The 111242-nt window shown below is 62.5% G+C and carries 108 protein-coding genes, 3 tRNA genes and 1 pseudogene (2 of these 112 cut by a window edge); 41 read left to right on the top strand and 71 right to left on the bottom strand.

The features are described 5' to 3' along the window. Window positions 1–390, top strand: the 3' portion of a protein-coding gene (locus tag ACP3TA_RS08770) for an OmpA family protein (RefSeq protein ID WP_033641803.1). The gene continues 108 nt to the left of window position 1, outside the view; the window shows 390 of its 498 coding nt (coding positions 109–498); the start codon falls outside the window, past its left edge; its stop codon occupies window positions 388–390. Window positions 391–532: 142 nt separating this feature from the next. Further along, entirely contained in the window at window positions 533–2200 is a 1668-nt protein-coding gene (gene ettA, locus ACP3TA_RS08765; RefSeq protein WP_025159620.1) for an energy-dependent translational throttle protein EttA, read from the top strand. A gap of 30 nt (window positions 2201–2230) precedes the next feature. Here the strand turns inward: ettA and ACP3TA_RS08760 are convergent, their stop codons facing one another. Together ACP3TA_RS08760 and ACP3TA_RS08755 are read right to left on the bottom strand one after the other, a co-directional pair. Further along, window positions 2231–3142, bottom strand: a complete 912-nt coding sequence (locus ACP3TA_RS08760) for an AraC family transcriptional regulator (RefSeq protein WP_206196067.1) — start codon at window positions 3140–3142, stop codon at window positions 2231–2233. Window positions 3143–3249: 107 nt separating this feature from the next. Next, complete coding sequence (locus ACP3TA_RS08755) at window positions 3250–4161, bottom strand: LysR family transcriptional regulator (protein ID WP_096242800.1); 912 nt, start codon at window positions 4159–4161, stop codon at window positions 3250–3252. Between the two features lie 97 nt (window positions 4162–4258). Between ACP3TA_RS08755 and ACP3TA_RS08750 the strand changes: the two genes are divergently transcribed. After that, the gene (locus ACP3TA_RS08750; protein WP_033641800.1) at window positions 4259–5260 is read left to right on the top strand and encodes a zinc-binding alcohol dehydrogenase family protein; all 1002 of its coding nucleotides are present in this window, start codon (window positions 4259–4261) and stop codon (window positions 5258–5260) included. A 31-nt stretch (window positions 5261–5291) separates the two neighbouring features. Here ACP3TA_RS08750 and ACP3TA_RS08745 read toward each other — a convergent pair whose 3' ends face one another. The 4 genes from ACP3TA_RS08745 to serB form a co-directional block, all read right to left on the bottom strand. Next, entirely contained in the window at window positions 5292–6725 is a 1434-nt protein-coding gene (locus ACP3TA_RS08745; RefSeq protein WP_176589480.1) for a glycosyltransferase family 39 protein, read from the bottom strand. Between the two features lie 133 nt (window positions 6726–6858). After that, window positions 6859–8133 carry a multifunctional transcriptional regulator/nicotinamide-nucleotide adenylyltransferase/ribosylnicotinamide kinase NadR gene (nadR, locus tag ACP3TA_RS08740; RefSeq protein ID WP_033641798.1) on the bottom strand — a complete coding sequence of 425 codons (1275 nt, stop codon included), beginning with the start codon at window positions 8131–8133 and terminating at the stop codon, window positions 6859–6861. Between the two features lie 58 nt (window positions 8134–8191). Further along, window positions 8192–9577, bottom strand: a complete 1386-nt coding sequence (radA, locus tag ACP3TA_RS08735; protein WP_025159617.1) for a DNA repair protein RadA — start codon at window positions 9575–9577, stop codon at window positions 8192–8194. Between the two features lie 19 nt (window positions 9578–9596). Beyond that, window positions 9597–10574, bottom strand: a complete 978-nt coding sequence (gene serB / locus ACP3TA_RS08730) for a phosphoserine phosphatase (RefSeq protein WP_033641797.1) — start codon at window positions 10572–10574, stop codon at window positions 9597–9599. Between the two features lie 110 nt (window positions 10575–10684). Here serB and ACP3TA_RS08725 point away from each other — a divergent pair, with 110 nt between their 5' ends. Then, a complete protein-coding gene (locus ACP3TA_RS08725) occupies window positions 10685–11368 on the top strand; it encodes a YtjB family periplasmic protein (RefSeq protein ID WP_033641796.1) in 684 nt (227 codons plus the stop codon). 169 nt (window positions 11369–11537) lie between these two features. Here ACP3TA_RS08725 and deoD read toward each other — a convergent pair whose 3' ends face one another. The 13 genes from deoD to ACP3TA_RS08660 all read right to left on the bottom strand — a co-directional run bounded on the left by deoD (window position 11538) and on the right by ACP3TA_RS08660 (window position 24039). Next, window positions 11538–12269: a purine-nucleoside phosphorylase gene (gene deoD / locus ACP3TA_RS08720; protein ID WP_004933059.1), complete on the bottom strand. Its 732-nt coding sequence runs from the start codon at window positions 12267–12269 to the stop codon at window positions 11538–11540. Between the two features lie 166 nt (window positions 12270–12435). Beyond that, window positions 12436–13659, bottom strand: coding sequence for a phosphopentomutase (deoB, locus tag ACP3TA_RS08715; protein ID WP_033641795.1), 1224 nt, complete (start codon window positions 13657–13659; stop codon window positions 12436–12438). 193 nt (window positions 13660–13852) lie between these two features. Continuing rightward, on the bottom strand, window positions 13853–15178 hold the full coding sequence (gene deoA, locus ACP3TA_RS08710; protein ID WP_197849736.1) for a thymidine phosphorylase: 1326 nt from the start codon (window positions 15176–15178) through the stop codon (window positions 13853–13855). A 66-nt stretch (window positions 15179–15244) separates the two neighbouring features. Continuing rightward, window positions 15245–16024 (bottom strand): deoxyribose-phosphate aldolase, encoded by a 780-nt coding sequence (deoC, locus tag ACP3TA_RS08705; RefSeq protein WP_172755635.1) that lies wholly within the window; start codon window positions 16022–16024, stop codon window positions 15245–15247. Between the two features lie 370 nt (window positions 16025–16394). After that, window positions 16395–17672 carry a NupC/NupG family nucleoside CNT transporter gene (locus ACP3TA_RS08700; protein ID WP_004933076.1) on the bottom strand — a complete coding sequence of 426 codons (1278 nt, stop codon included), beginning with the start codon at window positions 17670–17672 and terminating at the stop codon, window positions 16395–16397. Window positions 17673–17856: 184 nt separating this feature from the next. Further along, complete coding sequence (locus ACP3TA_RS08695) at window positions 17857–18639, bottom strand: TatD family hydrolase (RefSeq protein WP_046688209.1); 783 nt, start codon at window positions 18637–18639, stop codon at window positions 17857–17859. Next, window positions 18636–19754: a patatin-like phospholipase family protein gene (locus ACP3TA_RS08690; protein ID WP_033651706.1), complete on the bottom strand. Its 1119-nt coding sequence runs from the start codon at window positions 19752–19754 to the stop codon at window positions 18636–18638. The genes ACP3TA_RS08695 and ACP3TA_RS08690 overlap by 4 nt, the downstream gene beginning before the upstream one ends. A 10-nt stretch (window positions 19755–19764) precedes the next feature. Continuing rightward, on the bottom strand, window positions 19765–19950 hold the full coding sequence (locus tag ACP3TA_RS08685; protein WP_004933086.1) for a CsbD family protein: 186 nt from the start codon (window positions 19948–19950) through the stop codon (window positions 19765–19767). Between the two features lie 68 nt (window positions 19951–20018). Beyond that, window positions 20019–20180, bottom strand: coding sequence for a DUF1328 domain-containing protein (locus ACP3TA_RS08680; protein ID WP_004933089.1), 162 nt, complete (start codon window positions 20178–20180; stop codon window positions 20019–20021). 161 nt (window positions 20181–20341) lie between these two features. Further along, window positions 20342–20956 carry a molecular chaperone OsmY gene (osmY, locus tag ACP3TA_RS08675; protein WP_033641790.1) on the bottom strand — a complete coding sequence of 205 codons (615 nt, stop codon included), beginning with the start codon at window positions 20954–20956 and terminating at the stop codon, window positions 20342–20344. A 516-nt stretch (window positions 20957–21472) separates the two neighbouring features. Then, window positions 21473–23062 (bottom strand): peptide chain release factor 3, encoded by a 1590-nt coding sequence (gene prfC, locus ACP3TA_RS08670; RefSeq protein ID WP_033641789.1) that lies wholly within the window; start codon window positions 23060–23062, stop codon window positions 21473–21475. Between the two features lie 151 nt (window positions 23063–23213). Further along, entirely contained in the window at window positions 23214–23657 is a 444-nt protein-coding gene (gene rimI / locus ACP3TA_RS08665; RefSeq protein ID WP_033641788.1) for a ribosomal protein S18-alanine N-acetyltransferase, read from the bottom strand. Continuing rightward, a complete protein-coding gene (locus ACP3TA_RS08660; RefSeq protein WP_033641787.1) occupies window positions 23602–24039 on the bottom strand; it encodes a DNA polymerase III subunit psi in 438 nt (145 codons plus the stop codon). The genes rimI and ACP3TA_RS08660 overlap by 56 nt, the downstream gene beginning before the upstream one ends. Window positions 24040–24185: 146 nt before the next feature. On the opposite strand from ACP3TA_RS08660, the gene rsmC reads away from it, so the two are divergent. After that, window positions 24186–25226, top strand: coding sequence for a 16S rRNA (guanine(1207)-N(2))-methyltransferase RsmC (gene rsmC / locus ACP3TA_RS08655; RefSeq protein ID WP_033641786.1), 1041 nt, complete (start codon window positions 24186–24188; stop codon window positions 25224–25226). Between the two features lie 51 nt (window positions 25227–25277). Here the strand turns inward: rsmC and ACP3TA_RS08650 are convergent, their stop codons facing one another. Next, window positions 25278–26270 (bottom strand): aldo/keto reductase, encoded by a 993-nt coding sequence (locus ACP3TA_RS08650; protein WP_047025178.1) that lies wholly within the window; start codon window positions 26268–26270, stop codon window positions 25278–25280. A gap of 118 nt (window positions 26271–26388) precedes the next feature. On the opposite strand from ACP3TA_RS08650, the gene ACP3TA_RS08645 reads away from it, so the two are divergent. From ACP3TA_RS08645 to ACP3TA_RS08630, 4 genes are all read left to right on the top strand, one after another. Further along, window positions 26389–27333 carry a LysR family transcriptional regulator gene (locus ACP3TA_RS08645; protein ID WP_089195449.1) on the top strand — a complete coding sequence of 315 codons (945 nt, stop codon included), beginning with the start codon at window positions 26389–26391 and terminating at the stop codon, window positions 27331–27333. 72 nt (window positions 27334–27405) lie between these two features. After that, a tRNA-Leu gene (locus ACP3TA_RS08640) sits at window positions 27406–27492 on the top strand. 36 nt (window positions 27493–27528) lie between these two features. Further along, window positions 27529–27615 (top strand) — tRNA-Leu (locus tag ACP3TA_RS08635). A gap of 42 nt (window positions 27616–27657) precedes the next feature. After that, window positions 27658–27744: transfer RNA gene (locus ACP3TA_RS08630), tRNA-Leu, on the top strand. Between the two features lie 89 nt (window positions 27745–27833). On the opposite strand, the gene ACP3TA_RS08625 is transcribed toward ACP3TA_RS08630, so the two are convergent. After that, entirely contained in the window at window positions 27834–28118 is a 285-nt protein-coding gene (locus ACP3TA_RS08625) for a DUF1435 domain-containing protein (RefSeq protein WP_033641783.1), read from the bottom strand. A 259-nt stretch (window positions 28119–28377) separates the two neighbouring features. Here ACP3TA_RS08625 and ACP3TA_RS08620 point away from each other — a divergent pair, with 259 nt between their 5' ends. Beyond that, window positions 28378–29472 carry a GGDEF domain-containing protein gene (locus ACP3TA_RS08620; protein WP_089192555.1) on the top strand — a complete coding sequence of 365 codons (1095 nt, stop codon included), beginning with the start codon at window positions 28378–28380 and terminating at the stop codon, window positions 29470–29472. Here ACP3TA_RS08620 and ACP3TA_RS08615 read toward each other — a convergent pair. Next, window positions 29469–30380, bottom strand: a complete 912-nt coding sequence (locus tag ACP3TA_RS08615; RefSeq protein ID WP_206196074.1) for a LysR family transcriptional regulator — start codon at window positions 30378–30380, stop codon at window positions 29469–29471. The genes ACP3TA_RS08620 and ACP3TA_RS08615 overlap by 4 nt on opposite strands. A 108-nt stretch (window positions 30381–30488) precedes the next feature. On the opposite strand from ACP3TA_RS08615, the gene ACP3TA_RS08610 reads away from it, so the two are divergent. Then, entirely contained in the window at window positions 30489–31691 is a 1203-nt protein-coding gene (locus tag ACP3TA_RS08610; protein ID WP_206196066.1) for an MFS transporter, read from the top strand. A 1-nt stretch (window position 31692) separates the two neighbouring features. Here the strand turns inward: ACP3TA_RS08610 and fucP are convergent, their stop codons facing one another. The 7 genes from fucP to ACP3TA_RS08575 are packed head-to-tail and all read right to left on the bottom strand — an operon-like array spanning window position 31693 to window position 37854. Next, on the bottom strand, window positions 31693–32922 hold the full coding sequence (fucP, locus tag ACP3TA_RS08605) for an L-fucose:H+ symporter permease (protein ID WP_060659976.1): 1230 nt from the start codon (window positions 32920–32922) through the stop codon (window positions 31693–31695). Window positions 32923–32962: 40 nt separating this feature from the next. Then, on the bottom strand, window positions 32963–33322 hold the full coding sequence (locus tag ACP3TA_RS08600; RefSeq protein ID WP_049272375.1) for an L-rhamnose mutarotase: 360 nt from the start codon (window positions 33320–33322) through the stop codon (window positions 32963–32965). Continuing rightward, entirely contained in the window at window positions 33319–34095 is a 777-nt protein-coding gene (locus tag ACP3TA_RS08595; protein ID WP_046688200.1) for an SDR family oxidoreductase, read from the bottom strand. The genes ACP3TA_RS08600 and ACP3TA_RS08595 overlap by 4 nt, the downstream gene beginning before the upstream one ends. Continuing rightward, window positions 34073–34936 carry an amidohydrolase family protein gene (locus ACP3TA_RS08590; protein WP_060659977.1) on the bottom strand — a complete coding sequence of 288 codons (864 nt, stop codon included), beginning with the start codon at window positions 34934–34936 and terminating at the stop codon, window positions 34073–34075. The genes ACP3TA_RS08595 and ACP3TA_RS08590 overlap by 23 nt, the downstream gene beginning before the upstream one ends. 14 nt (window positions 34937–34950) lie before the next feature. After that, window positions 34951–36228, bottom strand: a complete 1278-nt coding sequence (locus ACP3TA_RS08585) for an L-fuconate dehydratase (protein ID WP_033641773.1) — start codon at window positions 36226–36228, stop codon at window positions 34951–34953. Window positions 36229–36242: 14 nt separating this feature from the next. Next, entirely contained in the window at window positions 36243–37088 is an 846-nt protein-coding gene (locus ACP3TA_RS08580; RefSeq protein ID WP_042783645.1) for a fumarylacetoacetate hydrolase family protein, read from the bottom strand. Window positions 37089–37113: 25 nt separating this feature from the next. After that, the gene (locus ACP3TA_RS08575) at window positions 37114–37854 is read right to left on the bottom strand and encodes an SDR family oxidoreductase (RefSeq protein ID WP_060659978.1); all 741 of its coding nucleotides are present in this window, start codon (window positions 37852–37854) and stop codon (window positions 37114–37116) included. Window positions 37855–38090: 236 nt separating this feature from the next. Between ACP3TA_RS08575 and ACP3TA_RS08570 the strand changes: the two genes are divergently transcribed. Continuing rightward, a complete protein-coding gene (locus ACP3TA_RS08570) occupies window positions 38091–38849 on the top strand; it encodes a FadR/GntR family transcriptional regulator (protein WP_033641770.1) in 759 nt (252 codons plus the stop codon). 126 nt (window positions 38850–38975) lie between these two features. After that, window positions 38976–40118: a D-alanyl-D-alanine-carboxypeptidase/endopeptidase AmpH gene (gene ampH, locus ACP3TA_RS08565; protein WP_060659979.1), complete on the top strand. Its 1143-nt coding sequence runs from the start codon at window positions 38976–38978 to the stop codon at window positions 40116–40118. Between the two features lie 33 nt (window positions 40119–40151). Here ampH and hpaC read toward each other — a convergent pair whose 3' ends face one another. The 11 genes from hpaC to ACP3TA_RS08510 all read right to left on the bottom strand — a co-directional run bounded on the left by hpaC (window position 40152) and on the right by ACP3TA_RS08510 (window position 50811). Continuing rightward, a complete protein-coding gene (gene hpaC / locus ACP3TA_RS08560) occupies window positions 40152–40667 on the bottom strand; it encodes a 4-hydroxyphenylacetate 3-monooxygenase, reductase component (RefSeq protein WP_033636989.1) in 516 nt (171 codons plus the stop codon). 16 nt (window positions 40668–40683) lie between these two features. Further along, entirely contained in the window at window positions 40684–42246 is a 1563-nt protein-coding gene (gene hpaB, locus ACP3TA_RS08555) for a 4-hydroxyphenylacetate 3-monooxygenase, oxygenase component (RefSeq protein ID WP_004933158.1), read from the bottom strand. A gap of 178 nt (window positions 42247–42424) precedes the next feature. Next, window positions 42425–43321 (bottom strand): 4-hydroxyphenylacetate catabolism regulatory protein HpaA, encoded by an 897-nt coding sequence (gene hpaA, locus ACP3TA_RS08550; protein WP_004933161.1) that lies wholly within the window; start codon window positions 43319–43321, stop codon window positions 42425–42427. 34 nt (window positions 43322–43355) lie between these two features. Further along, window positions 43356–44726 carry a 4-hydroxyphenylacetate permease gene (gene hpaX, locus ACP3TA_RS08545; protein WP_021505400.1) on the bottom strand — a complete coding sequence of 457 codons (1371 nt, stop codon included), beginning with the start codon at window positions 44724–44726 and terminating at the stop codon, window positions 43356–43358. A 3-nt stretch (window positions 44727–44729) separates the two neighbouring features. Continuing rightward, on the bottom strand, window positions 44730–45524 hold the full coding sequence (hpaI, locus tag ACP3TA_RS08540; RefSeq protein WP_033641769.1) for a 4-hydroxy-2-oxoheptanedioate aldolase: 795 nt from the start codon (window positions 45522–45524) through the stop codon (window positions 44730–44732). A gap of 76 nt (window positions 45525–45600) precedes the next feature. Further along, window positions 45601–46404, bottom strand: coding sequence for a 2-oxo-hept-4-ene-1,7-dioate hydratase (gene hpaH / locus ACP3TA_RS08535; RefSeq protein ID WP_033641768.1), 804 nt, complete (start codon window positions 46402–46404; stop codon window positions 45601–45603). Window positions 46405–46418: 14 nt separating this feature from the next. Then, entirely contained in the window at window positions 46419–46805 is a 387-nt protein-coding gene (locus ACP3TA_RS08530) for a 5-carboxymethyl-2-hydroxymuconate Delta-isomerase (protein WP_004933172.1), read from the bottom strand. 50 nt (window positions 46806–46855) lie between these two features. Continuing rightward, window positions 46856–47929 (bottom strand): 3,4-dihydroxyphenylacetate 2,3-dioxygenase, encoded by a 1074-nt coding sequence (gene hpaD / locus ACP3TA_RS08525; RefSeq protein WP_426784583.1) that lies wholly within the window; start codon window positions 47927–47929, stop codon window positions 46856–46858. A gap of 37 nt (window positions 47930–47966) precedes the next feature. Further along, window positions 47967–49421 carry a 5-carboxymethyl-2-hydroxymuconate semialdehyde dehydrogenase gene (gene hpaE, locus ACP3TA_RS08520; RefSeq protein ID WP_197754558.1) on the bottom strand — a complete coding sequence of 485 codons (1455 nt, stop codon included), beginning with the start codon at window positions 49419–49421 and terminating at the stop codon, window positions 47967–47969. Beyond that, window positions 49418–50182 (bottom strand): fumarylacetoacetate hydrolase family protein, encoded by a 765-nt coding sequence (locus tag ACP3TA_RS08515; RefSeq protein WP_206196063.1) that lies wholly within the window; start codon window positions 50180–50182, stop codon window positions 49418–49420. Before ACP3TA_RS08515 ends, hpaE begins: the two co-directional genes overlap by 4 nt. Further along, window positions 50179–50811: a fumarylacetoacetate hydrolase family protein gene (locus tag ACP3TA_RS08510; protein WP_206196062.1), complete on the bottom strand. Its 633-nt coding sequence runs from the start codon at window positions 50809–50811 to the stop codon at window positions 50179–50181. The genes ACP3TA_RS08515 and ACP3TA_RS08510 overlap by 4 nt, the downstream gene beginning before the upstream one ends. 327 nt (window positions 50812–51138) lie before the next feature. Here ACP3TA_RS08510 and hpaR point away from each other — a divergent pair, with 327 nt between their 5' ends. Then, window positions 51139–51591 carry a homoprotocatechuate degradation operon regulator HpaR gene (gene hpaR, locus ACP3TA_RS08505; protein WP_025305183.1) on the top strand — a complete coding sequence of 151 codons (453 nt, stop codon included), beginning with the start codon at window positions 51139–51141 and terminating at the stop codon, window positions 51589–51591. Between the two features lie 56 nt (window positions 51592–51647). On the opposite strand, the gene ACP3TA_RS08500 is transcribed toward hpaR, so the two are convergent. The 7 genes from ACP3TA_RS08500 to ACP3TA_RS08470 all read right to left on the bottom strand — a co-directional run bounded on the left by ACP3TA_RS08500 (window position 51648) and on the right by ACP3TA_RS08470 (window position 59108). Beyond that, window positions 51648–52439, bottom strand: coding sequence for an SDR family oxidoreductase (locus ACP3TA_RS08500; RefSeq protein WP_206196061.1), 792 nt, complete (start codon window positions 52437–52439; stop codon window positions 51648–51650). Window positions 52440–52443: 4 nt separating this feature from the next. Next, window positions 52444–53241 (bottom strand): molybdenum cofactor biosynthesis F family protein, encoded by a 798-nt coding sequence (locus tag ACP3TA_RS08495; RefSeq protein ID WP_033651371.1) that lies wholly within the window; start codon window positions 53239–53241, stop codon window positions 52444–52446. Between the two features lie 10 nt (window positions 53242–53251). After that, window positions 53252–54034, bottom strand: a complete 783-nt coding sequence (locus ACP3TA_RS08490; RefSeq protein WP_046688188.1) for an SDR family NAD(P)-dependent oxidoreductase — start codon at window positions 54032–54034, stop codon at window positions 53252–53254. Next, complete coding sequence (locus ACP3TA_RS08485) at window positions 54027–54617, bottom strand: DUF3156 family protein (RefSeq protein ID WP_060659985.1); 591 nt, start codon at window positions 54615–54617, stop codon at window positions 54027–54029. Before ACP3TA_RS08485 ends, ACP3TA_RS08490 begins: the two co-directional genes overlap by 8 nt. Then, a complete protein-coding gene (locus tag ACP3TA_RS08480) occupies window positions 54592–56085 on the bottom strand; it encodes an APC family permease (protein ID WP_060659986.1) in 1494 nt (497 codons plus the stop codon). The genes ACP3TA_RS08485 and ACP3TA_RS08480 overlap by 26 nt, the downstream gene beginning before the upstream one ends. Window positions 56086–56214: 129 nt before the next feature. Next, on the bottom strand, window positions 56215–57399 hold the full coding sequence (locus tag ACP3TA_RS08475) for an anaerobic sulfatase maturase (RefSeq protein ID WP_206196059.1): 1185 nt from the start codon (window positions 57397–57399) through the stop codon (window positions 56215–56217). Then, the gene (locus tag ACP3TA_RS08470; RefSeq protein ID WP_060659988.1) at window positions 57396–59108 is read right to left on the bottom strand and encodes an arylsulfatase; all 1713 of its coding nucleotides are present in this window, start codon (window positions 59106–59108) and stop codon (window positions 57396–57398) included. Before ACP3TA_RS08470 ends, ACP3TA_RS08475 begins: the two co-directional genes overlap by 4 nt. A 482-nt stretch (window positions 59109–59590) precedes the next feature. Between ACP3TA_RS08470 and ACP3TA_RS08465 the strand changes: the two genes are divergently transcribed. From ACP3TA_RS08465 to ACP3TA_RS08450, 4 genes are all read left to right on the top strand, one after another. Further along, a complete protein-coding gene (locus tag ACP3TA_RS08465) occupies window positions 59591–60238 on the top strand; it encodes a helix-turn-helix transcriptional regulator (protein ID WP_060659989.1) in 648 nt (215 codons plus the stop codon). Window positions 60239–60378: 140 nt separating this feature from the next. Beyond that, complete coding sequence (locus ACP3TA_RS08460) at window positions 60379–61563, top strand: MFS transporter (protein WP_426784582.1); 1185 nt, start codon at window positions 60379–60381, stop codon at window positions 61561–61563. Then, a complete protein-coding gene (locus tag ACP3TA_RS08455) occupies window positions 61560–62672 on the top strand; it encodes a class II histone deacetylase (protein WP_033641755.1) in 1113 nt (370 codons plus the stop codon). Before ACP3TA_RS08460 ends, ACP3TA_RS08455 begins: the two co-directional genes overlap by 4 nt. Before the next feature lie 95 nt (window positions 62673–62767). Beyond that, entirely contained in the window at window positions 62768–63574 is an 807-nt protein-coding gene (locus ACP3TA_RS08450) for an alpha/beta hydrolase (RefSeq protein WP_342177951.1), read from the top strand. 38 nt (window positions 63575–63612) lie between these two features. Here the strand turns inward: ACP3TA_RS08450 and ACP3TA_RS08445 are convergent, their stop codons facing one another. The 3 genes from ACP3TA_RS08445 to ACP3TA_RS08435 form a co-directional block, all read right to left on the bottom strand. Next, on the bottom strand, window positions 63613–63978 hold the full coding sequence (locus tag ACP3TA_RS08445; protein WP_116286739.1) for a cupin domain-containing protein: 366 nt from the start codon (window positions 63976–63978) through the stop codon (window positions 63613–63615). Window positions 63979–63996: 18 nt separating this feature from the next. Further along, window positions 63997–65298: an NAD(P)/FAD-dependent oxidoreductase gene (locus tag ACP3TA_RS08440; RefSeq protein WP_033651379.1), complete on the bottom strand. Its 1302-nt coding sequence runs from the start codon at window positions 65296–65298 to the stop codon at window positions 63997–63999. 101 nt (window positions 65299–65399) lie between these two features. After that, window positions 65400–66158, bottom strand: a complete 759-nt coding sequence (locus ACP3TA_RS08435) for a helix-turn-helix transcriptional regulator (protein WP_097102821.1) — start codon at window positions 66156–66158, stop codon at window positions 65400–65402. A 229-nt stretch (window positions 66159–66387) separates the two neighbouring features. Here ACP3TA_RS08435 and ACP3TA_RS08430 point away from each other — a divergent pair, with 229 nt between their 5' ends. Then, window positions 66388–67515, top strand: coding sequence for an iron-containing alcohol dehydrogenase (locus ACP3TA_RS08430; protein WP_216474093.1), 1128 nt, complete (start codon window positions 66388–66390; stop codon window positions 67513–67515). A gap of 135 nt (window positions 67516–67650) precedes the next feature. Here ACP3TA_RS08430 and ACP3TA_RS08425 read toward each other — a convergent pair whose 3' ends face one another. After that, on the bottom strand, window positions 67651–68580 hold the full coding sequence (locus ACP3TA_RS08425) for a LysR family transcriptional regulator (RefSeq protein WP_033651382.1): 930 nt from the start codon (window positions 68578–68580) through the stop codon (window positions 67651–67653). A gap of 135 nt (window positions 68581–68715) precedes the next feature. Here ACP3TA_RS08425 and ACP3TA_RS08420 point away from each other — a divergent pair, with 135 nt between their 5' ends. From ACP3TA_RS08420 to ACP3TA_RS08405, 4 genes are all read left to right on the top strand, one after another. After that, a complete protein-coding gene (locus ACP3TA_RS08420) occupies window positions 68716–70056 on the top strand; it encodes an aspartate aminotransferase family protein (RefSeq protein ID WP_033641748.1) in 1341 nt (446 codons plus the stop codon). Window positions 70057–70066: 10 nt separating this feature from the next. Beyond that, a complete protein-coding gene (locus ACP3TA_RS08415) occupies window positions 70067–71575 on the top strand; it encodes a CoA-acylating methylmalonate-semialdehyde dehydrogenase (protein ID WP_089195433.1) in 1509 nt (502 codons plus the stop codon). Window positions 71576–71700: 125 nt separating this feature from the next. Then, on the top strand, window positions 71701–73077 hold the full coding sequence (locus tag ACP3TA_RS08410) for an APC family permease (protein WP_033641746.1): 1377 nt from the start codon (window positions 71701–71703) through the stop codon (window positions 73075–73077). Window positions 73078–73079: 2 nt separating this feature from the next. After that, the gene (locus ACP3TA_RS08405; protein WP_426784581.1) at window positions 73080–74189 is read left to right on the top strand and encodes a P1 family peptidase; all 1110 of its coding nucleotides are present in this window, start codon (window positions 73080–73082) and stop codon (window positions 74187–74189) included. Between the two features lie 34 nt (window positions 74190–74223). Here the strand turns inward: ACP3TA_RS08405 and ACP3TA_RS08400 are convergent, their stop codons facing one another. Genes ACP3TA_RS08400 through ACP3TA_RS08380 form a run of 5 tightly spaced genes read right to left on the bottom strand, consistent with a single transcriptional unit; the run spans window position 74224 to window position 79602 of the window. After that, entirely contained in the window at window positions 74224–75474 is a 1251-nt protein-coding gene (locus tag ACP3TA_RS08400) for a phospholipase D-like domain-containing protein (RefSeq protein ID WP_170853547.1), read from the bottom strand. Continuing rightward, complete coding sequence (locus ACP3TA_RS08395) at window positions 75467–76117, bottom strand: MotA/TolQ/ExbB proton channel family protein (RefSeq protein WP_123062135.1); 651 nt, start codon at window positions 76115–76117, stop codon at window positions 75467–75469. Before ACP3TA_RS08395 ends, ACP3TA_RS08400 begins: the two co-directional genes overlap by 8 nt. A 46-nt stretch (window positions 76118–76163) precedes the next feature. Further along, entirely contained in the window at window positions 76164–78407 is a 2244-nt protein-coding gene (locus ACP3TA_RS08390) for a TonB-dependent receptor family protein (RefSeq protein WP_033641742.1), read from the bottom strand. A 39-nt stretch (window positions 78408–78446) separates the two neighbouring features. Further along, entirely contained in the window at window positions 78447–79193 is a 747-nt protein-coding gene (locus ACP3TA_RS08385; protein ID WP_170853546.1) for an energy transducer TonB, read from the bottom strand. Between the two features lies 1 nt (window position 79194). Beyond that, entirely contained in the window at window positions 79195–79602 is a 408-nt protein-coding gene (locus ACP3TA_RS08380; RefSeq protein ID WP_021504179.1) for an ExbD/TolR family protein, read from the bottom strand. 542 nt (window positions 79603–80144) lie between these two features. On the opposite strand from ACP3TA_RS08380, the gene ACP3TA_RS08375 reads away from it, so the two are divergent. Next, entirely contained in the window at window positions 80145–80447 is a 303-nt protein-coding gene (locus ACP3TA_RS08375; protein ID WP_004933246.1) for a hypothetical protein, read from the top strand. Window positions 80448–80502: 55 nt separating this feature from the next. On the opposite strand, the gene idi is transcribed toward ACP3TA_RS08375, so the two are convergent. From idi to ACP3TA_RS08350, 5 genes and pseudogenes are all read right to left on the bottom strand, one after another. After that, window positions 80503–81078, bottom strand: coding sequence for an isopentenyl-diphosphate Delta-isomerase (gene idi / locus ACP3TA_RS08370; RefSeq protein ID WP_069100389.1), 576 nt, complete (start codon window positions 81076–81078; stop codon window positions 80503–80505). Window positions 81079–81119: 41 nt separating this feature from the next. Then, complete coding sequence (locus tag ACP3TA_RS08365) at window positions 81120–81347, bottom strand: non-oxidative hydroxyarylic acid decarboxylases subunit D (protein WP_096242776.1); 228 nt, start codon at window positions 81345–81347, stop codon at window positions 81120–81122. Window positions 81348–81489: 142 nt separating this feature from the next. Further along, a pseudogene (locus tag ACP3TA_RS08360) lies at window positions 81490–82407 on the bottom strand (L,D-transpeptidase family protein); the annotation flags it as partial. A gap of 233 nt (window positions 82408–82640) precedes the next feature. Further along, entirely contained in the window at window positions 82641–83516 is an 876-nt protein-coding gene (locus ACP3TA_RS08355) for a helix-turn-helix domain-containing protein (RefSeq protein WP_033641740.1), read from the bottom strand. Window positions 83517–83526: 10 nt separating this feature from the next. Continuing rightward, complete coding sequence (locus ACP3TA_RS08350) at window positions 83527–83904, bottom strand: hypothetical protein (RefSeq protein WP_046688173.1); 378 nt, start codon at window positions 83902–83904, stop codon at window positions 83527–83529. 120 nt (window positions 83905–84024) lie between these two features. Here ACP3TA_RS08350 and ACP3TA_RS08345 point away from each other — a divergent pair, with 120 nt between their 5' ends. Further along, window positions 84025–84846, top strand: a complete 822-nt coding sequence (locus ACP3TA_RS08345) for an AraC family transcriptional regulator (protein WP_046688172.1) — start codon at window positions 84025–84027, stop codon at window positions 84844–84846. Between the two features lie 36 nt (window positions 84847–84882). Here ACP3TA_RS08345 and ACP3TA_RS08340 read toward each other — a convergent pair whose 3' ends face one another. The 7 genes from ACP3TA_RS08340 to ACP3TA_RS08310 all read right to left on the bottom strand — a co-directional run bounded on the left by ACP3TA_RS08340 (window position 84883) and on the right by ACP3TA_RS08310 (window position 92115). Next, a complete protein-coding gene (locus tag ACP3TA_RS08340; RefSeq protein ID WP_046688171.1) occupies window positions 84883–86019 on the bottom strand; it encodes a porin in 1137 nt (378 codons plus the stop codon). A 371-nt stretch (window positions 86020–86390) separates the two neighbouring features. Further along, a complete protein-coding gene (locus tag ACP3TA_RS08335) occupies window positions 86391–87161 on the bottom strand; it encodes a 3-hydroxybutyrate dehydrogenase (RefSeq protein WP_426784580.1) in 771 nt (256 codons plus the stop codon). A 12-nt stretch (window positions 87162–87173) separates the two neighbouring features. Then, entirely contained in the window at window positions 87174–88568 is a 1395-nt protein-coding gene (locus tag ACP3TA_RS08330; RefSeq protein ID WP_197665598.1) for a GntP family permease, read from the bottom strand. 42 nt (window positions 88569–88610) lie between these two features. Beyond that, window positions 88611–89534, bottom strand: coding sequence for a 3-hydroxyacyl-CoA dehydrogenase family protein (locus ACP3TA_RS08325; RefSeq protein ID WP_046688168.1), 924 nt, complete (start codon window positions 89532–89534; stop codon window positions 88611–88613). A gap of 18 nt (window positions 89535–89552) precedes the next feature. Next, window positions 89553–90737 carry an acetyl-CoA C-acetyltransferase gene (locus tag ACP3TA_RS08320; protein ID WP_129993828.1) on the bottom strand — a complete coding sequence of 395 codons (1185 nt, stop codon included), beginning with the start codon at window positions 90735–90737 and terminating at the stop codon, window positions 89553–89555. 14 nt (window positions 90738–90751) lie between these two features. Continuing rightward, window positions 90752–91405, bottom strand: a complete 654-nt coding sequence (locus tag ACP3TA_RS08315) for a CoA transferase subunit B (RefSeq protein WP_046688166.1) — start codon at window positions 91403–91405, stop codon at window positions 90752–90754. An 11-nt stretch (window positions 91406–91416) separates the two neighbouring features. Continuing rightward, window positions 91417–92115: a CoA transferase subunit A gene (locus ACP3TA_RS08310; protein ID WP_004933280.1), complete on the bottom strand. Its 699-nt coding sequence runs from the start codon at window positions 92113–92115 to the stop codon at window positions 91417–91419. A gap of 168 nt (window positions 92116–92283) precedes the next feature. On the opposite strand from ACP3TA_RS08310, the gene ACP3TA_RS08305 reads away from it, so the two are divergent. Then, on the top strand, window positions 92284–93201 hold the full coding sequence (locus ACP3TA_RS08305; RefSeq protein ID WP_047572821.1) for a LysR family transcriptional regulator: 918 nt from the start codon (window positions 92284–92286) through the stop codon (window positions 93199–93201). 100 nt (window positions 93202–93301) lie between these two features. Next, window positions 93302–93754, top strand: coding sequence for a putative T6SS immunity periplasmic lipoprotein (locus ACP3TA_RS08300; RefSeq protein ID WP_158524184.1), 453 nt, complete (start codon window positions 93302–93304; stop codon window positions 93752–93754). 15 nt (window positions 93755–93769) lie between these two features. Here the strand turns inward: ACP3TA_RS08300 and ACP3TA_RS08295 are convergent, their stop codons facing one another. Beyond that, complete coding sequence (locus ACP3TA_RS08295; RefSeq protein WP_089195422.1) at window positions 93770–94069, bottom strand: hypothetical protein; 300 nt, start codon at window positions 94067–94069, stop codon at window positions 93770–93772. A 236-nt stretch (window positions 94070–94305) separates the two neighbouring features. Between ACP3TA_RS08295 and ACP3TA_RS08290 the strand changes: the two genes are divergently transcribed. The 9 genes from ACP3TA_RS08290 to ACP3TA_RS08250 all read left to right on the top strand — a co-directional run bounded on the left by ACP3TA_RS08290 (window position 94306) and on the right by ACP3TA_RS08250 (window position 104028). Further along, window positions 94306–95676: a glutamine synthetase family protein gene (locus tag ACP3TA_RS08290; RefSeq protein ID WP_033641727.1), complete on the top strand. Its 1371-nt coding sequence runs from the start codon at window positions 94306–94308 to the stop codon at window positions 95674–95676. Between the two features lie 32 nt (window positions 95677–95708). Beyond that, window positions 95709–96119 carry a GNAT family N-acetyltransferase gene (locus ACP3TA_RS08285; protein WP_089195421.1) on the top strand — a complete coding sequence of 137 codons (411 nt, stop codon included), beginning with the start codon at window positions 95709–95711 and terminating at the stop codon, window positions 96117–96119. A 13-nt stretch (window positions 96120–96132) separates the two neighbouring features. Beyond that, window positions 96133–96822 carry a trehalose-6-phosphate synthase gene (locus ACP3TA_RS08280; RefSeq protein ID WP_033641725.1) on the top strand — a complete coding sequence of 230 codons (690 nt, stop codon included), beginning with the start codon at window positions 96133–96135 and terminating at the stop codon, window positions 96820–96822. A gap of 677 nt (window positions 96823–97499) precedes the next feature. Beyond that, a complete protein-coding gene (locus ACP3TA_RS08275; protein WP_089192526.1) occupies window positions 97500–99026 on the top strand; it encodes an ABC transporter permease subunit in 1527 nt (508 codons plus the stop codon). 15 nt (window positions 99027–99041) lie between these two features. Beyond that, complete coding sequence (locus tag ACP3TA_RS08270) at window positions 99042–99833, top strand: ABC transporter ATP-binding protein (RefSeq protein WP_033651402.1); 792 nt, start codon at window positions 99042–99044, stop codon at window positions 99831–99833. 31 nt (window positions 99834–99864) lie between these two features. Continuing rightward, window positions 99865–100947 carry a porin gene (locus ACP3TA_RS08265; RefSeq protein ID WP_089195419.1) on the top strand — a complete coding sequence of 361 codons (1083 nt, stop codon included), beginning with the start codon at window positions 99865–99867 and terminating at the stop codon, window positions 100945–100947. A 585-nt stretch (window positions 100948–101532) separates the two neighbouring features. Next, window positions 101533–102312, top strand: a complete 780-nt coding sequence (locus tag ACP3TA_RS08260) for an ABC transporter ATP-binding protein (RefSeq protein WP_060434086.1) — start codon at window positions 101533–101535, stop codon at window positions 102310–102312. A 111-nt stretch (window positions 102313–102423) separates the two neighbouring features. Further along, entirely contained in the window at window positions 102424–103116 is a 693-nt protein-coding gene (locus ACP3TA_RS08255) for an MgtC/SapB family protein (protein WP_019453282.1), read from the top strand. Window positions 103117–103143: 27 nt separating this feature from the next. Next, window positions 103144–104028: a LysR family transcriptional regulator gene (locus ACP3TA_RS08250; RefSeq protein ID WP_426784579.1), complete on the top strand. Its 885-nt coding sequence runs from the start codon at window positions 103144–103146 to the stop codon at window positions 104026–104028. Between the two features lie 4 nt (window positions 104029–104032). Here the strand turns inward: ACP3TA_RS08250 and sfnG are convergent, their stop codons facing one another. After that, the gene (gene sfnG / locus ACP3TA_RS08245; protein WP_025305137.1) at window positions 104033–105127 is read right to left on the bottom strand and encodes a dimethylsulfone monooxygenase SfnG; all 1095 of its coding nucleotides are present in this window, start codon (window positions 105125–105127) and stop codon (window positions 104033–104035) included. Between the two features lie 436 nt (window positions 105128–105563). Here sfnG and ACP3TA_RS08240 point away from each other — a divergent pair, with 436 nt between their 5' ends. The 5 genes from ACP3TA_RS08240 (at window position 105564) to ACP3TA_RS08220 (ending at window position 110251) form a co-directional block, all read left to right on the top strand. Beyond that, window positions 105564–107744, top strand: a complete 2181-nt coding sequence (locus tag ACP3TA_RS08240) for a carbon starvation CstA family protein (protein WP_033631682.1) — start codon at window positions 105564–105566, stop codon at window positions 107742–107744. A 218-nt stretch (window positions 107745–107962) separates the two neighbouring features. After that, window positions 107963–108166, top strand: coding sequence for a YbdD/YjiX family protein (locus ACP3TA_RS08235; RefSeq protein WP_004953088.1), 204 nt, complete (start codon window positions 107963–107965; stop codon window positions 108164–108166). Window positions 108167–108187: 21 nt separating this feature from the next. Beyond that, complete coding sequence (gene yjiA, locus ACP3TA_RS08230; RefSeq protein WP_426784578.1) at window positions 108188–109150, top strand: GTPase; 963 nt, start codon at window positions 108188–108190, stop codon at window positions 109148–109150. A 109-nt stretch (window positions 109151–109259) separates the two neighbouring features. Further along, a complete protein-coding gene (locus tag ACP3TA_RS08225; protein WP_047025142.1) occupies window positions 109260–109523 on the top strand; it encodes a hypothetical protein in 264 nt (87 codons plus the stop codon). Then, entirely contained in the window at window positions 109520–110251 is a 732-nt protein-coding gene (locus ACP3TA_RS08220) for a Fic/DOC family protein (RefSeq protein WP_069100387.1), read from the top strand. Before ACP3TA_RS08225 ends, ACP3TA_RS08220 begins: the two co-directional genes overlap by 4 nt. 15 nt (window positions 110252–110266) lie before the next feature. On the opposite strand, the gene ACP3TA_RS08215 is transcribed toward ACP3TA_RS08220, so the two are convergent. After that, window positions 110267–111242, bottom strand: partial view of a LacI family DNA-binding transcriptional regulator gene (locus tag ACP3TA_RS08215; protein WP_142001843.1) — the 3' portion only. Its footprint extends 47 nt past the window's final position; 976 of the gene's 1023 nt are visible here — the last part of the coding sequence; its start codon lies off the right edge, out of view; it ends in the stop codon at window positions 110267–110269.

Below are 111242 nucleotides of genomic sequence, written 5' to 3'. Positions count from 1 at the left end.
CAGGTTGCGCTGCTGCAATCGCAGGGCTTCAAACTGACCGACAACGGTTGGGAATTCGGCCTGTCGGATAAAGTGCTGTTCGGCAACAACATCGGCAAGCTGAACCCGGAAAGCACCGAGACGGTGCAGAAGATGGGCCGCGCGCTGCTGAGCGTCGGCATCACCAAGTTCCGTCTGGACGGCCATACCGACAACTACGGCGAAGACAGCTATAACGATCAGCTCTCCCTGCGCCGCGCCGATGCGGTCGCCGATCTGCTGGCCAGCGTCGGTATTCCGCGCGCCAACATCGAAACCCGCGGCATGGGCAAGCGCGATCCCGTCGCCGACAACCGCACCTCCAGCGGCCGCGCGGAAAACCGCCGCGTCGCGATCGTCGTCACGCCATAAGCCACCAATATGCGCCTTTATCGGCGCATAAACGGTTATACTTAGCGATCGCTGAGCGATGTCTGGGATCCAAGATCGAAACGGGCTACACTCATGCCGCCAGACATCCTATAAATACTGATATAGAGAGGCTTAGAGCAACGTGGCTCAATACGTCTATACCATGCACCGCGTCGGCAAAGTGGTACCGCCGAAGCGTCATATTTTGAAAAACATCTCCCTGAGCTTCTTCCCTGGGGCAAAAATCGGCGTACTGGGCCTGAACGGCGCCGGTAAGTCCACCTTGCTGCGCATCATGGCCGGCATCGATACCGATATCGAAGGGGAAGCGCGCCCGCAGCCGGGCATCAAGATCGGTTATCTGCCGCAGGAGCCGCAGCTTAACCTCGAACACACCGTGCGTGAGTCGGTGGAAGAAGCGCTGGCGGAAGTGGTCGGCGCGCTGAAACGCCTGGACGAAGTGTACGCGCTGTACGCGGAAGAAGGCGCAGACTTCGACAAGCTGGCCGCCGAACAGGGCCGCCTGGAAGAGATCATTCAGGCGCACGACGGTCACAACCTCAACGCGCAGCTGGAACGCGCTGCCGATGCGCTGCGCCTGCCGGACTGGGACGCCAAAATCGCCCATCTGTCCGGGGGTGAACGCCGCCGCGTCGCGCTGTGCCGCCTGCTGCTCGAAAAGCCGGACATGCTGCTGCTGGACGAACCGACCAACCACCTGGACGCCGAGTCCGTGGCCTGGCTGGAACGCTTCCTGCACGACTTCGAAGGCACCGTCGTGGCGATCACCCACGACCGCTACTTCCTGGATAACGTGGCCGGCTGGATCCTTGAACTGGACCGCGGCGAAGGCATTCCGTGGGAAGGCAACTACTCGTCCTGGCTGGAGCAGAAAGACGCGCGTCTGGCGCAGGAAGCGTCCGCCGAAGCCGCTCGTCGCAAGTCGATCGAGAAAGAGCTGGAGTGGGTGCGCCAGGGCGCCAAAGGCCGCCAGTCCAAAGGCAAGGCCCGTCTGGCCCGCTTTGAAGAGCTGAACAACACCGAATACCAAAAACGTAACGAAACCAACGAACTGTTCATTCCACCTGGCGCGCGCCTGGGCGATAAAGTGGTCGAAGTCAGCAACCTGCGCAAGTCTTACGGCGACCGCCTGCTGATCGACGACCTGTCGTTCTCGGTGCCGAAAGGGGCGATCGTCGGCATCATCGGCCCGAACGGCGCGGGTAAATCCACGCTGTTCCGCATGATGTCCGGTCAGGAGCAGCCTGATTCCGGCAGCATCGTGCTGGGCGATACCGTCAAGCTGGCGTCCGTCGATCAGTTCCGCGACAGCATGGACGGTTCGAAAACCGTGTGGGAAGAAGTCTCCGGCGGGCAGGACATCATGCGCATCGGCAACACCGAGATGCCGAGCCGCGCCTATGTCGGCCGCTTCAACTTCAAGGGCGTCGATCAGGGCAAACGCGTAGGCGAGCTGTCCGGCGGTGAGCGTGGCCGTCTGCACCTGGCCAAGCTGCTGCAGGTTGGCGGCAACGTGCTGCTGCTCGATGAACCGACCAACGACCTGGATATCGAAACCCTGCGCGCGCTGGAAAACGCCCTGCTGGAATTCCCAGGCTGCGCCATGGTGATCTCGCACGACCGTTGGTTCCTCGACCGTATCGCCACCCACATCCTGGACTACCAGGACGAGGGCAAGGTGGAATTCTTCGAAGGCAACTTCACCGAGTACGAAGAGTACAAGAAGCGTACGCTGGGCGCCGATGCGCTCGAGCCGCACCGCATCAAGTACAAAAAGATCGCCAAGTAATCCCCAAGGCGCCGCATGCGGCGCCTTTTTTTATGCCCGCGTCCGGCGATAATCGCGCGGTGAGCACGCCATCACGCGCTTGAAAGCATGGCTGAACGCGCTGTCGGAATCGTACCCCAAACGTTGCGCGATGATGGATACCGGTTCAACGCCGGTACGCAGCGCCCGCGCAGCCAGCAACATGCGCCAACGCGACACATACTCAAGCGGCGCCATTCCCGCCTTCTGCTTGAAGCGCAGCGCCAACGTCGAACGGGAAACGCTCGCCGCATCGGCCAATGACGCCACCGTCCAGCGACGGGCAGGATCGGCGTGTACTGCCTGCATCGCGGCGCCGATGCGCGGATCGAACAAGGCGGGCAGCCAGCCGGAGGCCGCGCCCTCCTCCCCCGTCAGGTAAATCCGCAGCGCCTGGGTCAGCATGATCTGCCCCAGATGATGCGTCATCAGCGCGCTACCCGGCGAAGGCTTTAACAGCTCGTCCGCCAGCCGCTGCAACGCCCATTGCAACACGGCGGCCTCTTCGGTGCCGCCTCGGATCACCATCAACGCCGGCAAACTCCCCAACAACCGCTCCACTTCCTCACCGAAGGTAAAACTCCCGCCGATAAACAGGCAATCCTCCGCCTCGCCGCAACTCGCCACGCCATTTTTCGCCTGCAGATAAAGTACGTCAGCATCGAGCGCCGGCAGCGACAGATCGCTGCCGACAGTGACCGGCAGGCTGCGGGTCACTGTCGGCAGCAAGCAGTCGCCGGCCGCCAGCCGCAGCGGTTCGGCCAACCCTTCCGCCGCCAGCCAACAGCCGCCGCGCACCACCGCGTTGAATTTCCCGCTCTGCGGCGCAGGAAAATGAACGGCCCAGTCGCCGCCGGCCTTCAGGCCGCCGAAAAACGCATTCTGGCTGTTCAATGGCGCAAGCACTTCCGATAACGGATCCATACCCTCTCCCCCTAAGCCCCTTTCATGAGCATAGCCCGCGCCATGCTCCAGCCAAAGGTTTTAGGACGATGGCGACAGAAATTAGGCGTCGGCGTCATCTGCCAGGCCTACTCCCGCGTCAGCTCGCGCGCGTAGTCGTCAAACGCCGAGTGCTGCAATACCACATCGATGAAACAGGCCAGCGCCGGGGAATTCAGCTTGCGGCTCGGGTAAACCAGATACAGTTCATTCCCTTCTGCGCGCCAGGCCGGCAACACCTCCACCAACAGCTTCTGCGCCACCACCTCGCGGCTGAGAAACGCCGGCAGCAGCGTGATCCCCGCGCCGGCGATAGCGCATTCGCGCGCATACAGCAGATTGTCGGTGGTGTGCGCCAGCGGCAGCTGCCAGCGGTAATAATCGTCGCCGCAGCGCAGGTTCCAGGCCGTCCAGGCGCGGTGGGCAATGCAGCGATGCTGCTGCAGCTGCTGCGGGTGCTCGATCGGCGAGTGCTGCGCCAGATAGGACGGCGCAGCCAGCAGATAGCGCGGCGCATACCCGAGGCGGCGGCCGATCAGCGAAGAATCCTGCGGCTTGCCGGTGCGCAGCGCGGCGTCGAAGCCTTCCTGCACCAGATCCACCATGGCGTCGGATACCGACACCTCCAGCGATACGTCCGGGTACTGGCGCTGAAAATCCGCCGCCAGCCGCGCCACCAGGGTTGCCCCCAACCCGGCCGGCGTCGAGATGCGCAGGCGGCCGCTCGGGTTATCGCGCAGCCGCTGCAGCGCCAGATCGGCCCGCTCGGCGGCGGACATCATCGCCTGGCAGTGTTCCAGATAGCGCTCGCCGGCGAAGGTCAGGTTCAGCTGGCGCGTGGTGCGGTTGAGCAAACGCAGCCCCAGCGTCTGTTCGAGCTGGCTGATGCGCTGACTGACGCTGGACTTCGGCAACCCGACACGCTGCGCGGCGGCGGTGAAGCTGCCGCACTCCGCCACCAGCGCGAACAGCGCCATGTCCTGCAGCTGTTTGAACTCCATTGTTCACCTCTTACGAACACTCAGTTAGATATTGTCCATCTTATCACCCCACTGCTGCGGGTCTACACTGGGGACATCATTTGAAAGGAGCACAATCATGTCGATAAAAGCCATTGCCGTAGACCCGCAGAACCCCGCCGGTTTCATCGAAATCTCACCGGAGATGCCGGTGCCCGGCCAGTACGATCTGCTGGTGGAAGTGAAAGCGGCCTCGGTCAACCCGGTGGATACCAAAGTACATGCCGGTCTGCAGAAAAGCGGCCTGCAGCAGCCGCGCGTCCTCGGCTGGGACGCCAGCGGCGTCGTGCTGGACGTGGGCAGCGGCGTCAGCGGCTTCAAGCCCGGCGATGAAGTGTGGTACGCCGGCGATATCACCCGGCCCGGCAGCAACAGCAGCCACCAACTGATCGACTCTCGCATCGCCGCGCACAAACCGCGCAGCCTGAACTGGGCGGAGTCCGCCGCCATGCCGCTCACCGCCCTCACCGCCTGGGAGGCGCTGTTCGAGCACCTGAACATTCAGGATGCGCCCGAGCACAAGACGCTGCTGATCATCGGCGGCGCCGGCGGGGTCGGCTCGCTGGCCATTCCGCTGGCCGCGCTGCGCAGCAAGGTGAAAGTGATCGCCACCGCGTCCAGGCCGGAATCCGCCGCCTGGTGCCGCGAGCGGGGCGCCGACCTGGTGGTGGACTACCGCGATTTGAAGGGCAACCTGGCGCAACACGGCATCGAGCAGGTGGATTACATCCTCTGTCTGAACGATACCGACGGCCACTGGCCGGCGATGGCCGAACTGATCGCGCCGCTCGGCCATATCTGCACCATCGTCGAGAACGCGCAGCCGTTGGATCAAAACGCGCTGAAGCTGAAAAGCGCCGCGCTGCACTGGGAATTCATGTTCACCCGCAGCATGTTCACCACCCCGGACATCGCGCAGCAAGGCCGGATCCTGCAGCAGGTGGCGCAACTGCTGGACGACGGCAAGCTGAGCACCACGCTGAGCGAAACCCTGCACGGGCTGTCGGTAGACACGCTGACCGCCGCGCACCAACAGCTGCTCGGCGGCCATATGCAAGGCAAGCTGGTTATCGCTTACTGAGTTCGCATCGCGGCGGCGTTCTGCGCCGCCGTTACTGCGGGCGAACAAAGCCGACGCACAGCACCTGCTCGTCGCTCTGCGGATCGGCGCGGAAGGTCAGCGTCTGCTGCCAGTCGAGGCGCATCTTCGGCCAGTGGGCCAGTTCGCCGCCGAAGTCGCTGTGCGCGCAGTCTTCACCCAACCGACCGAACAAGGCGACGCCATGCTGCGCAATCTGCGGATAGCTGATGTTGACGTTGTAGATGTTCGGCCGCGTATGATTGGACCAGCGCGTAATGGTTTGCGGCCGGGAACCGGCATACACCGTCATCCACTGCGACAGGTATTCGCCGCCGACGTAACGCAGACTGACGCCATACCGCTCCTGCCACAGCTGCTCCACTCCAGCGCTGAACGCCTTGATGCCCACCATTTTCTGACCGGCATTGCGCACGTTGCCCAGCATCACCGCGGCATACCCCAGATAGACCGCCAGCGCCGCGCACATCAGCCCAATAGTCGCCGCCCGCAGCGAACGCACCGGCGGCTGACGCACGCAACCAACCAGCAGCGCGGGCGCCAGCATGAAGAACGGCTGCAGCCACTCGGTCAAGCGGCCGCCGACGTTGAAGGAGAACCAAAAGGTAATGATGCCGAGCGGCAGCAGGTAGATCCACAGCAGCACCCGCATCGGCAAGGCTTTCGGCCAGGCCAGCACCGCCCCGCTGCGGCGCAGGATCCACCACAGCACCAGCGACGGATAGAACACCAGCAGCAGCGACTGCAGCATGTCGAGATTGAGCTGCATCTTGATCTGCGAATCCACCCACTTAAAGGCGGCGAAGTCGTGGTTCCACAGCCAGAATACGTTCGGCAACACCAGCGCCAGCCAGATCGCCACCGCCAGATAGAACTGCGGTTGGCGATAGCAGCGACGGATCTGCGGCACGAACAGCGTCGACAGCGCCGCGAAATAGACGAAGGCGAAGGTCGAATACTTCGCCATCATCGCCAGACCGGCGGCCAACGCGAAGGCCGGCCACCAGTTGGCCGAATGGGAAATCGCCATGTGGAAGAACAGCGCCATCCACGGCCACAGCATCACCAACAGGTAGTTGTCGTTGTAGGGAATGATGTCGAAATTGATGATGCCGGACAGGTTGAGCGTCAGCAGCGCCATCCAGGCCAGCGAAGTGCTGCCGCTCAGGCGTCGCGCCAGCAGCCAGACGCCCAACATGCCGATGGCGATGGCGATGAAGTGCCCGCCGTACCAGTAAACGTTCAGCGGCAGCCACGACAGCCAGATCGCCGGCTGCATCGCCGCACCGACCAACCAAGGATTTTTCGGTGAGCCCCACTCGCCGTTGAGGCCCCAATTGAGCGCCTCGACGGCGTCGTAAGGCAGGGTAGGATCGAGATGAACGGTCAGCAGCGTCCAGGCTGCGGCATAGCAGATCAACCAGAGAGCGAGTAAGCGATAAGACATGTCTTCTTCTGAGCGTTATTGTAAAGAAAACCTTAACCTAGTCGCTACCGAATGAACCATGTTTAAACAGGCCTTTAAATGTGCGTCCGTGCGGCCGTTTCTGCCGCGCGATCGCACATTACGCTAATTTTTCTCAGCCTGCGGCGTGGCGCTGGGCGGGCGCATTCGCCAGCCGACCGGCGTCCGCCGCCAGCAGCTGTTGCACCAGCTCGACACAGCGCAGGAAGCGCTCTTCGTAATCGCTGGACTCAACGTGCACGTACTCGATGTTGTTGGCGCGCAGCATCTCCTCCAGCAGGCGCTGGAACGCCAGGCGATCGGCGGTGCTGCCGAGACTGCGCAGGCCGTCCGCCACCCACGGCGTGTTGTTTTCCAGCAGGATCACCAGATCGAAGCGGTATTCGTCGATCAGCGCCTGCACGAAGGGATGCTCACGCCCTTCGTACTTTTTGCAAAACGCCTGGGTGGTGACGAAATCGGTATCGATAAACGCCACCTTGTTGGCGTACTTGACCGCGAAATCCACGTATTGCGCCTGCCCGAGGGCAATTTTGTCGTAGTCGGAGTACTGCAGCGCCATCTCGTCGCCGCCCAGGTGCGAGAACACGTAATCGCGGCCATATTCCCAGGCGCTGGTGGTGTTGAAGATGTTGGCCAGCTTGTTGACCAGCGTCGATTTGCCGCTCGACTCGCCGCCGAGGATCGCCACGGTGCGCACGAAGAACGGTTTCACCTCGGTCGGGATGTAATCCCAATAACGGAACGGATCCTGACGGATCTGATTGCCGCTGATGTTCATGAACGACCGTTCGGGATCGACCAAAATGGTTTCGATGCCCAGATGCTCGCGGTAGCGCGGCGCATCCTGCGCTTCGCTGGAATAGATGAAGCTCGGCACGATGCCTTTCTGTTCCATAAAGGCCTTCATGCCGTCGCTCCACACGTTCCAGCCGTGCGGGTACGGTTCGATGCCCTGCTCGTCGAACGAGTGGATATGGATGTTTTTCTGGTACTTGAAGGTCTGCAGCAGCCAGCGCAGGCGATCGCTGACCGTCGGCTGTTGCGACATCGAACTGTTCTCGAACAGCTCACGGTCGCGCGGCTCGTCGTGGCACAAGATAACGTGCAGCTCATCCACCTGGCTGCAGGCGCGCTGGATCAGATAGATGTGGCCGGTATGCAGCGGGTAAAATTTACCAAACACCACGCCGACTTTGACCTCTTTGCGCGGGAACTCCAGCCCGAGAAAACGGTGCAGCGCCTCGAGCTTTTGCGCGCTCGGGCTTTTGATCTTGTCGTTCAACAGCTGGCTGAGATAGCCTTTGGTCATGCCGCTGGCATCCGCCACCTGCTGCAACGTGCAGCCCTTTTGCTTGATGGACGTCTTCAGGTAATCAAATTGCGGCATGGCCACCTCCGTTTAGTATGCTAAACAAAATAGCATATCTTTCTCGCCGTCGGCGACATTAATAAAACTCTTCCAGCACGTCCAGCGCGTCCGCCAGTTTCTTGACCCCGAACACCTGCATGTTGGCCGGCGGCTTCTTCGGCATATTGCCGTGCGGCACGATGGCGCGCTTGAAACCGTGCTTGGCCGCTTCGGAAATGCGCTCCTGGCCGCTCGGCACCGGGCGGATCTCCCCCGCCAGCCCCACTTCGCCGAACACCACCAGATCGTTCGGCAGCGGGCGATCGCGCAGGCTTGAGACCAGCGACATCAGCAGCGCCAGATCGGCGCTGGTCTCGCTGACCTTCACCCCACCGACCACGTTGACGAACACGTCCTGATCCGACATCTGCAGCCCGCCGTGCCGGTGCAGCACCGCCAGCAGGATTGCCAACCGGTTCTGCTCCAGGCCCACCGCCACGCGGCGCGGATTGGACATCATCGAGTGATCCACCAGCGCCTGGATCTCCACCAGCAGCGGCCGGGTACCTTCCCACACCACCATCACCGAGCTGCCGGAAGTGACTTCATCGCCGCGGCTAAGGAAGATTGCCGAAGGGTTGCTCACTTCGCGCAGCCCCTGTTCGGTCATGGCGAACACGCCCAGCTCGTTGACCGCGCCGAAGCGGTTCTTGTGGCTGCGCAGGGTGCGGAAGCGGGAATCGGCGTCGCCATCCAGCAGCACCGAACAGTCGATGCAGTGTTCCAGCACTTTTGGCCCGGCCAGCGAGCCGTCTTTGGTAACGTGGCCGACCATGACGATCGCCACGCCGCGCGTCTTGGCGAAGCGCGTCAGGTAGGCGGCGGTTTCCCGCACCTGCGCCACGCTGCCCGGCGAAGACTGAATGTCCGCCATGTGCATTACCTGAATCGAGTCGATCACCATCAGCTTCGGCTGTTCCTGCTCGGCGATCAGGCAGATCTGCTCGATGCTGGTTTCCGACAGCATGTTCAGGCCGCCGGTCGGCAGCCCCAGACGGTGAGCGCGCATCGCCACCTGTTGCAACGATTCCTCGCCGGTGACGTACAGGGTTTTCATCTGTTCGGACAGTTTGCACAGCACCTGCAGCAACAGGGTGCTCTTGCCGGCGCCGGGGTTGCCGCCGATCAGAATGGCGCTGCCGGGCACCACGCCACCGCCCAGCACGCGGTCGAACTCGAGAAAGCCGGTGGTGAAGCGCGGCAGCGCCTCAAGGCTGATTTCCGACAGCTTCTGCACCTTGCTGACGCCGGCGTCGCCGGCATAGCCGCTAAGGCGATCGTTGCGCGCCGCAGCGGGCGACGCGGCCAAACGCACTTCCGTGATGGTGTTCCAGGCATGGCAGGCGCTGCACTGCCCCTGCCAACGCGGATAGTCCGCCCCGCACTCATTGCACACAAATGCCCGTTTTGCCGCTTTTGCCACGTCTTACCTCAATCTTTCGTTATCGCACTTCGTGTTTCAGGCTGCCGGTGAGAATACACAGCACGCCCATCAAATCCGCATGCCGGATCGCCACCTGCGCTTTTTCATACACTTTCGGTTTGGCGTGGTAGGCGATGCCCAGCCCCGCCGCCTGCATCATTTTCAAATCGTTGGCGCCGTCGCCGATGGCCACGGTCTGCGCCAGCGGGATCTCCAGCTTCTCCGCCAGCCGCAGCAGCGTATCGGCTTTGAACTGCGCGTCCACCACCGGCCCCAGCACTTCGCCGGTCAGCTTGCCGTCGCGGATCTCCAGCTCGTTGGCCGCCGCCGCCACCAGCCGCAGCCGGTTGCGCAGGTATTCGGCGTAGTAGGTGAAGCCGCCGGAGGCGATCGCCACATGCCAGCCCATCGCCTGCAGCTTGCCCACCAGGCTGGTCAGCCCCGGCATCAGCGGCAGCTCGTCGCGCACCTGCTTAAGGATGTTGGCGTCGGCCCCTTTCAGCGTACCGACGCGCTGGCGCAGGCTGGCGGTAAAGTCCAGCTCGCCGCGCATCGCGCGTTCGGTCACTTCCGCCACCTGCTCTCCGACGCCCGCCAGCTTGGCGATCTCATCGATGCACTCGATCTCGATCGCCGTTGAATCCATGTCCATCACCAGCAGCCCCGGCGTGCGCAGGTGCGGGATTTTGCCGAGCGGCGCCACATCCAACCCGCTCTCTGCCGCCAGCAGCTTGGCGCGCGGCGTCAAGGTGCCCGCCAGCCGCACCACCTGATAGTCGTCCACGCCCCAGGCGGTGACGATCACCATCGCCGCGCCCAGCTTGCGTTGGAATTGGGTAATGCGCGCCTTGTCCAGCTCCCTGCCATATAACAGCCACCCGGTATTGCCCGCCCGGTAGTCCAGCGGCATCACTTCGTCGCCGCTGAGCGAAAGGGGAAGACCCGGCCATTGAGAGATCTCCGCCGGAAGATCGCAATAGGTCAGACTGTTTGACATCATTGACTCCTGAATGGACAAAAACGCTGCATGATAAAACGACGCATCAAGCTATCCTATCGCCAGCGGTTCTGGCAACATAAAGTGTCCCCGATGCCCAAGGAACCTGCATGGCTCGCGCTAAACTGAAATTTCGCCTGCACCGCACCGCTATTATCCTGATTTGCCTGGCTTTGCTGGTGCTGCTGATGCAGGGCGCCTCTTATTTTAGCCTGAGTCACCAAATGGCGCGATCCGAGCAGGTTGAAGAGCTGGCGCAAACGCTGACCAAACAGGTCGCCTACAGCCTGGCGCCGCTGCTGGACGACGACGGCAACAATCCGCGCATCGACGCCATCCTCAAGCAGCTCACCGATCACAGCCGCATTCTCGACGTCAGCGTGTATCAGCTGGACGGCACGCTGGTCTCCCACGCCGGGGAACAGATAAGTATACGCGATCGCCTGTCGCTCGACGGCAAACGCGCCGGCAGCTACTTCAACCACCAGTTGGTCGAATCCATTCAGGGCAAAGACGGCCCGATCGGCTTTATCCGCATCACCCTCGACACCCACGTACTGGCGACCGAATCCAAGCAGGTGGACAACACCACCAACCTGCTGCGCCTGATGATCCTGCTGGCGCTGGCGATCGGCATCATTCTGGCGCGTACCCTGCTGCAACACCGCCGCAGCCGCTGGCAGCAGTCGCCCTACCTGTTGACCGCCAACACACCACTGGAAGAAGGCAATACGGTGGAAGACGATGAAGACGATGCGCCGGAGAAAAAACAGGAAGCGCCTAAGCAGGGGTAATTCAGGCCAAGCGTTGAATGCGTTCGTGCCGTTTTCTTGTCCTTTCGGTGAATAGATTGTCCGTAACAACGGGATCCACATCCAATTGAAAGGTAAAGCGTTAGCCAAAAACGGCCATGCGGAATGAATAGATTGACGGGCGGGCGCCATGATGACGCCCGCCGCGGTATTACGCTTTGTCGCCCAGCAGCACGGATTCCAGCGCGATAACGATCATTTCGTTAAAGGTGGTCTGGCGTTCCGCCGCCGTGGTCGCTTCGTGACGCAGGATGTGGTCGGACACGGTGCAGATGGTCAGCGCCTTACAGCCGAACTCTTCGTACAGCTCCGCCGCCACGCCGTAGATGCCGGCCGCTTCCATTTCCACACCCAGGATGCCGTACTTCTTCATCACCTGGAACATATCCGGATCCGGGGTGTAGAACAGATCGGCGGAGAAGATGTTGCCCACGCGCGCCGGGATGCCCTGCGCCGCCGCCGCGTCGACCGCGTTGCGCACCATGTCGAAGTCGGCGATCGCCGCGTAGTCGTTGTCCTTGAAGCGCAGACGGTTCACCTTGGAGTCGGTGCACGCGCCCATGCCGATCACCACGTCGCGCAGTTTGATATCGTCACGCACCGCGCCGCAGGAACCCACGCGAATGATCTTCTTCACGCCGAATTCGGCGATCAGCTCGCGCGCGTAGATGGAGCAGGACGGAATGCCCATGCCGTGGCCCATTACGGAGATGCGGCGGCCTTTGTAGGTGCCGGTGAAGCCCAACATGCCGCGCACGTTGTTCACTTCCACCGCGCCTTCCAGGAAGGTTTCGGCGATGTATTTTGCGCGCAGCGGGTCGCCCGGCATCAGTACTACGTCAGCGAAATCACCCATCTCAGCATTAATGTGCGGCGTAGCCATAATTTTCTTCCTTTAGAAATCTTATTTAATAAAAACGTCAAACGTCCAAGCCTTGAATGTCGAGTTGCAACCAGGCAGCTGGCGGGGGAATCCCCAGGAGCTTACTTGAGTAAGCGACTGGGGTTCACGCGTGAAGCTAACAACGCTGCGGCTTGAAAGACAGGGCTTAGAACAGGGTCTTACCGTAATCCATCGGCGACAGGCCAAAGTAATTGGCGACGGTCTGGCCGATGTCGGCGAAGGTCTCGCGGTGGCCCAGCGAACCCGGTTTCACTTTCGGGCCGTAAACCAGCACCGGAATGTGCTCGCGGGTGTGGTCGGTGCCGCTCCAGGTCGGATCGCAGCCGTGGTCGGCGGTGAAGATGATGATGTCTTCGTCTTTCACCAGCTTCAGCAGTTCCGGCAGGCGGCGGTCGAACAGCTCCAGCGCGGCGGCGTAGCCCGCCACGTCGCGACGGTGACCGTAGGAGGAGTCGAAGTCCACGAAGTTGGTGAACACGATGGTGTTGTCGCCGGCCTTTTCCATTTCGATCAGGGTCGCGTCGAACAGCGCGTCGATGCCGGTCGCCTTCACCTTCTTGGTGATGCCGACGTTGGCGTAGATGTCGGCGATTTTACCGATCGACACCACTTCGCCGCCCTTCTCGTCCACCAGCTTTTTCAGCACGGTCGGCGCCGGCGGCTCTACCGCCAGATCGTGGCGATTGCCGGTGCGCTGGAAGTGGCCCGGCTTGTCGCCGACGAACGGACGCGCGATCACGCGGCCGATGTTGTAACCGCCTTCGGTCAGCTCTTCACGCGCGATTTCGCACAGCTCATACAGGCGCTCCAGGCCGAAGGTCTCTTCGTGACAGGCGATCTGGAATACCGAGTCGGCGGAGGTGTAGAAAATCGGCTTGCCGGTTTTCATGTGCTCTTCACCCAACTGATCGAGGATCACGGTGCCGGATGAGTGGCAGTTGCCCAGGTAGCCCGGCAGATTGGCGCGCTCCACCAGCTTATCCAGCAGCGCCTGCGGGAAGCTGTTGTGCTCGTCCTTGAAGTAGCCCCAGTCGAACAGCACCGGCACGCCGGCGATTTCCCAGTGGCCAGACGGCGTGTCTTTACCGGAAGAGAGCTCGCTGGCGTAGCCGTAGGCGCCGATGATGTCGGCGTTGCGATCCAGCCCCTGCGGGAAGTTGCCGGTGGACTCTTCCGCCGCTTTGCCGAGGCCCAGACGGCTCAGGTTAGGCAGCGTCAGCGGGCCCTGACGGCCCACGTTGGCCTCACCGCGCGCGCAAACCTCGGCGATGTGGCCCAGGGTGTCGGAACCCTGATCGCCAAAACGTTCGGCGTCTTCGCTGGCGCCGATGCCGAAGGAGTCCAATACCATAATAAATGTGCGTTTCATCTGTGCTCTCCTGCGTGTTCTCACGCTATTGCGACCGCAAAACTGCAATCGCCCTTATTCTCTAAATTTATACCCAATGGATTTCAAGTTGTAGCTAGGCGGCTAGCGCGTGTATCCCCAGGAGCTTACTCAAGTAAGTGACTGGGGTGCACGCGTGCAGCCAACAACGCTACGGCTTGAAAGACGAGGGTCATCACGCTTGAGTGATGCGCTTATACACCACTGGCGTCGCCTCCGGCGCCTTGTCGCTCAGCGTCATTGCGCTGCGCACCGCATCGGCCGCCTGCTGCCAGCTCTCTTCATCGTTGGCGTGGATCATCGCCAGCGGCTGCTGGGAATCCGCCGTATCGCCCAGGCGCGCCATCTCGGTCAGGCCGACGCTGTAATCGATGGCGTCGCTCGCCCGACGGCGGCCGCCGCCCAACGACACCACCGCCATGCCCAGCGCACGGGTATCCATGGCGCTGATGATGCCCGGCTTTTCAGCATACACCGGCTTGCTCAGCGTTGCCGCCGGCAGATAGCTATCGTAGCGTTCGACGAAGTCTATTGGCCCCTGCTGCGCCGCCACCATGCGGCCAAACACCTCCGCCGCCTTGCCGTTATCCAGCACCGCCTGCAGCTTGGCGCGCGCGTCGGTCTCGTCTTTCGCCAGGCCGCCGGACAACAGCATCTCTACGCTCAGCGCCAGCGTCACTTCCAGCAGGCGCGGGTTGCGGTATTCGCCGGTCAGGAAGCGCACCGCTTCGCGCACTTCCACCGCGTTGCCGGCGCTGGAAGCCAGCACCTGATTCATGTCGGTCAGCAGCGCGGTGGTCTTGCAGCCCGCGCCGTTGGCCACGCCGACGATCGCCTGCGCCAAATCTTGCGACAGGGCATAGGTCGGCATAAAGGCGCCGGAGCCGACCTTCACGTCCATCACCAGCGCATCCAACCCTTCCGCCAGCTTCTTGGCCAGAATGGAGGCGGTGATCAGCGGGATAGAATCCACGGTGGCGGTGATATCGCGGGTGGCGTAAAAACGCTTGTCCGCCGGCGCCAGCGAGCTGGTCTGGCCGATGATCGCCACGCCGACGTCCTGAATGATTTTGCGGAAGGCGTTATCGTCCGGGAAAATATTGAAGCCCGGAATGGCTTCCAGTTTGTCCAGCGTGCCGCCGGTATGCCCCAGGCCGCGGCCGGAGATCATCGGCACATAGCCGCCGCAGGCCGCCACCATCGGGCCGAGCATCAGCGAAGTCACGTCGCCCACGCCGCCGGTCGAGTGCTTGTCGACGATCGGGCCGTTCAGCGCCAAACTCTTCCAGTCCAGCACGGTGCCGGAATCGCGCATCGCCATGGTGAGCGCCACGCGCTCCGGCATGCTCATGTCATGGAAATAAATGGTCATCGCCAGCGCGGCGATCTGCCCTTCCGACACCACATTGTCGCGAATGCCGTTGATGAAAAAGCGGATTTCCGCTTCGCTTAACGGCTGGCCGTCGCGTTTTTTACGAATAATTTCTTGAGCCAGGAACAAGGCATCCCCCTGTGTCGCCGAGAGTCGGTGCAGACGGGCGCGCCTGGCGCCCGCCAACGATATCGATCAGTAGCCGCCGCCGGCGGTCTGGGTTTGGTGGCCCAGCGCGGCCAGCAAGCTGGCCAGCAGGCTGGAAGCGCCAAAGCGGAAATGCCGCGCGTCGGCCCACCCTTCGCCCAGAATACGATCGGCAAGTTGCAGATAATGCAGCGCGTCTTCCGCGGTGCGCACGCCGCCGGCCGGCTTGAAGCCCACCGTCTTCGCCACGCCCATATCGCGGATCGCTGACATCATCAGCTCGGCGCTCTCCAGGGTGGCGTTGACCGGCACCTTGCCGGTGGAGGTCTTGATAAAGTCGGCGCCGGCCTTGATGGCGATCTCGGACGCCTTGCGGATCAGATCGGCCTGCTTCAGCTCACCGGTTTCGATGATCACTTTCAGCAGCACGTTGGCCGCCTGGCAAGCCTGTTTGCACTGTTTCACCAGCTCGAAACCGACCTGTTCGTTGCCGGCGATCAGCGCGCGGTAAGGGAACACCACGTCCACTTCATCCGCCCCATAGGCGATGGCCGCGCGGGTTTCCGCCAGCGCGATGTCGATATCGTCGTTGCCATGCGGGAAGTTGGTCACGGTGGCGATACGGATGTCCGGCGTGCCTTGCTCGCGCAGCGCCTTACGCGCCACCGGGATAAAACGCGGGTAGATGCAGATGGCCGCCGTGTGGCCGGCCGGGCTGTTGGCCTGACGACAGAGGGCGATCACTTTCTCGTCGGTGTCATCATCGTTCAGCGTGGTTAAATCCATCAAGTTCAGCGCACGTTGCGCTGCTGCGGTTAATTCGGTCATAAAACTCTCCAACTGAGTACCTGGGTGTTGGCGAGCGGACTTGGTTCCATGAAGATAGCGCAGGGGAACGGCGTTCCCGCGGCGGCAACTGAGATCCTTCTCACCGCACATGGCCACCCGCCTTGCGGCCGGCCAGTAATAGCTATTTGAACACGAATGCCGGGGGCGATTCGCGTTCATCGTCACACTATATGAAATAGCACTGTAACAGACCGGAATTATATGTGAAGAACATCACAAAATAACGCGATATCGTTCACAAATTCGCTAAAGAAGCGGCTGAAGATCGCGGGTGCGGCGAACACCCGCGTTGCTTAGAGTATAGGCGGAGTCCCGCGATCGGTCGCGCCGACGCGGGCTCAGCGAGGGCTTACAGCGCCAGGAAGAAACCGGCGATGGTGGCACTCATCAGGTTGGACAGCGTGCCCGCCGCCACGGCCTTCAGACCGAAACGCGCGATGTCATGGCGACGGTTGGGTGCCATGCTGCCCAAACCGCCCAGCAGGATCGCCACCGAGGAGAGGTTGGCAAAACCGCACAGCGCAAAGGAGATGATCGCCTTGGTGTGCGTTGACAGCACCTGCAGGCCTTCCGCCGCCACCACATCGTCCGGACGCAGATAGGCGCCGAAGTTCATATAGGCGACAAACTCATTGACGATGATCTTCTGGCCGATAAACGAACCGGCGGTCATCGCTTCACTCCACGGCACGCCAATCAGGAAGGCGATCGGCGAGAACACCCAGCCGAGGATCAGCTCGAGCGACAGCTGCGGGTAATCGAACCAGCCGCCGATGCCGCCGAGAATGCCGTTGAGCAAGGCGATCAGCGCGATAAACGCCAGCAGCATCGCGCCGACGTTCAGCGCCAGCTGCATGCCGGAAGCCGCGCCGGAAGCCGCCGCATCGATCACGTTGGCAGGACGATCCTCTTCGGCGATCAGTTTCATCGCATCGTCTTTATCGTGGGTCTGCTCGGTTTCCGGCACCATCAGCTTGGCGAACAGCAGCCCGCCCGGCGCGGCCATGAAGGACGCGGCGATCAGGTATTCCAGCGGCACGCCCATCTGCGCGTATCCCGCCAGCACCGAACCGGCCACCGAAGCCAGGCCGCCGCACATCACGGCGAACAGTTCTGACTGGCTCATGGTGGCGATATACGGACGCACCACCAGCGGCGCTTCGGTCTGGCCGACGAAAATGTTGGCGGTCGCCGACAGCGATTCGGTGCGCGAGGTGCCCAGCAACTTGTGCAGGCCGCCGCCCAGCACGCGGATCACCAACTGCATGATGCCGAGGTAGTACAGCACCGCAATCAGCGAGGAGAAGAACACGATCACCGGCAGGACGCGCAGCGCGAACACGAAGCCGCCGCCGCCGAACACCTCGAACATCTTGTCGGAAACCAGCCCGCCGAAGATGAACGAAATGCCCTGATTGCCGTAAGCGATAACGTTTGCCACGCCGTTAGACATACTGCCGAGGATGCTGCGGCCCAGCGGCACGTACAGCACCAGCGCGCCGATACCGACCTGAATGATGAACGCCCACACCACGGTGCGCAGTTTGATGGCCCGACGGTTGCTGGAGAGCAGCACCGCAATGGCGATCAGCACCGCCATCCCGACCAGACTCATGATGAGTTGCATGCAAAGTTTCCCTGTTGCAAAAAATAAAATACATCCCTGCTCATGAAGAGAGGTCTGCTATTGGAGAGTTTCGGGGGGGATTATACTGAGCGAGGTCACCCTCGCACCGATTTATGTCACAAATGTATACAACGAGACGCAAATGAAAATCTTATAACGTGACGCAAGTCACGTTATGCAGACCTCAATTCGGCATGGCGAACAGCGCTTGGGTATTGCGTTGCAGGTGGGCGGCTATCACGTCGGCCGGTTCCGGCCGCAGTTCACACAGCGCGTGAAACACCTCGGCGGCGCGCTCGGGGCGGTTCGGCTGCCCCTGATAGCCGGCCAGCGGCATGTCCGGCGCATCGGTCTCCAGCAGCAGCGCCTCAAGCGGCAGCTGCGCCATCACGGCGCGCGTTTTCTGCGCCCGCTCATAGGTGATGGTGCCGCCCACGCCGATGTAATAGCCGAGGCGGATAAACGCCTGCGCCTGCGACAGGCTGCCGGCAAAGCCGTGCACCACGCCGCGGCGCGGCAGCTGCATGCGCCGCAGCGCGGCGGCCAGTTGGTCGTGGGTGCGGCGCGAATGCAGGATCACCGGCAGGTCATGCTGTTTCGCCAGCTTCAGTTGGGCCAGCAGCACGCTGTGCTGCCGCTCGAACTGTGGGTTATCCATATACAGATCGAGCCCGATCTCCCCCACCGCCACCAGCTTGTGCGGCCGTTCGGCCAGCAGCGCCGCCAACTGTTCCAACTGCGGCTCATGATGCTGCGCGATATACAGCGGGTGCAGCCCCAGTGCGGCGAACAGCGGCGCATGCTCCTGCGCCAGCCGCAACACCCGCGCGAAGCGATCGGCGGTGACCGTCGGGACGATGATGCGCTTTACGTCGGCGCTTGCCGCCCGCGCCAGGCTCTCGGCCTCATGCCCGGTAAAGGGCGGGAAATCGAAATGGCAGTGGGTGTCGGTAAAGGCGTAACTCACAGCGCCCCCCCTTCACCCGGCGGCAGATCGCCCGGCAGGATGATTTTCGGCGCCGCTACCGCCGCCTCCGGCTGCGCCGCCCGCTCGGTGGGCATGGCGATGTCGGTCACGATCGGCGAAGGCATTCTGACGTTCTCCGGCTGGATCAGGCGGCGCGACAACGCTTTTCGCACCTTCATGCCGTCGGGTTCCTGCTGCGCCATCCACTGGCCGACGGTGGCCAGGAAGTAGCGGCCGCAGCGGCGCCCCAGGTGATAATCCTGATTGAGCGCCCCCAATCGGCTGCCCAGCGCATTGCTGGCCAGCGGCTTCGGCGGGAAGATCTCGAAGATGCGCAGCTTGCCCGGCGGCTTTTCGATAAAGCGCTGGATGCGGTGATAGCTTTGCTCGTGATGCTGCAGGATGCGCACCATCTGCTGCAGGCTGCTGTCGCTCAGCCAATGCTCCATGCGCTTCATCCACTGCGGGGTGTAGTACATTTGCGAAGGCACGGTGCGGATCACCACGATGGTGTCGGCGCCGCGGCGATAGGCCTCTTCCACCGGGATCGCATCGCTGATGCCGCCGTCCTGATAGCTGACGCCGTCCAACTCCACGCCCTGACGGTAGAAGCCGGGAATGGCGCTGGACGCCTTGATGGCCGGCAGCCAGCGTTCGCGCTGCGCCGGCAGATAGGTCGGTTCGAAATCGTCGCTGCGGCAGGCGCACAGCAGGAATTCGCGCCCGTCGGTAAAGTGCTGTTCCGCCACGTCCATCGCCAGCGGCATCTGCGCCGCCGCCGTATCAACCAGCCAATCGAGATCGATCAGATGCCCGCCGCGCACGAAGCGCAGCGGATTGAAGAACTGTGCCGAAGTGGTGTAACGGGTGATCACCCGGCGCGCGTAGCCCATCTGCCCGCAGATATAGGCAGACAGATTCTGAGCGCCGGCCGATGTGCCGATCAGCAGATCGAAAGGGTTAAAGCCCGCGCGCTGAAACTCGTCCAGCACGCCGGCGGTGAAAATGCCGCGCTGGCCGCCGCCTTCGCAGACCAACGCCATTTTTCCTGGTCGAAAAGGTTTAGACGCCAGCGGTTCTATATTGCCGAGCGTGATGGGTATTCTGTATCCCAACTTGGCATCCTCAGTGAGACGTTTTCTCCGAGGATACCGCGTCTCGCTCTCTTCCGTAATCCTCTTGCAGCACGCCGACGAGGAAATCATTGCTGCCGGCCAACCAGGCACCATCGCTGCCGGACCATTCGGCCCAAGCCTGCCATACCTGACCTTTCAGCTGTTTCCAGCGCCCGACGATGATGTCGCTGTTCATGGCCGGCCCTCCCCGACGTGAGAAAAGGAATTAAGCTTTGTTACAGTTTGCAGGAAAATGCCGGCCGGCTAAGGGCGCCGACGGCCGGTGAACAGACTGACCAGGAACAGGATGATGCCGACAACGAACACGACTTTGGCGGCCCAGGCGGCGGTGCCCGCCAGCGAACCGAACCCCAGTGCCGCAGCGATAAGCGCGATGACTAAAAAGATAATGCCCCAACGAAACATAAGCTTCTCCTTACCATTGTGAAAAAATTCGCTGCCGTCTACCGCCCCGACAACGGGACATCGACGGCAAATCAGTTTCTTTTTTTGGTGGTACACGTCGGGCCGCCTTGACAGCCCGACAGATGCGGCTTGTTGTTACTTGTTACGGGCGCCTGGCGGGATTACTGCTTGACCACCAGGTCGTTTTTCACGCTTTTCACGCCGTCGATAGCCTTGGCGATGCTTTCGGCACGCTCAGACTGCGCCTGCGTTTTCACTTCACCGGAAAGCTGCACCACGCCATCGGTGGTTTCCACTTTCACATTGCGCGACGGCACGATGTCATCGGCCAGCAGCTTGGCTTTCAGCTCGCTGGTGGTGGCGGTGTCGCCGGCATACGATTTGATCGACTGATTGGCTTCATCTTTCACGTGCAGCTTGTCGCTGACGGTTTTGACGCCTTCCACCTTGCCGGCAACCGCAACCGCATGCTCCGCCTGCGCCTGGCTGCCGACAAACCCGCTCAGGATCACGGTGCCTTTTTCGGTTTTCACCGAAATGTCAGTGCTTTTGATGCTCTTATCGTCCACCAATGCACTTTTAACTTTAGCCGTTATCGCGCTGTCATCCATGTAACCGTCAACTTTTTTCATGGAGCTATCGATTTTGGCACCGGCACTGTCCGCGGCGTTAGACGCCTTGTTGAGCAGACTGTCTTCGGCCAGCGCAGTGCCGCTCACCAAAGCAGAACCCAAAACAACAGCCATCAGCGAGTGTGCAAATTTGGTCTTTTTCATCGATCTCTTCCTTTTGTTGGGGGCCCCAGCGCCAGAGCGCCGGAACCCTTCAGCCGCCTTCACGCGGCCTCTCGGTAAATACTTCATCATCGCTATACGATTAAGCGTTCACGACAGGAATATTGCAACCGCCGTGCCAACTCCATAAACGCCTTAAAAATCAAACAAAAAAAGCGTTGAGTCGGATTTTTAATCAAAAAACTGTCGCCTATTGACGACAGACTAAGTGACACGAAACGGTAAAACATTCATCTCATTGATATTTAAGGAAACAGACTGTCTCCTATCGGCAACACATCAGAATAACTCACCAAACAATCAGCGTATTACAGTGATTTACTCTCAAGCAATGTGCGGACATCTCGTTAAAGATAGACCATGCGGCGGAAAACGCAGGCCAATCGCGTCTCGCCTGGGCGACATCGATTCGCAGGATAAAATATGAGGAAGATTTATTAATTAGCGGAGTGAGAATACGGGGAATTGGCAGGGCGCACCGGGCGCCCTGCCGATGTATCAGTGTTCGCGGGTCTTGCGGAAGGTCACGTCAGGATAGCGTTCCTGCGTCAGGTTGAGGTTCACCATGGTCGGCGCGATGTAGGACAGGTTGTCCCCGCCGTCCAGCGCCAGGTTGATCTCGTTCTTGCGCTTGAACTCTTCGAACTTCTTCACGTCGTCGCACTCGACCCAGCGCGCCGTCGACACGTTGACCGATTCGTACAGCGCTTCCACGTTGTACTCGCTCTTCAAACGCGCCACCACCACGTCGAACTGCAGCACACCGACCGCGCCGACGATCAGATCGTTGTTGGCGATCGGACGGAACACCTGTACCGCGCCCTCTTCGGACAGCTGCACCAGCCCCTTCAGCAGCTGTTTCTGCTTCAGCGGATCGCGCAGGCGAATGCGGCGGAACAGCTCCGGCGCGAAGTTCGGAATACCGGTGAACTTCATGTCTTCACCCTGGGTGAAGGTATCGCCGATCTGAATGGTGCCGTGGTTGTGCAGGCCGATGATGTCGCCCGGGTAGGCTTCTTCCACGTGCGAACGGTCGCCGGCCATAAAGGTCAGCGCGTCGGAGATCACTACGTCTTTGCCGGTGCGCACCTGGCGCAGCTTCATGCCCTTCTCGTAGCGGCCGGACACCACGCGCATAAAGGCCACGCGGTCGCGGTGTTTCGGATCCATGTTGGCCTGGATCTTGAACACAAAGCCGGTGAATTTCTCTTCCGCCGCCGTCACTTCACGGGTGTCGGTTTTGCGCGGCATCGGCGCCGGCGCCCAGGCCACCAGACCGTCCAGCATATGATCCACGCCGAAGTTACCGAGTGCGGTACCGAAGAACACCGGGGTCAGCTCGCCGCTCAGGAACGCCGCCTGATCGAACTCGTGGGAAGCGCCCTGCACCAGCTCCAGCTCATCGCGCAGCTGCGCCGCCAGATCTTCGCCTACGGCGACATCCAGCTCCGGGTTGTTCAGGCCCTTGACGATGCGCACTTCCTGAATGGTGTGGCCTTTACCGGTCTGGTACAGGTAGGTTTCATCCTTGTACAGGTGATAAACGCCTTTAAACAGCTTGCCGCAGCCGATCGGCCAGGTGATAGGCGAACAGGCGATTTTCAGTTCGCGCTCGACTTCGTCCATCACTTCCATCGGATCGCGGATGTCGCGGTCCAGCTTGTTCATGAAGGTCAGGATCGGCGTGTCGCGCAGACGGGTGACTTCCATCAGCTTGCGGGTGCGATCCTCAACGCCCTTGGCGGCGTCGATCACCATCAGACAGCAGTCCACGGCGGTCAGGGTGCGATACGTATCTTCGGAGAAGTCCTCGTGCCCCGGGGTATCCAGCAGGTTGACCAGGCTGTCGCGATACGGGAACTGCATCACCGAGGTGGTGATCGAGATCCCACGCTGCTTTTCCATTTCCATCCAGTCGGATTTGGCGTGCTGGCTGGAGCCGCGGCCTTTTACCGTACCGGCGGTCTGGATCGCCTGTCCGAATAGCAGCACTTTTTCGGTAATGGTGGTTTTACCGGCATCGGGGTGCGAGATGATGGCGAAAGTTCTTCTTTTGGAGACTTCGCGGGCAAATTCACTAGGAGACATGGTTTTCAGGTTCTACGGTTAGTCCGCCCTGCGACATCATCAGAACGCGCCGATCGCGGCGCCGGGCAAAGCGGTGAATAAAAGATAACAGCCGGGCATTTTCGCCGATTTGCCAACCGGTGACAATCAATGCTTTTTCCGGCCGGGCTGATTACCCCAGCGGCAGCGCCATCACGATCGCGTCTTCGCGGCCGTGGGCGCTCGGGTAATAATTGCGGCGCACGGTGACTTCGTTGAAACCGAGATCTTCATACAGCGCGATCGCCGCCTGGTTGGAGGCACGGACTTCCAGCCACAGCGTAACCACGCCGCGGCTCTCCAGCTGTTCGATCAACGCGTTGAGCAGCAGGCGGCCAAAGCCCCGGCGCTGGTGCTGCGGATGAATGGCGATGTTGAACAGCGTGGCTTCGTCCAGCACGATCTGCGTGATGGCGAACCCCGCCATCTCCCCATCGGCGCTCAGCTTCAGGTTAAGGTAGCGATCGCCCTGATTGCTGGCAAAGGTGGTTTCCGTCCAGGGGAAAGCGTGGCTGGCTTGCTCAATGTTGAAGGCCGTGGCCAGGTCGGCCGCCGTCAGGGTAGAAATCGTGTTCATGATGACAAATCTGCTGCCAGAGGGCGCGTTTGGCCCCCGCGTCTTGGGAAAGCTCGGCCAGCGCCGGGCTGTGTAGCTGCGCGCCGGCGACCGCGAGCGGTTCCGTCACGCCCAGCCGCCAACTGTTGCATGCGGTCTCTTCAGGCAGCATCGCCACCTGTTCCGGCGTCAGGCTGTAGGTTTGCGCCGGCGTCAGCCCCAGGCTGCGCAGCACGTCGCAAAACAGCGGATCGTCGGGCGCCGGCTGCGTCTGCGCCACCACCAGCAGGCGCGTCTCGGGCGGCAGACTGACCGCCACTTCGCCCTGCAACACGCCCGGGCGGCGCAATGTCCACTGCGTAATACCCAGTTGTTGTAACAGCCAGTCGCGTTTTGATGCCATGCCGATTCCTACCCGTTGTGGTGCGCCATGCCTGCCATGCGCCGCGCTATGCTAACAAACCCGCGCAGCCCGCGCCAACAAACCCGTCGAACATATCGCCACAAAGCTCTATAATCCCCGGTCTCATTTCCAGGAGCCAATATCTGATGTCTGCATTAACCCCCGCCAGTGAAGTCATGCTGCGCCACAGTGATGAATTTATCGAACGCCGCGTGCTGTTTGCCGGCGACCTGCAGGACAGCCTGCCGGCCCAATTCGAGGCCGCGGACGTGCGCGTCCACACTCAGCAATACCATCACTGGCAGTTACTGAACCGGACGATGGGCGATAACGTGCAGTTCGGTTTGACCGTCGATCCCGCTTTCGTCGCCGACTGCGACACGCTGGTTTACTACTGGCCGAAGAGCAAGCAGGAAGCGCAATTCCAGCTGTGCAACATCCTGGCGCTGCTGCCGGTGGGCGCGGACGTGTTCGTGGTCGGTGAAAACCGCAGCGGCGTGCGCAGCGCCGAGCCAACGCTGGAAGGCCACGTCACGCTGGTGAAAATCGACAGCGCGCGCCGCTGTGGCCTGTATCACGGCCGCCTGGACGCGCAGACCGAGTTCGACCTGAACGACTGGTGGGACAGCTATCAGCTGCACGATCTGGAAGTGAAAACGCTGCCGGGCGTGTTCAGCCGCGACGGTCTGGACGTCGGCAGCTCGCTGCTGCTGTCGACGCTGGAAAAACACATGAAAGGCAAGGTGCTGGACATCGGCTGCGGCGCCGGCGTCATGGCCTCGGTAATGTCCAAGCTGTCGCCGAAAGTCAAATTGACCCTCAGCGACGTCAACGCCGCCGCGGTGGAATCCAGCCGCGCGACGCTGGCCGCCAACGGCATCGAAGGGGAAGTGATCGTCAGCAACGTTTACTCCGACATCACCGGCCGTTTCGACATGATCATCTCCAACCCGCCGTTCCACGACGGGCTGCAGACCAGCCTGACCGCCGCCGAAACTCTGATCCGCGGCGCGGTGAAGCACCTGCCGATCGGTGGCCAACTGCGCATTGTCGCCAACGCCTTCCTGCCATACCCGGACATTCTGGACGCCACCTTCGGCAGCCACGAAGTGCTGGCGCAGAACGGCCGCTTCAAGGTGTACCAGGCGACCGTCGGCCGTCCGCCGCGCGCGCCGAAGAAGAAATAATTCGCCGTTGGCGGAAAACGACAGAGCGCGGCCTGCAGGCCGCGCTTTTTTTTAACCGTTGATGTAGGTCATCGACTCCGCGCCGTAGCGATCGCCGGCCGCCGCGCTCAGCGGGAACACCGCTTCAATCGCCGCCAGCTCAGCCGCGCTCAGCGTTATCTCCGCCGCCGCGACGTTCTCTTCAAGGTAACGACGGCGTTTGGTGCCGGGGATCGGCACGATGTGTTCCCCCTGCGCCAACACCCAGGCCAGCGCCAGCTGCGAAGGCTTGACGCCCTTCTGCGCCGCCAGCTCGCTCACCTTCTCCACCAGCGCCAGATTGCGGCTGAAGTTTTCCCCCTGGAAGCGCGGGTTGCTGCGGCGGAAGTCGTCCTCGGCCAGATCCTCCGGCCGCTGGATAGCGCCGGTGAGGAAACCGCGCCCTAACGGGCTGTAGGGCACAAAGCCGATGCCCAGGCGCTCGCAGGCCGCCAGCACGCCCTGCTCGGCGTCGCGGGTCCACAGCGAATATTCGGTCTGCAGCGCGGTGATCGGATGCACCTTGTGCGCCCGCTCCAGCGTGGCGACCGACGCCTCGCTCAGGCCGATGTGGCGGATCTTGCCTTCGCGGATCAGATCCGCCATCGTGCCCACGACGTCCTCGATCGGCACCTGCGGATCGACCCGGTGCTGATAATAAAGATCGATCTCCTCCACGCCCAAGCGCCGCAGGCTGCCCTCGACGGAGCGCCGGATATACTCGGGCCGGCTGCTGACGCCGCGCGCCGAAGGATCCGCCGGATCGCGCAGAATGCCGAACTTGGTGGCCAGGAACACCTGTTGCCGCTTGCCTTTGATCGCTTCCCCCACCAGCTCTTCGTTGGTGTGCGGGCCATACATGTCGGCGGTGTCGAGCAGCGTGACGCCCAGCTCCAGCGCCCGGTGCAGCGTGGCGATGGCTTCCTGCCGATCGGCGCCGGTGGAGTAGAAGTCGCTCATGCCCATGCATCCCAACCCCAGGGCGGAGACGACGGGACCGTGGGAACCGAGTTTACGTTGTTGCATTGTGCTGCCCTCATGCGGTGAATGGATAACGCAGCAAAGTCTGGTTGTTTACGCGACAAAGATAAATAATGCAGATTGCACATCACTGTTCAAAAATCACCAACAATACGGAGTGGACATGGATCAGGTTCAAGCCATGCGCATTTTTACCCGCATCGTCGAACTGGGCAGCTTCAGCCGGGCGGCCGAACGCCTGCAGCTGCCGCGCGCCACGGTCAGCAACGCGCTGAAACGGCTGGAACAGCGGCTGGGCGTACGCCTGCTGATCCGCACCACCCGCCAGGTGCAGGTGACCAGCGAAGGCAGTCTCTACTATCAACGCTGCGTGCAGTTGCTGGGCGCGCTGGAGGAGGCGGACACGCTGTTCAGCCACCATAAGCTGCAGCCGTCCGGCAAAGTGCGCATCGATATGCCCCATTCGCTGGCGCGCGAGGTCGTCATTCCGGCGCTGGACGACTTCTACCGGCGCTATCCCGACATCACGCTGGCGCTGGGCGCCAACGACACCCACGTCGATCTGCTGCGCGAAGGCGTGGACTGCGTGCTGCGCGCCTGGGAAACCGAAGACGACAGCCTGGTGGCGCGGCGGATCGCCCAGCTGCCGCAGGTCACCTGCGCTTCCCCCGCTTACCTGCAGGCCCAAGGTACGCCGCTCGACATCGATAGCCTGGCGCCGCACCGCGCGGTGGGGTATTTTTCGCTGGCCAGCAACCGCGATTACCCGCTGGAGTTTTGCCGCGGCGGCAAGCTGGAACTGCGCGAACTGCCCGCCCGGCTGAGCGTCAGCGGCGCCGACGCCTATATCGCCGGCGCGCGTGCCGGCATGGGATTGATACAGGCGGCGCGCTATTCGCTTGCCCCTTGGCTGGAACAGGGCGAACTGGTGGAAGTGCTGGCGGAAACGCCGCCTCCGCCGATGCCGATTTACATCATGTATCCGCCCGGCCGTTTCCTGGCGCCGCGGGTCAGAGTGTTGATTGATTGGCTGATTTGGCTGTTTGACCAGCAGAAAAGCGGCGATATGGCTGTTTTTCCAGCAAACGCCCGCAAAGCGGGGAAATAACTGTTGACGTGTCCGCCAAAATCTCTAGAATTCGCCTCCGTGGTAACGTTACTCCGGTAATGTTTCTGGTACGCGAAGGTGGCGGAATTGGTAGACGCGCTAGCTTCAGGTGTTAGTGTCCTTACGGACGTGAGGGTTCAAGTCCCTCTCTTCGCACCAAATAACCACATGATTTATATTGCACTCAGCATCGATGCGAAGGTGGCGGAATTGGTAGACGCGCTAGCTTCAGGTGTTAGTGTTCTTACGGACGTGAGGGTTCAAGTCCCTCTCTTCGCACCACGCTGGCGACGTAATATAAATCAAAGCAACAACATCGACTGTGCGAAGGTGGCGGAATTGGTAGACGCGCTAGCTTCAGGTGTTAGTGTCCTTACGGACGTGAGGGTTCAAGTCCCTCTCTTCGCACCAATTGATGATCTCCCCGGCAGTATCCTCGAAAAAATCCCAACGCATTGATGAATCACACGCAAAAGCGTGATTTTGCCGTTTCCGGCGTTTCACCCGAAGCTGAAGTTCAGGCTGACAGCCGCCAGGCCGCCCGCCAGCGCCATACAGGAAGGCAGCAGCAGATAGTGGCGCAGCCGGCTGTTGAACAACATGACCAGCGTGGCCAACATCGCTATCACGATCAGGGTGCGCAACTGCACCATATCCAGGTCGATCAAGGCCAGCAGCGGCATCAGCGCACAAGGCAGCAAAACGCCCCAGGCGCTGGCCAGGCGATCCCCGAGGCACCAACTGACGCCCCACAGCCCGCACGCGGCAATCATGGCGGTGAGCATGACAACCCCCTTTAAGTGATAATGATAACCAATATCATATAACACTTTTTTGGCCGCCGCATCATTTTCACTGCGCTGACCAAACCCAGATGACACCAGCATGAAAAAATGATAATTTGACATAAGAAAATTCCTAGTCCTGTTTGCATGATAATAATCACAATCCTCAACCATGCAATTCAAGTGGATATTCGCGCCAAAGGAATGCTTCTCAACCTTAATTATTCGACAGAACGACTTTGCAAAGAGTGACCTCCGTATGAACGCCCGTTCTTATCAGGAATTACTGAACAGCAAGCAGCGCCTGGCATTATTTCTTTTTCTGATAATGAATGCCGCCTCTTCCGTATTTACATTATTGTTCCCTTTTAGGGATACGCCCGCATTTACCCTACCTTTATTATGTATACCGCTATTTTGTCTGGTAGCGGCGCTATTTTCCCTGCAAACGCCACGCAAATACTTGTGCAAACTCAACCTGTTCGCCGGCGTGCTCGGCCTGCTCTGGGCCGCACATATTTACGTTAAAAGTCAATATTGCCTACCGAATAACCAAGATTTTTTATTAATTAGTTTGTTTAGCATCTTTTTTATCAGCGCTATTTCCCTGACGGACAACTTTACCGCCTTTTGTTTACACGCCGTGCCTTCCGCAATGGTGATCCTGGCTTTAGACGGCATGCATAATACCCTGCGGATATTATTCACCACGCTATTACCTATTATCGCTTTCTCCATCCACCACCTGATGTTGAAACGCAGTGAAATCTTTACTCACGCGCTGGTGGCCAACCTGTATAACGAGCGCGATAAATTCAATAATTTGAGCATGATCGATCCTCTGACCGGCCTTTATAACCGGCGCGGGCTGGAGAATAAGATCACGATGCTGCTGGAACCGCAAACCGGCCATCATTACGTGCTGTTGCTGGATATCGACCACTTCAAGGTCTACAACGACAGCTACGGCCATGCCATGGGCGATCGGGCGTTGGTGCAGGTGGCGGTCGCCATCCGCGATGCGGTGCGTTCGCGCGACATCGTGGTGCGTTACGGCGGGGAAGAATTTTTGGTGCTGCTGACCAACGTGCACGAAGGCTACGCGGCGCAACTGGCCGAACGGGTGCGCCAGCGGGTGGCGGAGCTGAACATCCCGCACGGCGCCAGTCCGCAGCACAGCGGCACGCTGACGCTCAGCGCCGGCATCTCCGCGCTGGAAAAACTGGACATCGAATCGGCGATAGGCGCAGCCGACGCCGCGCTCTATCTGGCGAAGCACAGCGGCCGCAACAATATTCAGCTGGCGCAAAACGTCGAGCCCGCCCTGCTGCAACCGCAGGAATTGACACGCTAAACGGTTTCCCAAATCGCCTTGCCCTGCCAGCGCCGTTCGATCGCCGCCAGAAACAGTTTCACTTTGGGGGAGAGATGGCGTCGGCTGGGATAGACGGCGCAGATCGGCGGCCCCGGGCGACAATAGCGTTCCAGCACCGGCACCAGCGTGCCGGCCGCCATCTGTTCACCGACCAGAAACGCCCCTACCTGACACAGACCGGCCCCGGCGACGGCCGCATCCCGCAATGCCTCGACGTTGTTGAAACGCATCCGGCCGCGCACCGGCTGTTCGTGCAGTTGGCCGTTAATCCGATAGCGCCAGGGCGCCGGCAATCCCTGGTGGCTGAAGACCAGCGTCTCGTGATCGCCCAGCGCCTCCGGTGTCGCAGGCGTGCCGTAGCGCGCCAGATAGTCCGGCGCCGCGCAGGTGATCAGGCGGTGCGGCGCGAGCACCCGCCGCACCAGCCGACTGTCGTCGCTGCCGCCGACGCGGATCGCCACGTCGATACCGTCGCGCACCAAATCGCTGTAATCGTCGGAGAAGCTGACGTCGGCGTCCACCTCCGGCCACTGCGCCAAAAATTCCCGCAGAATCGGCAAAATATGCAACCGCCCCAACGAGACCGGCACATCCAGCCGCAGCCGCCCGCGCGGGGTTTGCCGCCGCGTATTGAGCGCCGTTTCCGCCTCTTCGGCCTGCGACAGGATGCGCTGCGCATATTCGTAAAACACCGCGCCGTCTTCGGTCAGGCTGACGCTGCGCGTGGTGCGTTGCAGCAGCCGGGTCGCCAATCGCGCCTCCAATCGGTTCACGTATTTGCCCGCCGCCGATCGGGAGATGCCCAGTCTCTCGGCCGCCAGCGTGAAGCTGCAGGCGTCGGCGACGCGAATGAATACCAGCAGGTCGGTCAGGTTATCCAACGGCATAGACGGTAAATTAGCCACGCTTTGTCCCCAATGTTGCGCATTCAGGCCAGTTTATCAGCCATTTTGGCGCGGATACACTGAGGTTCGTCATCTGTTGGGAGAGTCATTATGAGTGCCTTACACGCCGACGGCGGCGCAAAAGCGTGGCTGGCGACCTTTGCCATCGGCCTGTCCACCTTTACCGTCGTCACCGCAGAAATGTTGCCCGTCGGGCTGCTGACCCCGATCGTCAGCACCCTGAACGCATCGATCGGCCGCGCCGGGCTGCTGATTTCCCTGCCGGCCCTGTTCGCCGCGCTGTTCGCCCCGCTGGTGGTGCTGGGCGCCCGGCGCACGGACCGCCGCAACCTGCTGGCGGGCTTTCTGCTGCTGCTGATCGCCGCTAACCTGCTGGCCGCCGCCGCCACCTCCCTGGCGCTGCTGTTCGCTGCGCGCATTCTGCTGGGCTTTTGCATCGGCGGTATCTGGGCCATCGCCGGCGGGCTGGCGGAACGCCTGGTGCCGCCGGCCTCCGTCGGATTGGCGCTGTCCATCATCTTCGGCGGCGTAGCGGCGGCCTCGGTGTTCGGCGTGCCGCTCGGGGTATTCCTCGGCGAAGCGCTGGGCTGGCGCATGGCATTTCTGGCGGTCGCCGTTCTGGCGGCGCTGACCCTGCTCCTGCTGGTGTGCGTGCTGCCGCCGCTGCCGGTCACGCAGGCGATCGGCTGGCGGTCGTTCACCGCGCAACGCGCGAATCGCCGGCTGCTGACCGGGCTGCTGCTGACGTTTCTGCTGGTCGCCGGTCACTTTATGGCTTACACCTTTGTCCGTCCGCTGCTGCAGACGGTCTCCGGCATCGAGAGCCGCTGGGTGGGGCCGCTGCTGTTCGCCTACGGCATCGCCGGCCTCGTCGGGAATTTTATCGCCGGCCAGGCCGCCGCCAAACGACTGCGCCGCACCCTGGCGCTGATCGCCCTCGGGCTGGCGCTCGCCGTCCTGCTGCTGCCGCTGCTGGGCCACACGCCGCTGAGCGGCGGCGCCTTCCTGCTGCTGTGGGGCATCGCCTACGGCGGCGTTTCCGTTGCGCTGATGGCGTGGATGCTCAAGGCGGCGCCCGATGCGGCCGAGGTCGCCTCTTCACTGTATATCGCGCTGTTTAACCTGGCGATTTCCTGCGGTTCGCTGGTGGGCGGGCTGGTGGTGGATGCCGGCGGCCTGACGATAAACGGCGCGCTGTCCGGCCTGGTGCTGCTGCTGGCGTTGGCCATCCTGATGGGGACCCGGCGGCAGATGCCGAAAGCGGCGGCGAAAGCCGATTCGCCGCCGGGGTGAATCAGGCGCGGCGCTGCCGCAGGCCGTAAACCAACACCACCGCGAAGCACAGCAGCGGCAGCAGATAAGAGAGCGCGGTGCTGTAACGGTCGGCCAGCGCCCCCATAAAGTAAGGCATGATGGCGCCGCCGACGATCGCCATGATCATGAACGAGCTGGCGCGCTTGGTGTGCTTGCCCAGATTTTTCACCCCCAGGGCGAAAATGGTCGGGAACATGATCGACATAAAGAAGAACACCGCGATCAGCGCCACCACCGATACGCCGTCTACGCTCAGCATTACCACGCCGCACAGCGCGATGTTGATCAGCGCATAGACCGCCAGCAGCGTCGCCGGTTTGACCCGTCCCATCAGCCAGGTGCTGAAGAAACGTCCGACCATAAAGCAGATCATGGCGATCGACAGCAGGTAAGAGGCGCTCTGGTTAGACACCTCGCGCCAGTGCTCGGTGGCGTAGTTGATGAAGAACGCCCCCACGCCCACCTGCGCCGCCACGTAGAAAAACTGCGTGATGACCCCGCCGACGAAATGCGGATGCTGCCACAACCCCTGCGCTATCACGCCGTGCACCGGTTTTTCCTCTTCGCGGATCGCCGGCAGCCGGGTGCGGCTGAACAACAACGCGATCAGCAGCACCAGCGCGGCGATCGCCACATAGGTCATCTTCACCGCGCTCTGATCGCCGCCGCCGACGGACTGGCCGGCGGAGAAGAACAGCGTGCCGCCGATCAGCGGGCCGATAAACTGCCCGAGGCCGTTGAACGACTGCGCCAGGTTGAGCCGCCGTTCGGCGCCCTGCGCGTCGCCCAGCACCGTGGCGTACGGGTTGGCCGCCGTTTCCAGGCAGCCCAGGCCGCTGGCGATGACGAACAGCGCGAACAGGAAGACGCCGAAGCTGTTGGCCGACGCCGCCGGCACGAACAGCAGCGCGCCCAGTGCGTACAGGCACAGCCCGACCAGAATGCCCGCCTTATAGCCCTTGCGATCCATAAAGTACCCGGCGGGCAGCGCCACCAGGAAATAGGCGCCGAAGTACGCCGCCTGCAGCAGCCCCGACTGCGCCTTGGTGACGTGCAGCGTCTCCTGAAAATGTTTGTTCAATACGTCCAGCAGGCCATAGGACAGCCCCCACATGAAGAACAGGCTGGTGACCAGGATAAAGGCCCAGCGCAGATTGGCGGTCACGGGGACGCCCGGCTGCGCGGAGGCCGCACTTTTATCAGCAAGCATGGTGATACCCTCGTATCGTCTGGCGATGATGATGTTGGCGTTATTGCTGTTGCAGAGAGAAAATCCGCGCCATTTCCACCCATTTTTCGCCCTGCGGCGTCCAGGGGGTGGCGGCCTGGTAGTGCCACATCAGCGCTTCCCATCGCTGTACTTCGGGGTTGTTCAGGCTGGCGGCGTCAAAACGCGCGGCGTCGAAATCGGCGCTGACCTCCACGATCATGAACAGCCGGGTGCCCAACCGGTAAATCTCCATGTCCAGAATGCCGTGCTCGCGCAAATGCGCGGCGATGCCCGGCCAAATGCGCTGATGATGCTGCTGGTACTCCGCAATCAGCGCCGGTGAGTCAATCAGATCGAGCGCCTGGCAGAAACGGCGCCGCCCTGCCGCCGCGCTGCTCACGTCAGCGCCCGATCGAGATGCAGGTAGCCGCCGTCCACCGACAGCCACTGTCCGGTGGTGTGTGATGACCGCGACGACAGCAGAAACGCCACGGTATCGGCGATCTCCTGCGGCGTGGTCATGCGCTGCCCGAGCGGAATGCGCGCGGTGATCTTCTCCATCTGCCGCTGCGGGTCGGCGAAGGTGTTGAGCCAGCGCTGGTACTGCGGGGTGATCACCTCCGCCGGCACCACCGCGTTCACCCGCACCCCATCATGGCGCAGCGACACCGCCCATTCGCGCGTCAGCGCCAGCACCGCGCCCTTGGCGGCGGTGTAGCCGCTGGTGCCGCCCTGGCCGCTGAGCGCAGTCTTGGAGGCGATGTTGACGATGACGCCCCGGCTCTCCCGCAGCGCCGCCTGGCACAGGTGCGCCATCAGGTAGTAGTGCACCAGGTTCTTTTCCAGCGAGCCGACGAACGCTTCGCGCCCCGCCTCTAGCCCGACGCCGTCGTTGACCCCGGCGTTGTTCACCAGCCCGTCAATGCGGCCGAAGGTCGCCAGCGTCTGGCTGACCGCCCGGCGGCAGGCCGCCTCGTCGCACAATTCGGTGAGGATCACCCCGGTGCGCGGCTGCAGCCGCTGCAAATCGGCCAGCAGCGCCGCCTCCGGCGCGGCGTTGGTGACCAGCACCGGGATCGCCCCCTCTTCGGCCAGCACATGAGCAATCGCCGCGCCGATGCCGGCACCGCCGCCGGTGACCAGCACCACCTTATCTTGCAGATACAGATCCATAACCAGACTCCGTTAACCCGTAAATTCGCCGTGCGGTGTCGCCCCAAATCGCCGCCTGCTCGGCGGCCCCCAGCGTCGACAGCGCCCGTTCACACAGTTGCACCACCTGGCGGTAGTCGCCGGCCAGCAGGCACACCGGCCAGTCGGAGCCGAACATCAGCCGCTGCGGGCCGAACGCCTCCAGCGCGGCGTCGAAGAACGGCAGCAGTTCTTCCGCCCGCCACCGGCCACCCGGCGCCTCGGTGCTCAGCCCCGAGAGCTTGCAGGCCACGTGCGGCAGCGCCGCCAACGGCCGGATTTGCTGCGCCCAGTGCCGCGCGCCGCGCGCGATGTCCGGCTTGCCGAAGTGATCCAGCACCAGCCAGTGTTGGTCGTGGCGGCCGGCAAACGCCGCCGCGGCCGCCAGATCCCGGTGCGTCACCAGGATCTCGTACACATACCCGGCACGCTGCAGCATTTGCATGCCGCGTTCCACCTCGGGCCGCGCCAGCCAGGCCGCCGGATCCGCTTCGTCCTGCACCTGATGGCGCACCCCGCGCAGCGCGCTGTAAGGTCGCCAGGCCTCCAGACGCTGCGCCAGCTGTGGCGCGGTGATATCCAACCAGCCCACCACGCCGCATACGCCCTCGCTCTGCTCAGCCAGCGCCAGCAGGGCCAGCGTCTCGTCCTCGCTGGGGCGCGCCTGCACCGCCAGCGCGCCGTCGAAGCCGTGTTCCTGCAACAGCGGCCGCAGCCGGGGCGGATCGAAATCCTGTCGCAGCACGCGCATCCGCTCGTCGATCCACGGGTAGTGCTGCGGGTGGTAGCGCCAGTAGTGCTGGTGAGCGTCGATGCGCGGCATGCGATCCTCCCGCCTCACCCGCGGAACCGATACTGCTCGATCGACGACGGATGCATCTCGATCGAGTAACCGGGACGGCTCGGCGGCATGTAGGCCGCGCCCTTGATCACACAGGGATCGACAAAGTGTTCATGCAAATGATCGACGTACTCGATCACCCGGCCTTCGTGGGTGCCGGCGATGCACAGGTAGTCGATCATCGACAGGTGCTGCACGTATTCGCACAGCCCGACGCCGCCAGCGTGCGGGCAGACCGGCAGCTGGTATTTGGCCGCCATCAGCATCACCGCCAGCACTTCGTTGACGCCGCCGAGGCGGCAGGCGTCGATCTGCACCACGTCCACCGCGCCGCGCATGATGAACTGCTTGAACATGATGCGGTTCTGGCACATCTCACCGGTGGCCACCTTGACCGGCGCCACCCCTTCGCGGATGCGGCGATGCCCCTCCACGTCATCCGGGCTGGTCGGTTCTTCGATAAACCAGGGGTTGGCGAACGCCAGATGTTTCACCCACGGAATGGCCTCGCCCACCTCCCACACCTGGTTGGCGTCGATCATCAGCCGGCGATCCGGGCCGATCACCTCACGGGCGATGCGCACCCGGCGAATGTCGTCTTCCAGATCGCGCCCGACCTTCAGCTTCAGGTAGGAGAAACCGGCGTCGACCGCTTCCTGGCACAGGCGGCGCAGCTTGTCATCCGGGTAACCCAGCCAGCCGGCGGAGGTGGTGTAACAGGGGTACCCTTCCTGCAGCAGCCGCTCCAGGCGCCGTTCTTTGCCCTCGGCCCGCTGTTTCAGCAGCGCCAGCGCTTCCTGCGGCGTGATGCAGTCGGTGATGTAACGGAAGTCGATGCAGCGCACCAGTTCCTCCGGCGTCATCTCCGCCACCAGCCGCCACACCGGCTTGCCGACCGATTTGGCCCACAGATCCCACACCGCATTGACCACCGCGCCGGTCGCCAGGTGAATGGCGCCCTTGTCCGGCCCAATCCAGCGCAGCTGGCTGTCGCTGGTGAAGCGCCGCCAGAAGGCGCCCATGTCGGCGGCGATCGTCTCCAGTTGCTCACCGACGATCTGATGTTCCAGCGCGCGGATCGCCGCACAACAGATCTCGTTGCCGCGGCCGATGGTGAACGTCAGCCCGTGGCCGCTGAGATCCGCGCGATCGGTCTCCAGGATCACGTAGGCGGCGGAATAGTCGGGATCCGGATTCATGGCGTCGGATCCGTCCAGCCCCAACGAGGTGGGGAAACGAATGTCTTCAACCCGCAGTGCGGTAATGGTGGTCATGGCGGCGCTCCCGGTTAAGCCTGTACGGTTTGCTGGCGCTGTTCGCCCAGCCCTTCGATGCCCAGACGCATCGTCTGGCCCGCCCGCAGATAGACGGGCTGCGGTTTCTGCCCCATGCCGACGCCCGGCGGCGTACCGGTGGAGATCACGTCGCCCGGCTGCAGGCTCATAAAGCGGCTGAGGTAGCTGACGATTTGCGGAATGCGGAAGATCATGGTGCTGGTGTTGCCGTCCTGATAGCGCTTGCCGTCCACCTCCAGCCACAGGTTCAGGCTGTGCGGATCGGCGATTTCGTCGGCGGTCACCAGCCAGGGGCCGATCGGCCCGAAGGTGTCGCAGCCTTTGCCCTTGTCCCAGGTGCCGCCGCGCTCAATTTGATATTCGCGTTCGGAGACGTCGTTGATCACGCAATAACCGGCGACGTGGCGCATCGCGTCCGCTTCGCTGATGTAGCGCCCGCCCAGGCCGATCACCACGCCCAACTCCACTTCCCAATCTGTTTTCTGCGAGCCGCGCGGGATCTCCACCCGGTCGTAGGGGCCGACCACCGCGCTGGTCCATTTGTTGAACACCACCGGTTCTTCAGGAATGGCCGCGCCGGTTTCCGCCGCGTGATCGGCGTAGTTCAGGCCGATGCAGATGAACTTGCCGATGCCGCCGACGCAGGCGCCGAGGCGCGGCTGCCCCTCGACCAGCGGCAACGCGGCGCTGTCCAGCGCGCGCAGTTTGGCGAGCGACGCCGGCGATAACGCGGCGCCGCCCACGTCGGCGATATGCTGCGACAGATCGCGCAGGCGGCCCTGCGCATCCAACATGCCGGGGCGCTCTTGCCCGGGTTCCCCATAACGTAAAAGTTTCATGCGTTCCTCTCTCAAAAATGGCGGCTCAGTTGCTCCAGCCGCCGTCGATGATCTGCACCGTGCCGGTGGTGTACGAACTGGCGTCGGAGGCCAGATACAGCGCCAACTGGGCAATTTCCTCGGTGGTGCCGATGCGCCCGATCGGCTGGCGGGCGACGAACGCCTGATACACCTCTTGCTCGCTACGCCCCTGCTCGCGCGCCTGCTCGGCGATGCGCTGACGCAGCGACGGCGATTCCACCGTGCCGGGGCAAATGGCGTTGCAGCGGATGCCCTGGGTGACGTAATCCGCCGCCACCGAGCGCGTCAGGCCAATCACCGCCGCCTTGCTGGCGCCGTAGGCGAAGCGGTTCGGCACCCCTTTCACGCTCGAGGCCACCGAAGACATGTTGATGATCGAACCTTTACCGCGCGCCAACATGCCCGGCAGGAAGGCGCGGATCATGCGGAACATTGCGGTCACGTTGAGATCGAGCGCGAACGCCCACTGATCCTCGCTGCAATCGAGGATCGATCCGCTGTGCACCACACCGGCGCAGTTGAACAACACGTCGATCGGGCCGATCGCTTCCGCCGCCGCCGCAATGGCGGCCGGATCGGTGACGTTCAGCGCCAGCGCGCGGATCCCGGCGCAGCCCTGCAGGCGCTCGAGGTTGATGTCGCTGGCGATCACGTCGGCGCTGGCGGCGGCGAACAGCCTGGCGGTGGTGAATCCGATCCCTTGCCCGGCGGCAGTGATCAGTACGCGTTTCCCGGTTAAATCCATCTTGACTCCTCGGCCTAAAGGTCTAATGGTCAGGCCACTAAAGGCGGTTAAAGGTCAGGCCTCTAACATGACAAAAGACGCTTTACGCGTTATCGTTGGGGGAAGAAGTTAATAAAAACAGCCTTGAAACCGCATTTCGATTAACCTTTTTTTTACACTTGAATAACGATTACTCAAGCGCCTTGTCGCATAATTGTGCGCCAAATCACTGAACGCCGAATCGTCAAAGGTCAAAAATGCCGATTACCCGACTGGAAAACCCAAGGATTTACAGACAGATAGCTGACCAGCTCAAACGTCTTATCGAGAACAACGAATTTCCGCCGGGCAGCCGCCTGCCCTCGGAGCGCGATCTTGCCCAGCAGTTGCAGGTCAGCCGCGCGTCGGTGCGCGAGGCGCTGATCGCGTTGGAAGTGATTGGCCTGGTGGACGTCAAGGTGGGCAACGGGGTGATCGTGCGTTCGCAAACGCCGCCGCCGGCGTCGCAAGAACCGGTCATGGCCCAGGCCGGCCGCAACCAGTGGGCGGAAATCGACGACGAACTGAATATCGAGCTGGATTTCAACGCCGAGCTGCCGCCGTTTTCACTGCTGCAAACCCGCCTGTTGATCGAACCGGAGACCGCCGCGCTGGCCGCGCGCCACGCCACCGACGAAGAGCTGGCGGGCATCCGCGCCGCCTATGAGCAGAACTGCCGCGATAACCGCGCCGGTTCCGCCACCCACCCCGGCGATCGGCTGTTCCACATCCGCATCGCCCAGGCCAGCGGCAACCCGGCCTATGCGTTCATCATCGGCCACCTGCTCGGCCACCGTTACGGCAGCATGTTCCGCGTGCTGCAACGCCACTATACGCCGGACGACATGCCGCACCGTTCCGAACTGGAACACCGGGCGATCCTGGCGGCGATCGAAGCGCGCGACGTGCGCGGCGCCCGCAAGGCGATGAAGGCGCACCTCGATGAAGTGATCGCCATTTTCGCCCGCGCGCAGTAGCTCGCCGGCGGTGAAAAAATTTTATCGCCACCGCTCTTTTTTCTACATGCAGCCGGGGCCCGGGCGCATTACACTGGGCGACGGATGAGCCCTTTCCCCGCTGCATTGTTAAATGGATAACGACCGTTGAAGAACTCTGTCTCCGCTTTATTGCTGGCGCTGGGCCTGTGCGCCGCGCCGCTGGCCGTGCAGGCCGCGCCCCCGCAGCTGGCTTCGCAAATCGTCGACCAGTATGCCGAACATATTTTCTACAACAGCGGCGCCACCGGCATGGCGCTGGTGGTGATCGACGGCAATCAGGTGGTTAACCGCAGCTTTGGCGATACCAAACCCGGCAACAACCTGCGCCCGCGCCCGGATTCGCTGATCCGCATCGCGTCGATCACCAAGCTGATGACCAGCGAAGTGATGGTGAAAATGGCGGCGGCAGGCCAGGTCAAACTGACCGATCCGCTGCGCAAGTACGCCCCCAAAGGCGCCTATGTGCCGGCTTACAACGCCGGGCAGCCGATCACCCTGCTGAACCTGGCGACGCACACCAGCTCGCTGCCGCGCGAGCAGCCGGGCAAGAAGCCGCCGAAAACGCCGGTGTTCACCTGGCCGACCAAGGCCCAGCGCTGGCAGTGGCTGGCGCATGCCAACGTCACGGTGCCGCCGGGCGTACACGCCGCCTACTCCAACCTGGCGTATGACCTGCTGGCCGACGCGCTGTCGCGCGCCGCAGGCAAGCCCTACAACGCGCTGCTGAAAGAGAAAATCACCGCGCCGCTCGGCATGGTCGACACCACGCTGACGCCGAGCCCCGAGCAGTGCTCGCGCCTGATGGTGGCGGCGGCCGGCCCGAGCGCCTGCCGCGACACCACCGCCGCGGCCGGCAGCGGCGGCGTCTACTCCACCCCGCGCGACATGCAGCGCTGGATGCAGCAGTTCCTCTCCTCCAGCGCCAGCGGTCCGCGCAAAGCCACCGCCGCCAGCGAGCAAACCATGTACTTCCAGCGTCACGATCTGGTGTCGCTGAAGGGCATGGACGTGCCGGGGCAAGCGGATGCGCTGGGGTTGGGTTGGGTGTATATGGCGCCGAAGGACGGGCTGCCGGGCATCATTCAGAAGACCGGCGGCGGCGGCGGGTTCATTACCTACATGGCGATGATCCCGGCGAAAAACGTCGGGGTGTTCGTGGTGGTGACCCGCTCGGAGCTGAGCAAATTCACCAACATGAGCGATCCGGTCAACCGCCTGGTGAGCGATCTGGCGGCTAACAAGAGTTGAAACGCGGGGCGCAGCCTGCTGCGCCCCAACGCCTCAGGCCGGCACCGCCATCGGGTGGATCACCGAATGGAAATTGCGCTTGAAGTAGATCAGCCCGTTGCCGGCTTCGCTCAGCGCGATCTGCTTGATCTGCACCAGGTACATCTGGTGGGTGCCGATGCTCTGGATCTGCTCGATCTCCCCTTCCAGGCTGGCCAGGGTATTGCGCAGCACCGGCTGCCCCAGCGCACCGAGCTGCCACTCTTCCAGCCGGAAGCGATCTTCCATGCTGACGCCGGTCATGCCGGCGAAGTGGCGCGCCATCAGCTCCTGCTCGTGGTTGAGCACGTTGACGCACAGCCTGCGGTTTTCCTGAAACACCGGGTTCATCGCGCTGTTGCGGTTGATGCACACCAGCAGCGTCGGCGGCGTATCGGTTACCGAGCACACCGCCGTGGCGGTGATGCCGCAGCGCCCCGCCGGGCCGTCGGTGGTGACGATATTCACCGCCGCCGACAGGCTGGCCATGGCGTCGCGAAAGCGCAGGCGCTGTTCATTTTCCTGAGACATACCACCTCCTCCTGAATTACTTCAGCAGATTATCCAACTGATTAATATCGTCATTGTTCCGCAGGTGCGGCACCTTCCAGCCGTGCTGATCGTAATCGGCCAGGCACTTGTCGACCATCTGCATCATGCGATCCATGTTGCCGGATCCCTGCGCGTGGCGCAGGCACTGCAGGCGGATCTCATCCTGGCTGCCGGCGTAGTTGATCTCATACAGCTCGTGACGGCCGCCGAATTCGCTGCCGATCGCATCCCACATCAGCTTGAGGATCTTGATGCGTTCGACGTGATCCATGCCGTCCGATCCACGCACGTAGCGTGCCAGGTACTTGTCGATCTCCGGGTTGTTCATGTCGCGCACGCTGGACGGCAGGTAGATCAGGCCGCTGGTGACGTTCTTCTCGATGATGTGTTTCACCTTGGTGTAGGCCATCGGCGCCATCACGCGGTAGGTCTGCAGCGCGGCGGAATCCGGCAGGTAGGCGCCGTTTTCCCATTGCGTGGCTTCGGCACACATCGCGTCGCTCAGCGACCAGAACAGGTTGCGCCAGGCCACCACTTCGCCCAGATCGGCCTGCACGCCGCGGAACTCCAGCACGCCGGTACACGAGAGGCTCTTTTGCAGCAGCGCGGTGATAAAGTCCATCTTCACCGCCAGGCGCACGCAGGCCTGCAGCGGGAACAGCCGGGCGAAACCGCCCTGGGTGCTCCAGCGGCGGCAGCGATCGAAATCGCGGTAGATCAGCACGTTTTCCCACGGGATCAGCACATGATCCATGATCAAGATCGCGTCGTTCTCGTCGAAGCGGCTGGTGAGCGGGTAGTCGAACGGCGATCCGGTGGCGCCGGCCACCAGCTCGTAGGAGGCGCGCGAAATCAGCTTCACCCCTTCGGCGTCCATCGGCGCCACGAACATCAGCGCGAAGTCCGGGTTATCGCCCATCACCTGCGCCGAACCGAAGCCGATGAAGTTGTAGTGGGTCAACGCCGAGTTGGTGGCCACCACTTTGGCGCCGCTGACGATGATGCCGGCGTCGGTCTCTTTCTCCACCTGAATGTAGACGTCCTTCACCTCGTTGACCGGCTTGTGGCGGTCGATCGGCGGGTTGACGATGGCGTGGTTGAAATAGAGCCCGGTTTCCTGAATGCGTTTGTACCAGTGGCGCGCGTTGTCGGCGAACTGGCCGTAGAACTCCGGATAAGCGCCCAGCGCGCAGCCGAAGGCCGCCTTATAATCCGGCGTGCGCCCCATCCAGCCGTAGCTTTGGCGCGACCAGTCGGCGATGGCGTCACGCTGCTGGCGCATCTCTTCCGGGCTGCGGGCATAGCGGAAGAACTTGTGGGTGTAACCGCCGTTGCCGGTGTCGGTATTCCAGCACAGGCGATCCTGGCTGGCCGGATCGTGCAGCGCGTCGTACAGCTGGCCGACCGAGGCCGCCGCATTGCGGAACGCCGGGTGGGTGGTGACGTCTTTTACGCGTTCGCCGTAAATGTAGATTTCGCGGCTGTCCTGCAAACTTTTCAGGTACTCGGCGCCGGTGAACGGACGCTTGCTGTCGGCACGAAAGTCTTCTGGTTTCATCGGGTCTTCCTCGTAATCGGCATTTTTCAGGCCGTGGAGCCGGCCATTTGTTAAAATAATGTTTTCTTTTGGTTGCTTAATTGAAGCTGCCAAAGCCGGTTTCGAGAAGAGACTTTTGCGGCAATCGCCGGTACTTTTCAGGTCAGTTTGCCGCTTTCGCGGCAAACTGTGATCGCGGTTACGAAAGGGCGTGTTGCGCCGCGCGGTAGGTTGAAGGGGAACAGCCTTCCAGCCGATTGAAAAAACGGGCGAAATAGGCCGGATCCTTGAAGCCGAGGCTGTAGGCGGTTTCATGCACCGTGCAGGCGCTGAACAGCAGCATGCGCTTGGCCTCGCGCAGCAATCGATCGAAGATCAGCCGCTTGGGCGGCCGGTTGGCGAAGCGCCGACACAGGTCGTTGAGCCGCGATTCGGTCACGCCCAACGCCTGCGCATACTCCGGCACCGGCAGATGCTCGCGGAAACGCTCGTCCACCATCTTGTTGAAGCGTTGAAACAGCTGCAGTTCGCCGCGCACGCCGCTGTTGGCGCTGTCTTCCAGCGCGGTGTTGCGCAGCAGCAACGTGAACACCGCCTGCGCCAACAGCGCCAGCGTCTGTTCGCGCCCGGCCAGGTTCTGCGCGAACTCGCGGCGGATCAGCGCCCAATAATGGCTGAGCGCCGTCAGCTCCTGCGGCGCATCGGCCAGCGACAGGCAGATGCCCGGCATGTCCAGCGCCAGATTGCTGCCGGGATACAGGCGCTCCAGCAGCGGCCAAATCAGCTCCTGACGCACCGTCAGCACGTGGCCGTCGCTGTCCGGTTCGGTGAAGAACGCATGCGGCACCGACGGCGGCGTGAGGATGAACAGCGGCGCCTGCACCGAATAGTGCTGATCGTCGAGCTGCAGCTCTATCTTGCCGGTCTCCAGAAAATGCACCTGGAAGAAGCAGTCGTGCCAGTGCACCTGCATGTCGCGGCCGAAGAACGCCGCCAGCCCGGCGAAGGTTTCGTAGTGCACCTCGTCGGCGGCGTAGCGCGCGTCATACTCTTTGCAAATATCGATGTTGGCGATAAAACCGGTACTTTTCCGCACCTCATTACCTCCTGCAATCCTGCCTATCTGCGTATCAAGGCGTCGCTCTCGGGCGCGAATCCTTCATCGGGATGCGCCACACCAGCACGGCGCCGACGATCAACAGCGCCGAGACGAAATACAGCCCGGAGTTGAAGCTGCCGGTCATGTCCTTGAACCAGCCGATCAACAGCGGGCTGAGCGCCGATCCGATATTGCCGGTGGCGTTGATCACGGCGATCCCCACCGCCCGCGCTTCCAGGCTGATCGACTGATCCGGCGTGGTCCAGAAGATCGCCATGGCGGTAAAGGAACCGACCGACGCCATCACGATCCCCAGCAGTTGGATCAGGCTGTGATCGGTGGCGGAAGCCAATAGCCAGCCGGCGGCGGCGAACAGATACGGCAGCGCGGTGTGATGCTTACGCTCCTGCAGCCTGTCGGATCGTTTGCTCCACCACACCATGCCGGCGATGGTGCAGATCTGCGGGATCGCCGCCAGAATGCCGATCGTCACGTTGCTGCTGCCCTGGTTGAAGCTCTGCAGGATCTGCGGCGTCCAGATGTTGATCGCGCTCAGGGTGTTGGTCAGACAGAAATAGGCCAGCGTGTACATCAGCACGATCGGCGTGAAGATCTCGCGCCACAGGCTGCGCTGCTGCAGCGCGCGGTGGCTGCTCGGCCCGTTGGGTTGCACCAGCTGCAGCTTGTCGGCCTCCATCATCGCCTTCAGGCTGGCTTTTTCCTCGTCGGTCAGCCACTTGGCCTTGGCCGGGGTGTCGTCGAGGTAGAACCACACCACCACGCCCAACAGCACCGACGGGATCCCTTCCAGCAGGAACAGCCACTGCCAGCCCTTCAGGTTCATCACCCCGTCCAGCGCCAGAATATAGCCGGAGACCAGCGAACCGATCGCCATGGTCACCGGCATGGCGATCATGAACAAGGCGTTGGCCCGGGCGCGGTAAAACGCCGGGAACCAGTAGGTGAGGTACACCAGAATGCCCGGCAGGAAGCCGGCCTCGGTGATGCCGACGATCATGCGCAGCACATACAGGCTGGTCGGCCCGGTGGCGAACATGGTGCAGGTGGAGGCGATGCCCCACAGCACCATGATGGTGGCGATCCAGCGCCGCGCGCCGACCCGGCTCAGCATCATGTTGCTCGGAATGCCGAAGATCACGTAGGTGGCGTAGAACAGCGTCGCCGCCAGCCCGAACATGGTCGAGCTGAGGCCGAGATCCTTGCCCATCGTCAGCCCGGCGAAGCCGATGTTGATGCGGTCGAGGAAAGAGAAAACAAACAACACGAACAGGAAAATAATCAGGCGCCGAAACAACTTTTTAATCACCGATTGCTCGGCGGCGGTTAACGCTTTATGTTGCTGCGCCGGGTTGGCCGGCGGCAGCGAATCGACGTGGTTCATGGTTCAGTAGACTCCCGATGAAGGCGCTTGCGCCCCGCCCTGTTTGAACTCGTTCGCCAGGGCTTCCGCCGCCCGCGCCAGCAGGGTGGTATCCACCCCTACCGCGACGAACAGCGCGCCGGCTTCCAGATAGCGCTGCGCCAGCGCCTTGTTGGCCATCAAAATGCCCGGCGCCTTGCCGGCAGCGCGGATGCGCGCAATGGCGTCATCGATGGTGCGCTGCACCTCCGGATGCTGCGGATTACCGGCGAAGCCCATGTCGGCGCTGAGATCCGCCGGGCCGATAAACACGCCGTCCACCCCTTCCACCTGCAGGATCGCCTCCAGGTTTTTCACCGCCTCGCGGGTTTCAATCTGCACCAGCACGCACATCTGCTCGTCGGCCTGCTGCAGGTAATCGGGCACTCGGTTCCAGCGCGAGGCGCGCGCCAGGGCGCTGCCGACGCCGCGCACGCCATGCGGCGGATAGCGCGTGGCGCGCACCGCGTCGCGCGCCTGTTCGGCGTTCTGAATCATCGGGATCAATAAGGTTTGCGCGCCGACGTCCAGCAACTGCTTGATGATCACCGCATCGTTCCACGGCGGCCGCACCACCGGCTGGCTCGGGTAAGGGGCGACCGCCTGCAGCTGCCCCAGCACTGTCTGCACGTTGTTGGGCGCATGTTCGCCGTCGATCAGCAGCCAGTCGAAACCGGCGCCGGCCAACAGTTCGGCGCTGTAGCTGCTGCACAGCCCGAGCCACAGCCCGATCTGCGGGCGTTTTTCCTGCAGCGCTCGCTTGAAGTGGTTGGTTAACATCGCATTCTCCCTGACAAGCGGGCGCGGCGCGTGGCCCCCGCCCGGTTATTGCGGCTCGGTTCGCCGAGCCTGCTTATTAGACGAAGCGGCAGCTGATGCAGCCCATCGGGCCGTAATCGACGTGGAAAGTATCGCCGCGCCGCGCCGGCACCGGCCGGGTGAAAGAACCGCCGAGGATCACCTGCCCCGCTTCCAGCTCCACCTCATACGGCGCCAGCTTGTTGGCCAGCCAGGCCACGCCGTTGGCCGGGTGGTTGAGCACCGCCGCCGCCACGCCGGACTCTTCAATCACGCCGTTGCGGTACAGCAGCGCAGAGATCCAACGCAGATCCAGCGCATCCGGCTTGATCGGCCGCCCACCCATCACCACCCCGGCGTTGGCGGCGTTGTCGGAGATGGTGTCGAACACCTTGCGCGGCCGCTGCGTCTCGGGATCGACGTTGTGGCTGCGCGCGTCGATGATCTCCAGCGCCGGAATGACGTAGTCGGTGGCGTTGTAGACGTCGAACAGCGTGCAGTTCGGCCCGCGCAGCGGCTTGGCCAGCACGAACGCCAGCTCCACCTCCACCCGCGGCACGATGAAGCGATCGATCGGAATGTCGCTGCCGTCGTTGAAGAACATGTCGTCCAGCAGCGCGCCGTAGTCCGGTTCGGTGATCTGTGAGCTGACCTGCATGGCGCGCGACGTCAGGCCGATCTTGTGGCCTTTGAGCGCGCGCCCCTCGGCGATCTTCAGCGCCACCCACTGCCGCTGAATGGCGTAGGCGTCTTCGATGGTGATCTCGGGATGATCGAGCGACAGCGCGCGGATCTGCTCACGACTCTTTTCCGCCTGATGCAGGCGCTGCACGGCGCGGTTAACCTGCTCTTTATCCAGCATTTACGACCCCTTATTCACGCTTTATTGAACAGCGCGTGGACATTGTTCTGTTTGTAATTCAGCACCGGATCCAGCTCTTCCATGGTGAAAGAGAGCGCCAGGTAACGCTGCGCCATCAGCGCGGCGAAGTGTTCCTTGATCAGCGCAAACAGCATCTCGCCCACCTGCTGACGGCTTTCCAGACTGCGGCCGTGGCCGATCTTCAGCGTCATGTGCACGAAGGCGTAATCCTGCTTGCCGTCGGCCATCTGCCAGGTATCGAGCCAGATGGCCCGGCTGCGCACGCCGGCCAGCGGGAAGATGCCGGTCGCCGCCAGCGCCTCGTTGACCTTGGCGAACAGGGTGGGCAAATCCGCCTCGCGGCGGATGTTGTCGGTACATTCAGCGTAAAAATGGGGCATAGCGTTCTCCAGACGGCAAATATGCGCGGGCGCGGCCCGCGCAGCGGCATTTACAGCGTATTGCCAAGTTTGAAACCTTTTTCCGTATCGCCCTCACGGGTATAGGAAAAACCGTCTGCGCCAATGGTGACGGCCATTTCGCTGGGCGCACTGCGCTCAATGACCGGCTGCGGCTGCCCATCGAGATCCAGCACCAGCGATCCTTCGGTATACCAGCTCGGCACCACCGGATTGCCCCACCAGTCGCGGCGCTGGTTGTCATGCACGTCCCAGGTCACGGTCGGGTTGTCCGGATCGCCGGTGTAGTAATCCTGCGTGTAGATTTCCACGCGGTGGCCATCGGGATCGCGCAGGTAGAGATAGAACGCGTTGGAGACGCCGTGGCGGCCGGGGCCGCGTTCGATCAAATCGGATTTGCGCAGCGCGCCGAGCTTGTCGCAGATGGCCAAAATGTTGTGCTTTTCATGGGTGGCGAAGGCGATGTGGTGCATGCGCGGCCCGGCGCCGCCGGTCATCGCGGTATCGTGTACCGTGGCCTTGCGGCGCATCCAGGCGGCGTAAACCACGCCGTCTTCATCGCGGATGTCTTCCGTCACGCGGAAGCCCAGCCCCTGGATGTATTCCACGGCGCGCGGCACGTCAGGGGTGATTTGGTTAAAGTGGTCGAGGCGCACCAGCGCGCCCGGCGTATACAGATCGTAGCGCCAGGCCAGACGCTCGACGTGCTGCACGTCGTAGAAAAACTCATACGGGAAACCGAGCGGATCTTCTACCCGCACCGCATCGCCGATGCCTTTGGCGAACCCGTTCACCCGACGCTCGGTACGGCAGCCAAGCGCCTTGAAATACGCTTCGGCGCGATCGACGTCTTCCGGCGTGCGCACGCGGAAAGCAAACGCCGCCACGGCGGCGACCGGGCCTTCGCGCAGCACCAGGTTATGGTGAATAAACTCCTCCATCGAACGCAGGTAGAGGGTTTCATCCTCTTCGGCGGTCACGACCAGGCCGAGGATATCGACGTAAAATTCGCGTGCGGCTTTAAGGTTCGTGACCTGAATTTCCATGTAGGCACAGCGCACGACGTCGGGAGCAGGGACAGCATCAGTGGTAAGTTTTGTCGTCATTGTTCTCATCTCTTTCGTTATTATTGTGGCCTGAGGCTCAAACGCCCCATTTCGGGATCGGGTGGTTGCCCATGGAAATGCACACGTTCTTCATTTCGGCGAATACTTCGAAGCTGTATTCGCCGCCTTCGCGGCCGGTGCCGGAGGCTTTCACGCCGCCGAACGGCTGGCGCAGATCGCGTACGTTTTGGGTGTTGACGAAAACCATGCCGGCTTCGATACCGCGGGCCAGGCGCAGAACCTTGCTCACATCCTGCGTCCAGATGTACGACGCCAGGCCGTACTCCACGTCGTTGGCCATGCGCAGGCCGTCTTCTTCCGACTTGAACGGCAGCAGGCAGGCCACCGGCCCGAAAATCTCCTCCTGCGCCACGCGCATCCGGTTATCGACATCCGCCAGCACCGTCGGGCGCAGGAAGTTGCCGTGGCTCAAACCGGCCGGTTTGTCCGGGCCGCCGGCCAGCAAGGTTGCCCCTTCTTCCACCCCGAGGCGGATATAGCCGGAGACTTTTTCCCAGTGCTGCGGGCTGATCAGCGCCCCCACCTGGGTGTTGGGATCTTGCGGATCGCCCACGCGCAGACGGTTGGCGCGCTCGGCGAAGCGTTTGACGAATTCCGGGTAGATGCTCTCCTGAATGAAGATGCGCGAACCGGCGGTGCAGCGTTCACCGTTGATCGAGAAGATGGTGAACAGCGCGGCGTCGAGCGCCCGCTCGATGTCGGCGTCTTCAAAGATCAGCACCGGCGACTTGCCGCCCAGTTCCATGGAGAATTTCTTCAGCCCGGCGCTTTCGATGATGCGGCGACCGGTGGCGGTGCCGCCGGTGAAGGAGACCGCGCGCACGTCTTTATGGCGCACCAATGCGTCGCCGGCGGTGGCACCGTAGCCCTGCACCACGTTCAGCACCCCGGCCGGAATGCCGGCTTCCAGCGCCAGCTCGCCCAGGCGATCGGCGGTCAGCGGCGACAGTTCGGACATTTTCAGCACCGCCGTGTTGCCCAGCGCCAGGCAAGGCGCGGTTTTCCAGGTGGCGGTCATGAACGGCACGTTCCACGGCGACACCAGCGCGCATACCCCCACCGGCTGCACCAGCGTGTAGTTGAGCATCTTGTCGTCCACCGGGTAGGTCTTGCCGTTCATCTGCTGGCACACCTCGGCAAAAAATTCGAAGTTGTGCGAGGCGCGCGGGATCAGCACGTTTTTGGTCTGATGGATAGGCAGACCGGTATCGGCGGTTTCCATTTCGGCGATCTGCGGCACGTTCTGGTCGATCAGTTCACCCAAACGGCGCATCAGGCGCGCGCGCTCTTTCATCGGCGTATTCGCCCACTTGGGGAACGCCTCTTTCGCCGCGGCCACCGCCTGGTCTATCTCCAGCTGGCCGCCGGAGGCCACTTCCGCCAGCACCTCGCCGTTCGCCGGGTTGGTGGTGGTGAAATACTCTTTGCTGGCGACGTTCTTACCGTTGATCCAGTGGTTGATGGTTTTCATCGCAGGCTCTCCTCGTAATCTTTTTCACTGATAATGTGGTTAACCAGACGGCCGATGCCCTCGATCTCCACCACCACTTCATCGCCCGGCTGCACGTCGGCCAGCCCTTTCGGCGTGCCGGTGGCGATCATGTCGCCCGGCTGCAGCGTCATGAATTCGCTCAGGTAGGCGATCAGGAACGGAATGTCGAAAATCATGTCGGCGGTGCTGCCGCGCTGGCGCAGCTCGCCGTTGACATAGGTGCCGAGCGCCAGCCGGTGCGGATCGGCGACGTCGTCGCGATCGACGATGTACGGCCCGATCGGCGTCAGGGTGTCGCGGCTCTTCACCCGCAGATTCGGCCGGTAGTAGTTCTCCAGGTAATCGCGGATGGCGTAGTCGTTACACAGGGTGTAACCCGCCACGTACTCCATGGCGTGCTCACGGCTGACGTTGCGCGCGGTCTTGCCGATCACCGCCACCAGCTCGGCTTCGTAATGCATGTACTCCACGCCGGCCGGGCGTACCGACACCTGGCGGTGGCCGGTCAGGGTGTTCGGTGCCTTGAGGAACACCAGCGGCTCTTCCGGCGCCTTGAATTCCAACTCGCTGGCGTGGTCGGCATAGTTCAGCCCCAGGGCGAACACCGTGCCCTGCGCCGGCGGCAGCCATTCCACTTCGCGCTCCTGCAGCACCTCGCCGTTCGGCAGCGTGACGCGCAGCTGCTCGTCCACCTGCACGTTGAAGACCTGGCCATGATGGCGAATACGAGCATGTTTCATGATGCGGCTCCTGCCTGGGTGACGCGGTTGGTCAGAGTGGGCAGGCCGGCGGCGCGCACCGTCACCTCATCCCCCGGTTTGATCTCCACCCGCTGGTGCGGGGTGCCGATCAGCACCGCATCGCCCGGCTGCAGAGTGATGAAGTCGCTGATGGCGGCGATCAGCTCCGGCACCGAGCGCACCAGATCGGCGGTGGACCAGCGATCCCGCTCCACGCTGTTGATCTCGGTGACGATCTCCAGCCGATCGGCAGTCGCCAGCTGGCCGATCTCCCCCAGCGGGCAGAACCCGTCGCGGCATTTGGCCTTGATCGCCGGGCGGTAGAAGCTGCTTTCCGGCAGGCTGACGTCGTTGGCCAGCGCGTAACCGGCCAGATAACGGCCCACCTGCGCCACCGGCACCTTGCGCGCGGTATCGCCGATGATCACCGCCAGCGTGCCGCCGCTGTGCACGGTTTCACCGGCCGGAAACGGGATCGCCCCGCCGTTGGCGAGGTGGGTGTTGCGCGGTTTGATAAACCAGACCGGGGTTTTGGGCGGGGTCTGATACGGCGGCTGGTGAAACGCCTGATCCCAGGCGTCCAGTTGGCTGCGGTGATTCAGCGCAACGGAAAATACGGTGCCTTTCATGCGAACTCCTCCAATGGCAAAACATGACAACCGGCATTCATTAATATATTAATGATTACTTTTATACGCTGTGCAGCTTTTACGCAACGCGCTTGGAGTGATTTGTGATCGTGATAACAAAATATTCACAAATAACGAACATTAGCGTGATTATTCAATGCATTAATCATTTTTCGCGCCATTTTTCGCTGCGCCCTGCATTTTTGCTTTATCCCTACGGGTAACTTTGGCTACTATTAAGTTATTAACAAAATCGGGCTTTGCGGGGCAGGCGCCCCCATAACGAGCGCCGTAACAACGAACACCTTGATAGCTAAGGCCAAACTTATGCATGAATCGTTAACCATCGCCCTGCTGCAGGCGCGCGAAACCGCCATGGGGTTCTTCCGCCCAATCCTGAAAAGCCACAACCTGACCGAGCAGCAGTGGCGCATCATCCGCGTGCTGGCCAACAGCCGTTCGATCGAATTCCACGAACTGGCGGCGGAAACCTGCATCCTGCGCCCCAGCCTGACCGGCATTCTGTCGCGCATGGAGCGTGATAAGCTGATCTTCCGCCTCAAGCCGGTTAACGATCAGCGCAAGCTGTACGTGTCGCTGACCCAGCAAGGCCAGGATCTGTATGAAGTGGCGCGCCACCAGGTGGAACAGGGCTACGCCGAGATTGAAGCCGCTTTCTCGCGGCAAAAAATGGACCAGCTGATGACGTTGTTGGACGAGCTGATCACCCTGGGCGACAGCCTGCCCGCCAACGTCACCGCGCATCCCACCAAGCAGTGATTTAACCAACCGGAATTCTCAAATTAATTGGCGTTGCAGCCAACAACGCTGCAGCGTCAAGTAAGCAGAGAATTCGTTTCCGGCAGCAGCGCGCCGCCGTCCACCACCAGCGTCTGGCCGGTGATGTAGGCCGCCGCCGGCGAGGCGAGAAACACCATCGCCGCGGCGATGTCTTCCGGTTCCCCCAGCCGCCCGAGCGGTACCGAGGCGGCGATCGCCTGATTCACCTGCGCGTCGCCCAGGTTGGCCATCGCCGGCGTGCGGATCATCCCCGGCTCCACGCCGTTGACGCGAATGTTCTCCGCCGCCAGCTCCAGCGCCGCCGCGCGAATAAACCCGTTCACCCCAGCCTTGGAGGCGGCGTAGTGCGCCAGCCCCGGGTAGGCCACCCGCGGGCCGGTCACCGACGAGGTCACCAGAAGGCAGCCGCCGCCCCGGCGGCGCATCCACGGCAGCGCCGCCTGCGCCAGAAAGAACGGCGCCATCAGATTGACGCTCAGCGTGCGTTGCAGCAGAGCCGCGTCGATGGCGGCGAACGGCGTCAGCGGAAAGTAAGCGGCATTGTGGATCACCACGTCCAGCCGTTGGTGCCGCTCGCCCACCGCCGCCACCAACTCGGCGATCTGCCCCGGTTCGGCCAGATCGCAAGCCAGCGCCTGCACGCTCAGCCCTTCGTCCCGCAGCGCCTGCGCCGCCGCCTGCGCCTGCGGCAGCTGCACGTCCGCGATCGTCACCTCGGCGCCCAGGCGGGCAAAGGCGCTGACGATCGCCAGACCAATGCCCTGAGCGCCGCCGGTCACCAGCACCGCCTGCCCCGCGAAGGCGTCGGCCGCATAGGTTGCGCTCATCGCCCTATCCTCGTGGGTGACGCGTGGTGTTCAGCACCTGCGCATGGGCGCCGACCGCAAAGTTGCTCAGCGCGCTGAAATCGCTGCCCTGATAACCGAGGATCTTGCCGTCGGTGCGCATGCCCTGCAGATCGATCATCACTACGCCCAACGTCGGGATGATCTTCTCGCGCCAGACGAACAGATAAAGCTGCTCCGCCACCTTCACGTAGTGGCAGCGATCGACGTCCGCCAGCCCCTTCTCCACTCCGTCCAGACACTGCCAGGCGTAGAAGTTGTCGTTCAGGTAGATGTGCTCGTACCGTTCGGTCGGGCTGTAGGTGTACATATTGCGCATGCCGATCAGCTCATCGGTAAAGCCCGGCGGTGCCGCGTCGGCGTCATCCAGCGTGCCGAAGCGGAATTCGGCCTCGACCGCGGTCAGCGGCAGCCCCTGCTCCACCCGGCTGAAGGCGTCGAGCCGCGCCTGCGCTTCGTCCGGCAGTTGGCCGTATACCGCAGTGAAGTTGCCCTGATTGCGGTCGCACACCAGCGTAATGCTGGCGTTGGCGCGGGCGGGATCGAGAAAATCGATGAACAGCACGCCGGGGCGAATGCTGGTGGCGCGATAGGCGATACCGCGCCGCTCCCCCCACTCCAGCGTCTGCGCATCGGTAAACCGACAGCGCTGCGTCGCGCCGTCGCTGAAACGCAGCGTCAGCGTGGTGCCCGCCAGGCCGTGCTGGCGTTCCAGCGTATTGCTGTGCGGCGCAAAGCCTTCCGCCAGCGCGCCAACCTGAATGAATACCGCTTCTGAACTCATGGAATGCTCCTTATAGGGAAGTGAAAGCCAAGGTCGGCACATCGACAATGGTGGAGCCGCCGTCGGCCACCAGCGTCGCGCCGGTAATGATTGAAGCTTCGCTGGAGCAGAGGAAACGGCAGACGCGGGCGATCTCCTCGGCGCTGGCCGGCCGGCGCAGCGGCACGTCGCGGCAGACCATCTGGTAAGCCTGCTCCAGCGAAATCTGATGGGCGTCCATCAACAGTTGCATCTCTTCGTCCGCCATCGGCGTGGTCACCCAGCCCGGGCACACCGCGTTGGCGCGCACGCCCAGCGGGCCATAGTCGCGGGCGATGGAGCGCATCAGGCCGATCAACGCGTGCTTGGCGGTGACGTAGCCGCAGACCTCCGGCCCGGCGGCCAGCGAGGCGATCGAGGCCACGAACAGCAGGTTGCCGCCGCTTTTAATCAGTTCCGGCAGGCAGGCGCGCGCGCTGGCGAAAGCGCTGTTGAGGTTGCTGTCCATCGCCCCTTGCCACTGCGCGTCGCTCATCTCGGTAATGCGCTTGAAGCCCATGCCGCCGGCGCTGCCGATCAGGCAGTCGATGCGCCCGGCGTCGCGCAGAATCGCCGGCAGCAGCGTGTGGGCCCAGCTCTCGCCGCTGGCGGCGTCGCCCACCAGCGCCTGCGCGCCGATCTCTTGCGCCAGCGCCGCCAGCGGTTCCGGGCGGCGGCCGATGATGAACACCCGATCGCCCTGCGCCGCCAGCAAACGGGCGCAGGCGGCGCCAACGCCGGTGCCGCCGCCGGTAATCACAACCACTCTATTCATGATTCAGCTTCTCCATCAGTTGGCCGATCATCAGCAGGCTGCTCAACAGCAACCGCCGCTGTTCGGCATCCAGCCGCAGATAGCGGCGGCCGGCCGGCACGCGGCTGACCACCTCCGAGGCGGCGAAATGCTCGATATCCGCCTGCCAGCGCCCGTCGTTCACCGTCAGCCGCACGCGGCGAAAATCCAGCTGCGCCAGCGTCTCGCCGATCTGCGGGTAGCGCAGCAGGCCGTCCAACAGCCGCTGCGCGGCCGCATGGCGCTGGCGCAGCAGATAGCGCACTCCGCGCCGCCGCAGCCAGCCGCCGGTCACCACGTCCAGCGTCAGCGGAGGCTGCGCTGTGCACGTGCCCTGCAACCGAAAGCGGTGGCTGACGATATGCGCCATAAACAGCCCCTGCACCTGTTCGCTGACCTCGATCTGCGGCCCCTGCGGCAGCGTCAGCCGCAGCAGGCCCGGCGCCAGGCGTTCGCACGTATAGGGCTCCAGGTTGCGCGCCAGACGATCCAGCGCGGCGCCCGGCCGATAGCCCGACGGCGCTCGCCGCCAGGCGCGATTAAGTGAGGGAAGTAAGCCGATCAAACTGCGCCTCCTCGTTTTCGCCCTTGGCGAACGCGTTCTCCAGCACCTGCTCGACCGGCACCGGCTTAAACGGATTCACTTTCTGCACGCACAGCGTCCAGAACAGCGCATAGGCGGCGGTCAGGCCGATCATCCAGCCGAAGGGAATGTAGACGTCGCGCGGATTCATCCCCGGCGGCGTGATGTAAACGATGGCCAGCACGATGCCGACGCTGGAGACGATCTGCGGCAGCGGGAACCACGGCGATTTATAGGCGCGCGGCAGATCGGGGCGGCGCAGGCGCAGCAGCACCACCGAGCAGGTCACCAGCAGGTAGGCCACGCCCCAGGCGCACACCGCCGCCAGCACCAGCGGAATGATCCTGTCGAGGTTGCCCTGAATGGCGAAGGCATGTACGCAGGGGATCAAGACCGCCACCAGAATGCCGACCACCGGCGTCTTAAAGCGCGGATGCAGATAAGCGAACATGCGCGGCAGCGCGCCGTCCAGCGCCATGCCGTACAGAATGCGCGGCACCGCCGCCATCAGCGTGTTGATGGTCGCGGCACCCGCCAGCAGCAGGCCGACGCCCAGCCAATATTTGCCGAACTGGCCCATCACCTGGCCGGCGAACGCCGGGATGGCCATCGGCGTTTCCAGCAGGCGCGTGCCGCTGGCGGCGTCGATCACCACGTTTTCCACCTGGTGGCTGAGCGCCGCGCCATACAGCGCCATGCACACCGCCACGCCGCACAGCCCCAGCGCCATCGCGCGCGGGATCACCCGATCGCAGCGTTTGATCTCCGGCGCCATCGGCGTCACCAGCTCACAGCCGACGAACATGAACATCGCCATGCCGATCAGGCTGAACACCGCGAAGGGATCGTTCAGGCTCAGCGTGCTGCCGAACCAGCCCTCGAGCGGCACCGCATGCGGCGACAGCAGCCCGACGATGCCGAAAATCACCAGCGTGCTCCACATGGCGAAGGTCAGCACGATCTCCGCCTTGCCGAAGGCCTCGATGCCGAACGCGTTGAGCAGGCCGAACACGATTACCAGCCCGACGCCGACCATCCAGGAGGCGTTGTGGCTTTCCATCAGGGTGTTGAGGTGCTCGAAGTTCACCAGCGCCATGATGCCGGAGAGAATGGTCTCGGCGGTGCCGGCGAAGATGTGCACGATCAGGTAGGCCGACAGCGCGCCGGTGATGGCGAAAAAGCGCCCCATGCCGCAGGAGATGTAGTCGTAAACCGAACCGGAGGTTGGCAGCAGCGCCGCCGCTTCGGAGAAGGTGGTGAGCTGCGCCTGCATCATGATGAAGGCGATCAGCATCGCCAGCGCGAAGGTGTCGCCGCCGATGCCGAAGCCGCTGGTGACCGTCAGGATCACCGGGCTGGCCATGATCACCCCGACCGAACTGGCCAGGGTGGTGGGAAAGCCGACCTTGCCTCGAGCCAGGTGGGCGTGCAACCGCGACGACAGGTTCATGGTTATTTCCTCTTATAGTTTTGGCCTGATGCATGCAGGTGCTTGCAGGTTTTTCACCGCCAGCGGCGGTCATCTCACTATAGAGAGGAAAGGAAAATGCTGACTATCGTCCTTAAGGACGAGACGCTTTCAACCTGCGGCCGCGCTCACGGCGGCGCGCCATTGCATCGCCCCTTGCGGGCTGCGCGGGTAGGCGCGCAGCGGCGCCAGCAGCGCGGAAAAGAAGGCGTAATAGCCGGCGCACAGCCGGTTGTAGCGATCTTCGCCCACATGCGCCGGGCAGCCGCCCTGGCAGACGCTTTTCACGCTGCAGCGTTGGCACTCGCGGCGCAGGCTCTTGTTTTTACCGAACGGCATTTCCACCGCCCTTGCCGCCAGGGTGGCGAGCGGCGTGTGGCGATCGGCATGGCCGAGCAGATGCTGCGCATTGATCAGATGATCGCAGGCGTAAAGCCGCCCGTCCGGCTCCATCACCAGATTGCCGCCGCAGCGTTCGGCGTGCACGCAGCTGGGGCTGACGTGGGTGAAATACTGCGCGTAGACCTGTTCGATGTTCATCACGAAGACCTGGCCGATATGCCCGCGGCTGCGCCAGCGGCGGTATACCGCCAGCATGAAGCGCCCCCAGTTGGCGGCGCTCAGTCCGTAACCGGCGGTGGGCGCGTCCCCTTCCAGCATCAGCGGTTGAAACTGCAGATAGCGCGCTCCGATCGCCACCGCATGATCGTAGATCGCCTCGGCGCGATCCGCGACGCCGTCGTGCACCACCATCAGCAGGTTGAAGTCGATCTGATGGCGCTGCAACAACGCAATGCCGCGCAACGCGGCGTCATAGCTGGCGCCGCCGCGCTTGTCCGGCCGATGGGCGTCCTGCACCTCGCGATCGCCGTCCAGGCTGACGCCGAGGATAAAGTGATGCTGCCGGAACAGCCGGCACCAGGCGTCGTTCAGCAGGGTACCGTTGGTCTGCAGGCTGTTGCTGATCCGCACGCCCGGCGGCGCATAGCGGCGCTGCAACGCCAGCGCCCGCTTGTAAAAACCGATCCCCGCCAGCAGCGGCTCACCGCCCTGCCAGACGAAGTTGATCTCGCGGCTGTAACGCGGCTGGGCGGCGATGTAGCCGTGGATAAATTCCGCCAGCAGGTCGTCATCCATCTTGCGCGTCCGCTCTTGCTGGCGCTGCGGGTAGTAACAGTAGCGGCAACCCAGGTTGCAGCCGGCGCCAATCGGCTTCACCAGCAAATGAAAAGGCGCCGCTGCGCGCGGTTCGCTCTCTACCGGGATCTGCTGCGCGCGCAGCTGGGCCAGGTTCATGGTGCCGCCTGCGGCAACGGTTTGTGGGTCTGCGGATCCAGGCCGATGTAGTCGCCGGTGCTGGCGTCGACGCCGAGGTAGTCGATCGCTGCGCCTTTAGCCTCAATGACCATGCCCTGCTGCGCAAAGCGGCGATACGCCTCGCTCAGCCGTTTGACTTGATCCGGGTTGGCGGCGGCCAGATCGCGCGTTTCCAGCGGATCGTCATGCAGGTTGAACAGCCCCCACGGCGCCATCTGCGCCGTCGGCCCGGCCTTCACCAACCGCCGCAGCTTCCAGATGCCGTCCACGTAGGCGGCCTGGTTATGCAGCTCCACGCCGTAGGTCGCGCGCGGCACGCCGTCGGCCTCGCCGCTGAAATAGCGCTTGAAGCTGACGCCGACCATCGGCAGCGTCGGCTTGGCCTTCAGCGGTTTGTTGGCGTCGATGCCGGCATAGTCATACAACGTCGGGGCGATGTCATACACCGCCATCGGCGTGCGGTCGATGCCGCCGCGCCCCTTCAGCCGCGGCGCGGAGATGATGAAATCGGTATTGATGCCGCCCTGCGCGCTGGTGGTTTTGTGGTAGTTGGCATACGGCGCATTGCTGACGTTGGCCCAGTGCGGCCCGTAGGAAATGAACGATCCCTTGCGGCCGAGGTTGGCGTAGCTGTTGTCGAACTGCCGCCAATACTCCGGCTTCGAGCCGTAGTAGAAGCCGCTGGCCGGGTTGGCGCCGTTGTCGGTGGCGAACACGATCACCGTATTTTGGTCGCGGCCGGTCTGCTTCAGGGTGTTCAGCACCGCGCCAACCTGATCGTCCATGTAAGCAATCATCGCCGCGTACACCTGCATGGTCTTGGCTTCATATTTTTGCTGCTCGGGCGTCAGCGCGTTCCAGGCCTTATCCAGCGCCAGCGTCGGCATCGGCGTGCGATCGGAAATCAACCCCAGCGCTTTCAGGCGCTGAATGCGCTGCTGATAGGCCTGCTGGTAACCGGCGTCGTATTTGCCGTCGAATTTGGCGATCCAGTCATCCGGCGCCTGCAATGGATCGTGCGGCGCGGTGAACGCCAGATAGGCGAAGACGGGCTTATTCTGCGGCGTATCGCGGATCCACTGTTCCAGCTGATCGGCATAGGCCTTGCTGGAGTAGAAATCTTTGGGCAACGGCACGCGTTTGCCGTTCAGGGTGTAGAAGGTGTGGAACGCCTCCACGGTGCCCAGCGGTTTCGCATCGTCGAAATGGCTGGTGCCGCCGCCCATAAAGGCGAAGGCGCGCTCGAAGCCGCGATCGGTCGGTTTGGCGCCGTCGACATAGCCCAGGTGCCATTTGCCCGCCATCATGGTGGCGTAACCCGCGTCGCGAAAACGCTCCGGCAATGTGGTCACGCGGTCGGTCAGCCGCATTTCATAGCCCGGCTGCGCGGCGGTGCTCTCATACCACCACATGCCGCCCATGCCGGCCTGCTGATTGGTGTTGCCGGTCATCAGCATCGACCGCGCCGGCGCCGACATCGGCGAGGTGTAGTACTGGCTCATGCGCACGCCCCGTTCGGCCAGCGCCTGCAGGTTGGGGGTCGGTATCTCGCCGCCGAACGGGCTGATGTCGGAATAGCCCATGTCGTCCACCAGAATGATCAGCACATTGGGGCGATCGGCGTCCGCCCCCTGAGCCAGGCCCGATAAGGCACCGCTCAACGCCACCGCCAGCGTTTTTTTCTGCATCGTTCGTTCCCCGTATGGTCATGTGGACTGAACAACCCGACGCCTCAGCCCGAGAAAGGTCATCATTTTTTCGTCTTATACGTTTGGCGCCGCCTGGCGCTATCTTCAATTCGCAGTGTAGGAAGCGGTGGAAAAGCCTGGCTATCGTTCTTAAGAACGAGGGGCGGCGACGGTCGTGCCGGTTGTAGCACGCGCAGGGCGGCGAGGGCTTCGTCCAGGCAAGCAGTGAAAAGCGCTGTAAATTCAGCGGGAAAAGCGGTGAATTATTTCATTAACCTATTAATGAAAATCGCGATAAATCCGAACAAAAAAGCCCTGATTAACGCAGTGTCATCTTGTTATTTCTGTGTTTTATTGCAATCGGCCTCACGTTGTTAATATGTTTTTATTGTGTTGCCAAATTGCTACAACTATGCTTGTATCGTTCATATATTGACCGCCAACATTCTCCAGATTGAACGATAAAGGGAGGAATACGAATCATGCACAGCACAGCATCCGATGCCTTTATCAACAGTTGTTTGGCGACCATTACGCACCTGATCCCGGTGTCCGCCGGGGTGTTTTATCTGGTCGATCGCGACCTGCGGCCGGATCACTACATCCTGCACGGCATGCCCGATAAAACGCATCAGCAATACTTGAACCACTTCCAGCAAATAGACCCGCTGCAGCCGGCCAACTTCCATCGGCAAGACATCACCATGGTCGGCATGAGCCCGGCGGCGATCGCCGACAACCGCCGCTATTACCACGACTTTATGCTGCCGAACGACATGCGCGACATGACGGAAATTTTCATTCGCCAACGCAAACGCATCGTCGCCGGGGTGTCGTTGATCCGCGATACGCCGTTTACCGACGTGGAGCGCGGCCGCCTGCGCGCGGTGCTGCCGCTGATCGAGCTGGCGACGCGCGATCTGCTGCCCGACAGCGAGGCGCAGCTGCTGACCGCCAAGGAACAAGAGATCGTCAACCTGGTGCGCGAAGGCGCCAGCAATAAGCGCATCGCCCTGAAGCTGGGCATTTCGCTGTCCACGGTGAAAACCCATATGCGCAACATTTTCGCCAAAACCGACGTGGTGAACCGCACCGAACTGGTCGCCGGCGGCTTTCTCGCCCACGGTTAACGCCCGATAACGGCCGCCGCTGCCGACGGCCGGAAAATAACGCCAAAACGTATTCGCCATTTATGGCGCGGCTCCCCCCTGCCCGCAATCGGGCCGGGCGGGATATTTCATCGTCACTCAACGCTTGGGGAATAAGGTTTATGTCCAGTGATTCGGTTTCCGCGCCCGCCGCCGGCGCGCTCCCCTGCCCGCCGCGGCTGCTGACCGCCATTATCGTCTTCGCCGCCATCGCGCCGGGCATTCTGATGACCGCCCCCGCCGTGGCCGCCCAGCTCGCCGCGCAGTGGCAGCTCGGCCCGGCGCAGATCGGCCGCCTGTTCTCCACCGAACTCGGCGCCATGAGCCTGGCCACGCTGCCGGCGTGGTGGTGGATCGGGCGCATCAACTGGCGGCGGGTCGCTGCGCTGTCGGCGCTGGTGTTTATCGCCGGCAACCTGGCTTCGGCGCTGGTGCAGAATTTCACCCTGCTGCTGCCGCTGCGCTTTATCGCCTCGCTGGCGGGCGGCACCCTGATGATCCTGTGCATCACCTGCGCCGCCGGCACCGCCAATCCCAGCCGCGTCTATGCCTTCTGGGTGCTCGGCCAGCTGGTGCTGGGCGCGGTGGGGCTGCTGGCGCTGCCGCCGCTGTTCGCGCACTTCGGCCTGATGGCGGTTTACCTGATTTTGGCCGCCATCATGCTGTGCTGCCTGCCGCTCATCCCGGCGTTTCCCAACGGTTTCACCGCCGCCCGCGCCGCCCGCAGCGGCCCCGCCGCCTCGCCGACGCGCAAGCTGTGCGCCGTGCTGGCGGTGCTGACCTTTTACATCAGCCTGAGCGCGGTCTGGACCTTTATCGGCGGCATCGCCGCCGGCGCCGGGCTGTCGCCGGCCCACAGCGGCCAGGTGCTGGCCGTCGCCACCTTGCTCGGCATCGTCGGCGCCGGCGCCGCAGCGTTGATCGGCGCGCGCTTCGGCGGCGGGCGCCCGATCGCGCTCGGTTACGCCCTGCTGCTAGCCAGCGTGGCGCTGCTGGTGGGTCAACCCTTGCTGCTGCGCTTCGCCCTGGCGGCCCTGCTGTTCAAATTCACCTGGACCTTCGTGCTGCCGTTCATTCTGGCGCGGGTCGCCGGGTTGGATAACGACGGCAAGCTGATGAACGGCATCAACCTGGTGATCGGCGGCGGCATGGCCATCGGCCCGACGCTGGCCGGCTATCTGATCGAATCTTCCGGTGGTTTCAACGCCTTGCTGTTCGGCGCGCTGGGCTGCGCGCTGCTGTCGCTGCTGTTGATTTCGCTGGCTGCACCGCGCGCACCGCGCCGTATAACAGGAGGAGAAAGGTGAAAAGAACAACCGGTTTCTTGTTTGATGAACGCTGTTTCTGGCACAGCACCGGCCTGCACGCCACCACCCTGCCGGTCGGCGGCTGGGTGCAACCGCCCTCGGGCGCCGGCCATGCCGAATCGCCGGAAACCAAACGGCGCATGAAGAACCTGATGGACGTGTCCGGCCTGTCGCGCCAGCTCACCCTGCTGAGCGCCGAACCAGCGACGGAAGAAGACCTGCTACGCATCCACCCCGCCCACTATCTGCAGCGCTTCAAACAGGTGAGCGACAGCGGCGGCGGCCTGCTGGGGGAAGAGGCGCCGCTGGGGCCGGGCAGCTATGAAATCGCCAAACTCTCCGCCGGGCTGGCCTGCGCGGCGGTGGAGGCGGTGCTGCAGGGCGAGCTGGATAATGCCTATGCGCTGTCGCGCCCGCCGGGCCACCACTGCCTGCCGGATCAATCGATGGGCTTCTGCTTCCTGGCCAATATCCCGATCGCCATCGAGCGCGCCAAGGCCCGTTACGGCCTCGGAAAAGTGGCAGTGCTCGACTGGGACGTGCACCACGGCAACGGCACCCAGCACATCTATTGGCGGCGCGGCGACGTGCTGACGCTGTCGCTGCATCAGGACGGCTGCTTCCCGGCGGGCTATTCCGGCGAACAGGATCGCGGTGAAGGCGCCGGGGCGGGCTGCAACGTCAACGTGCCGATGCTGGCCGGCGCCGGCGACGACGGCTACCTGCACGCCATGCGGCGCATCATCATCCCGGCGCTGGAAAAATTCGAGCCGGAAATGATCATCGTCGCCTGCGGTTACGACGCCAACGCGCTCGATCCGCTGGCGCGCATGCAGCTGCACAGCGACAGCTTCCGCGCCATGACCGCGCTGGTGCAGGAGGCCGCCGATCGGCTGTGCGGCGGCAAACTGGTGATGGTGCATGAAGGCGGCTACGCCGAATCCTACGTGCCGTTCTGCGGGCTGGCGGTGATGGAACAGCTGAGCGGCGTGCGCACGGAAGTGCAGGATCCGCTGCTGGCGTTCATCCAGCAACAGCAGCCGCGCGACGCGTTCAACCGCTTCCAGCGTGAAGCGCTCGACGCGTTGGCACGCCAGTTCGGCCTGTAACCCCCCTCTCTGCGGGCGCCGCACCCGGCGCCCCTGACAACCTCGCCGCCAGCCGCTACGCTGAAGGGCAACCCTACCACCATGAGAACAATAACATGTCCGAACAAACCGTCAGCTTTATCAAAGGCCGTCATGGCGACATCGCCGTGCACGACTGGGGAAACGACAAGCCGCGCTATCTGGCGTTGCTGGTGCACGGCTACGGCGAGCACCTCGGCCGCTATCAATACGTGGCGCGCACGCTGCAGGCGCAGGGCGCGCGGGTGTTCGGCCCCGACCATCTCGGCCACGGCCTGTCGCAGGGCGAGCGCGTGCTGATCGAAGATTATGACGCCGTGGTCGACGACGTGCAGCGCGTGGTCAGCCATTTCCGGCAGCAATATCCCACCTTGCCGCTGGTGGTGATCGGCCACTCGATGGGCGGCATGATCGCCACCCGCTACGTGCAGCGCCATGGCGAGGAGGTGAGCGCGCTGGTGCTGTCCGGCCCGCTGCTCGGCGACAGAACGGCGATCTCCGATCTGGCCGAACTGCCGACGATCCCCGACGCGCCGCTGGATACCGCCACCCTGGCGCGCGATCCGGCGGTCGGCGCGGCCTATCAGGAGGATCCGCTGGTGTGGCACGGGCCGTTCAAGCGTCCCACCCTGCGCACCATGCAGCGAATGCTCGCCGCTATCAACGCCGGGCCGGGCTTCGGCGCGCTGCCCACGCTGTGGATCCACGGCGACGACGATCGGCTGGTGCTGATGAGCGAAACGCAAACCGCGCTCGATCGTCTGCGGGGCGACGACTTCGAACAGCTGATCAATGCAGGCGGGCGGCACGAGAGCTTTAACGAAACCAATAAGGATCAGATCCTCAAGCGGGTGACCGATTTTATTGCGCGGGCGCTGGGCTAAGGCGTTCCCCCTCAGCATGCTGAGGGGGCATAAAAGCGTCAGCCCTCGACGATGGCGAGGTAGTGTTTGACGAAGCGGTCCGAGGTGATGTCCCAGCGCACCGGGGTGCCCTTCTCGACGAACCAGGAGTCGCCGACCTGATACTGCACCGACTCGCCGGTGCGTTCGTTGGTCAGGGTGGCGCTGCCTTCCCACACCGTGGCGTGCTCGGCGAACGGGTACTCCATCACGAAGCTGCCGCGGGTGCAGCTGAACACGCCGCAGTTCAGGTTGTCGGTCGGTTCGCCGAAGATGCTGGCCACGCCGACGTTCGGCGTGCCGGCGATCACCGTGGCGCCCAGGTTGCTGACGCTGCCGATCTCCAGCAGTTCCGGCAGCGGTTGTTTAAGCAGTAACGGTTTCATGTGATTCTCCTCTGAGGGTTAACGGCGGCCTTTCCAGTAGCCGGATGTCTGGTGCCAAACCTTGCCGGCGGTGGTCATCACCCGCCGCAGCTTGTCCTTGCCGAAAATGTTGACGTGCGGGATCGAGCTCATCAGATCGTAGCGATCGGATCCTTCGCTCATGCCCTCCGCCAGCACCTTGCACACGATGTGGCTCGGCGTCACGCCGAAGCCGGAGTAGCCCTGCACGTAAAATACGTTGTCGCGATCCGGCAGCGTGCCTATCTGCGGGAACAGGTTGGCGCTGCAGCACAGCGGGCCGCCCCAGGCCAAATCGATCTTCACGTCTTTCAGGTACGGGAACACCTTCAGCATCAGGTTGCGGTTCCAGGCCTTGAGATCCGACGGGAAGTATTCGATCAGGCGGGTGGCGCTGCCGAACAGCAGCCGGTTCTCGTTGGTCACCCGGTAATAGTCGATCACCGGGCGGATGTCGCTGTAGGCGCCGCGGATCGGGCTGATCTGACGGATCAGATCGTCAGACAGCGGCTCGGTGGCCAGCTGGAAGGCGTAGGTATTGATGGTCTTGCGGTAGATCTGCGGCTCCATGCCGTTGAGAAAGCCGTTGCAGGCCCACAGCATCTTGTTGGCGCGCACCGAGCCCATGGCGGTGCGCACCGTGATGCGCGGGCCATACTCGACGTTGAGCACGCTGCTGTTCTCGAAGATTTTCACCCCGTAGCCGCTCAGCGCCTTGGCCTCGCCCAGCAACAGGTTAAGCGAATGCACGTGGCCGCCACCCATGTGTTTCAGCGCGCAGGTGTAGGCATCGGAGCCCACCACCTGCTTCACCTCCGCCCCGGTGTAGAGTTCAATCTCCTCCTGCGGCGCTACCGCCCTGAACTCCTTCAGCCAGCCGCGCAGGGTCTTCTCCTGGCGCGCATTGCTGCCGAGGTAGCCGTAACCGAAGCAGAAGTCGGCGTCGATGTCATATTTCTTGATGCGCTCGCGGATAATGCCGGCGCCGAGGTTGCTGATCTTGAAGATGGTTTCCAGCCCGGACGGGCCGACGTGGCGTTTGATCTTCTCCAGATCGTGGCCGATGCCGGCCATCACCTGGCCGCCGTTGCGCCCGGTGCCGCCGTAGCCCAGATAGCGGCCCTCGAGAATGGCGATGTTGGTGATGCCCTTCTCCGCCAGCTCCAGCGCGGTGTTGATGCCGGAGAAGCCGCCGCCGATGATCACCACGTCAACGTCCAGATCCTCTTCCAGCGTCGGGAAGCGCAGATCGTATTTTTTGGTCGCCGCGTAGTAGGTTAAGGACTCGATTTCGTTGTTCACTGCCGCACTCCCGATTGCCTATGCCATGACATCGGATTATCGGGAGCGGTGGGATCGTCCGCTATGTCCCCTTAGGGACATTCGCTACAAAAAATTAACATTCACGCGCTTCGCCGCTGCGGGGCGGTCAGCAGCAGGCTGAACAGTTCGGCCTGCGAACCGATGTTCAGCTTGCCGTAGATGTTCTTGCGGTGGTTTTTTACCGTGCCGAGGCTGATGAACAGCCGGTCGGCAATCTGCGGCGAACCGCAGCCGGCGAGGATCAGATCGACGATCTCGCGCTCGCGCGGCGTCAGCAGATAGCGCGCCTGGGCGCCGTCGCTGTTCACCGTCGCGTCCTCGGCCGGCGCCGCCACCACCTCACCGTGCAACCGAGCCACGCTTTTCACCAGCGTCAACGCGCTGCGCAGATCCGCCCGTTGCGGGTAGCGCACCGCCACCGTGCGGCGCGCCGAGCCGAAGAACACCCCCAGCCCGCGCTCCGGCGTCAGCTGCAGCAGCACGCCGGCCTCGTCGTGCCAGCCGGTCTTGCGATAAAAATTGCGATAATAGTCGCTGTGATAAAACCCGCAGGGCGCCAGCTGGCGCAGCGTGAGCACCTCACCTTCGCCGCCGTCGCTCAGCGCGCGGTAAAACGGATCCTGCAGGTAGGCGCCCTGTTGGTAGAGCTGGTTGACCGCATCGCTGTTTTCCCGCTCGGTTTTGATCAGGCAATGCGGCGGCCGACCGCGTTCGAAGGCATAGACGATGGCGTTGTCGAAGGCGAAGAACCCTTCCAGCCAATTCAACAGGCTGGGATAAAAGCGCGGGCTGGCCACCGCATCGATCACCGCAGACAAGCGTTCAACCTGAATTTCCATACCCGCCTCGCCATTATTAATACATTAACAACCTACCGATTCCGGATGGGGTCGGCCGCATGGCGGCCGGTACTGTTAAAAAAAGCATCCGCAGCGCCGAAATGCAAGAGCACGATCGTTTACATGTTAAACAACTCACAGGTTGCCGCGGCGGGGAAAGCGGTGGCCGCTCCGCGCCCGCTGGCTTATGCTGTGGCATCGCGACCTGCAACGCCGTCAAGGAGACCTCATGTCCGTCAGCCACATCATCGCCAACCGCCAGACCTGGTTCGGCCACGGCAGCATCCAGCAGCTGCCGCCGCTGCTGCTTGCCGACCCGCAGCCGACGCTGCTGTTCAGCTGCCGCTCTTTTCTCAACGGCCCGGTGTACGCCGGCCTGCGCGAAGCGCTGGCGCCGCTGCTCATCGGCACCGAAATCGTCAGCCACGAGGCGTCGCCGCAGGAAATCGACGCCTGGGTGGCGCGCTGGCGCGGCCAGGCGCGGCGCGTGGTGGCCATCGGCGGCGGCAGCGTGCTGGACGCCGCCAAAGCGTTCTCCGCGCTGGTTGAGCATCCGCTGCCAACGCTGCGCTATATGGAAAAGGTGGGCGACAGCAAAATCAGCGGCGCCACCCTGCCGCTGATCGCCATTCCCACCACCGCCGGCACCGGCAGCGAGGTGACGCAGAACGCGGTGATCACCGATACCCAGGTCAGCAAGGTGAAAGCCTCGCTGCGTCATAACAACTTCGTGCCGCACACCGCCATTCTCGATCCGCAGCTGCTGGCGGGCGCCCCGGACAAGGTGCTGGCCTACTGCGCTATCGACGCCTTCACCCACCTGTTCGAGGCCTATCTGTCGAAAACCGCCGGCGCCATGACGCGCGATATGTCGCTGAGCGGCATCCGCCACTTCCTCGCCGCCTGGCCGGCGCTTAACCGCAGCGACGCGGCGCGCGAAGCCATTATGCAGGCTTCCTACCTCGGCGGACTGACGCTGAGCGCCGCCGGGCTGGGGGTCATTCACGGCATCGCCGGCGAGATCGGCGCGCTGCGCGACTACCATCACGGGCAGGTCTGCGGTCGCCTGCTGCTGCCGTTCCTCGCCCTGTTGGAAACCAGCGAACAGCCGCAGCAGCGCGCGCTGATGGCCGAGCTGGCCGCCAGACTGTACCCGCACTGGCAGGGCAGCCCGGAGAGCTACCTGACCGATTTCATCACCCGCCACGCCATCGCGCCGTTCTGGCAGGACGATTTGCCGATTTCCGGCCAGGAGCTGGCGGTGGCGCTGGAGAAATCCAACAGCAAGAATTCCTGGATCGACTATGCGCCGGCGCAGCGGCAACGGATGATCGAAGAGGCGTTTCGCGTCGAATGATTATATAATCAGATCAACGCACTAGCAGGAGTTAAGGAAATGGGCATCATCGGCTGGATCTTCGCCGGCATCGCGGTCGGCATCCTGGTCGGCGCGCTGATCAGAATCTTCGGCAAGAAGAAAGAGCAGTAAGCGTCACGCTGTTCCGTGGGCCGCCAGCAGGCACTCATGGAACAGCTTCACCACCCGTTGCGGCACCGGCGAGCGGCGCAGCACGCTGGAGTACTCGCAGTGATAGCGGAACAGCGCCGGTTTGATCGCCCGCATCAGGTTCTGCGCCACAAAAAACGCCGCGTAGTGATCCGGCAAAAAGCCGACGTATTTGCCGGACAGGATCAGCGTGGCGATCGACTCTTGCGCGAACCCCGTCGCCTTGCGATGCAAATGTTGCTGCAGGCTCAGTTCCATATTCGGCGAATGGTAGCCCAATCCGGCGAAAGCATAATTGTGCAGCAGATCCCAATTTAATGTTTCATGGCGGGCGGAAAATAATTCATGCTGCGCACCGCAATATAAGAACATCCTCTCACTGAATAACGAATGATAAGATAAACTTTCCGCGCTGCGGTGCATGGGAATAACGCCAACCTGAAATTGCCCGTCAATAACGCCACGTTCAATGGTATTAATCGGCTCCACGTACATTTGCAAAGAAACCTCCGGCGCGCGCTCGCTGAATAACGCGATGGCCCGGCCGATCTGCGCCTGCGGATTGCTGACCGTATGGTCGAATATCGCCACGTGCAGCTGCCCGCCCATGCGCTGGTGCACCTCGTCCACCCCGCGCCGGAACGCCTCGGTGGCCGCCAGCAGGTTGACGGTTTCCTGGTAGATAATCAGCCCCTCGTCGGTGACCGCAAAGCCCTCGCGCCCGCGCTGGCACAGCGTCAGGCCCAGCCGCTGCTCCAGATCCTTGATGTGCTTGCTGATGGTCGACAGGCTGATATTCAGCTCCAGTTCGGCGGCGCTCATGCCGCCGCAGTCGACCACGGCCTTGAATACCCGCAGCAAACGCAGATCCATATCCGACAATTGTCCCAGCAACGCGCGCTTTTTTACTTGCATAAAACCTTAAGTAAGTTTCGACATATGATTATTCACAGTAGAGAACAAGCGGTACATAGTCAATTTCGTACAACAATTCGTTAACAACTCATTTTATTTAATTAATCGCACTTATTTTCCTGCCCGGAGGAAAACATGGCCGCTGAAAATTATTCGCTTAATCGTCTCGATGCCGAAGGGTTAGAAGCCCATTGGATGCCTTTTACCGGCAACCGCAATTTTAAAGCGCAGCCGCGCATCATTACTCAGGCCGCAGGGGCGTATTACACCAGCCACGACGGCAGAAAGATTTTCGACGGCCTGTCCGGATTGTGGTGCTGCGGATTGGGGCACGGCCGGCAGGAAATCACCGACGCCGCCCAGCGCCAGTTGGCGACGCTGGATTACTCGCCGGCGTTTCAGTTCGGCCACCCGCTGTCGTTCGAGCTGGCCAACAAAATCAAGGCGCTGACGCCGGCGGGGCTGGATTACGTGTTCTTCACCGGCTCCGGCTCGGAAGCGGCGGACACCTCGCTGAAAATGGCGCGCGCTTACTGGCGCGCCAAAGGCCAGGCGGGCAAAACCTGCTTTATCGGCCGGGAAAAGGGCTACCACGGCGTTAACTTCGGCGGCATCTCGGTCGGCGGCATCGCCGGCAACCGCAAGGCGTTCGGCGCCGGCGCCGAGGCGGACCATCTGCCGCACACCCTGCTGGCCGGCAACGCCTTTTCGCGCGGCATGCCGCAACAGGGGGCGGAGCTGGCGGAAGAGCTCAACCGCATCATCGCGCTGCGCGACGCTTCGACGATCGCCGCGGTGATCGTCGAACCGTTCTCCGGCTCCGCCGGGGTGATCGTGCCGCCGGTCGGCTATCTGCAGCGCCTGCGCGAGATCTGTACCCAGCATGACATTCTGCTGATCTTCGACGAAGTGATCACCGCCTTCGGCCGCTGCGGCGCGATGACCGGCGCCGAGGCGTTCGGCGTCACGCCGGACATCATGAACATCGCCAAACAGGTGACCAACGGCGCGCAGCCGATGGGCGCAGTGGTGGTGCGGCCGGAGATCTACCAAACCTTCATGAACGGCGGCGAGCCGGACTACCAGCTCGAATTCCCGCACGGTTACACCTACTCCGCCCATCCGGTCAGCTGCGCGGTGGCGCTGGCGACGCTGGACATCCTGCAGCGCGAACAAATGGTGGAGCGCGTACAGGCGCTGGCGCCCTACTTCGAGCGCGCGGTGCACAGCCTGCAGGGGGCCAAACACGTCGCCGACATTCGCAATATCGGCCTGGCGGCCGGCATCACGCTGGCGGCGCGGCCCGGCGAACCGGCGCGGCGGCCCTTCGAAGCGGCGATGCGCTGCTGGGAAAGCGGGTTTTACGTGCGCTACGGCGGCGACACCCTGCAACTGGCGCCGCCGTTCATCAGCAGCGAAGCGCAGATCGATGCGCTGATCAACGCCGTCGGCGATGCCCTCAACGCCACCGAATAAGGAGCGAACCATGACCATTACCCATTGGATCAACGGCGAACCCGCCGCCGGCGGCGAACGCAGCCAGCCGGTTTACGACCCGGCCACCGGCCAATCGGCGCAGGAGGTGCTGCTGGCCGATCGCGCCACGGTGGAGCGCGCCATCGCCGCCGCCGAGCAGGCTTATCCCGCCTGGCGCGACACGCCGCCGCTGAAGCGCGCGCGCATCATGATGAAGCTCAAGGATCTGCTGGAGCAGCACGCCGACGCCATCTGCCAATTGATCACCGCCGAGCACGGCAAAGTGCTCAGCGACGCCCTGGGCGAACTGCAACGCGGCATCGAGAATATCGAATACGCCGGCTATGTGCCGGAACTGCTGAAAGGCGAACACAGCAAAGAGGCAGGCCCGGGCATCGACAGCTGGAGCGAGTTTCAACCGCTCGGGGTGGTAGCGGGCATCACCCCGTTCAACTTCCCGGCGATGGTGCCGCTGTGGATGTGGCCGATGGCGGTCGCCTGCGGCAATACCTTCGTGCTGAAGCCTTCCGAGCGCGTCCCTTCCGCCGCGCTGTATATCGCGCGGCTGGCGGCGGAGGCCGGGCTGCCGCCGGGGGTGCTCAACGTGGTCAACGGCGATCGCGAAGCGGTGGAGACGCTGCTGCATGACGGACGCGTGAAGGCGATAAGCTTCGTCGGTTCGACGCCGGTCGCAGAACACATCTATCACACCGGCTGCGGCCAGAACAAACGGGTGCAGGCGCTGGGCGGCGCCAAAAACCACGCGGTGGTGCTGCCGGACGCCGATATCCCCGGCGCGGTCGGCGCGCTGATGGGCGCGGCGTTCGGCTCCTGCGGCCAGCGCTGCATGGCCATCCCGCTGGTGGTCGCGGTGGGCGACGGCACCGCCGACGCGCTGATCGCCGGGCTGCGGCAACAGATGGCCGCCATGCGCGTCGGCCCCGGCAGCGACAACCGCAACGACATGGGGCCGCTGGTGACTCAACAGCATTATCAGAAGGTGAAAGGCTATATCGATCAGGGCGTGGCCGAAGGCGCCGAGCTGCTGGTGGACGGCCGCGAACTGCGCGTGACGGACGCCGACGGCCGCCCCAGCCAGGGGTATTTCCTCGGCCCGACGCTGTTCGACCGCGTGACGCCCGGCATGCGCATCTATCAGGAGGAGATCTTCGGCCCGGTGCTCGGCGTGGTGCGCGCGGCGTCGCTGCAGGAGGCGATGGCCTTGATCGACGCCCATGAATACGGCAACGGCACCTGTCTGTTTACCCGTGACGGTGAAGCGGCGCGCTACTTCTCCAGCCGCATTCAGGTCGGCATGGTGGGGATCAACGTGGCGCTGCCGGTGCCGGTGGCCTACCACTCGTTCGGCGGCTGGAAGCGCTCGCTGTTCGGCGATCTGCACGCCTACGGCCCGGACGCGGTCAGGTTCTACACCAAACGCAAGACCATTACCCAGCGCTGGCCGGCCTCCGGTGATGCCCGCCGCGCCAGCTTCAGCTTCCCGTCGGGGCAGGGGTAACACATAAGAACAATAAACTTCCGGGGAGCAACGCTCCCCGGCATTTAGCGCGCTCCATTTGATTTCTGCGTACAGCCTGTGCAGCAAAACAATTACTCACTCACACGTTAATGGAGTCGTTAACCATGAAAGAGTCCGCCCCTGAACACACTTTCAAAGGCAATCTCAGCGTCCTCGACGTGGTGATGATCACCGCTTCCGGCGTAACGCCGGCCAGCTCGATCTTCGTCATCGCGCCGCTGGCGATCGCCAGCGCCGGCAGCGGCGCCTTTCTGTCGTTTCTGATCGCCGCCTGCGTCGCCGCCACCATCGCGCTGTGCTATGCCGAGCTCGGCGCCGCGCACCCCAGCGCCGGCGGCGAATACAGCATCATCAAACGCCTGTTCGGCACCCTTTGCGGGTTGCAGACCTATCTGTTTATTCTCAGCGCCGCGCTGTTCGTGCCGGCGGTGCTGGCCACCGGCGCCGTGCCCTATCTGAATACCGCGCTGGGCACCTCATTCGACGCCTCCACCGCTGGCATGATCACCGTGCTGATCGGCGGCGCCTGCGCCATTTTCAACATCAAGGCCAACGCCCTGCTGACCGGCGCCTTTCTGGTGGTGGAAGTGGCGGTGCTGGCGCTGATCGCCTGGCTCGGTTTCAGCCATCCGCATCAAAGCGCGGAGATCCTCACCGCGCCGGTGATGCTGGACGCGCAGGGCAGCCTGGCGCCGGTTTCGCTGCCGCTGATCGTCGCCATGGTCGGGGTCGCGCTGTTCTCCTACAACGGCTACGGCGCGGCGGTGTACATGGCGGAAGATATGCGCGAGCAGGGCAAACCGATGGCGGTCGCGATCATGCTGACGCTGGTCATCGTGGTGCTGGTGGAACTGGTGCCGTTCACCGCCCTGCTGATCGGCTCGCCGTCGCTGGCGGAGATGGCCAAACAGGCCGATCCGGTCGGTTATGTGGTCACCCAGCTCGGCGGCCCGACGCTGGCGCGGGTGGTGAGCGGCGCGATCTACCTGTCGGTATTCAACGCCATCATCGCCATCGTGGCGCAGTTCAGCCGCATGATGTTCGCCAGCGGGCGCGACGGCTTCTGGCTGCCGACGTTCAACCGCGCGCTGAAAATCATCCACCCGCGCTTCGGCACCCCCTGGATCGCCACCCTGCTGTTCGGCGTCCCCTCGGCGCTGCTGGCGTTTTGCTCCGACCTCGAATCGCTGACCTCATTCACCGTGATCCTGCTGCTGCTGGTGTACATCATCATGGCGGTGGCGGCGCTGATCAGCCGCCGTCGCCGCCACTTCCATCACCCGTACCTGATGCCGCTGTGGCCGCTGCCGGTGGCGGCGGCGCTGCTGTGCTGCCTGTACGTGCTGTGGACGATTTTGATCGCCAGCAGCCTGAAAGACTTTATTATCATTGCCGGCATCATCGGCTTCGGGCTGGCGCTGAACCACTTGCGCGGCCGCCAGACGGCGCCCCTCGCCACCCCCTCAATAGAAGGAGAATAACCATGACGCAGCGCGCTCAGGATCTGGGCATCACCATCGGCCAGGGCACGCCCGGCCCGCTGAACGCCATCACCGACGTGCCCGGCGTGCGCGTCGGCCATGCCAGCCTTCATGCCGATTTGGCGGACGGGCGCAGCGTGCGCACCGGCGTGACGGTGATCGAACCGCGCCCCGGCTCCGCTCGCCACGCGCCCTGCTTCGCCGGCGTGCACGTGCTGAACGGCAACGGCGACGCCACCGGCCTGGAATGGGTGCGAGAAGCGGGCCTGTTGACCAGCCCGATCGCTTTCACCAACACCCACAGCGTGGGGGTAGTGCGCGATGCGCTGATCGCGCTGGAGCGTGAAACGCTGCCCGCGAGCGACAACGCGGTGTACTGGAATATGCCGGTGGTGATGGAAACCTTCGATGGCCTGCTCAACGACATCAACGGCTTTCACGTCAAGGCCGAGCACGTGCGCCAGGCGCAGCAGGCGGCCCAGGGCGGCTTGCCGCAGGAAGGCGCGGTCGGCGGCGGCAGCGGCATGATCTGCCATGAATTCAAAGGCGGCAGCGGCACCGCCTCGCGCCGCTTGCCTGCCGATCAAGGCGGCTGGACGGTGGGCGCCATCGTACAGGCCAACCACGGCAAGCGCGAGTCGCTGCTGGTCGGCGGTTACCCGGTGGGCCGGCATCTGGGGCATCTCCCCTCGCCGTTCACGCCGCAGTTGCCGCATCCCGGCATGGGCTCCATCGTGGTGGCGCTGGCGACCGACGCGCCGCTGCTGCCGCACCAGTGCGCGCGGCTGGCGCAGCGCGCCAGCATCGGCATCGCCCGCACCGGCGGCGGCACCGAGGATTCGAGCGGCGATATCTTTATCGCCTTCGCCACCGGCAACGACGGCCTGCCGCCCGCCGACTACGCCAATAAAGGCGATTTCACCACACCGCTGCGCATGGTGAACAACGACTACATTTCGGCGCTGTTCGCCGCGGCGGCGGAAGCGGTGGAAGAGGCGATCGTCAATGCGCTGCTGGCGGCCAATACCGTCAGCGGCAACGGCCATCGGGCGGAAGGATTGAGCGCCGAACAGCTGGTGACGGCGCTGGAGAAGGCCGGCTGGCGGCGGTAAACAACGCGGGGCGCGGGTTAACGCGCCCTGATTATCAGGATTCGCCGCCCGGTTTGGGCGTCGGGTAATCGTAATCCAGCTTCAACGGCTCGGCGTAGACGCTGTCCCACAGCTGTTGGTACAGCCTGTCCAACCGCCCGCTCATCGCCGTGCTGTGCAGCACCAGCTCCAGATTGCGCGAGTTGTCCAGATAGCCGCCGGTCCAGTTGCTGGTGCCCACCCAGGCAATCTCATCGTCGATGGTCATCAGCTTGCTGTGGATCACCCGGGCAAACGGGATGAAGCCGCTGCTGGCCGGCGGAATGGTCACCACCTTGATCTGCACGTTCGGCACCAGCGCCAGGCTCTTCAGCCAGGCGATATCCGGCTTTTTGGTGTTCCAGTTGGCTACCATCAACTCGATCTGCACGCCGCGCGCCGCCGCGCCGCGCAGCGCGTTGTCGATGACCGCATAGAAGGGGCGACTGCGCTCCGGGCCAAACGACAGCGGCGCGTAATCCATTACCTGCACCCGCACCCGCCGCTTGGCGTCAGCCAGCAGACGCGGCAGCTCGGCCTGCGAATCGAGCACGCCCGCCGGGTTGTAGGCGCGCGGGCTGGCCACCAGATAGTTGCCCTGCGGGGGCGCCGTCGGCGGCGAATCGGGCAGCGTCGGCACCGGCTTATCCTGCGCCAGCAGCGCCTGCGCCCGCCAATCCTGTTCGAAGATCGCCTGGATCTGCCCCACCACCCTGGCGTCGCTGATGCGCAGCCCGGTTTCGTGAATGTGTTCCAGCGCGCGCCAGTCGAAGTTCTGGCTGCCGACGAACGCCTGCTCGCCGTCCACCAGCAGATACTTGGCATGCAGAATGCCGCCGCTCAGCTTCTGGTATGGGATGATGCGCAGCTCCAGATTGGGGATCGCCTTCAGCTGTTCCAGCGTTTCGGCGGTGGAGAGGCGAATGCCCTTCTCTTCCAGCAAAAAGCGGATTTTCACCCCGCGTTCGCCGGCCGCCTTCAGGTGCTGCAGCACGCCGTCCAGCAGCGAACCGTCCTGATTCGCCACGTAGAACTGCCCCAGATCGATGCGGGTTTTCGCCGCGTCGAACATCTCGCGCCATACCTCGGCGGTGTTGCGCAGGTCGTCGGCCTGCAGCGCGGTTTCCACCGGCGCGGTGTACACCAGCTCGTAACCGGGAATAGCAAAACGCGCCGCAGCGCTCTGGCTCAACATCAACAAACAACCGCTCCACAATGCCGTATAAAGGCGGCCTCTCGGCCGCCGTACTGGATGGCCATTAGGCATAGCGCGGCGCTCCGCTGTCAACCCATTGTTCGCCGCTGCCGCTCTCCGGACGGCTGGCCGGCTGACCGGCGCGGATCAGCAGCACCTTCAGCAGTTCGTTGATGCGCTCCATACGGCTCTGCAGGAAATTGTTGGCCACCAGGCACAGCAGCGCGATGGCGATGCCCAGCCCGGTGGCGTACAGCGCGGTGCCCATGCCGGCCGACACCAGACTCGGCTCGGACACCCCCGAGGCGGCCAGCGCCTTGAAGGTTTCGATGATCCCCATCACCGTGCCCAGCAGCCCCAGCAGCGGCGCGGCGGTGACCACGGTTTCCAGCAGCCACAGGCCGCGCGCCATCGGCGGCTTGCTCAGCAGGTACTGGGCGTCGATCAGATCGCCGATCGTTTCACGATCGCCGGCGCGGTGCTTCTGCGCCAATACCGGCGCGATCACCGCCATCGGCAGGCTGTTGCGCTGCGTCAGCGCGTCGGGCAGATCGGCGGCGCGGCGCACGTCCGGCGTCAGCGCCTGCTCCAGCCTGCGCGCCTGGCGCTGGGTATAGGCGAAGTACAGCGTACGTTCGATGATGATCACCAGCGCGATCGCCAGCGCGGCGTACATCACGTAGAAAATAATGTCGTGCAACAGATTGGCGTCCATACAGGGTTCCTCTTCCCCGCCGCCGGGCAGACGGCGGGGCATTCAGTTAAAAGGTGGCTTCCAGCGAGACGCTGAAGGTGCGTTCTTCGCCGACGTTGTAATACGGGGTGCTGGCCTTCACGCCGCCGTAGGGCGCCGCGTTGAAGGTGGTGGTGCGCACCGAGGTCAGGTATTCCTTGTCAAACAGGTTGCTGATGCCAAAACGCAGCGCGGCGCTTTTGACGATTTTCTTGTCCACCGGCAGATGCACCCCCGCCGCCAGATCGAACACCGTGCGCCCGCCGATCTTCTCGTCGTTGGTCAGATCGCCATAGAACGCGCTGACGTACTTGCCGCTGACGCTGCCGTAGTACAGGCCGTCGTCATAACCCAGCGTCATGTTCAGCAGGTTTTTCGGCACGTTCGGCACCTCTTTGCCGGAGGTCGGCAGCGGCAACCCGCCGTTGCTGACGATGTCGCTCTTCTGCTTCGATTGGGTATAGGTATAGGAGGTGTAGTAGTTGAAGTTATGCGGCAGTTGGCCGCTCCACTCCAGCTCCAGCCCTTTGTTCTCCACGTTGCCGATGTTCATCATCTCGTAGTCGCCGGCCGCGTTGGTGGTGGAGATCTGGCGATCGCTGTAGCGCATGTAGAACAGCGTGGCGCTCAGCAGCATGTCTTCCTGTTGGAAGCGCCAGCCCAGCTCGTGGTTCCAGCTCAGCTCCGGCTTGGTGCTGAGCGAATCGCCGACGTTGTACAGCACATAGTTCGGCGGCGTGCGCATGTTGCGCGTCAGGTTGTAGAACACCTGGTTTTCCTGGTTCACCTTATAGCTGGCGCTGAAGTTCGGCAGGAATTCATGATAGGTGGCTTTGCGTTTCTCCGGCGCGTTGTACAGGCTGCCGCGATTGTCCCCTTTACGTTCCACGTACTGATAGGCCAGGCCGCCGACGAAGGTCCAGTCCGGCGTGGCGAACCAGGTATCCTGCAGCCACACCTTCTGCGCCGGGGTGATGGTGTACTGGTTGCGCCCCTGAACGGTGTTGCCGTTCGCATCCTTCACCTGATCGGAACCGCCCGGCGGCCCCCAAATCTGCGACGGGTTGCCGTCGCCCTTGATGCTGATGAACGGCTGGGTCTGCAGCTGGCGCGCGCGCTCATACCAGTAACCGATATCCAGACTGTGCTGATCGTTGATGTCCCACTTTAGCTTGGTGGTGATGCCCGGCCGCCAGGTCTGCGTCCACGACGGGCGGTAGTAGGTGTTGGATTTCAGGTTGCTGAGATTGTACTGCCCTGCCCTGTCCGATGTGCTGGACAATACCGACGCGGTTTGACCGTTGAAGCTGCCGCCGTTGCCCCAGTAGTAATACGGTTGCAGGGTCAGCGACAGGTTGTCGCGCAGCTGCAGCTTCTGGGTGAACGACAGCGTGAAGTTCTCGAACGGGTTGCGCTCGAGCTTGTAATACTTGTTCAACTGTCCGCGGCTGTTGTACTCCGGCGTGGTGGCATAGTCGGTGTCGCGGCCGTCGTTTTGGAACTGCGCCTTGCTCAGGGTGTTGTAGTTGGTGTTGTTCTGGCGGTTGTACTTCATCACCAGATTGCTGCTGTTGCCGTTGCCGTCTTCGTACAGCGAGTTCATCTCGAACTTGTCGGAGTACAGCCGCCCCTCGCCGCGCCACTTCTTCGCCTCGGTGTGCGAATAGGAGAGCCAGTTGCTGAAGCCGTTGTACTCGCCGGTGTCCAGGCGGGCGAAGGTTTTGCTCAGGCTGTTGCTGCCCAGCGTTTGCTTGACGAAACCGCCGAAGTCTTTCGCCGGGCGGCGCGTTACCAGGCCGATGTTGCCGCCGCTGGAGCCGATATGCGGGCCGTCCGCTTCGGAAGAGCCCTGGGTGACGAACACCTCTTCCAGGTTCTCCGCATCGCCCAGCAGGTTCGGGTATACCGCGTAGTTGCCGGAGTCGTTGATCGGGATGCCGTCCATCGACAGGCCGATCTGATCCGAGTTCATGCCGCGCATGGTGTAGTCCACGCCGCTCAGGCCGCTGGCGTCATTGCTGTTGACGTTGAGGCCCGGCGTGAACTTCAGCTTGTCGATGGCGTTGGCCGCCGACGGCATTTTGTCCATCGCCTCTTTGGTGACGGTGGAGCGCGCTTTGGCGCTGTCGTCCTGCACCATCATGCCGCCGCCGAGCGACTGCCCCTTGACGCTGATGGTGCCGACGTCGGTGCCGTCGGCCGCCAGCGCGGCGCCCGGCAGCATCGCCGACATCACCGCCAGATAGATCCCAGAACGATTGAACGATTTCATGGTGTACATCCCTTAAAAATCAAACGATTAACCCTTGCGCTAAGGCGCCTGATAATTGAACGTCGCGGTAAATCTTTTGGTTGTTTGCCCGGCGAACGCGTCGCTCGGGAATGGCTTCACTGAACTGATGCTTTGCAGGCTGCTCATCGCCGCGCGATTCAGCAGCATGCTGGCGGCTTTGTTGGCGATGCCGGAAGAGACCACCCGCCCGCTGCGATCGACCTCCAGCCATACCTCGACGTTGCCCTGCGGGCGCTCGAGGGAGGCCTGACGGCCGGTCGGGTAGCGCTTGCGCTGTTCCAGTTCGCGGCGCAAGGCCAGCAGATAGCCGTTTTCAATCGCCTGCGCATTCACCTTCGGCGCCGCCGGGGCGGCCGGTGCGGGTTGCGCCGCCGGTTTACTGACCGGCGCGCGCGGCGCGGCGGGCGCCGGCGTCGGTTTAGGCTTTTCCACCGGTTTGGCTTTCTCTTTCACCGGCTTGGGTTTGGGCTTCGGTTGCGGTTTCGGCACCGGCTTGGCTTCCACGATCGGTTCCGGCGCCGGCACCACCGGTTCGGGGATCGGCTCCGGCTCGGGCGGCGGCGGTTCGGGCTGGGGGTCCGGCGGCATTTGCGGTTGAGGTTCAGGCGCCGGTTCAGGCTCCACCAGCGCCAGTTCGATGGCGGTTTCGTCGTAGCGCGGCTGGATCTTCAGCGCCGCCTGCTGGCTGACGAACAGCAGGCAGCCGGCGACAATCAGCGCCGGCAACCAGCTGAAAAGATGACGTGAGCGATAGAGCAGATACATGTCACAGCTTCCGTGTCGCGATGGAGACGGAGAAGAAACCGCCCTGGCGCAGGTTATCCATGACCGCCACCAGCCGCTCGACCGCCACGCCTTTGTCGCTGTTGACGATGATGGTGGTGGTCTGGTTGGCCTGCTGCTGTTGCTTGAGCGTCGTGACCAACGCGTCGAGCGCGATCGGCTGGCCATCCAGCTGCAGCTGTTCGTCGGCCCCCAGCGTGATAATCGCTTTCTTCTGCGGTTTCAGCTGTTGCGCGCTGCCGGCGGACGGCAGCTGCGTTTTCAACCCGAGCGCCGGAATGACGTTCAGGCTGATCAAGACGAAAAACACCAATAAAAACATCATCACGTCGATCATCGGGATCAGTTCGATGTGCGCTTTGTTCTTTTTCGGTTCGTTCCAGTTACGCATGACACTCCCTCACAAAAGCGAAGCAGCCAATATAGGAGGGGTTTGTTTACCTTTTGTTACGCTTGTGTGATCTTATTTTCACAGTGCGGATTTTTTGCGAGAATTTTTTCAATGGCAGGCGATAACGAAGAAGATATAACTTATTAATTAGCTATAGTTTTTAATGGAATAATCACAGGACGGACGCACTCGCCTAACGGGTAGCAGAGCCTGAAATGTGAAAATAGTGACAGCCGCACCGGGCCCAGGGCAACGACGAGAAGAAATCGCCTCAGCCCGTCCGCAATAAGGGCATTATGATGCTTTCCACCGCTGCCTCCAGTGATATCACCTTTTTTAGCCAAGAAGATTCTCAATTCCCGTCATAAAAATATCGACAGAAAATAAATACTCGCATATATAACCAAACAATATTCCACGTTGGATATATTATTGCCAACGGCTTATCAGCTGTTATATTTTTAAATTGAAATAGCGCGTCAGCGTTATTTTCGGTATTAATTAAACTCACTAAGTCACCCTTTTATTTATAAGGATTGTATATGAAAGTACTTAGTCAATATGAAGAGCAGTACGTTAGCGGTGGCGATCTGAACGCGGCCTGGGATGGGTTGCTGGACGGCGCTATGACCGGCGCGCTGATTGCAGGCAAATCCGCAGGGGCCGGCGGCTTTATTGCCGGCGCCGTCGGCCAACTGGTCGGTACCATTATCGGCGGCGTCGCAGGCGGCGTGGGGCTGGGGCTGTATGGCCTGACGCATACGCAGCAGGAAGTGGCGGACTACGCAAAACATTTCCGCGAAACTATCGGCTCCACCTCGACCTCGGTCGGCGGCAGCCTATAAGCACGAATAGATAGTCACCCTCGCGGTGGCTATTTATTTTATTGCCAACCTCACCCTACGCGCCCGCTGAACGCGTTATCATTATCGCATCCCGATATTCTTTCAAGCCTGAGGTTATCGCCTCGGTATTCAATTGCGAAACCATCCACGGGCTGAAAGCGAAAGGCGTTAATTTTACCGCCGCCATTAAATGATTGAGCTCGACCCAGGCATAATCCGCAACCTCATCCGGATTGCCATGGAGCGTGCCTTTAATTTGCGCGGCAAATACCGGGCAAACTTCATTCTCCATCACGCCGGACGCGTCGGTAGCCTGGTAGCTGAATGCCTCGCTCAACAGCATTATCTGCTCCACCTCCGTGCCCAGTTCAACCTGAGCGCGGCGCCTCACCGCCTGTGCCAGCGCCTCTTGCGGCAAGGGATGGCCGCAAAAGGAATTGGTCCAAACCCCCGGCCAGGCGGTTTTACTCAACGCACGTCTTGTGGCCAGCACGTTGCCCTCTGGGGTAAAGAGGTAACATGAAAAGGCCAAATGCAGCGGCGTATGGTGCGTGTGCACCTGATTTTTCGGCATCGTCCCGCAAGGCTGCCAGGCGGCATCGAGCAAAACGACGTCTTCGTTATTCATCATCGCGATTTCCATAAAAGACGGACGCTTGCCCGCCTTCAGTCTCATTTCGTCAAAAGAGGAGGAATGGCCGGCACGTCCGGCGCATTATCGATATCCTGCTGAGTCATGCGAAACTCAGGCGGATAATGCTCCCGTTCCGTTCTGCCAGCAGGCTCGGTATTCCGCCAGCTATAAAGACAGTGCTGGCATTGATATACCGTCCCTACGCCCTTCACCGGTGAATGTATCATGATGTCTGTCTGTTTATCGGCCCGACAAGGGCAAATCATAGGATCGCCTTAAGGACGGTTAGCCGGCATGGCGGTTAATTGTCTCTCCCCCCAGGCCGGCCTCATCAGAGGGTACAAAAATCATAAAAAAAGACGCCCGCAGGCGTCTTCTTGGTATTGTCACTGAAGCCCGAGGCGATCAGTTCACTTTCACCGGCATACCGGAACGGGCCTTGATCGCCGCATCCACTTCGCTCTGGTTGACGCCGGCGTCCATCAGCACTTTGCCGACCGGCGCGGAAATGGTCAGCGGCACCGGATCCTTGGATTGCAGCTGCTCTTCGTTGGCCGACAGCGGGTTGTGCACTTCCACGTAGCGCGAGCCGTCCGGTTCGACGGTGGCCTTCATCGGTTCGTTGATGAACTGCACGCGGGTGCCGACCGGCACGTTCTGGAACAGGTACTTGATGTCGTCGGCGCGCAGACGCACGCAGCCGTGGCTCACGCGCAGGCCGATGCCGAAGTTGGCGTTGGTGCCGTGAATGGCATACAGGCGGCCAACATACAGCGCATACAGCCCCATCGGGTTATCCGGGCCGGCCGGGAACACCGCAGGCAGGATCTCGCCGTCAGCCGCGTATTCGGCGCGCATTTTGGCGGTCGGCGTCCAGGTTGGGCCGTCTTTCTTGCGCTGCACGGTGGTGGTCCAGTTCAGCGGGGTGTCTTTACCCAGCTGGCCGATACCGATCGGCAACACCACGACGGTGTTGGAACCTTTCGGGTAGTAGTACAGACGCATTTCGGCGCTGTTGATGATGATGCCTTCACGCGGCGCGTCCGGCAGGATCAGCTGTTGCGGGATGGTCAGGGTGCTGCCGGCCTTCGGCAGGAACGGATCCACGCCCGGGTTGGCCTCCAGCATGTTGCTCAGCCCCATCTGATACTGGGCGGCGAAGCTCTCCAGCGGCAGTTTGCTGTCTTCCGGTACGGTGATTTGGATATTTTCGCCCACCAAACGGCTGTCTTTTGGCGGCAGCGGGTAGACGACGGCGAAGGCAGCCTGGCTGAATGCAACCAGTGCCGTAAACAGGGTTAATAACGCGCGAATGCTCATTTTCATCTTCGTGTTGGTCAAGGCCACTGGCGATTATGGGTATTGGTTTCTACGGCCACTTTGCCCCGTTGAATTTCAGCCGGCAGCCAACGGCGCTGCGGCCTGAAAAACCAGGGGGGATTTGACCGGATGCGCATTATATGTGCACATCAATCAAAGTGTGAACCATTACCGATGTAATATCGCAATTTTTTGTAACCTGACGCGCCACGAAGGCGATTTTCTGCGAGAACCGCCGCCTAACTGGCGGCGGCCAGCGCCTCCGCCCGCCGAATGGGGATCAGATATTCACAACGGATCGCCGCGCCGCCAAGCGGGCAACTGCCCTCCTGCGCCGGGTAGAACCGCTCGATATCCTGCCCTGGCCGGCGGATGGCGTTCATCTGCGGCATGGCGGTGTCATACAGCCGGACAATAAAGTTTTGTAACCCTTCCGCCTGCCCCTGATAGGTGAAACGGGCGTACTCCCCCTGTTCGATGGTCACCCGTTCCCCCACCGCCCCTTCGTCCGGCAAAGCGGCGGTATACGCCATGCGCGGGCAGCCCCGACGCTGCCGGTCGATCTCCAGGCTGGTAAGGCCATACATCACTTCGGGCAGCGTCTGCGGCCGCAGCAGTTGCCGCCAGGCATGGCGACGCAGCTCGCATTTGGAAGCCGCCAACTGCCCCAGCGTAAAGCTGCGGCGTTGCGTGTTGCCCACCAGTTGCATGGCGGGCAGCGTCACGATATCGGCCTGCGGCAGCGGCGCTTCGGTCAGCCGCAGCGGCGGCTGCAGACCGTAGCTCGACCAATCCTGGCTGCGACGATAGCTGGCCGGCGGCAGACCAAACTGCTTGCGGAAGCAGCGGGTGAAGGTCTGCTGCGAATCGAACTGGTACGTATCGGCGATACAGGCCACGCTGGTGCCGGTCAGGCGCAGTTCGCGCGCGGCGGCGGTCAACCTTCTGCGGCGGGCGTACGTGCCGAGGATATGGCCGGTGTGCTGCTTGAACATCCGCTGCAAATGCCACTTGGAATAGCCGGACCTGGCGGCGATGTCGTCCAGCGTCAGCGGCTGATCCAGGCTCTGCTCGATCCAGGCCAGCAGCTGCTCAATCACCTGTTGCTGGTGCATGGTGTTCCCCTTATTTGCTCAGTAATGTCAGCGCCAACATCCGGCCTGCGGCTTCATCGGCGGCCACCAGTATCGGATAGCCCCAGAATTTGGCGCCGTATTCGGCGAATGCTTCCGCCGCCACGCGTTTGGCGTCGTCCGGTTCCAGCATGATCATGCCTTTCGCCCACCGCTTCAGCGCCGCGCGGTTATCGCGCTTCCACAGCGCCACCTGAGTGCGAGCGTCGCGATCGTGCTCTTCACCTTCATCGCCGACGCTGCGATCGGTCATCAGGACGAAAGGCTCGGCGCGCGCCAGCAGCGCGCTGAATTCAGCCAGCTCGGCCTGGGTATCGCGCCCGTTTCGGCGCATCCACACCAGCGGAAAATCGGCGGTATCGAGTGACATAATCAGTTTCCTCGCGAAAGGGTTTAGGACTGGCGCTTACTTTATCGGCACCGGCGCTAGACCACATTGCGCAATCAGGACATAATACTTTTCAATTCCGCCAAATTGAGAATTGTTCTCATGAAAGTCCAGATCCCACGCCGCAATATCGATATCGATCAGGTGCCGCGCCCGCTGTTCGCCGTGCAGAGTTCCACCATCGAGCAGGACTGGGAAGTCGAGCCGCATCGTCATCAAAAGGCGCAGCTGATCTATACCGTGCGCGGCATGATCCGCTGCGAAGTGGAAAACGGCCTGTGGCTGGTGCCGCCGCAGTGCGCGCTGTGGATGCCGGGCAACGTGTTGCACAACGCCCAGGGCGCCGGCTCGACCGAGGCTTACTGCCTGTTCGTCGATCAACACGTCGTCGCCGGCTTGCCGCAGAGTTGCTGCACGCTGTCGGTCTCGCCGCTGCTGCGCGAACTGCTGCTGCAGGCCACCACCTTCGAACCGCTCTACGACGAACAGGGCGCCGAAGGGCGCCTGACGGCGGTGTTGCTGGATCAGCTGGTGGCCGCGCCGATCGAGAATCTGCATCTGCCGGTATCCGACGATGCGCGCATACGACAGTTGACCGAAGGCATGCTGAGCTGCCCGGCGGACAAATCCACCCTCGGCCAGTGGGCGCAGCGCATCGGCATGAGCGAGCGCTCCCTCAGCCGCACGCTGCAACAGCAGATGGGCATGAGCTTCGGCCACTGGCGGCGTCAGCTGCACGTGATGCTGGCGCTGCAGCGCTTGACGCAGGGCGAGAGCGTACAGACGGTGGCGCTGGATCTGGGTTACGAGAGCGCCAGCGGCTTCGTCACCATGTTCAGAAAGGCGGTGGGCAAACCGCCGGCGCGCTACCTGGCGGAACGCAACGCCGCCGGGCAATCTCCGGGCGGCGCGATCAGCATGTGAACGGCCGGCGCCCGCGCCGGCCTGGCAAGAGGCGGATCAGAAGTCGTAGAACACCGTTATCCAGGTGGAATCCGGCTCGTTGTCGCTGCTGTTGGCCAGCGTGCGCTCCACATACACCGACAGACCGTAGCCGATGGTGGTGCCCGCGCCGAGGTAGACGTGGTTGGCGTGATACGCCTCGTCTCCTTTCAGCCGCAGCGAGTCCGCCGCGACGTAAGGCTGAACGGATTTGAGGAACGGCTTGTCGATATTGAAGGTGTAACCGACGAAGCCTTCCAGCCCGTAGCCGTCGCCGGCGAAGAAGTGCGACAGCGTGCGCTGGCGGGTGCTCGGCACATAGTCTTTGTAATAGCTGGCGGTGCCGACGATGTACCAGTTGTTCGGCTGCCAGGTCAACGCGGTGCCGGACAGCTGCTGGTGATAATCCTTTTCGTTGTACAGATTATCTTTGATCTTCGCGTCGGTATAACTGTAGGCGGCGCTGAAGGTGAAATCCTTCGTCACCTTATAATCGAAGCCCAGCCCGCCACCGCCCTTGCGGCGGTAAATCAGGTTATCCGCGGTGTGCAGATCGTCTTCCGGCAATAAATAGTTGGCGTACAGCGTTACCGGCCCGAAATCATTGGTGTATTTGATGCTGTTTTTCGGTTTATTGCCGCCGTCATAATCGCCGGAAATACCGATGCCGGTGCCGCCCGCGTGGCCGTCGTTATCCCAGACGTCGCTTTTGATGCCGACCACGGAATAATAGATGCCGTACTGGTGGCCATAGGTCAGGGTGCCGTAACGATCGTCCTTGAAACCGGCGTACAGCTGGCGCTGATAGTCGCGTTTGCCGTCCTCATTGTAGTGCCCGTCCCAGCTGAGCGCGTGCGCCAGATCGACGCCCCACTCGTAATAGCCGATGATCGAGGTGTCCTGCGTCAGCGCATAGTCGCCGCTGAAGCGAAAACGCGTGCCGCCGTCGTGACCGTTTTTGTCATAGCCCGGCTCCGGGCCGTTATTGAAGATCCACTCGGGGCGAATGCTGCCGCCCACCTTTAAACTGAGCGGCGCCAGCAACACATTGCTCTGCGGGTTTTTATCCAGAATGGTGATCTCGGCCTGTGCGCCGGCGGATAACGCCGACAGCAAGACGCCGCCAATGAATATTGGCGTTGTATTCTTTCTCATTATTACCCCTGCCCGAAAAAATTATTGTTATAAACACGGTGGTCTTAAGCCACGCGGAAATAATTACCCGATGTCAACAGCGCACGCAAGATATAAAAATTCACGTCATAATCTGCCATTATTTCAGGTTGGGCTTATTTTCAGCAGAAACGTGTTCACCTGTAACACGGAGAAAAATAATGTAATAACCGCAGCACGAAATAAACCAATCCGCATCTTTTACCCAAAATAACCCGGCGTGATTATCTGGGAATAAAAATAGCAAATAACAAATAAATATTATTGCCGCAGGTAAACCGTCACGCGAGGGAATTAATTAATGGCGGGAAATAACGACGGAGCGCATTGCGCGCTCCGGGAAAATGCCCTCACTACTGCGCCAGCCAGCCGCCGTCCATGTTCCAGGCGGCGCCGCGCACCTGCGCCGCCGCATCGCTGCACAGGAACAGCGCCAGTTCGCCGAGCTGCTCCGGCGTGACGAACGCTTGCGACGGCTGCTTCTCCGCCAGCAGCTCATCGCGCGCCCGCTGCGGATCGATGCCGGCGGCAATGCGCTTGTCGATCTGCTGTTGCACCAGCGGCGTCAGCACCCAGCCGGGGCAGATGGCGTTGCAGGTGACGGGCGTGCGGGCGGTTTCCAGCGCCAGCGTCTTGGTCAGCCCCACCACGCCGTGCTTGGCCGCCACATAGGCCGATTTGTCTTTCGACGCCACCAGCCCGTGCACCGACGCCACGTTGATGATGCGCCCCCAGTTGCGCTCGCGCATACCCGGCAGCGCCAATCGGCAGGTGTGGAACACCGCCGACAGGTTGATGGCGAGGATCGCGTTCCATTTCTCCACCGGGAACTGATCCAGCGGCGCCACGTGCTGAATGCCGGCGTTGTTCACCAGAATGTCCGCGCCGCCGAACTCACGCTCGGCATAGTGCATCATGTCCGCTATCTGGGCCGCATCGCCGAGATCGGCGCCGTGATACCCCGGCGCGCTGCCCAGCCGGGCAACCTGCGCCTTCGCCGCTTCCACATCGCCAAAGCCGTTGAGGATCACACGCACGCCGGCGGCGGCCAGCACGGACGCTATCCCGAGGCCGATGCCGCTGGTCGAGCCGGTCACCAGCGCGGTTTTGCCTTGTACACTCATGGTATCGCTCCTTTAAACAATGCCGGTCAGGTAGAACACGCCAATCACAAACAGCACCGCGGCGCTTTTGATCAGGGTGATGGCGAAAATGCCGCCATAGGCCTGCCGGTGGCTAAGGCCGGTGATCGCCAGCAGGGTGATCACCGCGCCGTTGTGCGGCAAGGTGTCCATGCCGCCGCTGGCCATCGAGGCCACCCGGTGCAGCACTTCCAGCGGAATGTGTGCCGCATGGGCGGCGGCCACGAAGTTATCGGCCATCGCCGCCAGCGCGATGCTCATGCCGCCGGAGGCCGACCCGGTGATGCCAGCCAGCAGGGTGACGCTGATCGCTTCGTTCAGCAGCGGATTGGGGATCGCCGACAGCGCCTGCGACAGCACCAAAAAGCCCGGCAGCGCGGCGATCACCGCGCCGAAGCCGTATTCGGAGGCGGTGTTCATCGCCGCCAGAATTGCGCCGCCGACCGCCGTCTTGCTGCCTTCCGCCAAGCGGCCGCGAATATTGCGAAAGCCGAACGCCACCACCAGCAGAATACCCGACACCAGCGCCGCTTCCACCGCCCAGATGGCGGTGATCTTCGCCACATCGGTGGTGATGGGCTTGGCCAGCCCCGGCAGCGTCAGCTCGTGGCTGGCGCCGTACCACTGCGGGATCCAATGGGTGAAGCCAAGGTTGAATACCCCGACCAAAATCAGCGGCAGGATGGCGATCAGCGGGTTCGGCAGGTTGATGTCGTCCGGGGTTTCCGGCTCGTTCAGCAGATCGCTGCCGTAACCCTCCCCCTTCAGCTGCGCCTTGCGCCGCTGGCGTTCAAGATACAGCAAACCGACCGCGATGATGAACAGCGAGCCGATCAGCCCCAGCCAGGGCGCGGCCCAGGCGTTGGTGCCGAAGAAGCTGGTCGGGATGATGTTTTGGATCTGCGGCGTGCCGGGCAAGGCGTCCATGGTGAAGGAAAAGGCGCCGAGCGCCACGGTGGCCGGGATCAGCCGCTTGGGGATGCCGCTCTGGCGGAACAGCTCGGCGGCGAACGGATAAACCGCGAACGCCACCACGAACAGCGACACCCCGCCGTAGGTCAACAGCGCGCACACCAGCACGATCACCGGAATGGCGTGGCGTCGGCCGAGAATGCGGATCGCCGCCGCGACGATCGAACGGGAGAAGCCGGACAGCTCGATCAGCTTGCCGAACACCGCCCCCAGCAGGAACACCGGGAAGTAGAGCTTCACGAAGCCGACCATCTTCTCCATAAACAGCCCGGTGAAGGTCGGCGCCACCGCGCCGGGGTCGGTCAACAGCACCGCGCCCAGCGCGGCTATCGGGGCGAACAAAATCACGCTGTAGCCGCGGTAGGCGGCCAGCATCAGTAATCCCAGTGCTGCCAGGGCAATCAAAACGCTCATCAGGCACCTCGCTATCGTTGTTATTGTCAGGTACGGCGTGCGAAATTACGGTTTCAGCGCAAAGCGCAGCTGATGCGCCCGTCGCCGTTGAATGCGTTCCCTGCGCGCTTCATCCCAAAGATAAAATCCCCGGCCGCTGCGCTGGCCGATATCGCCGCGCTGCAGCCGCTGTTCCACCAGCACCATCATCTCGTCGCCGGTCGCCAGTTCCGGGAACAGGTGGCGGGCGATGTCCGCCACCGTCGGGAGCCCGGTCATGTCGGCGGCCTCCAGCGGGCCGACCATGGCGTAGCGCCGCCCCAGCGAGGCGCGCATCACCTGATCCACCACCTCAGCGCTGGCGATGCCGCTGTGGACGATGTGCAGCGCCTCACGCAGCACCGCAAACTGCAGCCGATTGCCGACAAACCCCGGCGCGGCGCGTTCCAGCAGCACCGCCTCCAGCGCCATCTCGCCCAGCAGCGCCTGCACCGCCGCCAGATGGCGCGGCTCGGTGGCGCTGCCGGGCACGATCTCCACCAGCGGGATCAGGTGCGGCGGGTGCCAAAAGTGGGCGATCAGCAGCCGCTGCGGATGGGTCATGCGCGCCGCCAGCTCGTCCGGCGGCAAGCCGCTGGTGTTGCTGGCAATCACCGCGTCGTCAGCGATCAGCCCTTCCAACTGCTCATACAGCGCGTGCTTCAGCTCGAGCCGTTCCGGGATCGCCTCGATAAGCAGCCGGGCGTGCGCTACCGCGTTCAGATCGCCGGTCACGCGCAGCCGCGCCAGCGCCGCTTCGCGTTCGCCGCGATCAAACTGCCCGACGTCGCTCAGCTCGGCCAGAATGCCGCTCGCTACCGCCGGCGCTTCCGCCCGGCGCTGCGGATCCGGTTCATACAGCAGCACCTCATGGCCGTGGCGAATAAAGTGGGTGGCGATGCCCACCCCCATCAGCCCGGCGCCCAGTACCGCATAGTCAGATGACTGCATCGTGCCTTCCTCGGTTGTTTACGGGCGCTCTACCGCCAGCGCCACGCCCTGCCCGCCGCCGATGCACAGCATCGCCAGCCCCTTGTTCACCTCGCGGCGCTGCATTTCGTACAGCAGCGACACCAAAATGCGGCAGCCGGACGCGCCGATCGGATGCCCCAGCGCGATCGCTCCGCCGTTGACGTTCACCCGCTCCGCCTCCCAGCCCAGTTCTTTGCCCACCGCCAGCGCCTGCGCGGCGAAGGCTTCGTTGGCTTCGATCAGATCGACCTCCTCCAGCCGCCAACCGGCTTTTTCCAGGCAGCGGCGCGCGGCCGGCGCCGGGGCGATGCCCATGATCGCCGGATCGACGCCCGACGAAGCGTAACCGGCGATGCGCGCCAGCACCGGCAAGCGCAGCGCGGCGGCTTTTTCCGCGCTCATCAGCAGCACCACGGCGGCGCCGTCGTTGAGCGACGAAGCGTTGCCGGCGGTCACCGTGCCTTCCTTGCGAAACGCCGGGCGCAGCCGCGCCAGCGCCTCCAGGCTAGTGTCGCGCGGCTGTTCGTCGTGCTTAACAAGCAAAGCTTCGCCCTTCGGCTTCGGCACCGTCACCGGCGTGATCTCCTGCGCGAAACGCCCGGCCTGCTGCGCCGCCTGCGCCTTCTGCTGCGAGCGCAGCGCGAACCTGTCTTGTTCTTCTCTGCTGATGGCGTATTTCTCCGCCAGGTTCTCGGCGGTGATGCCCATGTGGTAGTCGTTGAAGGCGTCCCACAGGCCATCGTGGATCACGCTGTCCACCATCTGCGCGTGACCGAGGCGCAGGCCGGCGCGCGCACCGGCCATCAGATAAGGCGACTGACTCATGCTCTCCTGGCCGCCGGCGATCACCGCGTCGGCGTCGCCGCTGCGGATCGCCTGCACCGCCAGATGCACCGCCTTCAAACCGGAGCCGCACACCTTGTTGATGGTCAGCGCCGGCGTCGTCACGGGCAGCCCGGCATTCAGCGCGGTCTGGCGCGCCGGATTCTGCCCGCAGCCGGCGGTCAGCACCTGGCCGAGGATCACTTCATCGATCTGCTGCGGCGCTACGCCGCTTTGCGCCAGCAGCCCCTGCACCGCCGCCGTGCCCAGCTCCACCGCCGTCAGCGGCGCCAGCGCGCCGTGAAAACTGCCGACCGGCGTGCGCGTCGCCGCCACAATCACCACTTCACGTTGTTGCACATTCACCTCCCGTTTCAGAAACGCATTTCCGGCACATGCTCCGGCACGATCAGCCGGCCGGCGGTTTTGGCGACAATCTCCGCCACGCTGACGCCCGGCGCGCGTTCGCGCAGCACGAAGGCGCCGTCTTCAATTTCCAGATAGGCCAGATCGGTCAATACCTTGCGGATGCAGTTGGCGCCGGTCAGCGGCAGCGTGCAGCGCGGCAGCAGCTTGGACTCGCCGCCCTTCGCTGCGTGGGTCATCACCACGATGATGTTCTCCGCCCCCGCCACCAGATCCATCGCGCCGCCCATGCCCTTGACCATCTTGCCGGGGATCATCCACGAGGCGATGTTGCCCTCGACGTCCACTTCAAACGCCCCCAGCACGGTCAGATCGACATGGCCGCCGCGGATCATGGCGAACGACTGCGCCGAATCGAAGATCGACGCGCCGAGGCGCGCGGTGACCGTCTGCTTGCCGGCGTTGATCATGTCGGCGTCCAGCTGTTGCTCGGTCGGGAACTCGCCCATCCCCAGCAGGCCGTTTTCCGACTGCAGCATCACGTCCATGCCCGCCGGCACGTAGTTGGCCACCAACGTCGGGATGCCGATGCCCAGATTGACGTAGTAACCGTCCCTCAGCTCTTGCGCCACGCGCTGCGCCATTTGTTCACGGGTAAGCATGCGAATTCTCCTTATGCCCGCAGGGTGCGTTGTTCGATACGCTTTTCGAATGTGCCCTGGATCAGCCGATCGACATAGATGCCGGGGGTGTGGATCGCCGCCGGATCCAGCTCGCCCGGCGCGACGATCTCTTCCACTTCCACCACCGTGATGCGCCCGGCGGTCGCCATCAGCGGATTGAAGTTCTGCGCGGTGTGGCGGTAGATGACGTTGCCGAAGTGATCGGCCTTCCAGCCTTTCACGATGGCGAAATCGCCGGTGATGGCGGTTTCCATGATGTAGGGGCGGCCGTTGAACTCACGCACCTCTTTGCCTTCGGCGATCGGCGTGCCGTAACCGGTGGCAGTGAAGAATGCCGGGATGCCGGCGCCGCCGGCGCGGATCTTCTCCGCCAGCGTGCCCTGCGGCGTGAGATCCACCTCCAGCTCGCCGCTGAGCGCCTGCTGTTCGAACAGCGCGTTTTCGCCGACGTAAGATCCCACCACCTTGCGGATCTGATGGGTTTCCAGCAGCCGCCCGAGGCCGAACCCGTCGACGCCGCAGTTGTTGGAAACCACCGTCAACCCGCGCACGCCACGCCGGCGGATCTCTTCGATCAGATTCTCCGGGATGCCGCACAGGCCAAAGCCGCCCGCCAGCACCGTCATGTTGTCCGTCAGGCCTGCCAGCGCTTCCTGGTAGCTGCCGACGCGTTTGTCGAGCCCTGCCATATCGTTGCCCCTGCATGTTGCGGCGCAGGGCGAAATGCCCTGGCTTGCGTGAGGGCATCTTCAGGTCACAAAAATGATTTGTTAATTTTGTTTTTATGCCGCATTCATTTAGAATTTTTATTAATCAACCGTTAACCGAAAATTAACAAAGAGTTAACGCCAACCAAAATGAAAATGAGCATCAAACAGTTACGCGCGTTTTTAGCGGTAGCTCACACTCTGAATTTCGCCCAGGCCAGCGAGCGGCTGAATATTTCTCAGCCGGCGCTCAGCCTGGCGATCCGTGGGCTGGAAGACGCGCTGGGCGGGCCGCTGTTGCTGCGCACCACCCGCCGGGTGACGCTGACGCCGGAAGGAGAAACCTTCTTCCCGATGGCGCGCCAGCTGCTGGCGGATTGGGATAACGCGGAAGAGGCGATGCGTCAGCGCTTCACCCTGCAGATGGGCAAGGTGGCGATCGCCGCCATGCCGTCGTTCGCCGGCAACCCGCTGCCGCCGATCCTCAAGGCGTTTCGCGATCGCTATGCCGGCATCAACGTGGCGGTGCACGACGTCATCAACGAACAGGTGTTTGAAATGATCCGCGAAGGCCGGGTGGAGATGGGCATCGCCTTCGAGCCGGAGCCGAGCGACACCCTGCACTTCACCCCGCTGTGCCGCGATCGCTTTCTGGCTGTGGTGCCGAAGGATTCGGCGCTGGCGCGCAAGGCGCAGGTGAGCTGGAAGGAGCTGCTGACGCTGGATTTCATCACCCTCCAGCGGCCATCGGCGGTGCGGCTGCTGCTGGAGCAGGAACTGGCCCGCAGCGGGCGAACGCTGGAGGTGGCGTTTGAGAGCCACCAGTTGGTGACGGTCGGGCGCATGGTGGCCAACGGCCTCGGCGCCAGCGCGGTGCCGGCGCTGTGCGAGCAACAGATGGATGAGCTGGGGGCGGTCTGCGTGCCGCTGATCGGCCCGATTATCGAACGGCGCGTGGGCCTGATCCGCCTGGCGCAGCACCAACTCTCTTCCGCCGCGCAGGCGCTGGCGACGGTGATCGAACGGGAGATGGCGGGGAGTGGCGGGCAGCCTGCGCTTAAACCGTAAACCCGACGTGCTTGCCGTCCGGCAGTTCAATGTCCAGGCGCAGCGTGCCGCCCATCGCTTCCACGTAGCCACCAACTACAGCGGCATTAAAACGTTATGAATGGGTATTGCGAGCTTTCCTGAACAATCCAAAGAACCGGAACACCTTGCTATGACAAGACTTTATCTCTCTTTACTGTGCGCACTGCTGCTGAACGGCTGCCAATCCACTCAGCCCTGGTACCATCCGTTGGACGTCTCGCTCAAAGACAACCAACCTTGCTTTGCCGTGCCCATCAACAGCGTTCGCAGCGGTGACAGCCTGCAAAACCGGGGGGTGATCGTCTCACGACAGGAACAACAGCAATGGCATATCGTCTGGGCCTCACCAGAAGTCACTCCGTTGCCCGACCTGAAACCAGGGCAATGCGTCACTTATCCGCAGGTAAACTGGGCTGCGGGAGAATACTCGGTCTTGCTCGGCGTCTCGATGAATAACGATACGGAAAGGCGTAAATACATGAAAGAATTCAACTTAAGAATTAAGCCCAAGGGAGAAATACAGCTACAGTAAGGAGACTGGGATTATTTATTCCCCCGCCACCGCCTGCACCGCCGCCTTCTGCGTGGCGCGCTGATATAAGCACAGCTCCCTGCCCGGCTTGTTTTTCATAAACGGCTGCGGGTAGCGCCCGCCGATAAACAGCGCCGAATAGCCGACGTCATCACCGTAGTGAATAATATCCCCTTCCACCCTGGCGTTTTTTAGCCCGCTGGCTTTCAGGCAGGCGGCGCGCATCGCCCGTTCGCTCTCGGCCCACGCCTGTGGGGAAGACGCGGTGGCGTGGAACGCGGCCAGCGCGGCGATAAGCAACCCTATTCTCTTCATCGTTATCTCTCCTTCTACGGCCCGTCTCGCCAGTATAGACCGTGCCGCCCCGGCCAACCCGCCGCGCTCTTTACGGCATTTTTATTCCGCGCCCCGTTAACGTTACGGCGTTTTTACAGACAGTTTTTGCCGCCGCAGATACCCTTTTCACATCGCCGCTATGGCCTCACAAGAGAGTTGTCTCATGCGTTTATCCCTGCCTCTGGCCGTGACCGGTCTTCGTTCTGGAGCGCGCCATGCATTCTAATATCATCGGGTTCAATCCTCTGCTGGCAGAGCTGCCCGCATCGCCGACGCGCACCTTCCGCAAAGAGCTGGAACACTACCTGCAGCGCTATCCGGATACCGAACAGCTGGATATTTATCTGCACGATCTGAACGGCCAGCTGCGCGGCAAGCGCCTGCCGATCGCCGAAGCCTTTGGCCTGGAAAAAGGCTGCTACTTCCCGCTGTCGATCTACGCCCTGGATCTGCACGGTCGGGTGATTGAAGAAAGCGGGCTGGGGCAACGGGCGGGCGAGCCGGATCGGCTGTGCCTGCCGGTGCCCGGCACGCTGCGCCCCTGCGCGCGCGATCCCGAACGCCACGCCCAGCTGCTGCTGACGATGCAAAACGCCGACGGCGACGCCTGCGAGCTGGAGCCGCGTGTGGTGCTGCAACGGGTGCTGAAGCGCCTGCACGAGCGCAACTGCTTCCCGGTGGTGGCGGCCGAACTGGAGTTCTACCTGCAGGATCCGCAGCGCCCCGCCGAGGCGGAAGCCTGCCCGACGCAGAGCTTCGCGGTGGATGCGCCCGAGCGCCACCATGCGCTGCTGAGCGACATCGAACGGCACGCGCGGCTGCAAAGCCTGCCGCTGACCGGCGTGGTGGCCGAAGCCGCTTCCGGCCAGTACGAGCTGAACCTGCATCACAGCCGGCGCGTGCTGGAAGCCTGCGACCAGATCATGGCGCTGAAGCGCCTGACGCGGCAGATTGCCGAGCAACATCACCAGCACGCCTGCTTTATGGCCAAGCCCTGCGCCCATGCCGCCGGCAGCGGGCTGCATTTTCACATCAGCCTGCAGAACGAGCACGGCGAGAACCTGCTGACCGGCGCGCCGGGCGAACTGAGCGACAACATGCAGCAGGCGATGGCGGGCATGCTGGCGCTGATGCCGGCGTCGATGGCGATCCTGGCGCCCAACATCAACGCGTTTCGCCGCTTCCGCCCCGGCATGCACGTGCCGCTGCGCGCCTCCTGGGGCCACAACAATCGCACGGTGGCGCTGCGCCTGCCCTGCGCCGACAGCGCCAACCAGCGCATCGAATACCGCCTGGCCGGCGCCGACGCCAACCCCTATCTGGCGCTGGCGGTAATGCTCGGCGGCCTGCTGCACGGGCTGGAACACCCGCTGCCGCTGCCGCCCGCCGCCAACGGCTGCGAGAGCGACAACGCCGCGCCCTTGCCGCTCGGCCAGCAGGAGGCGCTGGCGCTGTTCCGCCACAGCGATCCGCTGCGCGAACTGCTCGGCCCGGCGTTCTGCACCCTGTGGCACACCTGCAAAAGCGCCGAACTGCGCCGCTTCGAGGAACAGGTCACCGCCGCCGAACTCGGCTGGATGCTGTAACCGCCCACTGATTCGTTAACTTAAGGATAATCATGAATATGCAACCGCAACGGGCGCCCGCACAGCCGCTGCTCTGCTGGCGCAAAGGCGTTTTTCATATCAGCACCGACCGGCAGTTGTTGGATATCGAGGCGATCCAGCGTTTCCTCAGCCTGCCGGATCGGGCGGCGGCGGAGCGCCTGGCGCGCCACGGCCTGTGCTTCGGCCTGTATCGCAAACGCCACCAGCTCGGCTTCGCCCGCATGGTGACCGATTACGCCACCTTTGCCTCGGTGAGCGAACTGTTCGTCAGCGCCGAATACCGCGGCGTCGGGCTGGGAAGCTGGCTGGCGCGCTGCTGCCTGGCGCATCCGGCATTGCGCGGCCTGCGCGTCACGCTGCCCGCGCTGCAAGCGCCCTGGCGCGCCGACTGCGCGGCGCACGCCCCGCGCGCCCTTCACTGATAAGGAGACCCCCATGTCTCGTTTGGTGCTGATTTCCAACAAGCAGTGCGATGGTAAGGATCTGGCCTGCGCCGGCCGGACGCTGGCGGCCGACGCCGAACCGGGGCTGTGGCTCGGCTGGAACGGCGACGTACAGAATTTCGCGCAGCGCCCGATCCACTGCCGTCAAGACGCCGGTTACGATCAGGTGACCTTCCCGCTGTCGATCGAAGAGTTCCGCCGCCACTATCAGGGCTACTACCACGACGGCCTGTGGCCGGTGTTCCACAACCAGCCGGAGAAGGCGCACTTCACGCCGGAAAACTACCGCGCCTACCGGCAGCTGAATCGCCGTTTCGCCGATATCGCCTGCGAACACCTGTGCCCGGGCGACATCGTCTGCATCGACGATTACCAACTGCTGCCCTGCGCCCAGGCGCTGAAGGAACAGGGGCTGCTGAACGACTGCGCGTTCTTTTTCCATCTGCCGTTCCCGTCGGCGGCGCTGCTGCGGCGCATCCCGGAACATCGCCAGCTGATCGCTTCGCTGCTGTTCTACGATCTGATCGGCTTTACCACCACCGACGATCGCAACGCCTTTCTCAACTGCCTGGCGGCCGAGTTTCCGCTGGAGATGCTGCCCGACGACCAGATCCAGGCCAACGGGCATCTCTTCGCCACCGGCATTTTCCCCGCCGGCATCAACGGCAGGCAGGTTTATTAATGTTACGGCGCGCGGTATTCAGGCGCGCCGTTTTATTTCGCCGCGATTTATTTTCACCGCATTTACCGCCATCAAAATAGGTTATTTTATTTTCTGAATATAGCGATTAAAAAATGAATATTCATCCTGTTACATATCAACCGTAAAAACCGCGCGCCGCCAATTGCTTTTTATTAGCAAAACACATTACCCTCTCCGTGCCATATTTAAACCGAGGAGGGCCCTATGGGCGATGAAAGTTTTAGTTTTACGCTAATGCTATTGGGCACCTTTCAGTAATGCCATCCACGTTGCATTCTGAAAGACACGGAATGCGGCAACCGCTCCCCTTCTGACGGCCTTTCCCGCTCTGCCTGCCCACCCATCGCCTCGCTGCGAAAATAACGTTTGTCTCAACCGCTGTGGCGGTATTTATCTGATGTCGCCGGGCCTATTACCCGAGCGCCGACGGATTTCTTATGGGAAAAATAAGGTATTGCGTTATGCAAAATAACCGGGGTACATCTGTTTTCAGAAAGTCTTATTTAAATGACTTTATCGTTATCGCCATCGGCGTTTTCTTCATTGCCTTTTTTATTCGCGCGTGGGGCGACATGCACGGCGACTTCAATGAACAAAATGTCTCTGCCATTAGTCTCGATGCCTGGAACCTGCTTTATTATTCGCTCAGAACCAGCATGCGCTTTCTCCTCGGCATGGCCTGGTCGCTGCTGTTTTCTGTGGTGTTCGCCGTGCTGGCCGCGCGCTATGCGCCGCTGCGCCGGGTGATCCTGCCCTTCGTCAACTTTATGGAGTCGGTGCCGCTGGTGGGGTTCCTGACCTTCACGACCGTGTACTTTCTCAACCTCTACCCGCACAGCGTGATGGGGCTGGAGTGCACCGCCATCTTCGCGGTGTTTACCGGCCAGGCCTGGAACATGATGCTGACGCTGTATCAGACGCTGCGCATCGTGCCCAAGGAGCTGGACGAAGCCGCCCGCAGCTTCAATTACAACCCGTGGCAACGCTTCTGGCGGCTGGAATTCATCTATTCGGTGCCGGGCCTGCTGTGGAACGCCATGGTGTCGCAATCCGCCGCCTGGTTCGCCCTGGTGGCCTCCGAAGCCATTCCGGTCGGCGATCGCTCGGTCGAACTGCCCGGCGTCGGCTCCTATATCGCCGAAGCGCTGGCGCAGCAAAACGTGCCGGCGATCCTGTATGCGATCGTCGCGCTGGCCGCCAACATCGTGCTGCTCGATCAGCTGGTTTTCCGCCCGCTGGTGCGTTACACCGCCCGCTTCAAATACGAAGACGTTACCGCCAATCGGGCGCTCGGCAATCCGTGGTTCTACAACAGTCTGGCCTTTTCGCACGTCGGCGCGGCGCTCGGCCGCACGCTGCGCGCGCTGGCTGATCTGTGGCTGTTCAAGCTGCCGCGGCTGTGGTACGCCCTCGGCCTGCACCGCCTGTTTCGCCTCGCCGCCAAAGGCAATTGGCTGTGGCGCAGCCTGTGGTATCTCGGCGTGGTGCTGGCCTGCGTCTGGTTCGGTTACCGGCTGTGGGAATACTTCCCCAAACAGTACTTCGCCATGCTGCCGGAGTGGATGCTGCTCACCACCGCGCGCGTGGCCGCGGCCATGCTGCTCAGCGTGGCGATCTTCACGCCGCTGGGGGTGTGGATCGGCCTGAATCCGCGCCTGGTGAAGATCTTCCAGCCGATCATCCAGATCCTGGCGGCCATTCCGCCCAATATTTTCTACCCGCTGATCGCCGCCTTCATCGCCATTTATCATCAGGATCTCGGCTGGTGGGCCATTCCGATGATCATGCTGGGCACCCAGTGGTACGTGTTGTTCAACGTGATCGCAGGCGTTTCCGCCATTCCGACGCAGATCACCGAGGTCAGCGAAACCTTCGGGCTGCGCCGTTTCCGCTGGTGGCGCTACTACATGCTGCCGGCGATCTTCCCCTACATCGTGACCGGCATCATCTCCGCCGCCGGCGGCGCCTGGAACAGCGCCATCGCCGCCGAAGTGATCCAATGGGGCAGCACCACCCTCAGCGCCACCGGGCTGGGCGCGTTCATTTCCGTCGTCACCGACGCCGGCAAGAACCCGGAGTCCGCACTGGGCTGCGCCGCGATGTGCGCGCTGGTGGCGCTGTGCATCATCTTCGTCTGGCAACCGCTGTATCGCATTGCGGAAACCAAATTCAAATATGACTGATCAAGGGGGAACAACATGCTGACTCAAGACGTGATTATCAGCGCCCGTCGATTGAACAAGACGTTTATCGGCGAAAACAAGCGCCCCACCCCCGTGCTGCGCGACGTGTCGCTGACCGTGCACGCCGGCGAGTTCGTCACCATTCTGGGGCAATCCGGTTCGGGTAAGTCCACGCTGCTGCGCATGCTGGCCGGGCTGATCCCGCCGGACAGCGGCACGCTCACCCTGGCGGGCAAACCGGTCTGCGGCCCGAGCGCCAACGCCGGCATGGTGTTTCAATCCTACGCGCTCTACCCCTGGCTGACGGTGTACGACAACATCGCCTTCGGCCTGCTGGCGCAAAAGCTGCCGCCGCAGACGATCGCCGAGCGGCTGGAGGCGCTGCTGCGCCTGGTGGGGCTGAGCGGCTATGAGCACGCCTGGCCGCGCGAGCTGTCGGGCGGCATGCGCCAACGGGTGGGCTTCGCCCGGGCGTTGGCGGTAGAGCCCGATGTCTTGCTGCTGGACGAGCCCTTCTCCGCCCTCGATATCTTTACCGCGCAAAAACTGCGTAGCGATCTGCTGGCGCTGTGGGGAGACAACCGGCTGCGCACGCGCGCCATGGTGATGGTGACGCACGACGTCGAAGAGGCGGTGCTGATGTCCGATCGGGTGCTGATCCTGGACGCGACCAGCAAACGGATCGATGACGAATTCAGCATCAATATTCCCCGCGCGGCGCGCAACCGGGACAGCCTGCGGCACCTCACCGATCGGATCCGCAGCTGCCTGTACAAAAAAATCGCGCGGGCGCAACCGGCCGGATAAGGCCGCATTTTCGTTAACTCAGGGTAGTGAAATGAAACATAAAAGCTTACTGATGGCGCTGGTCATCCTGATGCCGGCGGCCGCCGCCGGGGCAGAAATCGTCAATAAAGACGGCAATAAACTGGATCTGTACGGTCAACTGAACGGGGTGCATTACTTCAGCAGCGATGCCGACAATAACGGCGATCGCTCCTACACCCGTTTCGGTTTCAAAGGCGAGACGCAGATCGCCGACGGGCTGACAGGGTATGGCCAATGGGAATATCAGGCGGGGCTCGATCAGGCGGAAAGCGCCGGGCCGGGCAATAGCTATACCCGGCTGGGCTTCGCCGGGCTGACGTTCGGCCGCTGGGGCAGCCTGGACTACGGCCGCAACTACGGCCTGCTGTATGACGTGGCCGGCTGGACGGACGTGCTGCCCGAATTCGGCAACGACAGCTACGAAGCGGCCGACAACTTCATGACCGGCCGCGCCAACGGTCTGCTGACCTACCACAACCGCAGCCTGGGCGGGCTGTTGGACGGTCTGGATCTCGGCCTGCAATATCAGGGGAAGAATCGGGGGGACGACGCTCTGCGGGCGAAGGATATTCAGACGCAAAACGGCGATGGCTACGCCTTTTCCGCCACCTACGACACCGGCGTGGGGCTAAACTTTGGCGCCGCCTACGCCAACTCTGCGCGCACCCTGGCGCAGCAGCGCTTCGGCCTGGCTGACGGCGATCGCGCCCGGGCCTGGACGCTGGGGCTGAAATACGATCTGGACAACCTCTACCTGGCGGCCAGCTATGCGCGCACCGAAAACATGACCTATGTCGACGGCGATCGCTACGCCGGCTTCGCCCCCCGCGCGGACGCCGTCGAGGCGGTCGCGCAGTATCACTTCGATTCCGGCGTCACGCCCTCGGTGGCCTACCTGCAAACGCGCGGCCGTAACCTGCCCGGCATCGGCGACGCCGATCTGGTCAAATACCTGGATCTGGCGCTGAACTACAGCTTCAACGCCAATATGTCGACCTACGTGGAGTACAAGCTCAACCTGCTGCAACGGCAGAACGCCGTCGGCGCCGGCGCCGACGACATTGTCGAAACCGGCATCATGTATCAGTTCTGACCCGATACCGGCCGCAGCGCGCGCTGCGGCCGGTTCATTATTTGTCTTGCGCCCGCCCTGTTATTCTCTCGTTTAATTCAGGTTTATATTTCCATAAAATAGCGCCTATATTCATTCTCATGATTTTCGTTGACGCCCCGTTTAATAAATAAAGAAAAACTTTCCCGTATTCATATTAAATTACATTTTGCCGCGATAATTCCGCCTAACCACATTGAATCACAGGCAATATCACGCGTATTATGGCCACACGAAAAATAACGGGGAAATGATATGGACGGCGACAGTTGGTTGTTTATTTTATTGTTGGAATCGCTGAGGTCACAGGAGCAATAGTCATCCCATTGCATCCTGAAAGTGTCAGGATATGCGTCAGTTACCACATCCCTTCGCTTTACCCCTTCAGCGCATGGCCTCCGCGCACGCCGCTCCGGCGCGCCTGACAGGCTAATCCTTCCAGCATACGCTTATTAACAGTCCGATAACGCTCAGGCTTATTTGCGCTCGCATTTATTTTACCCCTGCGCGGCGATAACTATCGGCCATTTTTCCATGCTCATATTTTTAATTGAGTGGAGAAACATCATGATGGTAAAAAAAACCACGCTGCTGACGGTTAATAACGTCAGCAAAAGCGTTCAGCCTACCGGTAAAGAAAAACGCCTGGTGCTGAATGAAATCAACCTGCGCCTCTACGATAACGAGGTCGTCAGCATTTTGGGGCAGTCCGGCTCGGGCAAGTCCACCCTGCTGCGCATACTTTCCGGTCTGATCGCGCCGGATCTGGGCACCGTGATGCTGGGGGATAAAAAAGTCTCGGGGCCGAATCCGCAGATCAACATGGTGTTCCAGACCTTCGCCATTTTCCCGTGGCTGAACGTCTACCAAAATATCGCCTTCGGGCTGCAGGCGCAGGATCTGCCGCCGCAGGTGGTCGAAACCCAGACGCTGAAAATGCTCGATCTGGTCGGGCTCACGCCCTACCGCGACGCCTACCCGCGCGAGCTTTCCGGCGGCATGCGCCAGCGGGTCGGCTTTGCGCGCGCGCTGGCGGTAGAACCGATGCTGCTGTTGCTGGACGAGCCCTTTTCCGCGCTGGACGTCTATACCGGCGAACACCTGCGCAGCGATCTGCTGCGCATCTGGAGCTCGCGCCAGATCAAAACCCGCTCCATCGTGCTGGTGACCCACAGCGTAGAGGAAGCGGTGATGATGTCTGATCGCATCCTCCTGCTGGGCGCCGGCACCCTCGACGGCTGCTATCACATCGCGCAGCGCCGCGAGACGCGCACCCGCGAGGGGATGCAGCCGCTGACGGACAAAATCAGCGAGACGCTCAGCCGGCAGATCGCCGCCGCGCACTGAGCGCCACCCTGGTCTGGCGGGACGGATCCCGCCAACTTAACTACCTGTTTATCAAGAGTCACCCCGCCACGGGTGGCTCATGATAAGCGGATAATACATCGAGTTATTATCATGCATTTCATTCATACACTGCTGACGCTGCTGACCGCGTCCGTCCTGGGCGCCGCCATCGGCTATGAAAGACAATTCCGCCAGCGTACCGCCGGGCTGCGTACCAATACGCTGGTGGCCACCAGCGCGGCGATCTTCGTCCACCTGGCCATGACCATCGACGGCAGCGGCGGCGCGGTGCGCGTCATCTCCTACGTGGTCTCCGGCGTCGGCTTTCTCGGCGCCGGGGCCATCATGAAAGAAGGGATGAACATCCGCGGCCTGAACACCGCCGCCACGCTCTGGGGCTCCGCGGCGGTCGGCGCCTGCGCCGGCTGCGGCCTGTACGGCGATGCGCTGGCCGCCACGCTGTTCGTGCTCGCCGCCAACACCCTGCTGCGCCCGCTGGTCAATATGGTCAACAAACAGCCCTTCAATGACGTTAACGGCGAATCCACCTACCAGATTTGCGTCATTGCCTTCGAGCATGAACAGCGTGAAGCGCTGGCCAAATTCAAACAGGTGCTGCAAGGAGAAAACTGCTTTATCTCGCATCTGGATATCGAACCCTTTGGCGACGACGACGTGGAGATCACCGCCACGCTGATGCCGGCCTCCGTCACCACGCCGGTGCTCGACCAGACCATCAATAAACTGCTGAACGACAGCATGATGAAACAGGCCTATTACAGCCGCATCGCCGGCTCCGGCTAATGCCGTTCACTTCCAGGGAGATCCACCATGAAAACCATGCCAAAACTGGCTCATCTGACGATGTTCAAAGACATCGTTCACTGCGGAAGTTTGCACGATGCCGCGAAAAAACTGGCCGTCTCGCAACCGACGCTAAGCCGGATGCTCAAAGAGCTGGAAATGTCCATCGGCGCGCGGTTGCTGGAGCGCAGCAACCGCGGCGTGCGCCTGACGGCGGTCGGCGAGCTGTTTTACCGGCGGATAGACGCCGCCACCAATCAGTTGCTCAGCGCGTTTGACGAGCTGCGCGGCATGAGCGCCGGCGGCGAGAAGCGCCTGCGGGTGGGGATGAGCGTCGATCCGCTGCTGTGCTACCTGCCCCAGGTGCTCGAAGGCTTCAACCGCCGCTACCCGCATACCCGGGTGACGGTGGTGGAAGACGGCCCGGAAGGCCTGCTCGCCCGGCTGAGAAACTGCGAGCTGGATTTGGCGGTCAGCAGCCTGAACGGCGCGGCGGGCGGCGCCGATCTGGCGATGCAGGCGCTGAAGAGCGAGCGCTTCTCGCTCTATCAAGGGGGCGACCTGACCGCCGCCGGGCAGCCGCCAGCCGAAGCCAAATGGGTGGTGCCGCGCTCCTGCTCGGTGGGGCACGCCGCCATCCGCGAGATCGCCGAGCGTTACACGCCGCACGGCCAGATCGTCGAGACCGACTCCTTTCTGGCGACCTGGTGCCTGGTCAGGCGGCAGGGCTATATCGCGCTGCTGAGCGATCGGGTCGTCGCGCACTACGCCCCGCAGCTGCACCTGCAGAAAATCCCGACGCAGGGGATCGACATCAGCGCGCGCTTTTATGTCTTTACCCGCCATGAGCCGGCCACGCCGCCGCTCAGCGCCGCCTTTATCCACCTGCTGCAAACCCTGCAAACGGGTTGAACGCTCAGGCCGCCGCCCGCTGGCGCTCCAGTTCGCGCACCAGCGGGATCACTTCACGGCCGAAGTACTCCACCTCTTCCTGGAAGTGCAGAAACGCCAGCAACAGCAGATCCACCCCGGCGTCTTTCAACGCGATGATGCGCTCGGCGATCTGCTGCGGCGTGCCGATCAGGTTGGTTTTAAAGCCGTCGTTATACTGCACCAAATCTTCGAAGGTGGACTTGGCCCAGTTGCCCTCGCCCTCGGGCGAGGCCGCCCCGGCGTTTTTCACCTCGTGCCCGAAGCCCTGCACCGCCTCCGGGTTGGCGTGATCGATGATCTCCTGCAGCACCGCCTGCGCCGCCTGTTCGCTCTCGCGGGCGATGACGAAACCGTTCACCCCCACCTTCACCCGATGGTGATTGGCCTGCGCCTTGCTCTGGATGTCCTCCACCTGCCGGCGAATGCCCTCCACGCTGTTGCCGTTGGTGAAATACCAGTCCGAGACCCGCGCCGCCATGTCGCGCGCCGCGCGTGAGCTGCCGCCCTGGAAAATTTCCGGCAACGGCGCCAGCGGCTTCGGCTTCAGCGAGTAGTCGCGGAAACGGTAGAAATCGCCGGCGAAGGTGAAGCTGGGCTCAGTCCAGATGCCGCGCAGGCAGCGGATAAACTCTTCCGAGCGCAGGTAGCGCTCCTCATGATCCAGCCACGGCTCGCCGATGGCCTTGAACTCGCCGCGGAACCAGCCGCTGACAATGTTCACCGCGATGCGCGCGTTGGAAAGATGGCTGATGGTGGCGATCTGTTTGGCCGCCAGCGTGGGGTTCCACGGCCCCGGCAGCAGCGCGGCGATCACTTTCAGCTTTTCGGTGGCGTCCAGCAGGGCCTGTGAGAACGACACCGACTCGTGCTGGTTCTCCGCGCCGTAACCGGCGGTGAAGCGGATCTGGGTAAGCGCGTAGTCGAAACCGGCGCGCTCGGCGATCTGCGCCAGCTTGCGGTTATAACCGATGTCCCAACCGGTGCGCTGCGGGATATTGCTGATCACCAGGCCGCCGGAAACGTTCGGCACCCAGTAGGCGAACTGAATCGGCTGCTGCGAGTGGTTTGCTGCTGACATGCTTCTCTCCCTCTGACCGTCGGCGCCGTTATGCGGCGCGCATATAACCATTATTGATTTCCAAATATTGAAAACCTTGTTTTGGTTATAAAACCGATAGCAGGATGCGTGCCAATCGCCACGTTAAGGTATCTGGCTGAAAAACCGGGCGTTTAAAGCCGACGGGTGCGGGCGGGTGCTGCATTGGCAACAGCGGCTGACGGGCGGCTGTTGGTTATGCAACAAACCGCTCACCCCGCCAATCCAACCGTTCACCCGGCGGATCTGACCGCTGACCGAAATACGCCTGTCTTCCCCCCTAACCGCCGGCGATGATGAGCTGTTCCTAAACCCGCCTTACCTCGGGAAAGACGCTACGGCTCACCGCGCCACTCTGACATCTCTTACAAGCGGATGAGTTCATTCATATTTTGCAGACTGGAATTAAGGATACCTCATGAAACGAGAGGGGATTTTAAAGCACATTCCGTGGATGCTGCTGGGGATACTCGGCGCAGCCTGCCTCGGCGTGGTGGCGCTGCGCCGCGGCGAACACATCAGCGCGCTGTGGATCGTCGTCGCTTCGGTGGCGGTGTATCTGGTGGCCTACCGCTACTACAGCCTGTACATCGCCACCAGGGTGATGAAGCTGGACGCCGGCCGTGCCACCCCGGCGGTGGTCAACAACGACGGCCTCAACTACGTGCCGACCAACAAGAACGTGCTGTTCGGCCACCACTTCGCCGCCATCGCCGGCGCCGGGCCGCTGGTGGGGCCGGTGCTGGCCGCGCAGGTCGGCTACCTGCCCGGCACGCTGTGGCTGCTGGGCGGCGTAGTGCTGGCGGGGGCGGTGCAGGACTTTATGGTGCTGTTCATCTCCTCGCGCCGCAACGGCGCCTCGCTCGGTGAGATCATCAAAAAAGAGATGGGGCCGATACCGGGCACCATCGCGCTGTTCGGCTGCTTCCTGATCATGATCATCATCCTGGCGGTGCTGGCGCTGATCGTGGTGAAAGCGCTGGCGGAAAGCCCGTGGGGCGTGTTCACCGTCTGCTCCACCGTGCCTATCGCGCTGTTTATGGGCATCTACATGCGCTACCTGCGCCCCGGCCGCGTGGGTGAAGTATCAATCATCGGCATCGTGCTGCTGGTGGCCGCCATCTGGTTCGGCGGCGTGGTGGCGCACGACCCGTACTGGGGCCCGGCGCTGACCTTTAAAGACACCACCATCACCTTCACGCTGATCGGCTACGCGTTCGTCTCCGCCCTGCTGCCGGTGTGGCTGATCCTGGCGCCGCGCGACTACCTGGCCACCTTCCTGAAAATCGGGGTGATCGTCGGGCTGGCGATCGGCATCGTGATCCTCAACCCCGAGCTGAAAATGCCGGCGGTGACCCAGTTCGTCGACGGCACCGGCCCGGTGTGGAAAGGCACCTTGTTCCCGTTCCTGTTCATCACCATCGCCTGCGGCGCGGTCTCCGGCTTCCACGCGCTGATCGCCTCCGGCACCACGCCAAAGCTGCTGGCCAATGAGACCGACGCGCGCTTTATCGGCTACGGCGCGATGCTGATGGAGTCCTTCGTCGCCATCATGGCGCTGGTGGCGGCTTCCATCATCGAGCCGGGCCTGTACTTCGCCATGAACACCCCGCCGGCGGCGCTGGGCATCACCATGCCGGATCTGCACCGCCTGGGCACCGAAGACGCGCCGATGATCATGGCTTCGCTGAAGGACGTGACCGTGCACGCGGCGGCGGCGGTCAGCTCCTGGGGCTTCGTCATCAGCCCGGAACAGATCCTGCAGACCGCCACCGACATCGGCGAACCTTCGGTGCTGAACCGCGCCGGCGGCGCGCCAACGCTGGCGGTGGGCATCGCCCACGTGTTCCACCAGATCATTCCGGGCGCCAACATGGGCTTCTGGTATCACTTCGGCATTCTGTTCGAGGCGCTGTTCATCCTGACCGCACTGGACGCCGGCACCCGTTCCGGCCGCTTTATGCTGCAGGATCTGCTCGGCAACTTCGTGCCGTTCCTGAAGAAAACCGACTCGCTGGTGGCCGGCATCATCGGCACCGCCGGCTGCGTCGGGCTGTGGGGCTACCTGCTGTATCAGGGCGTGGTGGATCCGCTCGGCGGCGTGAAGAGCCTGTGGCCGCTATTCGGCATATCCAACCAGATGCTGGCCGCCGTGGCGCTGGTGCTGGGCACCGTGGTGCTGATTAAGATGAAGCGCACCCAATACATCTGGGTGACCGTGCTGCCGGCGGTGTGGCTGCTAATCTGCACCACCTACGCGCTGGGCTTGAAGCTGTTCAGCGACAACCCGCAGCTGGAAGGCTTCTTCTTCCTGGCCGGCGAATACAAACGCAAAATCGCCGAGGGCGGCGCCGAGCTGAGCGCCCAGCAGATCGCCAACATGAACCACATCGTGGTGAACAACTACACCAACGCCGGGCTGAGCATTCTGTTCCTGCTGGTGGTGTACAGCATCATCTTCTACGGGGTGAAAACCGCGATGGCGGCGCACAAGAACCCGAAACGCACCGATCAGGAAACGCCTTACGTGCCGGTGCCGCAGGCCGCGCCCGCCGACGGCGTAACTGAGGGGGAGGTCAAAGTTTCGACCCAGCATTGATGTGATTTAACGGATACCCTGCATAATAAACGTTAAGCAGTACCCAAAGCCGCACGGCCTGTGCATCGCAAGGTGCCAGGCGTGCGGCGCGATGCAATCGAGATACCCGGGGCGACCCGGAGGTGGGGCATCCCTGCGGGAACCCCATCCCCCGGCTTCCCCTAATATCAGGCTAAAGCAAGCGCTGTAGTGATGCAGGGTAGAGTTGGAGAAGGCTTATGTTCGGAAATCTCGGCCAGGCGGGGAAGTACCTCGGGCAGGCGGCGCGCATGTTGGTGGGCGTGCCTGACTACGATACCTACGTCCAGCACATGAAAGACAACCACCCGGACAAGCCGGTGATGACCTATAAAGAATTTTTCCGCGAGCGCCAGCAAGCGCGCTACGGCGGCGACGGCAAAGGCGGCATGCGCTGCTGTTAACCCGCAGTCACAAGGACCCGTATGAAACCCATTGCAGTCACCATCCTGACCGGCTTTTTGGGCGCCGGCAAAACCACCCTGCTGCGCCACATCCTGAACGCCGAACACGGCTATAAAATCGCGGTCATCGAGAATGAGTTCGGCGAAGTGCCGATCGACGACGCGCTGATCGGCGATCGCGCCAGCCGCATCACCACATTGAGCAACGGCTGCATCTGCTGCAGCAAGTCCAACGAACTGGCGGACGCGCTGCTGGATCTGCTGGACGGCGTCGACAGCGGCCAGCTGGCGTTCGATCGGCTGATCATCGAATGCACCGGCATGGCCGATCCCGGCCCGATAACCCAGACCTTTTTCTCGCACGAGATCCTGTGCGAGCGCTTCCTGCTGGACGGCATCATCACCCTGGTGGACGCGGCGCACGCCGAGCAGCAGCTGAGCCAGTTCAGCATCGCCCAGGCACAGGTGGGCTACGCCGACCGCCTCCTGTTGACCAAAACCGACGTGGCGCCGGACTGCGAGGCGCTGATCCAGCGGCTGCAGCGGATGAACGCCCGCGCGCCGGTCTACAAGGTCACGCACGGCGATATCGATCTGAGCGTGCTGTTCGACATCGAAGGCTTCACGCTGAACGACAAGCTCAACCTGACGCCTGCCACCCCGCTGTTCCGCCGCATCCCGCAGCCGCAGAGCGACATCCGTTCAATTGTCGTGACGCTGGAACGCCCGCTACCGCTGATGCAAATCTCCGACGTGATGGAAGGCCTGCTGCTGGAATACGCCGACAACCTGCTGCGCTACAAAGGCATTCTGTCTATCGAAGACGAGCCGCGCCGCCTGCTGTTCCAGGGCGTGCAGCGGCTGTATAACGCCGACTGGGATCGGGAATGGCTGCCTGAGGAAGAGCGCAAGAGCACGCTGGTGTTTATCGGTGTGGATTTGCCGGAGGAGGAGATTCGGCAGCGGATTGGGGGGTTGGGGTAAGGGCGAAAAAACGCGCCTATGGGGCACGCTGACGCATCGCAACGCGCTGCGCTTTGGCGACATCGCCGTATTGGCATGCTAAAATATGACCAATAATGGAGGATGCCCCATGACCCAAAGAGCCATCGTTAGCGTTGCCAACTATGTTCATCAACTGGCTAAAGACCATGAAATTACACATTCCCGCGACGGCATGAGCCGTATGGCGGTGGCCATTACCGGCCTGGCTGACGACGCTGTCGAATTGGATGAGGTGGAACAATTACTGGTTAACCTTAAACGAAAAGGTATCCTGACCAAATCTGAAATTCTCAGCCTTCAGGGGCGTTATTTCCGCGAACAGAGGGCCGTTCGTAAGAAATTCAAAGCATGATGTTTGATCCTTTCGGCGATTTTGATGCCAACGGCTATTTGCAAAATAGCCTGAAGCTTAAAGATCCCGATGAAATAAAAAAGGCAGAACATCTTTCATTCGAATTAAGCATCGAAGACGCCCTCAGCTACCTCGCCCAAACGCAGCGCATAGACTACCCGTCTATTCTGAAAGTTCACGAAATCCTGTTCTCTGGTTTCTATCCTTGGGCGGGAAAGGACAGAAACACGCTGGTCCCCCATCTTGCCGTCTTCAAAGGCTCAAACAACGAACCGCGCCATACGGTCTTCGAACGTCCTGATTCTATCCGCAGAGCCGTTGATTATGCGCTGCGACTTGCAGCAGACGAACAACGCTTCAGGGAACGGCCAGGGGAAGTCATGGGATTATTGGCTTTCGCACATCCCTTTCTGGACGGCAACGGCCGCACAATTTTGTTAGTCTTCATGGAGCTCAGCTTCCGTGCCGGGTTCAGCATTAACTGGGCGGAAACGAATAAGCATGACTACCTCCAGGCTTTGACTGACGAGATAAACGCCCCCGCTCAGAGACATCTCGACCAATATCTGCAACCTTTTGTCATCGACATAGCCAGCCGCGATGATTGGCCAAACATCATCGGTGGAATAAAAGGACTGGATGGTTTAGATAAAGAAAATATCTCCTACGGCAGCATGGACGATCCTGAAGTGCAGAAAATTTATATGACTTACCGTGGCGAACAATAAGCCAACCCTACCGTTTTACCCTTTTTGAAAATACGGCCCCGCCGCCACCGACTCGCGCTCGATCAGGCTGGCCGGGAAGCTGGGGCGCTTGCTGAGCTCGCCGCCGTCCAGCATCGACAGCAATCGGTTGATGGTCTCCTGGATCATCTCGGTGACCGGCATCTTCATGCTCGACAGCGACGGCACGGTATAGGGCGCCAGCGGGATGTCGTCGAAGCCGATGACCGATACCGCCTCCGGCACCGCCACGCCGCGCTCCGCCAGCCGCTTCATCGCGCCGATGGCCATTTCGTCGTTGCCGGCGACGATGGCGCTGAACGGCTGCCCGCCGGCCAGCAGCGCATCGACCGCCGCCACGCCGCTTTGCGCGTTCCATTTTCCTTCGACGATCAACGCCTCGTTAACCGCAATGCCCTGCTGCGCCAGCGCGGACTTGTAGCCGGAAAGCCGCTCCAGCCCGGTGGGGGAATCGAGCGAACCGGTGATAAAGGCGATGTCGCGATGGCCGCGCGCGATCAGGTGCGCCACCGCCGCCGCGCCGGCGGCGTGCTGATCGCTGAAGATGCAGTAGCTGTCGTTCAGCCGCAGCCGCCGGTTGATCACCAGAATCGGCTGGCGGTGTTGGGAGACTATCTCGTCCATTTCCGCGATCGACAGAAAACGCGGGTAGATGATCACCCCGTCGCAGCGCAGATCCAGCAAAAACTGAATGGCGGCCCGCTCCTCTTCGGCGGTGTGCTTGCCGTCCGCCAGGATCAGTTGGCGGCCGTTCGCCTCCATGATGCGCGCCGACTGCGCCATCAGTTCGCTGAAATAGTTGCCGCTGTAGAGGGTGTTGGTGACCACCAGGCCGAGGGTTTGGGTGGTGTTGGTCGCCAGGCTGCGCGCCAGCAGGTTGGGCCGATAGCCGGTTTCCGCGATGGCTTTATCCACCAATGCGCGTTTCTCCTCGCTGACATAGCCGCTGCCGGACAAAACGCGCGACACCGTC

The sequence above is a fragment of the Serratia sp. 2C06 genome, assembly GCF_050037615.1.
Classification (GTDB): domain Bacteria; phylum Pseudomonadota; class Gammaproteobacteria; order Enterobacterales; family Enterobacteriaceae; genus Serratia; species Serratia ureilytica.
The sequence above is the reverse complement of the archived record's forward strand: the minus strand, read 5'-3'. Positions and strand labels throughout refer to the sequence as shown.

What these genes read in the sequence shown, in the direction of transcription:
- ACP3TA_RS08750 (WP_033641800.1), top strand. Translation starts at nt 4,259, where the DNA reads ATGTCGATAAAAGCCATTGCCGTAGACCCGCAGAACCCCGCCGGTTTC.
- ACP3TA_RS08620 (WP_089192555.1), top strand. Translation starts at nt 28,378, where the DNA reads ATGAACGCCCGTTCTTATCAGGAATTACTGAACAGCAAGCAGCGCCTG.
- ACP3TA_RS08745 (WP_176589480.1), bottom strand. Translation starts at nt 6,725, where the DNA reads ATGTCTTATCGCTTACTCGCTCTCTGGTTGATCTGCTATGCCGCAGCC.
- sfnG (WP_025305137.1), bottom strand. Translation starts at nt 105,127, where the DNA reads ATGTCAGCAGCAAACCACTCGCAGCAGCCGATTCAGTTCGCCTACTGG.
- ACP3TA_RS08405 (WP_426784581.1), top strand. Translation starts at nt 73,080, where the DNA reads ATGACGCAGCGCGCTCAGGATCTGGGCATCACCATCGGCCAGGGCACG.
- ACP3TA_RS08280 (WP_033641725.1), top strand. Translation starts at nt 96,133, where the DNA reads ATGTCTCGTTTGGTGCTGATTTCCAACAAGCAGTGCGATGGTAAGGAT.
- ACP3TA_RS08595 (WP_046688200.1), bottom strand. Translation starts at nt 34,095, where the DNA reads ATGGATCTGTATCTGCAAGATAAGGTGGTGCTGGTCACCGGCGGCGGT.
- ACP3TA_RS08285 (WP_089195421.1), top strand. Translation starts at nt 95,709, where the DNA reads ATGAATATGCAACCGCAACGGGCGCCCGCACAGCCGCTGCTCTGCTGG.
- ACP3TA_RS08450 (WP_342177951.1), top strand. Translation starts at nt 62,768, where the DNA reads ATGTCCGAACAAACCGTCAGCTTTATCAAAGGCCGTCATGGCGACATC.
- ACP3TA_RS08350 (WP_046688173.1), bottom strand. Translation starts at nt 83,904, where the DNA reads ATGTCACTCGATACCGCCGATTTTCCGCTGGTGTGGATGCGCCGAAAC.
- ACP3TA_RS08265 (WP_089195419.1), top strand. Translation starts at nt 99,865, where the DNA reads ATGAAACATAAAAGCTTACTGATGGCGCTGGTCATCCTGATGCCGGCG.
- ACP3TA_RS08500 (WP_206196061.1), bottom strand. Translation starts at nt 52,439, where the DNA reads ATGAGCGCAACCTATGCGGCCGACGCCTTCGCGGGGCAGGCGGTGCTG.
- ACP3TA_RS08475 (WP_206196059.1), bottom strand. Translation starts at nt 57,399, where the DNA reads ATGAACCTGGCCCAGCTGCGCGCGCAGCAGATCCCGGTAGAGAGCGAA.
- ACP3TA_RS08425 (WP_033651382.1), bottom strand. Translation starts at nt 68,580, where the DNA reads ATGCAAGTAAAAAAGCGCGCGTTGCTGGGACAATTGTCGGATATGGAT.
- ACP3TA_RS08390 (WP_033641742.1), bottom strand. Translation starts at nt 78,407, where the DNA reads ATGAAATCGTTCAATCGTTCTGGGATCTATCTGGCGGTGATGTCGGCG.
- hpaB (WP_004933158.1), bottom strand. Translation starts at nt 42,246, where the DNA reads ATGAAACCAGAAGACTTTCGTGCCGACAGCAAGCGTCCGTTCACCGGC.
- ACP3TA_RS08275 (WP_089192526.1), top strand. Translation starts at nt 97,500, where the DNA reads ATGCGCTTTCTCCTCGGCATGGCCTGGTCGCTGCTGTTTTCTGTGGTG.
- ACP3TA_RS08305 (WP_047572821.1), top strand. Translation starts at nt 92,284, where the DNA reads ATGAAAATGAGCATCAAACAGTTACGCGCGTTTTTAGCGGTAGCTCAC.
- hpaI (WP_033641769.1), bottom strand. Translation starts at nt 45,524, where the DNA reads ATGTTAACCAACCACTTCAAGCGAGCGCTGCAGGAAAAACGCCCGCAG.
- ACP3TA_RS08340 (WP_046688171.1), bottom strand. Translation starts at nt 86,019, where the DNA reads ATGAGAAAGAATACAACGCCAATATTCATTGGCGGCGTCTTGCTGTCG.
- ACP3TA_RS08570 (WP_033641770.1), top strand. Translation starts at nt 38,091, where the DNA reads ATGCCGATTACCCGACTGGAAAACCCAAGGATTTACAGACAGATAGCT.
- ACP3TA_RS08625 (WP_033641783.1), bottom strand. Translation starts at nt 28,118, where the DNA reads ATGCTCACCGCCATGATTGCCGCGTGCGGGCTGTGGGGCGTCAGTTGG.
- hpaD (WP_426784583.1), bottom strand. Translation starts at nt 47,929, where the DNA reads ATGACGACAAAACTTACCACTGATGCTGTCCCTGCTCCCGACGTCGTG.
- ACP3TA_RS08470 (WP_060659988.1), bottom strand. Translation starts at nt 59,108, where the DNA reads ATGCAGAAAAAAACGCTGGCGGTGGCGTTGAGCGGTGCCTTATCGGGC.
- ACP3TA_RS08240 (WP_033631682.1), top strand. Translation starts at nt 105,564, where the DNA reads ATGAAACGAGAGGGGATTTTAAAGCACATTCCGTGGATGCTGCTGGGG.
- ACP3TA_RS08300 (WP_158524184.1), top strand. Translation starts at nt 93,302, where the DNA reads ATGGGTATTGCGAGCTTTCCTGAACAATCCAAAGAACCGGAACACCTT.
- ACP3TA_RS08585 (WP_033641773.1), bottom strand. Translation starts at nt 36,228, where the DNA reads ATGACCACCATTACCGCACTGCGGGTTGAAGACATTCGTTTCCCCACC.
- rsmC (WP_033641786.1), top strand. Translation starts at nt 24,186, where the DNA reads ATGTCTGCATTAACCCCCGCCAGTGAAGTCATGCTGCGCCACAGTGAT.
- ACP3TA_RS08325 (WP_046688168.1), bottom strand. Translation starts at nt 89,534, where the DNA reads ATGCAGTCATCTGACTATGCGGTACTGGGCGCCGGGCTGATGGGGGTG.
- ACP3TA_RS08220 (WP_069100387.1), top strand. Translation starts at nt 109,520, where the DNA reads ATGATGTTTGATCCTTTCGGCGATTTTGATGCCAACGGCTATTTGCAA.
- ACP3TA_RS08700 (WP_004933076.1), bottom strand. Translation starts at nt 17,672, where the DNA reads ATGCAACTCATCATGAGTCTGGTCGGGATGGCGGTGCTGATCGCCATT.
- ACP3TA_RS08235 (WP_004953088.1), top strand. Translation starts at nt 107,963, where the DNA reads ATGTTCGGAAATCTCGGCCAGGCGGGGAAGTACCTCGGGCAGGCGGCG.
- ACP3TA_RS08435 (WP_097102821.1), bottom strand. Translation starts at nt 66,158, where the DNA reads ATGGAAATTCAGGTTGAACGCTTGTCTGCGGTGATCGATGCGGTGGCC.
- ACP3TA_RS08345 (WP_046688172.1), top strand. Translation starts at nt 84,025, where the DNA reads ATGAAAGTCCAGATCCCACGCCGCAATATCGATATCGATCAGGTGCCG.
- hpaC (WP_033636989.1), bottom strand. Translation starts at nt 40,667, where the DNA reads ATGTCTCAGGAAAATGAACAGCGCCTGCGCTTTCGCGACGCCATGGCC.
- deoD (WP_004933059.1), bottom strand. Translation starts at nt 12,269, where the DNA reads ATGGCTACGCCGCACATTAATGCTGAGATGGGTGATTTCGCTGACGTA.
- ACP3TA_RS08510 (WP_206196062.1), bottom strand. Translation starts at nt 50,811, where the DNA reads ATGAAAGGCACCGTATTTTCCGTTGCGCTGAATCACCGCAGCCAACTG.
- fucP (WP_060659976.1), bottom strand. Translation starts at nt 32,922, where the DNA reads ATGCTTGCTGATAAAAGTGCGGCCTCCGCGCAGCCGGGCGTCCCCGTG.
- ACP3TA_RS08615 (WP_206196074.1), bottom strand. Translation starts at nt 30,380, where the DNA reads ATGCCGTTGGATAACCTGACCGACCTGCTGGTATTCATTCGCGTCGCC.
- ACP3TA_RS08495 (WP_033651371.1), bottom strand. Translation starts at nt 53,241, where the DNA reads ATGAGTTCAGAAGCGGTATTCATTCAGGTTGGCGCGCTGGCGGAAGGC.
- deoC (WP_172755635.1), bottom strand. Translation starts at nt 16,024, where the DNA reads ATGACCGAATTAACCGCAGCAGCGCAACGTGCGCTGAACTTGATGGAT.
- ACP3TA_RS08650 (WP_047025178.1), bottom strand. Translation starts at nt 26,270, where the DNA reads ATGCAACAACGTAAACTCGGTTCCCACGGTCCCGTCGTCTCCGCCCTG.
- ACP3TA_RS08490 (WP_046688188.1), bottom strand. Translation starts at nt 54,034, where the DNA reads ATGAATAGAGTGGTTGTGATTACCGGCGGCGGCACCGGCGTTGGCGCC.
- ACP3TA_RS08295 (WP_089195422.1), bottom strand. Translation starts at nt 94,069, where the DNA reads ATGAAGAGAATAGGGTTGCTTATCGCCGCGCTGGCCGCGTTCCACGCC.
- nadR (WP_033641798.1), bottom strand. Translation starts at nt 8,133, where the DNA reads ATGCCGCAATTTGATTACCTGAAGACGTCCATCAAGCAAAAGGGCTGC.
- ACP3TA_RS08480 (WP_060659986.1), bottom strand. Translation starts at nt 56,085, where the DNA reads ATGAACCTGTCGTCGCGGTTGCACGCCCACCTGGCTCGAGGCAAGGTC.
- hpaE (WP_197754558.1), bottom strand. Translation starts at nt 49,421, where the DNA reads ATGAAAACCATCAACCACTGGATCAACGGTAAGAACGTCGCCAGCAAA.
- ACP3TA_RS08530 (WP_004933172.1), bottom strand. Translation starts at nt 46,805, where the DNA reads ATGCCCCATTTTTACGCTGAATGTACCGACAACATCCGCCGCGAGGCG.
- ACP3TA_RS08410 (WP_033641746.1), top strand. Translation starts at nt 71,701, where the DNA reads ATGAAAGAGTCCGCCCCTGAACACACTTTCAAAGGCAATCTCAGCGTC.
- hpaX (WP_021505400.1), bottom strand. Translation starts at nt 44,726, where the DNA reads ATGAACCACGTCGATTCGCTGCCGCCGGCCAACCCGGCGCAGCAACAT.
- ACP3TA_RS08310 (WP_004933280.1), bottom strand. Translation starts at nt 92,115, where the DNA reads ATGGCAGGGCTCGACAAACGCGTCGGCAGCTACCAGGAAGCGCTGGCA.
- ACP3TA_RS08645 (WP_089195449.1), top strand. Translation starts at nt 26,389, where the DNA reads ATGGATCAGGTTCAAGCCATGCGCATTTTTACCCGCATCGTCGAACTG.
- ACP3TA_RS08380 (WP_021504179.1), bottom strand. Translation starts at nt 79,602, where the DNA reads ATGCGTAACTGGAACGAACCGAAAAAGAACAAAGCGCACATCGAACTG.
- ACP3TA_RS08420 (WP_033641748.1), top strand. Translation starts at nt 68,716, where the DNA reads ATGGCCGCTGAAAATTATTCGCTTAATCGTCTCGATGCCGAAGGGTTA.
- ACP3TA_RS08415 (WP_089195433.1), top strand. Translation starts at nt 70,067, where the DNA reads ATGACCATTACCCATTGGATCAACGGCGAACCCGCCGCCGGCGGCGAA.
- osmY (WP_033641790.1), bottom strand. Translation starts at nt 20,956, where the DNA reads ATGAAAAAGACCAAATTTGCACACTCGCTGATGGCTGTTGTTTTGGGT.
- prfC (WP_033641789.1), bottom strand. Translation starts at nt 23,062, where the DNA reads ATGTCTCCTAGTGAATTTGCCCGCGAAGTCTCCAAAAGAAGAACTTTC.
- serB (WP_033641797.1), bottom strand. Translation starts at nt 10,574, where the DNA reads ATGTCAAACAGTCTGACCTATTGCGATCTTCCGGCGGAGATCTCTCAA.
- ACP3TA_RS08400 (WP_170853547.1), bottom strand. Translation starts at nt 75,474, where the DNA reads ATGCCTAATGGCCATCCAGTACGGCGGCCGAGAGGCCGCCTTTATACG.
- ACP3TA_RS08465 (WP_060659989.1), top strand. Translation starts at nt 59,591, where the DNA reads ATGCACAGCACAGCATCCGATGCCTTTATCAACAGTTGTTTGGCGACC.
- ACP3TA_RS08365 (WP_096242776.1), bottom strand. Translation starts at nt 81,347, where the DNA reads ATGATTTGCCCTTGTCGGGCCGATAAACAGACAGACATCATGATACAT.
- hpaR (WP_025305183.1), top strand. Translation starts at nt 51,139, where the DNA reads ATGCATGAATCGTTAACCATCGCCCTGCTGCAGGCGCGCGAAACCGCC.
- ACP3TA_RS08430 (WP_216474093.1), top strand. Translation starts at nt 66,388, where the DNA reads ATGTCCGTCAGCCACATCATCGCCAACCGCCAGACCTGGTTCGGCCAC.
- ACP3TA_RS08225 (WP_047025142.1), top strand. Translation starts at nt 109,260, where the DNA reads ATGACCCAAAGAGCCATCGTTAGCGTTGCCAACTATGTTCATCAACTG.
- ACP3TA_RS08315 (WP_046688166.1), bottom strand. Translation starts at nt 91,405, where the DNA reads ATGCTTACCCGTGAACAAATGGCGCAGCGCGTGGCGCAAGAGCTGAGG.
- ACP3TA_RS08760 (WP_206196067.1), bottom strand. Translation starts at nt 3,142, where the DNA reads ATGGATCCGTTATCGGAAGTGCTTGCGCCATTGAACAGCCAGAATGCG.
- rimI (WP_033641788.1), bottom strand. Translation starts at nt 23,657, where the DNA reads ATGAACACGATTTCTACCCTGACGGCGGCCGACCTGGCCACGGCCTTC.
- ACP3TA_RS08515 (WP_206196063.1), bottom strand. Translation starts at nt 50,182, where the DNA reads ATGAAACATGCTCGTATTCGCCATCATGGCCAGGTCTTCAACGTGCAG.
- deoB (WP_033641795.1), bottom strand. Translation starts at nt 13,659, where the DNA reads ATGAAACGCACATTTATTATGGTATTGGACTCCTTCGGCATCGGCGCC.
- ACP3TA_RS08660 (WP_033641787.1), bottom strand. Translation starts at nt 24,039, where the DNA reads ATGGCATCAAAACGCGACTGGCTGTTACAACAACTGGGTATTACGCAG.
- ACP3TA_RS08260 (WP_060434086.1), top strand. Translation starts at nt 101,533, where the DNA reads ATGATGGTAAAAAAAACCACGCTGCTGACGGTTAATAACGTCAGCAAA.
- ACP3TA_RS08580 (WP_042783645.1), bottom strand. Translation starts at nt 37,088, where the DNA reads ATGAAACTTTTACGTTATGGGGAACCCGGGCAAGAGCGCCCCGGCATG.
- ACP3TA_RS08590 (WP_060659977.1), bottom strand. Translation starts at nt 34,936, where the DNA reads ATGCCGCGCATCGACGCTCACCAGCACTACTGGCGCTACCACCCGCAG.
- ACP3TA_RS08250 (WP_426784579.1), top strand. Translation starts at nt 103,144, where the DNA reads ATGAAAACCATGCCAAAACTGGCTCATCTGACGATGTTCAAAGACATC.
- hpaH (WP_033641768.1), bottom strand. Translation starts at nt 46,404, where the DNA reads ATGCTGGATAAAGAGCAGGTTAACCGCGCCGTGCAGCGCCTGCATCAG.
- ACP3TA_RS08355 (WP_033641740.1), bottom strand. Translation starts at nt 83,516, where the DNA reads ATGCACCAGCAACAGGTGATTGAGCAGCTGCTGGCCTGGATCGAGCAG.
- ACP3TA_RS08460 (WP_426784582.1), top strand. Translation starts at nt 60,379, where the DNA reads ATGTCCAGTGATTCGGTTTCCGCGCCCGCCGCCGGCGCGCTCCCCTGC.
- ACP3TA_RS08685 (WP_004933086.1), bottom strand. Translation starts at nt 19,950, where the DNA reads ATGAACAGCGACATCATCGTCGGGCGCTGGAAACAGCTGAAAGGTCAG.
- ACP3TA_RS08445 (WP_116286739.1), bottom strand. Translation starts at nt 63,978, where the DNA reads ATGAAACCGTTACTGCTTAAACAACCGCTGCCGGAACTGCTGGAGATC.
- ACP3TA_RS08385 (WP_170853546.1), bottom strand. Translation starts at nt 79,193, where the DNA reads ATGTATCTGCTCTATCGCTCACGTCATCTTTTCAGCTGGTTGCCGGCG.
- yjiA (WP_426784578.1), top strand. Translation starts at nt 108,188, where the DNA reads ATGAAACCCATTGCAGTCACCATCCTGACCGGCTTTTTGGGCGCCGGC.
- ACP3TA_RS08255 (WP_019453282.1), top strand. Translation starts at nt 102,424, where the DNA reads ATGCATTTCATTCATACACTGCTGACGCTGCTGACCGCGTCCGTCCTG.
- ACP3TA_RS08375 (WP_004933246.1), top strand. Translation starts at nt 80,145, where the DNA reads ATGAAAGTACTTAGTCAATATGAAGAGCAGTACGTTAGCGGTGGCGAT.
- ACP3TA_RS08290 (WP_033641727.1), top strand. Translation starts at nt 94,306, where the DNA reads ATGCATTCTAATATCATCGGGTTCAATCCTCTGCTGGCAGAGCTGCCC.
- ACP3TA_RS08610 (WP_206196066.1), top strand. Translation starts at nt 30,489, where the DNA reads ATGAGTGCCTTACACGCCGACGGCGGCGCAAAAGCGTGGCTGGCGACC.
- ACP3TA_RS08680 (WP_004933089.1), bottom strand. Translation starts at nt 20,180, where the DNA reads ATGTTTCGTTGGGGCATTATCTTTTTAGTCATCGCGCTTATCGCTGCG.
- ACP3TA_RS08270 (WP_033651402.1), top strand. Translation starts at nt 99,042, where the DNA reads ATGCTGACTCAAGACGTGATTATCAGCGCCCGTCGATTGAACAAGACG.
- ACP3TA_RS08335 (WP_426784580.1), bottom strand. Translation starts at nt 87,161, where the DNA reads ATGAGTGTACAAGGCAAAACCGCGCTGGTGACCGGCTCGACCAGCGGC.
- ACP3TA_RS08575 (WP_060659978.1), bottom strand. Translation starts at nt 37,854, where the DNA reads ATGGATTTAACCGGGAAACGCGTACTGATCACTGCCGCCGGGCAAGGG.
- idi (WP_069100389.1), bottom strand. Translation starts at nt 81,078, where the DNA reads ATGATGAATAACGAAGACGTCGTTTTGCTCGATGCCGCCTGGCAGCCT.
- ACP3TA_RS08755 (WP_096242800.1), bottom strand. Translation starts at nt 4,161, where the DNA reads ATGGAGTTCAAACAGCTGCAGGACATGGCGCTGTTCGCGCTGGTGGCG.
- ACP3TA_RS08725 (WP_033641796.1), top strand. Translation starts at nt 10,685, where the DNA reads ATGGCTCGCGCTAAACTGAAATTTCGCCTGCACCGCACCGCTATTATC.
- ACP3TA_RS08395 (WP_123062135.1), bottom strand. Translation starts at nt 76,117, where the DNA reads ATGGACGCCAATCTGTTGCACGACATTATTTTCTACGTGATGTACGCC.